Annotated in this window: 112 protein-coding genes and 1 tRNA gene (2 of these 113 running past the window's edge); 61 read left to right on the forward strand and 52 right to left on the reverse strand. The window is 69.9% G+C overall.

Translation table 11 applies throughout. The features are described from left to right. Both xylB and xylA read right to left on the reverse strand, forming a co-directional pair. Positions 1-849, reverse strand: partial view of a xylulokinase gene (gene xylB / locus ACIPYT_RS07605; protein WP_401072210.1) — the 5' portion only. 438 nt of this gene lie to the left of the window's left edge; the window shows 849 of its 1,287 coding nt (coding positions 1-849); it begins with the start codon at positions 847-849; its stop codon lies beyond the left edge, outside the window. A gap of 5 nt (positions 850-854) precedes the next feature. Next, positions 855-2,042: a xylose isomerase gene (gene xylA / locus ACIPYT_RS07610; protein ID WP_401072212.1), complete on the reverse strand. Its 1,188-nt coding sequence runs from the start codon at positions 2,040-2,042 to the stop codon at positions 855-857. An 86-nt stretch (positions 2,043-2,128) separates the two neighbouring features. Here xylA and ACIPYT_RS07615 point away from each other — a divergent pair, with 86 nt between their 5' ends. The 5 genes from ACIPYT_RS07615 to ACIPYT_RS07635 all read left to right on the forward strand — a co-directional run bounded on the left by ACIPYT_RS07615 (position 2,129) and on the right by ACIPYT_RS07635 (position 6,965). Next, the gene (locus tag ACIPYT_RS07615; RefSeq protein ID WP_401072214.1) at positions 2,129-3,298 is read left to right on the forward strand and encodes an ROK family protein; all 1,170 of its coding nucleotides are present in this window, start codon (positions 2,129-2,131) and stop codon (positions 3,296-3,298) included. Between the two features lie 79 nt (positions 3,299-3,377). After that, a complete protein-coding gene (locus tag ACIPYT_RS07620) occupies positions 3,378-4,241 on the forward strand; it encodes a GyrI-like domain-containing protein (RefSeq protein ID WP_401072216.1) in 864 nt (287 codons plus the stop codon). A 103-nt stretch (positions 4,242-4,344) separates the two neighbouring features. Continuing rightward, the gene (locus tag ACIPYT_RS07625; RefSeq protein ID WP_401072218.1) at positions 4,345-4,977 is read left to right on the forward strand and encodes a GyrI-like domain-containing protein; all 633 of its coding nucleotides are present in this window, start codon (positions 4,345-4,347) and stop codon (positions 4,975-4,977) included. Between the two features lie 19 nt (positions 4,978-4,996). Further along, the gene (locus ACIPYT_RS07630) at positions 4,997-5,794 is read left to right on the forward strand and encodes a DUF1206 domain-containing protein (RefSeq protein ID WP_401072220.1); all 798 of its coding nucleotides are present in this window, start codon (positions 4,997-4,999) and stop codon (positions 5,792-5,794) included. Positions 5,795-5,924: 130 nt separating this feature from the next. After that, positions 5,925-6,965 carry an ATP-binding protein gene (locus tag ACIPYT_RS07635; RefSeq protein WP_401074768.1) on the forward strand — a complete coding sequence of 347 codons (1,041 nt, stop codon included), beginning with the start codon at positions 5,925-5,927 and terminating at the stop codon, positions 6,963-6,965. Positions 6,966-6,967: 2 nt separating this feature from the next. On the opposite strand, the gene ACIPYT_RS07640 is transcribed toward ACIPYT_RS07635, so the two are convergent. Further along, positions 6,968-7,615, reverse strand: a complete 648-nt coding sequence (locus ACIPYT_RS07640; protein ID WP_401072222.1) for a LysE family translocator — start codon at positions 7,613-7,615, stop codon at positions 6,968-6,970. Positions 7,616-7,668: 53 nt separating this feature from the next. Here ACIPYT_RS07640 and ACIPYT_RS07645 point away from each other — a divergent pair, with 53 nt between their 5' ends. The 8 genes from ACIPYT_RS07645 to ACIPYT_RS07680 all read left to right on the forward strand — a co-directional run bounded on the left by ACIPYT_RS07645 (position 7,669) and on the right by ACIPYT_RS07680 (position 14,885). Then, a complete protein-coding gene (locus tag ACIPYT_RS07645; RefSeq protein ID WP_401072224.1) occupies positions 7,669-8,985 on the forward strand; it encodes an aminotransferase class V-fold PLP-dependent enzyme in 1,317 nt (438 codons plus the stop codon). Beyond that, complete coding sequence (sufU, locus tag ACIPYT_RS07650; protein WP_401072226.1) at positions 8,982-9,416, forward strand: Fe-S cluster assembly sulfur transfer protein SufU; 435 nt, start codon at positions 8,982-8,984, stop codon at positions 9,414-9,416. The genes ACIPYT_RS07645 and sufU overlap by 4 nt, the downstream gene beginning before the upstream one ends. A gap of 50 nt (positions 9,417-9,466) precedes the next feature. Beyond that, positions 9,467-10,405 carry a GNAT family N-acetyltransferase gene (locus ACIPYT_RS07655; protein WP_401072228.1) on the forward strand — a complete coding sequence of 313 codons (939 nt, stop codon included), beginning with the start codon at positions 9,467-9,469 and terminating at the stop codon, positions 10,403-10,405. A gap of 97 nt (positions 10,406-10,502) precedes the next feature. After that, positions 10,503-11,159, forward strand: coding sequence for a GntR family transcriptional regulator (locus tag ACIPYT_RS07660; protein WP_401072230.1), 657 nt, complete (start codon positions 10,503-10,505; stop codon positions 11,157-11,159). A gap of 87 nt (positions 11,160-11,246) precedes the next feature. Further along, positions 11,247-11,456 carry a heavy-metal-associated domain-containing protein gene (locus tag ACIPYT_RS07665; protein WP_401072232.1) on the forward strand — a complete coding sequence of 70 codons (210 nt, stop codon included), beginning with the start codon at positions 11,247-11,249 and terminating at the stop codon, positions 11,454-11,456. A 41-nt stretch (positions 11,457-11,497) separates the two neighbouring features. Next, complete coding sequence (locus ACIPYT_RS07670) at positions 11,498-13,690, forward strand: heavy metal translocating P-type ATPase (protein WP_401074771.1); 2,193 nt, start codon at positions 11,498-11,500, stop codon at positions 13,688-13,690. Between the two features lie 75 nt (positions 13,691-13,765). Next, on the forward strand, positions 13,766-14,011 hold the full coding sequence (locus ACIPYT_RS07675) for a hypothetical protein (protein WP_401072234.1): 246 nt from the start codon (positions 13,766-13,768) through the stop codon (positions 14,009-14,011). 7 nt (positions 14,012-14,018) lie between these two features. Further along, positions 14,019-14,885: a hypothetical protein gene (locus tag ACIPYT_RS07680; RefSeq protein WP_401072236.1), complete on the forward strand. Its 867-nt coding sequence runs from the start codon at positions 14,019-14,021 to the stop codon at positions 14,883-14,885. A 2-nt stretch (positions 14,886-14,887) separates the two neighbouring features. Here ACIPYT_RS07680 and ACIPYT_RS07685 read toward each other — a convergent pair whose 3' ends face one another. Continuing rightward, positions 14,888-15,724 (reverse strand): SDR family NAD(P)-dependent oxidoreductase, encoded by an 837-nt coding sequence (locus tag ACIPYT_RS07685; protein WP_401072238.1) that lies wholly within the window; start codon positions 15,722-15,724, stop codon positions 14,888-14,890. Positions 15,725-15,854: 130 nt separating this feature from the next. Between ACIPYT_RS07685 and ACIPYT_RS07690 the strand changes: the two genes are divergently transcribed. After that, complete coding sequence (locus tag ACIPYT_RS07690; RefSeq protein ID WP_401072240.1) at positions 15,855-16,439, forward strand: asparagine synthase; 585 nt, start codon at positions 15,855-15,857, stop codon at positions 16,437-16,439. 66 nt (positions 16,440-16,505) lie between these two features. Then, positions 16,506-16,578: transfer RNA gene (locus ACIPYT_RS07695), tRNA-Arg, on the forward strand. 131 nt (positions 16,579-16,709) lie between these two features. Here the strand turns inward: ACIPYT_RS07695 and ACIPYT_RS07700 are convergent. Then, positions 16,710-17,651, reverse strand: coding sequence for a LysR family transcriptional regulator (locus ACIPYT_RS07700; protein WP_401072242.1), 942 nt, complete (start codon positions 17,649-17,651; stop codon positions 16,710-16,712). A gap of 98 nt (positions 17,652-17,749) precedes the next feature. On the opposite strand from ACIPYT_RS07700, the gene ACIPYT_RS07705 reads away from it, so the two are divergent. Together ACIPYT_RS07705 and ACIPYT_RS07710 are read left to right on the forward strand one after the other, a co-directional pair. Continuing rightward, a complete protein-coding gene (locus tag ACIPYT_RS07705) occupies positions 17,750-18,748 on the forward strand; it encodes a putative oxygenase MesX (RefSeq protein ID WP_401072244.1) in 999 nt (332 codons plus the stop codon). An 11-nt stretch (positions 18,749-18,759) separates the two neighbouring features. Further along, positions 18,760-19,791 carry a methionine synthase gene (locus tag ACIPYT_RS07710; protein ID WP_401074774.1) on the forward strand — a complete coding sequence of 344 codons (1,032 nt, stop codon included), beginning with the start codon at positions 18,760-18,762 and terminating at the stop codon, positions 19,789-19,791. 129 nt (positions 19,792-19,920) lie between these two features. On the opposite strand, the gene ACIPYT_RS07715 is transcribed toward ACIPYT_RS07710, so the two are convergent. Beyond that, the gene (locus ACIPYT_RS07715) at positions 19,921-20,853 is read right to left on the reverse strand and encodes a LysR family transcriptional regulator (RefSeq protein ID WP_401072246.1); all 933 of its coding nucleotides are present in this window, start codon (positions 20,851-20,853) and stop codon (positions 19,921-19,923) included. A 72-nt stretch (positions 20,854-20,925) separates the two neighbouring features. On the opposite strand from ACIPYT_RS07715, the gene ACIPYT_RS07720 reads away from it, so the two are divergent. After that, positions 20,926-22,656 carry an L-aspartate oxidase gene (locus ACIPYT_RS07720; RefSeq protein WP_401072248.1) on the forward strand — a complete coding sequence of 577 codons (1,731 nt, stop codon included), beginning with the start codon at positions 20,926-20,928 and terminating at the stop codon, positions 22,654-22,656. Between the two features lie 102 nt (positions 22,657-22,758). Here the strand turns inward: ACIPYT_RS07720 and ACIPYT_RS07725 are convergent, their stop codons facing one another. Continuing rightward, positions 22,759-23,064 (reverse strand): hypothetical protein, encoded by a 306-nt coding sequence (locus ACIPYT_RS07725; RefSeq protein WP_401072250.1) that lies wholly within the window; start codon positions 23,062-23,064, stop codon positions 22,759-22,761. A gap of 99 nt (positions 23,065-23,163) precedes the next feature. On the opposite strand from ACIPYT_RS07725, the gene ACIPYT_RS07730 reads away from it, so the two are divergent. The 4 genes from ACIPYT_RS07730 to ACIPYT_RS07745 are packed head-to-tail and all read left to right on the forward strand — an operon-like array spanning position 23,164 to position 27,008. Continuing rightward, a complete protein-coding gene (locus ACIPYT_RS07730) occupies positions 23,164-24,660 on the forward strand; it encodes an L-serine ammonia-lyase, iron-sulfur-dependent, subunit alpha (RefSeq protein WP_401072252.1) in 1,497 nt (498 codons plus the stop codon). 36 nt (positions 24,661-24,696) lie between these two features. Further along, a complete protein-coding gene (locus tag ACIPYT_RS07735) occupies positions 24,697-25,452 on the forward strand; it encodes an AAA family ATPase (protein WP_401072254.1) in 756 nt (251 codons plus the stop codon). A gap of 48 nt (positions 25,453-25,500) precedes the next feature. Continuing rightward, positions 25,501-26,277: an ABC transporter ATP-binding protein gene (locus ACIPYT_RS07740; RefSeq protein WP_401072256.1), complete on the forward strand. Its 777-nt coding sequence runs from the start codon at positions 25,501-25,503 to the stop codon at positions 26,275-26,277. Further along, positions 26,274-27,008 carry an ABC transporter permease gene (locus tag ACIPYT_RS07745; RefSeq protein WP_401072258.1) on the forward strand — a complete coding sequence of 245 codons (735 nt, stop codon included), beginning with the start codon at positions 26,274-26,276 and terminating at the stop codon, positions 27,006-27,008. The genes ACIPYT_RS07740 and ACIPYT_RS07745 overlap by 4 nt, the downstream gene beginning before the upstream one ends. Before the next feature lie 226 nt (positions 27,009-27,234). On the opposite strand, the gene hrpB is transcribed toward ACIPYT_RS07745, so the two are convergent. From hrpB to ACIPYT_RS07770, 5 genes are all read right to left on the reverse strand, one after another. Continuing rightward, entirely contained in the window at positions 27,235-29,838 is a 2,604-nt protein-coding gene (gene hrpB / locus ACIPYT_RS07750; protein WP_401072260.1) for an ATP-dependent helicase HrpB, read from the reverse strand. 182 nt (positions 29,839-30,020) lie between these two features. Beyond that, the gene (locus tag ACIPYT_RS07755; protein WP_401072262.1) at positions 30,021-31,619 is read right to left on the reverse strand and encodes an SPFH domain-containing protein; all 1,599 of its coding nucleotides are present in this window, start codon (positions 31,617-31,619) and stop codon (positions 30,021-30,023) included. Between the two features lie 237 nt (positions 31,620-31,856). Further along, the gene (locus ACIPYT_RS07760) at positions 31,857-32,285 is read right to left on the reverse strand and encodes a MarR family winged helix-turn-helix transcriptional regulator (RefSeq protein ID WP_401072264.1); all 429 of its coding nucleotides are present in this window, start codon (positions 32,283-32,285) and stop codon (positions 31,857-31,859) included. 189 nt (positions 32,286-32,474) lie between these two features. Continuing rightward, entirely contained in the window at positions 32,475-32,978 is a 504-nt protein-coding gene (locus tag ACIPYT_RS07765; RefSeq protein WP_401072266.1) for a hypothetical protein, read from the reverse strand. 60 nt (positions 32,979-33,038) lie between these two features. After that, positions 33,039-33,824, reverse strand: coding sequence for an alpha/beta hydrolase (locus tag ACIPYT_RS07770; RefSeq protein WP_401072268.1), 786 nt, complete (start codon positions 33,822-33,824; stop codon positions 33,039-33,041). Positions 33,825-34,102: 278 nt separating this feature from the next. Here ACIPYT_RS07770 and ACIPYT_RS07775 point away from each other — a divergent pair, with 278 nt between their 5' ends. Next, on the forward strand, positions 34,103-34,351 hold the full coding sequence (locus ACIPYT_RS07775) for a hypothetical protein (RefSeq protein ID WP_401072270.1): 249 nt from the start codon (positions 34,103-34,105) through the stop codon (positions 34,349-34,351). Here the strand turns inward: ACIPYT_RS07775 and ACIPYT_RS07780 are convergent. Genes ACIPYT_RS07780 through ACIPYT_RS07795 form a run of 4 tightly spaced genes read right to left on the reverse strand, consistent with a single transcriptional unit; the run spans position 34,339 to position 39,625 of the window. Beyond that, the gene (locus ACIPYT_RS07780) at positions 34,339-36,123 is read right to left on the reverse strand and encodes a dipeptide ABC transporter ATP-binding protein (protein WP_401072272.1); all 1,785 of its coding nucleotides are present in this window, start codon (positions 36,121-36,123) and stop codon (positions 34,339-34,341) included. The two genes, ACIPYT_RS07775 and ACIPYT_RS07780, sit on opposite strands and share 13 nt — an antisense overlap. Before the next feature lies 1 nt (position 36,124). Continuing rightward, positions 36,125-36,985, reverse strand: coding sequence for an ABC transporter permease (locus tag ACIPYT_RS07785; RefSeq protein ID WP_401072275.1), 861 nt, complete (start codon positions 36,983-36,985; stop codon positions 36,125-36,127). Next, positions 36,982-38,001 carry an ABC transporter permease gene (locus tag ACIPYT_RS07790; protein ID WP_401072277.1) on the reverse strand — a complete coding sequence of 340 codons (1,020 nt, stop codon included), beginning with the start codon at positions 37,999-38,001 and terminating at the stop codon, positions 36,982-36,984. The genes ACIPYT_RS07785 and ACIPYT_RS07790 overlap by 4 nt, the downstream gene beginning before the upstream one ends. Beyond that, on the reverse strand, positions 37,979-39,625 hold the full coding sequence (locus ACIPYT_RS07795; protein ID WP_401072279.1) for an ABC transporter substrate-binding protein: 1,647 nt from the start codon (positions 39,623-39,625) through the stop codon (positions 37,979-37,981). Before ACIPYT_RS07795 ends, ACIPYT_RS07790 begins: the two co-directional genes overlap by 23 nt. 224 nt (positions 39,626-39,849) lie before the next feature. Here ACIPYT_RS07795 and ACIPYT_RS07800 point away from each other — a divergent pair, with 224 nt between their 5' ends. Continuing rightward, positions 39,850-41,259: an LLM class flavin-dependent oxidoreductase gene (locus tag ACIPYT_RS07800; RefSeq protein WP_401072281.1), complete on the forward strand. Its 1,410-nt coding sequence runs from the start codon at positions 39,850-39,852 to the stop codon at positions 41,257-41,259. Between the two features lie 7 nt (positions 41,260-41,266). On the opposite strand, the gene ACIPYT_RS07805 is transcribed toward ACIPYT_RS07800, so the two are convergent. The 4 genes from ACIPYT_RS07805 to ACIPYT_RS07820 are packed head-to-tail and all read right to left on the reverse strand — an operon-like array spanning position 41,267 to position 45,847. After that, positions 41,267-41,848, reverse strand: a complete 582-nt coding sequence (locus ACIPYT_RS07805) for a hypothetical protein (RefSeq protein WP_401072283.1) — start codon at positions 41,846-41,848, stop codon at positions 41,267-41,269. Between the two features lie 60 nt (positions 41,849-41,908). Continuing rightward, positions 41,909-43,138 carry an acyl-CoA dehydrogenase family protein gene (locus ACIPYT_RS07810; RefSeq protein ID WP_401072285.1) on the reverse strand — a complete coding sequence of 410 codons (1,230 nt, stop codon included), beginning with the start codon at positions 43,136-43,138 and terminating at the stop codon, positions 41,909-41,911. 10 nt (positions 43,139-43,148) lie between these two features. After that, positions 43,149-44,375: an acyl-CoA dehydrogenase family protein gene (locus ACIPYT_RS07815; RefSeq protein ID WP_401072287.1), complete on the reverse strand. Its 1,227-nt coding sequence runs from the start codon at positions 44,373-44,375 to the stop codon at positions 43,149-43,151. Next, positions 44,372-45,847, reverse strand: coding sequence for an LLM class flavin-dependent oxidoreductase (locus ACIPYT_RS07820; RefSeq protein ID WP_401072289.1), 1,476 nt, complete (start codon positions 45,845-45,847; stop codon positions 44,372-44,374). The genes ACIPYT_RS07815 and ACIPYT_RS07820 overlap by 4 nt, the downstream gene beginning before the upstream one ends. A 178-nt stretch (positions 45,848-46,025) precedes the next feature. Between ACIPYT_RS07820 and ACIPYT_RS07825 the strand changes: the two genes are divergently transcribed. Genes ACIPYT_RS07825 through ACIPYT_RS07835 form a run of 3 tightly spaced genes read left to right on the forward strand, consistent with a single transcriptional unit; the run spans position 46,026 to position 49,090 of the window. Continuing rightward, positions 46,026-47,363, forward strand: coding sequence for an ABC transporter substrate-binding protein (locus tag ACIPYT_RS07825; RefSeq protein ID WP_401072291.1), 1,338 nt, complete (start codon positions 46,026-46,028; stop codon positions 47,361-47,363). Beyond that, positions 47,356-48,279, forward strand: coding sequence for a carbohydrate ABC transporter permease (locus ACIPYT_RS07830; protein WP_401072293.1), 924 nt, complete (start codon positions 47,356-47,358; stop codon positions 48,277-48,279). The genes ACIPYT_RS07825 and ACIPYT_RS07830 overlap by 8 nt, the downstream gene beginning before the upstream one ends. Then, the gene (locus ACIPYT_RS07835; protein WP_401072295.1) at positions 48,272-49,090 is read left to right on the forward strand and encodes a carbohydrate ABC transporter permease; all 819 of its coding nucleotides are present in this window, start codon (positions 48,272-48,274) and stop codon (positions 49,088-49,090) included. Before ACIPYT_RS07830 ends, ACIPYT_RS07835 begins: the two co-directional genes overlap by 8 nt. A gap of 14 nt (positions 49,091-49,104) precedes the next feature. Here the strand turns inward: ACIPYT_RS07835 and ACIPYT_RS07840 are convergent, their stop codons facing one another. Further along, complete coding sequence (locus ACIPYT_RS07840; protein ID WP_401072297.1) at positions 49,105-50,049, reverse strand: SDR family oxidoreductase; 945 nt, start codon at positions 50,047-50,049, stop codon at positions 49,105-49,107. Positions 50,050-50,170: 121 nt separating this feature from the next. Between ACIPYT_RS07840 and ACIPYT_RS07845 the strand changes: the two genes are divergently transcribed. Continuing rightward, a complete protein-coding gene (locus tag ACIPYT_RS07845) occupies positions 50,171-51,013 on the forward strand; it encodes a helix-turn-helix transcriptional regulator (RefSeq protein WP_401072299.1) in 843 nt (280 codons plus the stop codon). A 38-nt stretch (positions 51,014-51,051) separates the two neighbouring features. Here ACIPYT_RS07845 and ACIPYT_RS07850 read toward each other — a convergent pair whose 3' ends face one another. Then, on the reverse strand, positions 51,052-51,585 hold the full coding sequence (locus tag ACIPYT_RS07850) for a small multidrug efflux protein (protein WP_401072301.1): 534 nt from the start codon (positions 51,583-51,585) through the stop codon (positions 51,052-51,054). 154 nt (positions 51,586-51,739) lie between these two features. Between ACIPYT_RS07850 and ACIPYT_RS07855 the strand changes: the two genes are divergently transcribed. Beyond that, on the forward strand, positions 51,740-52,960 hold the full coding sequence (locus tag ACIPYT_RS07855) for a sensor histidine kinase (RefSeq protein ID WP_401072303.1): 1,221 nt from the start codon (positions 51,740-51,742) through the stop codon (positions 52,958-52,960). Beyond that, on the forward strand, positions 52,957-53,559 hold the full coding sequence (locus ACIPYT_RS07860; protein WP_401072305.1) for a response regulator: 603 nt from the start codon (positions 52,957-52,959) through the stop codon (positions 53,557-53,559). The genes ACIPYT_RS07855 and ACIPYT_RS07860 overlap by 4 nt, the downstream gene beginning before the upstream one ends. On the opposite strand, the gene ACIPYT_RS07865 is transcribed toward ACIPYT_RS07860, so the two are convergent. The 6 genes from ACIPYT_RS07865 to ACIPYT_RS07890 are packed head-to-tail and all read right to left on the reverse strand — an operon-like array spanning position 53,556 to position 61,211. Beyond that, positions 53,556-54,224 (reverse strand): cation diffusion facilitator family transporter, encoded by a 669-nt coding sequence (locus tag ACIPYT_RS07865; protein WP_401072307.1) that lies wholly within the window; start codon positions 54,222-54,224, stop codon positions 53,556-53,558. The two genes, ACIPYT_RS07860 and ACIPYT_RS07865, sit on opposite strands and share 4 nt — an antisense overlap. Further along, positions 54,224-54,556, reverse strand: a complete 333-nt coding sequence (locus ACIPYT_RS07870) for an ArsR/SmtB family transcription factor (protein WP_401072309.1) — start codon at positions 54,554-54,556, stop codon at positions 54,224-54,226. Before ACIPYT_RS07870 ends, ACIPYT_RS07865 begins: the two co-directional genes overlap by 1 nt. 43 nt (positions 54,557-54,599) lie before the next feature. After that, positions 54,600-56,366, reverse strand: a complete 1,767-nt coding sequence (gene treZ / locus ACIPYT_RS07875; protein ID WP_401072311.1) for a malto-oligosyltrehalose trehalohydrolase — start codon at positions 56,364-56,366, stop codon at positions 54,600-54,602. Continuing rightward, positions 56,363-58,711: a malto-oligosyltrehalose synthase gene (treY, locus tag ACIPYT_RS07880; RefSeq protein WP_401072313.1), complete on the reverse strand. Its 2,349-nt coding sequence runs from the start codon at positions 58,709-58,711 to the stop codon at positions 56,363-56,365. Before treY ends, treZ begins: the two co-directional genes overlap by 4 nt. Beyond that, positions 58,708-60,915 carry a glycogen debranching protein GlgX gene (gene glgX / locus ACIPYT_RS07885; protein WP_401072315.1) on the reverse strand — a complete coding sequence of 736 codons (2,208 nt, stop codon included), beginning with the start codon at positions 60,913-60,915 and terminating at the stop codon, positions 58,708-58,710. The genes treY and glgX overlap by 4 nt, the downstream gene beginning before the upstream one ends. Continuing rightward, the gene (locus ACIPYT_RS07890; RefSeq protein WP_401072317.1) at positions 60,912-61,211 is read right to left on the reverse strand and encodes a hypothetical protein; all 300 of its coding nucleotides are present in this window, start codon (positions 61,209-61,211) and stop codon (positions 60,912-60,914) included. Before ACIPYT_RS07890 ends, glgX begins: the two co-directional genes overlap by 4 nt. Before the next feature lie 329 nt (positions 61,212-61,540). On the opposite strand from ACIPYT_RS07890, the gene erm reads away from it, so the two are divergent. Both erm and thrC read left to right on the forward strand, forming a co-directional pair. Continuing rightward, complete coding sequence (erm, locus tag ACIPYT_RS07895) at positions 61,541-62,314, forward strand: 23S ribosomal RNA methyltransferase Erm (RefSeq protein WP_401072319.1); 774 nt, start codon at positions 61,541-61,543, stop codon at positions 62,312-62,314. 61 nt (positions 62,315-62,375) lie between these two features. Next, the gene (gene thrC, locus ACIPYT_RS07900; RefSeq protein WP_401072321.1) at positions 62,376-63,776 is read left to right on the forward strand and encodes a threonine synthase; all 1,401 of its coding nucleotides are present in this window, start codon (positions 62,376-62,378) and stop codon (positions 63,774-63,776) included. 28 nt (positions 63,777-63,804) lie between these two features. Here thrC and ACIPYT_RS07905 read toward each other — a convergent pair whose 3' ends face one another. The 3 genes from ACIPYT_RS07905 to ACIPYT_RS07915 form a co-directional block, all read right to left on the reverse strand. After that, entirely contained in the window at positions 63,805-64,215 is a 411-nt protein-coding gene (locus ACIPYT_RS07905; RefSeq protein WP_401072323.1) for a VOC family protein, read from the reverse strand. Between the two features lie 95 nt (positions 64,216-64,310). Then, positions 64,311-64,577 (reverse strand): glutaredoxin domain-containing protein, encoded by a 267-nt coding sequence (locus tag ACIPYT_RS07910; RefSeq protein ID WP_401072325.1) that lies wholly within the window; start codon positions 64,575-64,577, stop codon positions 64,311-64,313. Positions 64,578-64,638: 61 nt separating this feature from the next. Further along, entirely contained in the window at positions 64,639-65,646 is a 1,008-nt protein-coding gene (locus ACIPYT_RS07915) for an FUSC family protein (RefSeq protein WP_401072327.1), read from the reverse strand. Between the two features lie 51 nt (positions 65,647-65,697). Between ACIPYT_RS07915 and ACIPYT_RS07920 the strand changes: the two genes are divergently transcribed. Continuing rightward, entirely contained in the window at positions 65,698-67,029 is a 1,332-nt protein-coding gene (locus tag ACIPYT_RS07920) for a M20/M25/M40 family metallo-hydrolase (protein ID WP_401072329.1), read from the forward strand. A 58-nt stretch (positions 67,030-67,087) separates the two neighbouring features. Beyond that, positions 67,088-68,542, forward strand: a complete 1,455-nt coding sequence (locus ACIPYT_RS07925) for an MFS transporter (protein ID WP_401072331.1) — start codon at positions 67,088-67,090, stop codon at positions 68,540-68,542. A 53-nt stretch (positions 68,543-68,595) separates the two neighbouring features. Here ACIPYT_RS07925 and ACIPYT_RS07930 read toward each other — a convergent pair whose 3' ends face one another. The 4 genes from ACIPYT_RS07930 to ACIPYT_RS07945 form a co-directional block, all read right to left on the reverse strand. Beyond that, the gene (locus tag ACIPYT_RS07930; protein WP_401072333.1) at positions 68,596-69,765 is read right to left on the reverse strand and encodes an RtcB family protein; all 1,170 of its coding nucleotides are present in this window, start codon (positions 69,763-69,765) and stop codon (positions 68,596-68,598) included. A gap of 290 nt (positions 69,766-70,055) precedes the next feature. Continuing rightward, positions 70,056-70,376 (reverse strand): hypothetical protein, encoded by a 321-nt coding sequence (locus ACIPYT_RS07935; RefSeq protein WP_401072335.1) that lies wholly within the window; start codon positions 70,374-70,376, stop codon positions 70,056-70,058. 126 nt (positions 70,377-70,502) lie between these two features. Next, positions 70,503-70,904, reverse strand: coding sequence for a VOC family protein (locus ACIPYT_RS07940; protein ID WP_401072337.1), 402 nt, complete (start codon positions 70,902-70,904; stop codon positions 70,503-70,505). Positions 70,905-70,950: 46 nt separating this feature from the next. Further along, positions 70,951-71,718: a siderophore-interacting protein gene (locus tag ACIPYT_RS07945; RefSeq protein ID WP_401072339.1), complete on the reverse strand. Its 768-nt coding sequence runs from the start codon at positions 71,716-71,718 to the stop codon at positions 70,951-70,953. Between the two features lie 99 nt (positions 71,719-71,817). Between ACIPYT_RS07945 and ACIPYT_RS07950 the strand changes: the two genes are divergently transcribed. The 4 genes from ACIPYT_RS07950 to ACIPYT_RS07965 all read left to right on the forward strand — a co-directional run bounded on the left by ACIPYT_RS07950 (position 71,818) and on the right by ACIPYT_RS07965 (position 75,714). Next, positions 71,818-72,816 carry an ABC transporter substrate-binding protein gene (locus ACIPYT_RS07950; RefSeq protein ID WP_401072341.1) on the forward strand — a complete coding sequence of 333 codons (999 nt, stop codon included), beginning with the start codon at positions 71,818-71,820 and terminating at the stop codon, positions 72,814-72,816. Between the two features lie 75 nt (positions 72,817-72,891). Further along, entirely contained in the window at positions 72,892-73,941 is a 1,050-nt protein-coding gene (locus ACIPYT_RS07955) for an ABC transporter permease (RefSeq protein WP_401072343.1), read from the forward strand. Continuing rightward, on the forward strand, positions 73,931-74,962 hold the full coding sequence (locus ACIPYT_RS07960) for an iron chelate uptake ABC transporter family permease subunit (RefSeq protein ID WP_401072345.1): 1,032 nt from the start codon (positions 73,931-73,933) through the stop codon (positions 74,960-74,962). The genes ACIPYT_RS07955 and ACIPYT_RS07960 overlap by 11 nt, the downstream gene beginning before the upstream one ends. Continuing rightward, positions 74,959-75,714, forward strand: a complete 756-nt coding sequence (locus ACIPYT_RS07965; protein WP_401072347.1) for an ABC transporter ATP-binding protein — start codon at positions 74,959-74,961, stop codon at positions 75,712-75,714. Before ACIPYT_RS07960 ends, ACIPYT_RS07965 begins: the two co-directional genes overlap by 4 nt. 24 nt (positions 75,715-75,738) lie before the next feature. Here ACIPYT_RS07965 and ACIPYT_RS07970 read toward each other — a convergent pair whose 3' ends face one another. The 3 genes from ACIPYT_RS07970 to ACIPYT_RS07980 all read right to left on the reverse strand — a co-directional run bounded on the left by ACIPYT_RS07970 (position 75,739) and on the right by ACIPYT_RS07980 (position 77,765). After that, positions 75,739-75,936 carry a hypothetical protein gene (locus ACIPYT_RS07970; protein WP_401072349.1) on the reverse strand — a complete coding sequence of 66 codons (198 nt, stop codon included), beginning with the start codon at positions 75,934-75,936 and terminating at the stop codon, positions 75,739-75,741. Between the two features lie 117 nt (positions 75,937-76,053). Continuing rightward, on the reverse strand, positions 76,054-77,010 hold the full coding sequence (locus tag ACIPYT_RS07975; protein WP_401072351.1) for a DNA-3-methyladenine glycosylase family protein: 957 nt from the start codon (positions 77,008-77,010) through the stop codon (positions 76,054-76,056). A 50-nt stretch (positions 77,011-77,060) separates the two neighbouring features. Continuing rightward, positions 77,061-77,765, reverse strand: coding sequence for a winged helix-turn-helix domain-containing protein (locus ACIPYT_RS07980; RefSeq protein ID WP_401072353.1), 705 nt, complete (start codon positions 77,763-77,765; stop codon positions 77,061-77,063). A gap of 395 nt (positions 77,766-78,160) precedes the next feature. On the opposite strand from ACIPYT_RS07980, the gene ACIPYT_RS07985 reads away from it, so the two are divergent. From ACIPYT_RS07985 to ACIPYT_RS08000, 4 genes are all read left to right on the forward strand, one after another. Then, positions 78,161-78,400, forward strand: a complete 240-nt coding sequence (locus ACIPYT_RS07985; protein ID WP_401074776.1) for a GNAT family N-acetyltransferase — start codon at positions 78,161-78,163, stop codon at positions 78,398-78,400. 54 nt (positions 78,401-78,454) lie between these two features. Beyond that, positions 78,455-78,922: a DIP1984 family protein gene (locus tag ACIPYT_RS07990; RefSeq protein WP_401072355.1), complete on the forward strand. Its 468-nt coding sequence runs from the start codon at positions 78,455-78,457 to the stop codon at positions 78,920-78,922. Between the two features lie 278 nt (positions 78,923-79,200). Next, positions 79,201-80,355: an exonuclease SbcCD subunit D gene (locus ACIPYT_RS07995; protein WP_401072357.1), complete on the forward strand. Its 1,155-nt coding sequence runs from the start codon at positions 79,201-79,203 to the stop codon at positions 80,353-80,355. After that, the gene (locus ACIPYT_RS08000; protein ID WP_401072359.1) at positions 80,355-83,348 is read left to right on the forward strand and encodes an AAA family ATPase; all 2,994 of its coding nucleotides are present in this window, start codon (positions 80,355-80,357) and stop codon (positions 83,346-83,348) included. The genes ACIPYT_RS07995 and ACIPYT_RS08000 overlap by 1 nt, the downstream gene beginning before the upstream one ends. Positions 83,349-83,366: 18 nt before the next feature. Here the strand turns inward: ACIPYT_RS08000 and ACIPYT_RS08005 are convergent, their stop codons facing one another. Continuing rightward, positions 83,367-83,924, reverse strand: coding sequence for a nucleoside phosphorylase (locus ACIPYT_RS08005; RefSeq protein ID WP_401072361.1), 558 nt, complete (start codon positions 83,922-83,924; stop codon positions 83,367-83,369). Between the two features lie 86 nt (positions 83,925-84,010). On the opposite strand from ACIPYT_RS08005, the gene nadE reads away from it, so the two are divergent. Both nadE and ACIPYT_RS08015 read left to right on the forward strand, forming a co-directional pair. Further along, a complete protein-coding gene (nadE, locus tag ACIPYT_RS08010) occupies positions 84,011-84,853 on the forward strand; it encodes an ammonia-dependent NAD(+) synthetase (protein WP_401072363.1) in 843 nt (280 codons plus the stop codon). Positions 84,854-84,927: 74 nt separating this feature from the next. Beyond that, entirely contained in the window at positions 84,928-88,401 is a 3,474-nt protein-coding gene (locus tag ACIPYT_RS08015; RefSeq protein ID WP_401072365.1) for a TM0106 family RecB-like putative nuclease, read from the forward strand. Positions 88,402-88,502: 101 nt separating this feature from the next. Here the strand turns inward: ACIPYT_RS08015 and upp are convergent, their stop codons facing one another. Next, positions 88,503-89,135: a uracil phosphoribosyltransferase gene (upp, locus tag ACIPYT_RS08020; RefSeq protein WP_401072367.1), complete on the reverse strand. Its 633-nt coding sequence runs from the start codon at positions 89,133-89,135 to the stop codon at positions 88,503-88,505. A gap of 74 nt (positions 89,136-89,209) precedes the next feature. Here upp and tadA point away from each other — a divergent pair, with 74 nt between their 5' ends. Next, positions 89,210-89,668: a tRNA adenosine(34) deaminase TadA gene (gene tadA / locus ACIPYT_RS08025; RefSeq protein WP_401072369.1), complete on the forward strand. Its 459-nt coding sequence runs from the start codon at positions 89,210-89,212 to the stop codon at positions 89,666-89,668. A gap of 54 nt (positions 89,669-89,722) precedes the next feature. Here tadA and ACIPYT_RS08030 read toward each other — a convergent pair whose 3' ends face one another. Beyond that, on the reverse strand, positions 89,723-90,694 hold the full coding sequence (locus ACIPYT_RS08030; RefSeq protein WP_401072371.1) for a cation diffusion facilitator family transporter: 972 nt from the start codon (positions 90,692-90,694) through the stop codon (positions 89,723-89,725). 60 nt (positions 90,695-90,754) lie between these two features. Between ACIPYT_RS08030 and proC the strand changes: the two genes are divergently transcribed. Together proC and ACIPYT_RS08040 are read left to right on the forward strand one after the other, a co-directional pair. Continuing rightward, on the forward strand, positions 90,755-91,594 hold the full coding sequence (gene proC, locus ACIPYT_RS08035; protein WP_401072373.1) for a pyrroline-5-carboxylate reductase: 840 nt from the start codon (positions 90,755-90,757) through the stop codon (positions 91,592-91,594). 3 nt (positions 91,595-91,597) lie between these two features. Beyond that, positions 91,598-91,885: a DUF1905 domain-containing protein gene (locus ACIPYT_RS08040; RefSeq protein WP_401072375.1), complete on the forward strand. Its 288-nt coding sequence runs from the start codon at positions 91,598-91,600 to the stop codon at positions 91,883-91,885. Between the two features lie 26 nt (positions 91,886-91,911). Here the strand turns inward: ACIPYT_RS08040 and ACIPYT_RS08045 are convergent, their stop codons facing one another. Together ACIPYT_RS08045 and ACIPYT_RS08050 are read right to left on the reverse strand one after the other, a co-directional pair. Next, entirely contained in the window at positions 91,912-92,583 is a 672-nt protein-coding gene (locus ACIPYT_RS08045) for a potassium channel family protein (protein ID WP_401072377.1), read from the reverse strand. Further along, positions 92,576-94,006, reverse strand: coding sequence for a TrkH family potassium uptake protein (locus tag ACIPYT_RS08050; protein ID WP_401072379.1), 1,431 nt, complete (start codon positions 94,004-94,006; stop codon positions 92,576-92,578). Before ACIPYT_RS08050 ends, ACIPYT_RS08045 begins: the two co-directional genes overlap by 8 nt. A 99-nt stretch (positions 94,007-94,105) precedes the next feature. Here ACIPYT_RS08050 and ACIPYT_RS08055 point away from each other — a divergent pair, with 99 nt between their 5' ends. Continuing rightward, positions 94,106-94,522, forward strand: a complete 417-nt coding sequence (locus tag ACIPYT_RS08055; protein WP_401072381.1) for an ArsR/SmtB family transcription factor — start codon at positions 94,106-94,108, stop codon at positions 94,520-94,522. Positions 94,523-94,688: 166 nt separating this feature from the next. Here the strand turns inward: ACIPYT_RS08055 and ACIPYT_RS08060 are convergent, their stop codons facing one another. Next, a complete protein-coding gene (locus ACIPYT_RS08060; protein ID WP_401072383.1) occupies positions 94,689-95,501 on the reverse strand; it encodes an ABC transporter permease in 813 nt (270 codons plus the stop codon). Further along, positions 95,498-96,376, reverse strand: a complete 879-nt coding sequence (locus ACIPYT_RS08065) for an ATP-binding cassette domain-containing protein (protein ID WP_401072385.1) — start codon at positions 96,374-96,376, stop codon at positions 95,498-95,500. The genes ACIPYT_RS08060 and ACIPYT_RS08065 overlap by 4 nt, the downstream gene beginning before the upstream one ends. 115 nt (positions 96,377-96,491) lie before the next feature. On the opposite strand from ACIPYT_RS08065, the gene ACIPYT_RS08070 reads away from it, so the two are divergent. From ACIPYT_RS08070 to ACIPYT_RS08110, 9 genes are all read left to right on the forward strand, one after another. Next, entirely contained in the window at positions 96,492-97,418 is a 927-nt protein-coding gene (locus ACIPYT_RS08070; RefSeq protein ID WP_401072387.1) for a TetR family transcriptional regulator, read from the forward strand. 101 nt (positions 97,419-97,519) lie between these two features. After that, complete coding sequence (locus tag ACIPYT_RS08075; RefSeq protein ID WP_042538977.1) at positions 97,520-97,711, forward strand: helix-turn-helix domain-containing protein; 192 nt, start codon at positions 97,520-97,522, stop codon at positions 97,709-97,711. Between the two features lie 138 nt (positions 97,712-97,849). Next, the gene (locus tag ACIPYT_RS08080; RefSeq protein ID WP_003792170.1) at positions 97,850-97,948 is read left to right on the forward strand and encodes a 30S ribosomal protein bS22; all 99 of its coding nucleotides are present in this window, start codon (positions 97,850-97,852) and stop codon (positions 97,946-97,948) included. A gap of 82 nt (positions 97,949-98,030) precedes the next feature. Continuing rightward, positions 98,031-98,333 carry a rhodanese-like domain-containing protein gene (locus ACIPYT_RS08085; RefSeq protein WP_400815337.1) on the forward strand — a complete coding sequence of 101 codons (303 nt, stop codon included), beginning with the start codon at positions 98,031-98,033 and terminating at the stop codon, positions 98,331-98,333. Then, on the forward strand, positions 98,330-98,626 hold the full coding sequence (locus tag ACIPYT_RS08090; RefSeq protein ID WP_401072389.1) for a glutaredoxin family protein: 297 nt from the start codon (positions 98,330-98,332) through the stop codon (positions 98,624-98,626). Before ACIPYT_RS08085 ends, ACIPYT_RS08090 begins: the two co-directional genes overlap by 4 nt. After that, a complete protein-coding gene (locus ACIPYT_RS08095) occupies positions 98,623-98,925 on the forward strand; it encodes a Dabb family protein (protein WP_401072391.1) in 303 nt (100 codons plus the stop codon). The genes ACIPYT_RS08090 and ACIPYT_RS08095 overlap by 4 nt, the downstream gene beginning before the upstream one ends. Positions 98,926-99,060: 135 nt before the next feature. Then, positions 99,061-99,876: a basic amino acid ABC transporter substrate-binding protein gene (locus ACIPYT_RS08100; RefSeq protein WP_401072393.1), complete on the forward strand. Its 816-nt coding sequence runs from the start codon at positions 99,061-99,063 to the stop codon at positions 99,874-99,876. 36 nt (positions 99,877-99,912) lie between these two features. Beyond that, positions 99,913-100,710, forward strand: coding sequence for an amino acid ABC transporter permease (locus tag ACIPYT_RS08105; protein ID WP_401072395.1), 798 nt, complete (start codon positions 99,913-99,915; stop codon positions 100,708-100,710). Next, positions 100,707-101,462, forward strand: coding sequence for an amino acid ABC transporter ATP-binding protein (locus ACIPYT_RS08110; protein ID WP_401072397.1), 756 nt, complete (start codon positions 100,707-100,709; stop codon positions 101,460-101,462). Before ACIPYT_RS08105 ends, ACIPYT_RS08110 begins: the two co-directional genes overlap by 4 nt. Before the next feature lie 63 nt (positions 101,463-101,525). On the opposite strand, the gene ACIPYT_RS08115 is transcribed toward ACIPYT_RS08110, so the two are convergent. From ACIPYT_RS08115 to ACIPYT_RS08135, 5 genes are all read right to left on the reverse strand, one after another. Next, positions 101,526-101,705 carry a YegP family protein gene (locus tag ACIPYT_RS08115; RefSeq protein ID WP_401072399.1) on the reverse strand — a complete coding sequence of 60 codons (180 nt, stop codon included), beginning with the start codon at positions 101,703-101,705 and terminating at the stop codon, positions 101,526-101,528. Positions 101,706-101,809: 104 nt separating this feature from the next. After that, positions 101,810-102,889 (reverse strand): ABC transporter ATP-binding protein, encoded by a 1,080-nt coding sequence (locus ACIPYT_RS08120; RefSeq protein WP_401072401.1) that lies wholly within the window; start codon positions 102,887-102,889, stop codon positions 101,810-101,812. Continuing rightward, the gene (locus ACIPYT_RS08125) at positions 102,886-103,680 is read right to left on the reverse strand and encodes an ABC transporter permease (protein WP_401072403.1); all 795 of its coding nucleotides are present in this window, start codon (positions 103,678-103,680) and stop codon (positions 102,886-102,888) included. The genes ACIPYT_RS08120 and ACIPYT_RS08125 overlap by 4 nt, the downstream gene beginning before the upstream one ends. Beyond that, positions 103,677-104,627 carry an ABC transporter permease gene (locus tag ACIPYT_RS08130; protein WP_401072405.1) on the reverse strand — a complete coding sequence of 317 codons (951 nt, stop codon included), beginning with the start codon at positions 104,625-104,627 and terminating at the stop codon, positions 103,677-103,679. Before ACIPYT_RS08130 ends, ACIPYT_RS08125 begins: the two co-directional genes overlap by 4 nt. Further along, entirely contained in the window at positions 104,624-105,769 is a 1,146-nt protein-coding gene (locus ACIPYT_RS08135) for an ABC transporter substrate-binding protein (protein WP_401072407.1), read from the reverse strand. The genes ACIPYT_RS08130 and ACIPYT_RS08135 overlap by 4 nt, the downstream gene beginning before the upstream one ends. A gap of 209 nt (positions 105,770-105,978) precedes the next feature. Between ACIPYT_RS08135 and ACIPYT_RS08140 the strand changes: the two genes are divergently transcribed. Beyond that, on the forward strand, positions 105,979-106,806 hold the full coding sequence (locus ACIPYT_RS08140) for a sulfite exporter TauE/SafE family protein (protein WP_401072409.1): 828 nt from the start codon (positions 105,979-105,981) through the stop codon (positions 106,804-106,806). Positions 106,807-106,907: 101 nt separating this feature from the next. Here the strand turns inward: ACIPYT_RS08140 and aspS are convergent, their stop codons facing one another. Next, positions 106,908-108,689 carry an aspartate--tRNA ligase gene (aspS, locus tag ACIPYT_RS08145; RefSeq protein WP_401072411.1) on the reverse strand — a complete coding sequence of 594 codons (1,782 nt, stop codon included), beginning with the start codon at positions 108,687-108,689 and terminating at the stop codon, positions 106,908-106,910. A gap of 118 nt (positions 108,690-108,807) precedes the next feature. On the opposite strand from aspS, the gene ACIPYT_RS08150 reads away from it, so the two are divergent. Both ACIPYT_RS08150 and ACIPYT_RS08155 read left to right on the forward strand, forming a co-directional pair. Next, the gene (locus tag ACIPYT_RS08150; protein WP_401072413.1) at positions 108,808-109,182 is read left to right on the forward strand and encodes a DUF5684 domain-containing protein; all 375 of its coding nucleotides are present in this window, start codon (positions 108,808-108,810) and stop codon (positions 109,180-109,182) included. 1 nt (position 109,183) lies between these two features. After that, positions 109,184-109,813: a histidine phosphatase family protein gene (locus ACIPYT_RS08155; RefSeq protein ID WP_401072415.1), complete on the forward strand. Its 630-nt coding sequence runs from the start codon at positions 109,184-109,186 to the stop codon at positions 109,811-109,813. 11 nt (positions 109,814-109,824) lie between these two features. Here the strand turns inward: ACIPYT_RS08155 and ACIPYT_RS08160 are convergent, their stop codons facing one another. After that, positions 109,825-110,730 (reverse strand): NAD(P)/FAD-dependent oxidoreductase, encoded by a 906-nt coding sequence (locus tag ACIPYT_RS08160; RefSeq protein ID WP_401072417.1) that lies wholly within the window; start codon positions 110,728-110,730, stop codon positions 109,825-109,827. 54 nt (positions 110,731-110,784) lie between these two features. Here ACIPYT_RS08160 and ACIPYT_RS08165 point away from each other — a divergent pair, with 54 nt between their 5' ends. Beyond that, a protein-coding gene (locus ACIPYT_RS08165) for a MerR family transcriptional regulator (RefSeq protein ID WP_401072419.1) crosses the window boundary here: on the forward strand, positions 110,785-111,163 show its 5' portion. The gene runs 26 nt beyond the window's last position; 379 of the gene's 405 nt are visible here — the first part of the coding sequence; it begins with the start codon at positions 110,785-110,787; the stop codon falls past the right edge of the window.

Raw genomic sequence — 111,163 nt, forward strand, 5'->3', positions numbered from 1 at the left:
GGCGATGAGCGGCAGGAAGTGCCCGGAGGCGTCGGCGAAGCCCGCGACCGTGCCCGAGGGGTCGTGCACGGCGTCGCGGCTCACGGCGAACACCGTGCCGGAGGTGCCGATCGACACCACGACATCGCCCGGTGCGGCGCCCAGGCCGAGGGCGGCGCCCGCGTTGTCGCCCGCGCCGGGTCCGACGCGCCGGCCCCCGGCATCCGTCACCCACTCCGTCGGTCCGAGCACGCGCGGCAGCACGGCGTCGCGGCCGAGCGCCGCGATGAGGAGCTCATGGTCGTACTCGCCTGTCGAGGGGTTCCAGTAGCCCGTCCCCGACGCGTCGGAGCGGTCGGTCACGAGCTCGTCGAGCACGGGGTTCTCGGGGCCGAAGCCCCGCAGGCGCCAGGTCAGCCAATCGTGCGGCAGGGCGACGGCGGCGACCCGTGCGGCGTTCTCGGGTTCGTGATCGCGCAGCCAGCGCAGCTTGGTGATCGTGAACGACGCGACCGGCACGAGCCCGGTGCGCGCGGACAGCTCCTCGGCGCCGAACTCCGCGACCAGGTCGGCGGCGGCGCCGGAGGACCGCGTGTCGTTCCACAGCAGGGCATCGCGGATCACGCGCCCCTGCGCGTCGAGCGCGACCATGCCGTGCTGCTGACCGCCGATCGACCACGCGGCGATGTCATCGAGGGTTCCGGCATCCGCGATCGCCGTCTGCAGCGCCTGCCACCAGGCCTCGGGGTCGACCGAGGTGCCGTCGGGGTGCGACGCGCGACCGGAGCGCACGACCGCTCCGGTCGCGGTGTCGACGACGACGGCCTTGCACGACTGGGTCGACGAGTCGACTCCGAGAACCAGGGGCATGTCGCTCAGCGTGCCCCGAGCAGGTGCTCGGTCGCAAGCTGCTGCAGACGCACGAAACCGAAGCCGCGACCGCCGAAGTAGGCGTCGGCGTCGAAGTCCTCGTAGGCGGCCCGGTCGGCGAGGAGGTCGTCGTACGACTCGCCGGCGCCGAGGGTCGGCGTGGAGAGATCGTCGACGCGGGCAGCGGCCAGCGCCTCCTGCACCTCCGGGTCGGCACGGAACGCGGCGGCGCGCTCCTTGAGCAGCAGGTAGGTGCGCATGTTCGCGGCGGCCGACTCCCACACCCCGTTCTCGTCTTCGGTACGGCTCGGCTTGTAGTCGAAGTGGCGGGGGCCGTCGTATGCGGGGATGCCGCCGGGGCCGCCGTTCTCGAGCAGATCGACGAGCGAGAACGCGTTGTGCAGGTCGCCGTGGCCGAACACGAGGTCCTGGTCGTACTTGATGCCGCGCTGGCCGTTGAGGTCGATGTGGAAGAGCTTGCCGTGGAACAGCGCCTGAGCGATGCCGGCGGTGAAGTTGAGGCCTGCCATCTGCTCGTGCCCGACCTCGGGGTTCACGCCCACGAGCTCGGGGCGCTCGAGCGAGTCGATGAACGCGATCGCGTGCCCGAGGGTCGGGAGCAGGATGTCGCCGCGGGGTTCGTTGGGCTTCGGCTCGATCGCGAAGCGGATGTCGTAGCCCTTGTCGGTCACGTAGTCGCCGAGCAGGTTCACGGCCTCGCGGTAGCGCTCGAGCGCGGCGCGCACGTCTTTGGCGGAGTCGTACTCCGCCCCCTCACGGCCGCCCCACATGACGAACGTGGTCGCTCCGAGCTCGGCCGCGAGGTCGAGGTTGCGCAGCACCTTGCGCAGCGCGAACCGGCGTACGGCGCGGTCGTTCGAGGTGAAGCCCCCGTCTTTGAACACCGGGGCGCTGAACAGGTTGGTGGTGACCATGGGCACGACGACGCCGGTGTCGGCGAGGGCGCCTTTGAGACGGTCGATCTGCGTCCGGCGCTCGACCTCGGTCGACCCGAACGCGAAGAGGTCGTCGTCGTGGAAGGTTAGGCCGTACGCGCCGAGCTCGGCGAGCTTCTCGACAGCGTGCACGACGTCGAGCGCGGGTCGGGTCGGGCCGCCGAACGGGTCGGTGCCGTTGTAGCCGATGGTCCAGAGACCGAAGGAGAACTTGTGGTCGCGGGTGGGGGTGGGCATCGTCGCTCCTGCACAGATGATCGAATAAGTTGCGAGAGACAACATAACCGAAGACGCCGACGCCGTCCACCCCTTACAGTGAGGGGATGCCGTCACCGACGAGCCCGGGCACGGGCACCCGCCCGCACAACCTCGCCCGCCTCCTGCGACTCGTGCACGAGCAGGGCGCGCAGTCCCGCGCCGAGCTCACCGAGACCACGGGGCTCAACCGCTCGACCATCGCCGACCTCGTCGCCGAGCTCGTGCGTCTCGGCCTCGTGGGCGAGAGCGTGCCCGATGTCGCCGGCCGCGTCGGCCGCCCGTCACCCGTCGTCACGGCATCGTCGCGGGTCGTCGCGATCGCCGTGAACCCCGAGATCGACGCGACCGAGATCGCTGCGGTCGGCCTCGACCGCAGCATCCTGGTGCGCGAGCGCATCGTGCACGACGCGGTGCCGACGTCCGACGAGGTCGCGGCCGTGATCGCCGACCGCATCGCCGCCTGGCGCGACGGCGCGCTCGCGCAGGCGCGCATCGAGGCGGTCGGCATCGCCGTGCCGGGGCTCGTGCGCGCGAGCGACGGGGTCGTCCGCAACGCCCCGCACCTGCGCTGGACCGATGTGCCGCTGGCCGACCTCGTGCGGGAGGCGACCGGCATCCCGGTCTCAGTCGACAACGACGCCACGCTCGGAGCGATCGCGGAGCACCGTTACGGCGCCGGGCGCGGTATCGACGACGTCGTGTATCTCAACGGCGGAGCGTCGGGCATCGGCGGCGGGCTCATCATCCACGGCATTCCCGTGACCGGCGCCGGTGGCTACGCGGGGGAGTTCGGGCAGAACCGCCCCCGAATCTCCGACGACGCCGATCGTCGCACGCCCGACGGGGTGCTCGAGGCCGAGGTCAGCCGACGCCTGCTTCTCGACGCGGCGGGGATCGACCACGCCGACGACGAGATGCTCGCCGACGCGCTCACGGCATCAGAGGCGCCGGCCGTGGTGCGGGAGGTCGAGAGGCAGAGCCGGGTGCTCGCGAGCGCGCTGGCCAATGCGGTGAACGTGCTCAACCCGGCCGCGGTGGTGCTGGGCGGATTCCTCGCGACCCTCGCCGACATACGAGGCGAAGCTCTGCGTGACGATGTCGCCGCGCTCGCGATGGCGGAGAGTGCGGAGGGACTCGACGTTCGCACGGCCGCTCTCGGCGCCGACCGCCTTCTCATCGGCGCCGCCGAACTCGCGTTCGCCGCACTGCTCGCCGACCCTGCCGAGCGCATCTGAGCGGCCGATCGCATCGGGCATGGATGATCGGGCGCCGCGCTCTCCACGGGCCGCACCATGGTGGGGAAAGGAGGACCTCATGATCGGAACGCTGAACGCCCTGATCGATCGCATCGAGCAGGTGCCGGGCGAAGAGCTCGACATCGACGGGTTCGCGCGCAGCGAGGGCACCACCGAGTACCACCTGCGTCGGATGTTCTCGGCACTCGCGGGCATGCCGCTGTCGGAATACATCCGTCGACGGCGCATGACTCTCGCAGGCGCGGAGCTGGTCGCGGGAGCGCCGAACGTTCTCGACGTCGCCGTGCGATACGGGTACGGATCGGTCGAGGCTCTCGGCCGCGCTTTCCGTGCCGTGCATGGCATCAGCATCGTCGACGCGCGCCGAGACGGTGGTCCTCTCCGCACACAAGCGACGCTCCGGTTCCGCCTGAGCGTCGAAGGGAGGAACCCGATGGACGTCACCATCACCACCGCACCCGAGCTCGTCCTCGTCGGCCACGCCGTCGAGGTGCCGCTCATCCACGAAGGGGTCAACCCGCACATCCAGGAGCACGTCGCCGCGATCGCGCCCGAGGAGAACGTGCGTCTGAAGGCGTTGAGCACCGCCGAGCCGCGCGGCATCCTCGCCGTCACGGGCGACATCGCCCCGGATGCGCCCGAAGGCACGATGCTCACCTACCTGCACGGCGTCTCGACGGGGGAGGCGGCGGAGCCGCCGGTCGGCCTCGACGTGATGCGTGTCGGGGCGGGATCTTGGGCCGTGTTCGCATCCAGCGGGCCGTTCCCCGAGACGCTGCAGAACCTCTGGGCCGCGACCGCGACCGAGTGGTTCCCGTCGAACCCGTGGCGATTGCGCCCCGGGCCCTCGATCGTCCGCTACCTCGAGTTCACCGGCACGCACGCCTCGTGCGAACTCTGGCTGGCGGTCGAGCCGGCCTGACTCTCGGGCGGGCGGGCGGGCGGGTTCGGTTCGGGGTCCGCCCGCCCGATGTCGGCGCAGCGTGCGACACTGAGCGCACCGGATCCGCTGATCAGGAGTCGCCATGCCGATCGACCCGAAGAAGACGCTCGACGCGTACCAGGCGAAGCGCGGCGAGTTCCGCATCCTCGAGGTGCCGCCCCTGCGGTACATCATGGTCGACGGCGCAGGCGATCCGAACACCGCGCCCGAGTACGCGGATGCTGTGTCGGCGCTGTTCCCGGTGGCCTACACGCTCAAGTTCGCGGCGCGGGCACAGCTCGGCGTCGACACGGTCGTGATGCCGCTCGAAGGTCTGTGGCACGCCCCCGACATGGCCTCGTTCACGTCACGGCGCGACAAGTCCGCGTGGCTGTGGACCATGATGATCCTGGTCGGCGACCACGTCACCCCGCAGATGTTCGCAGACGCGGTCGACACGGTGGAGGCGAAGGCCGCGAAGAAGAAGGAGCAGCCGCCGACGGCCCTGCGTTCGGTGCGTCTCGAGACGCTCGACGAGGGTCTCAGCGTGCAGACGCTGCACGTGGGGTCGTACGACGACGAGGCGCCGGTGCTCGCCGAGATGCACGAGCGGTTCATCCCCGACAACGGTCTGCGGATGACGGGACGGCACCACGAGATCTACCTCGGCGACCCGCGCCGCACCGCCCCCGAGAAGCTGCGCACGATCCTGCGTCAGCCGGTCGATCGCCCCTGAGCACCGATATCCTGCTCGGATGACGACAGCGAAGTCCGCGGCGCGCGAAGCCCGGCGTTCCGATGCGTTCCGCCGGGTCGCCCGCGCCGGCTTCGTCGTGGTCGGCCTCGTGCACATCATCATCGGCGCGCTCGCCGTCTCGATCGCGTCGGGCGCGGGCGGCGATGCGGATCAGGACGGCGCCATGGAGCAGATCCGCTCGACACCGGTCGGTGGTCTCGTGCTGACGGTCGTCGCCGCCGCGCTCATCGCACTCGCGGTATGGCAGGTCGTGAGCGCACTCGTCGCGACGGGCGGCGAGGTGAAGAAATGGGGGCAGCGCATCAAGCTGTTCGGCATCGCGATCGCCTATCTCGTGATCGCGGGCCTCGCGTTGATCTACGCCTTCGGCGGTCATGCGGAGTCCGAGACGTCGTCGAAGACCCTCAGCGCGGTGCTGCTCTCCACGCCGGGCGGCGTGTTCCTCCTGATCGCGATCGGCCTCACGGTCGTCGGCGTGGGCATCGGCTTCGTCGCCAGCGGCGTGACCACGGGATTCCGCAAGATGCTCGATCTCCCCTCGGGGGCGGGGCGCCCGCCGATCGTCGTGCTCGGCGTCGTCGGGTACGTCGCGAAGGGCATCGCGGTGGCCGTCACCGGCATCCTCTTCGTGGTCGCGGCGTGGACGGGCGATCCCGACAAGTCCGGGGGTCTGGATGCCGCGCTGCGCAGCCTCGCGGACCTGCCGTTCGGGCGCGTGATCCTGTGGCTCGTCGGTGCGGGGCTCGCGGTGTACGGGGTCTTCTCGATCGTGCGGGCCCGCTACGCCCGCATGTGAGCTAGGTCGTCGTCCGCGAGGCGGACTCTGCGCGAGATCACCGAAGTACACTGAGTACACAGGAGTACACAAGGAGGTCTTGTGAGCGAGCCCAACCCCACCCAGCGCCGGCGCAGAACCTCCGCACCTCATCGGGCGGACCGGCCTCCTCGATGAATTTATCTACGGGCTCCGGATCCGAACCGGCGCCCCCGGTCTGCTGACCATCTTCACGGGGGCCAGAGGCATCGGCAAGACCGTCATGCTGGGTGAGGCAGAAGACGCCGCGCTCTCTCAGGGGTGGGTCGTCGTCTCCGAGACGGCGACCAAGGGCTTCTTGGGTCGTATCGGTGAAGCAATGCGTGCCGCCGGCGAAGAGTTGGGAGGCGGCCCGGCGACGCGCCGAATCACCGGGATCAGCGCCGCGGGCTTTTCCATCACCACGCAGTTGCCGCCCGAGCAGCAGACGAGCTGGAGGCGGATCGGAGAGGATCTGCTGCGACACCTCGACGATCGCGGGACCGGGCTGGTCATCACCCTCGATGAGATCCACGGCGCAGATCGCGACGAGTTGGCGCAACTGGCTGCCTCGGTGCAGCACTTCATCCGCGAGGGCCGTCCCATAGCACTCGTGTTCGCGGGGCTGCCCGCAGCTGTCTCAGACCTCCTCAACGAGGGAGTTGCGACCTTCTTGCGACGTGCGGATCGCATCGATCTCCACGGCGCTGCGATCGATGAAGTCGAGAGTTCGTTCACGGCGACTTTCGCGAAGCTGAGCCCACCCCTCGCCGGTCATCTCATCCGAATGGCCGCTGAGGCGACCGGTGGATACCCGTTCCTCATCCAATTGGTCGGCTATCACCTGTGGCAAGTGGCTGAGTCCACGGATCGCCCGCTCGCTTCGGATGACGTCGAGGTCGCGTTGGTGGCTGCCCACCGCAGACACGCAAGGATGGTCCTCGACGCCGCTCTGGCGACGGCGTCGCCCAAGGACCTTCAGTTTCTGCATGCGATGTCGGAGGATGACGGGCCTGCGACGACCGCGGAGATCGGTCGTCGACTCGGCGACAGGAAGAACACCATCGGCAACTACAGGGCCAGACTCATAGATGCGGGACTCGTGCAGCCAGCGGGTCGCGGGCGACTCGACTTCGCGCTGCCCGGTCTGCGCGAGCACCTTCGGCAGATGTGACGCTAGGTCGTCGCGGGTTTCTCGCTCCAGACGAGCAGGAACGCACCGAGTGCGATCATCAGCCCGCCGCCCGTGGCGCCCATCGCCTCGATCCGACGCGGTGAACGGCCGAACCATTGCCGTGCCGCACTCGCGAGCAGCACCCAGATCGCGTCGCAGGAGACACCGATCGCCACGACGATCACGCCGAGCACGAGCAGCTGCATCGGCACGGATCCGGCGTGCAGATCGACGAACTGCGGGAGGATCGCGAGGAAGAACGCGATCGACTTCGGGTTCGTGACCCCGACCACGAAGCCCTCGACGAGCAGGCGCAGACCCGACCGACGCGGCTGCGGGCCGGTCGCGACCGCCGCGGCATCCTTCCGATGGCGGATCGCCTGGATGCCGAGGAAGACGAGGTAGCCGGCGCCGAGCACCTTCACGATCGTGAACAGCACGACCGACTGGGCGATGACCGTACCGACGCCGAGGGCCACTGCGAGCACGAGCACGAGCGACCCGACCGCGGTGCCCAGGATGCTGAGGAAGCCGCCGAGCCGCCCCAGCGCCATCGCGCGGCCGATCGTGAACAGCACCGTGGGTCCGGGGATCACGACCATGATGAACGCCGCGACGACGAAGGTCGCGAGGGTGTCGCCGCTGAACATGGTGCGAGCCTAGCCCGCGCCCCGGACGGCGCGTCAGATGAGAAGCTAGAAGGATGAGCACTCTCCGGTCTGCCGACGTCCCGCTGACGGATGCCCCGCTGACGGATGCCGAGGTGCGGCGCCTCCGAGAGGACTTCCCGATCCTCGGGGTCGAGGTGAACGGGCATCCGCTGTCGTACCTCGATTCCGGCGCCACCTCGCAGCGGCCGCTCGCGGTGCTCGACGCCGAACGCGAGTTCGCCACCACGCTGAACGCCGCCGTGCACCGCGGAGCGCACACCCTCGCCGCGGAGGCGACGGAGGTCTTCGAAGACGCCCGCGCGACGGTCGCACGGTTCATCGGCGCCGACGAGGGCGAGATCGTCTGGACCTCGAACGCCACCGAGGCGGTCAACCTCGTGGCCTACTCGATCTCGAACGCCTCGCTCGGGCGCGGGGGAGAGGCCGCCGCGGGTCTGCGGATCGGCCCGGGCGACGAGATCGTCACGACCGAGATGGAGCACCACGCGAATCTCATCCCGTGGCAGGAGCTCGCAGCCCGCACAGGGGCGACCCTGCGCGTGATCCCGCTCGACGGCCACGGGGCCCTGCGCCTCGACGTCGCGGCCGAGCTGATCGGCGAGCGCACCCGGCTCGTCGCGTTCACACACGTGTCGAACGTGCTGGGCGTGATCAACCCCGTGGATCGGCTCGTCGCGCTCGCGCGTGCCGCCGGAGCCCTCGTGCTGCTCGACGCCTGCCAGTCGGCTCCGCACCTGCCCCTCGACGTCCGCGCGCTCGACGTCGACTTCGCGGTGATCTCGGGGCACAAGATGCTGGGGCCGTCGGGCATCGGCGCGCTGTACGGGCGTCGCGAGCTGCTCGAGGCCATGCCGCCGTTCCTCACCGGCGGCTCGATGATCACGACGGTCACGACGACCGAGGCCGCGTACCTGCCGCCGCCGCAGCGGTTCGAGGCGGGCACCCAGCGGGTGTCGCAGGCGGTCGCGCTCGCCGCGGCGATCGACTACCTCACGGCCGTCGGGATGCCGCGCATCGCCGCGCACGAGACGGCCCTCGGTCGACGGCTGGTCGACGGGCTCGGCGCGATCGACGGCGTCCGCGTGCTCGGCGCCGGCATCGACCTGCCGCGGGTGGGACTCGCGAGCATCGACGTCGCCGGCATCCACTCCCACGACGTGGGCCAGTACCTCGACGACCTCGGCATCGCCGTGCGCGTCGGGCATCACTGCGCGCAGCCCCTGCATCGCCGCCTGGGCGTCACCTCGTCGACGCGCGCGAGCACGTACCTGTACACGACCGGGGCCGAGGTGGATGCCGTGATCGACGGCGTCGCCGGGGCCATCCGATTCTTCGGGAGGGGCGCATGAGCGACCTGCAGAACCTGTACCAGGAGCTCATCCTCGACCATTCCCGCACCCCGCACGGGTTCGGCCTGCGCGAGGAGATCGCGGCGCAGTCGCACCAGGTCAACCCGACGTGCGGCGACGAGGTCACCCTGCAGGTGCACCGCGCGGCCGACGGCAGCGTCGAGGCGATCGCGTGGGAAGGGCACGGCTGCGCGATCTCGCAGGCGTCGGCCTCGCTGCTCGCCGAACTCGCCGAGGGGCTCACGGTCGACGATCTCGAGGTGAGGATCGCGGCGTTCCGCGAGGCCATGCGTTCGCGCGGAAAGATCGAGCCCGACGAGGAACTGCTGGGAGACGCCGCGGCGCTCGGCGGTGTCTCGCGCTACGTGGCGCGGGTGAAGTGCGCGATGCTCGCGTGGGTCGCCGCGGAGGATGCGCTGCACAAGGGCTGAACCGCGGTCGGCCGAGGGCCGCGCGCCGGATTCCGGGGCAGGATGGAGGAATGGCCGTGCAGCTGATCCCCCTCGACGAGAAGCGGTTCGACTCCTGGCGTGAGACGACGAGATCGCGACTGATCCGGTTGCGGCGCGAGTCGCGCATGCTGCTCGGCGACGATGCGGTCACTCATGCCGACGCGTTCCTCGCCGAACTCCTGCCTGCGGGCTGGGAGACCGAGACATCGTTGATCCTCACGGTCGTCGACGGCGGTTCCGAGATCGGGACCGTGTGGTTGGCGGCGAACGACGGCATCCTCTTCGTCGTCGACCTCGCGTTCTCGACGACTCCCGACGACGCGCAGCGCGACGCGCTCTTCGCAGAGCTCGCCTCGCTGGTCACGAGGCAGGGCGTCCATCGGCTGAGCATGGCTCTGTACGCGACGGATGCCGACGGACACGCGTTCCTGCAGGGGCGGGGCTTCGAGCTCGCATCCATGCAGATGATCCTCGAACCGCTGCCCGAGCGCGACGAGCAGCCGGGCGTCGAGCTGCATCCCATGACGGCCGAGCGCTTCGACTCGTTCGCAGCGCACTCCGAGGCGGCGTTCGCCGAGGACCTCGTCGCGTCCGGGCGGTACTCGGCGCAGGCCGCGGCGGTCGAGTCGCACCGGCAGATGGCGCTCGAACTGCCGGACGGCGTCGATTCGGCGGGCCAGCTGCTCTTCACGGCGCACGCGGACGGCGAGGAGGTCGGCATCCTGTGGCTGGGCGAGCGCACCCGCGACGGGCGCCCGCATGCGTTCGTGCTCGACATCGAGGTCGCCGAGACACAGCGTCGGCGCGGACGCGGTCGGGCGATCATGCTCGCCGCCGAGCAGGAGGCGCGGCGCATCGGCGCGGCGTCGATCGGCCTGCACGTGTTCGGCTTCAACGTCGGGGCGATCGCGCTCTACGAGAGTCTCGGATACCGACGGGTCGAGCAGAGGTTCCTGCGCACGGTGTGACCGACGGTGCAGGCTCCCGGCGATCGCGCCGATGGACCGCTCCCATCGTTGGGATACCAAACTTGTTCCGCGCGCATCCGGATGAGAGAATCCCGGTATGGCCGAGGTGGGGGCTGCCGGCGAACTCGAGTCGGTCAGGGTGACGCGCATTCTGCGCGATGACATCGTGCTCGGTCGTCGCGCCCCCGGTTCCCGACTCGTCGAGCGGGACATCGCAGCGGAGCTCCACGTGTCACGGCTTCCGGTGCGCGAGGCGATCCGTGCACTCGTGGCCGAAGGCGTGGTCGTCGCCCGGCCGCGCACGTGGGCCGTGGTGCGCGAGTTCACTCGCCGCGACATCCAGGACTTCGGAGAGGTGCGCGAGGCGATCGAGACGCTGATCTTCGTGTTCGCCGCCGAGCGCCATACCGAAGAGGGGATCGCCCGTCTTCGGGAGGCGTACCTGCGTGAGCGCGCGGCCGCCGAGGCGGGCGAGATCGAGGCGGCCCGGATCGCGGCGGGCGAGTTCCACGCCGTGTCGGCGGAGATCGCCGGCAACGAGATGCTCGGCGAGCTCATCGGCGTGTTCCTCACGCGGCTGCGGTGGCTCTTCGGTCAGCACGACGACCTGTTGGCCATGGCCGAGGAGCACCGCGTGATCCTCGAGGCCGTGGAGACCAGGGACGTCGCGTCGCTGCGCCGGCTCATCCCGCAGCACCTCGCCAGCGGTCAGGCAGTGGCGGAGGGAAGGCTCGACCAGGCCGCATCGGCGTGATCCCGAGCCGCGCGGTCTTCTCGTCGTTCTGCCCTCTTGTATACCCCTAGGGGGTATAGTGGGATGACGACCGACGGAAGGAACACCATGACCACCACCGCGTACGCCGTGACCGGCATGACCTGCGGGCACTGCGAGGGATCCGTCCGCTCCGAGGTCGCGAAGCTCGAGGGCGTGACCGCGATCGAGGTGAGCGCCGCGTCCGGCAGCCTCCTCGTCACGACCGACCACGCGATCGACGACGCCGCCGTGCTGGCCGCGGTCGACGAGGCCGGATACCGCGCCGTCCGCGCCTGAGCAGAACCGTGACGACCTCGTACGACCTCGAGATCGGCGGCATGACCTGCGCGTCGTGCGCGGCGCGCATCGAGAAGCGCCTCAACCGCATCGACGGGGTGACCGCCTCGGTGAACTACGCGACCGAGAAGGCGCATGTCGACACCGTGCCCGGCGTGGCAGCCGACGACCTGATCTCCGAGGTCGTGCGCAGTGGGTACACCGCGCGGCTGCCCCGCACCGACGATGCGGACGAGCCGGATCCCGCCTACCGTCTGCTCCGGCGGCGGCTCATCGTCGCGGTCGTGCTCGCCCTGCCGGTGATCCTGCTCGCGATGGTCGAGCCGCTGCAGTTCGCGGGATGGCAGTGGGCGTCGCTCGTGCTCGCGACGCCCGTCGTCGGGTGGGCGGCGTGGCCGTTCCACGTGGCGGCGGCGCGCAACGCCCGGCATGGGACCGCGACGATGGACACCCTGATCTCGGTCGGCGTCACGGCGGCGTATCTGTGGTCGCTCTATGCGCTGTTCTTCGGCACCGCAGGCATGTGGGGGATGACGCATCCGTTCCGCCTCACGATCGAGCAGGGCGACGGACTCGGCAGCATCTTCCTCGAGGTCGCGGCCGGTGTCACGATGTTCCTCCTGCTCGGGCGGTTCCTCGAGCAGCGGTCCAAGCGCCGCGCCGGGGCCGCGGTGCGGGCGCTCGGCGAGCTGGGAGCCAAGGACGTCGCCGTGGTGCGGGACGGCGAGGAAGAGCGGATGCCGCTGAGCCGCCTCGCTGTCGATGACGTGTTCGCGGTGCGTCCGGGCGAGAAGATCGCCGCCGACGGGGTCGTGATCGAGGGGACATCGGCCGTGGACGCCTCGATGCTCACCGGTGAGGCCGTTCCCGTCGAGGTGCAGCCGGGCGACGTCGTCACCGGCGCGACCGTCAACGTCGGAGGGCGACTCCTCGTGCGGGCGGCGCGGGTCGGCGCCGATACGCAGCTCGCCCGCATGGCGCGACTCGTCGAGGAGGCGCAGTCGGGCAAGGCCGAGGCGCAACGACTCGCCGACCGGCTGTCGGCCGTGTTCGTGCCGATCGTGTTCGCGATCTCGGCGCTCACGCTCGTGACCTGGCTGGTCGTCGGCGGGGGAGCCGCTGCGGCGTTCACGGCGGCCGTGGCGGTGCTCATCATCGCCTGCCCGTGCGCACTGGGCCTCGCCACGCCCATGGCGCTGCTCGTCGGCACCGGCCGCGGCGCCCAACTCGGCGTGCTCATCAAGGGGCCGGAGGTGCTCGAGTCCACGCGACGCGTCGACACGATCGTGCTCGACAAGACGGGCACCGTCACGACCGGACGGATGACGCTCGTCGACGTGATCCCCGCGGAGGGCGAGTCCGCCGACCAGGTGCTGCGCATCGCGGCGGCGCTCGAGGACGCATCGGAGCATCCCCTCGCCCAGGCCGTCGTGCGCGGCGCGCTCGAACGCTTCGGGCACGTGCCCGGCGTCACGGACTTCCGTAGCGTCCAGGGGCACGGCGTCACCGGAGTGGTCGACGGCAAGGCCGTCGTCGTGGGCCGCCCGTCGCTCCTCGCCGACGGGTCGATCACCCTCGACGCGTCTCTCGCGGAGGCGTTCTCGCGTGCGGAGGACGCCGCCCGCACGCCGGTCGCGGTCGGATGGGACGGCCGCGTGCGCGGCATCCTCGTGGTCGCCGATCGGGTGCGGGCAGGTGGCGCGGAGGCGGTCGCGGCGCTGCGTGCGCTGGGCCTCGAGCCCGTGCTGCTCACGGGCGACAACGAGCGGGCGGCACGGGCCGTCGCCGACGAGGTCGGGATCGACGATGTGCGGGCCGGTGTGCTCCCCGAGCAGAAGGCCGCGGAGGTCGCCGCGCTGCAGCGGGACGGCCGAGTCGTCGCCATGGTCGGCGACGGCGTCAACGATGCGGCGGCCCTGGCCCTGGCCGATCTCGGCATCGCGATGGGCACCGGCACGGATGCCGCGATCGAAGCCTCCGATCTGACTCTCGTCCGCGGTGATCTGTGGGGCGTCGTCGACGCGATCCGTCTCTCGCGTCGCACCCTCGCGACGATCCGGGGCAACCTCTTCTGGGCGCTCGCGTACAACGTCGCGGCGATCCCGCTCGCGGCACTGGGGCTCCTCGCGCCGATGCTCGCCGGCGCGGCCATGGCGTTCTCCAGCGTCTTCGTCGTGCTGAACAGCCTGCGCCTGCGCCGGTTCCACAGCGCCGCGCGCGAGCGGATGAACTAGTCGCGTCACCGGGGCCTGGCTATATTTGGCCCTACGGAATCGTTCCGGAAGCACGTCCATGTTCTGGGGAGCGATATGCGGGTCATCTCGGTGATCGCCGGAGTGCTGCTCCTCGGCGGTGGAGCGGTGCTCGTCGCGGTCGCCGATCAGCAACGTGTCGAGGCGCTCGCCGAGGCCAAGGCCGCCGTGGTCCGCGCCCAGGAGGGTCTCGACGCCGCTCACGACGAGAACGAGGCACTCGCGCGTCGGCTCACCGACCTGCGTTCTCTCATCGCCGAGCAGGATGCCCGGATCGCCGACGACACGGGTTTCCTGCCATGAGGTCGGCGTGCTGACCCGCCGGCTCGTCGCGGTCATCGCCGTGGGCGCGGTGATGGTGGCGAGCGGCGTGATCGGTCGTGCCGTCGCTCTGGACGCCGAGCGTGCCGACGTGATCGCCGAGCTGCGGCAGCTGTCGCAGGCGACGAACACGGCGCAGATGCGCACCGACCACCTGACGGGGTTGATCGAGATCGCCGAGCACGACACGGCCGACCGCGACGCCGTGCTCGCGGTGCGGCCGGCGTTCCTCGACGAGATCACCGCCTTCGGCGCGGTCGTCACGGGCAGCGGTGGCGCCGTCGACACCTCGACCCATATGGCGTCGGCGCTGTCGGCGCAGCAGACCGTGCTCGCCGAACACGACGACCCGGCCGTGGTCGTCGCGGCGACCGCCACCGTGCACGCCCTGACCGAGAAGATCGGCGAAGAGGTCGCGACGTGGCAGGCGTCGCAGTCCGCGGGGCCGGGCGGCCCGGCATGGTCGTCGAGCGGCCCCGACGGGTATGCCCGGGTGCGCGCGGCCCTCGACACGGTCGGCGGGGCGGGCGTGGGACTCTACGAGTCGGCATCGTGCGCGGGCGGAACGGCCCCGGCCTGCGCCAACAGCAACGGGTACATCAAGTACCGCGCCGACATCGCGGACTGGGGCAGCGAGCGCCTGAACTGGGCCATGGCTCATGAACTGGCCCACATCTACCAGTTCCGCGTGTGGGGGTCGCTGACCTCGGCGGGCGCCTACCACTCGCTGTTCGGCGGCGACCCCGAGTTCCTCGCGAACTGCATGGCGGTGGTGCGCGGCTACCCGGGGTCCGTCGGCTGCGACACGGATCAGCAGGCCTGGGCCTCCGGCATCTGGGTCGGCGTGGTGCGCTGACCTCAGGAGATCGGCGTGGTCGTGTCGGTGGCCGCGCGCAGCGGGCGACGCATCACGCGCCAGTACGACGAGGGGCTGAGGCGTACCAGCAGATCGATGATCCGCGCCTCGCGGCCCACCATCGTCCGGGCACGGCGCCTCTCGATCGACCGGATGATCTGCGCCGCGGCATCCGCGGGTTCCGTGTGGTACATCCGGGCCTGGGCCGATGCCGCCCGCGCTGCCACCTCGGGGTCGATCGCCGCCGCGTACCGCCCGTGCAGGATGATGCCGGTGCGCACGCCTGCGGGATACACGGCGCCCACCGTGATACGGCTGCCTTCGAGCTCGTGACGCAGCGCCTCCGAGAAGCCGCGCACGGCGAACTTGCCCATCGCGTAGGGGATGCGACCCGCGGGCGCGGCGAGCGCGTACACGCTCGCGAGATGTGCGATGTGGGCGTCCGGTGCGGCGCGCAGTGCGGGCAGCAGCGCCTTCGTGATCGACACCGTGCCCCAGAGGTTCACGTCGGTCAGCCAGCGCATCTCCTCCATCGTCAGCTGGTCGAGCGTGCCGAGCATCGAGGAGCCCGCGCAGGTGACGAGCGCGTTGATGCGCGGATGCACGAGCTCGATGTCGTGGGCCGCCGCGAACACGGCATCGTCGTCGCGCAGATCGACGACGTGCGTCGTGACGGTGCCCGGCAGCGCGGCTGCGAGGACGGTCAGCGCCTCGGCGTCGCGATCGAGCAGCGCGAGATGCACGCCGCGCGGAGCGAGCAGCCGCGCGATCTCCGCGCCCATCCCGCTCGCGGCGCCCGTGATCACCGTCGTGCTCCCGGTCAGCGCGAGACGCGTCATGCCTGCTCCTCCTGCCGCTGATCGGCAGCGGCGCCGATGCCCTGGCGGGCCGTCGCGACCCGCATCCGCTCCATTCTCACCGACCGCCGCCCGGGGCGAAACCGGTACGCTCGACAGTGAGGAGGTTGCGGTGGGACGAACGGCTGAGGCCATCGCGGAAGGCGTCGCGATCGCGACCGCTGCGGCGCGCCTCGTGGTCAAGAACCACATCCTCATCGGCACCATCGCCGAGGACGGCGTCTTCGACATGCAGAAGTACGTGGACGACGCGCGCGAGGCCCTCCGAGCAATGGCCGAGGAGTCCGAGGAGGCCGAGGAGAATCTCACGGCGCTGCGCAAGCGGGCCAGGGGGCGTCACTCCGATCCCTCCGGCACGCACGACTACCGCGATCGCGACGTGCGCAACCTCCGTCGTCGGGCGAAGCAGTCGCACGGGGTCGCGACGCGGCTGCGTGAGATGATGCAGGACGACGACGCCCTGCGCGGCATCGTCGAGGAGGCCAGGGAGGCCGCCTGGGCGGATGTGCGTCACAACCTCGACCGTCGTCTGCGCGTCGAGGGCATGCGTCCCGATCACGATCCCGACTACGACACGATGCGCGACGCCCGCATGCAGGCGCTCCGGCTCGTCGACCTGCAGGCGCTGTCATCGCTGCAGCGGGCCAAGGCCAAGCGGCGCAAGAAGCAGGAGAAGGCCGCGGACCGCGCGTCCTGACCCCTCGATTCGCAATCGCCTGGTGACTGTTATAAGCTGTTCCACGGCCCGCTGAGCGGTCCAGGAGCGCCCGTAGCTCAATGGATAGAGCATCTGACTACGGATCAGAAGGTTAGGGGTTCGAGTCCCTTCGGGCGCACATCACCGGAAATCCCCGTCGCATCTGCGGCGGGGATTTCTGCATCCCCGGGCTCCGTCGAAAGATCAGAAACGCGTCCGAAGCGCCCGCCTCCGACGCGTTTCTGATCTTTCACAGCCGTGCGTCCGACGTCAGCCCAGGAGGGTGACCCCGAAGCCCGCGACGACCGCGCGGAGCTCGTCGAGGTAGCGCTGGGCCTGCTCGGTGAGCGGGATGGCGGTGTGCCCGATCCATCCGATCTCGATGCGCTCGTCGACCGCGAGGGGGATGGCGACGATCTCGGGGTCGAGGTCGTCGCTGATGATGCCGGTCGAGATCGTGTAGCCGTCGAGGCCGATCATGAGGTTGAAGATGGTCGCGCGGTCGGAGACCCGGATCTCCTGTGCGCTCGACAGCGTCGACAGGATCTCCTCGGCGAAGTAGAACGAGTTGTTCGCGCCCTGGTCGAATGTGAGCCGCGGGAACCCGGCGAGGTCGTCCAGCGTCACGCGGTCGCGAGCGGCGAGCGGGTTCTTCCGCGACACGAAGATGTGCGGGTCGGCGAGGAACAGCGGGCGGAACGACAACCCGGAGTCGCGGAGCAGCTTGTCGATCACGCTGCGGTTGAAGTCGTTGCGGTACAGGATCCCGATCTCGCTGCGCAGCGTCCTGACGTCTTCGATGATGTCCCACGTGCGGGTCTCGCGCAGCGAGAACTCGTACTGGGCGGCGCCGCTCGCCTTCACCATCCGCACGAACGCGTCGATCACGAACGAATAGTGCTGCGCCGAGACGCCGAGCAGCCGGCGCGACGGCGGGCGGCCCAGATAGCGCTGTTCGAGCAGGGCCACCTGCTCGGTGACCTGTCGGGCGTATCCGAGGAACTCCGTGCCGTCGGCCGTGAGCGTGACACCCCGGGCCGAGCGGAGGAGGAGGGTGCGCCCCGCACGCGTCTCGAGATCCTTCATCGCCGCGGACATGGTGGGCTGCGAGACGTAGAGCAGGTCGGCGGCCGCGCTGATCGACCCCTCGGCGGCGACCTCGACGAAGTAGTGGAGCTGCTGCAGGGTGATGCCGCTGGATGCACGAGCCATAGGTAGAGACTATATGGATGTATAGCCGGTGGTAGTTACCCGATAGGAGCGCGGGGGCTGCACGATGGATTCACCGACTTCCAGCAGATGGGCCGCTCATGGCGAACGACTTCACGTTCCACATCACCACCACGCGTTTCGACGAGGACTACACCCCGTCGGACGACTCGCGCATCACCACGAACTTCGCGAACCTCGCCCGCGGCGAGCACCGCCGGCAGAACCTCCGCAACGCCCTCACGATGATCGACCGACGCTTCAACGACCTCGCGCACTGGGACAACCCGACCCGCGACCGTTACACGCTCGAGCTCGAGATCATCTCCGCGGCGCTCGAATTCGCCGACGGCGGCGATGACGAACGGTTCCCGCTGCTCGAGGTGCTCGACATCACGATCGTCGATCGGCGTACCGGCGAGCGTCACCACGGCATCGTGGGCAACAACTTCTCGTCCTACGTGCGCGACTTCGACTTCAGCATCCTGCTCCCCGCTGCGGCGGAGGCCGCCGGACGGTTCACCGTTCCCGACGACTTCGGCGCGTTGCACGGCAAGCTCTTCCGCCGGTTCCTCGACTCCGAGGCCTACCGCGAGCGCTTCAGGACGTCGCCCGTCATCTGCATCAGCGTGTCGACGAGCAAGGAGTACCGCCGCACCGAGAACCACCATCCGATCCTCGGCGTCGAGTACGTGCAGGACGACGACGGCGGCTCGCTCACCGACGCCTACTTCGGCAAGATGGGCCTGACGGTGCGTTACTTCATGCCTCCGGGGAGCGTCGCGCCGCTCGCCTTCTACTTCGAGGGCGACCTGCTCGGCCAGTACTCCAACCTGCAGCTGATCGGCACGATCGCGACCATGGAGACGTTCCAGAAGATCTACCGCCCGGAGATCTACAACGCCAACTCCGCGGCCGCGAGCGTCTACCGTCCGAGCCTCGATCAGAGCGACTACTCGACGACCGAGATCGGGTACGACCGCGAGGAGCGCAGCCGACTCGCCCTCGCCCAGGGCACACACACGCAGGAGCACTTCATCAAGCCGCACGGCGAAGCGCTGGCGCAGTGGGCCGCCACCTATCAGGTCGCGGCCGCGTGAGCGCGCCGATCGTGGGCGAGATCCTTCCCACCTCGATCGTCGGCAGTCTGCCCAAGCCCTCGTGGCTGGCGCAGCCCGAGACGCTGTGGTCGCCGTGGAAGCTCGAGGGCGACGCGCTGGCCGAGGGCAAGCGGGATGCACTGCGCAGCGCCGTGCAGGAGCAGACCCGCCGCGGCATCGACGTGATCAGCGACGGCGAGCAGACCCGCCAGCACTTCGTCACCACGTTCATCGAGCACCTCAGCGGCGTCGACTTCGATCAGCGCGAGACCGTACGGATCCGCGACCGGTACGACGCGAGCGTGCCGACCGTCGTGGGGGCTGTGAGCCGCGAGAAGTCGGTGTTCGTCGACGACGCGAAGTTCCTCCGTCAGCAGACCGACAAGCCGATCAAGTGGGCGCTGCCCGGGCCGATGACCATGATCGACACGCTGTCGGACCGGCACTACCGCAGCCGCGAGAAGCTCGCGTGGGAGTTCGCCACGATCCTCAACCAGGAGGCGCGGGAGCTCGAAGCGGCAGGAGTCGACGTGATCCAGTTCGACGAGCCCGCGTTCAACGTCTTCTTCGACGAGCTGAAGGACTGGGGAGTGGCGACGCTCGAACGGGCGGCCGAGGGACTGCGCGCCGAGACCGTCGTGCACATCTGCTACGGCTACGGCATCAAGGCGAACACCGACTGGAAGGCGACGCTCGGAGCGGAGTGGCGCCAGTACGAGGAGTCGTTCCCGCTGCTGCAGACATCGATCATCGACACGGTGTCGCTGGAGCGGGCGCACTCGCACGTGCCGCTCGACATCATCGAGCTCATCCGCGGCAAGAAGGTCATGCTCGGTGCGATCGACGTGGCCAGCGACACGGTCGAGACACCCGAGCAGGTCGCCGACATCCTGCGGGAGGCGTTGCCGTTCGTGGATGCCGACAAGCTCGTGGCGAGCACGAACTGCGGCATGGCCCCGCTGCGCCGTGACGTCGCCCTCGCCAAGCTCAGCGCGCTGAGTGCGGGCGCGGCTCTGCTGCGGGACGAGCTCACGGCATCCTGACTCGGGTGCATCTGCAGGACCGATGCACAGATGCAGGGCCGGAATACGGCGTCCGGTCGTGCATCCGTGCTCTCGTCCTGCACGTGGACGGGCGGGCGCGGGTCGGACGAGGACGGACCCGGGATGCCGTCAGCCGAGCAGGCTGGTGATCGCGGGGTCGCGGCGGGCGACCTCGGCCGCTGTCGCGATGATGACGTCGCGCATGGCGGCGACGGCGACCGCGGGGGTGACGTCGGCGCGGTGCGCGAGGCTCACGACCCGGGTCATCATCGGATGCGTGAGCCGCACCGAGCGCAGCGCGGGCTGGTCGAGCAGCACCATCGCGGGCACCACGGCGACGCCCACGCCGCGCTCGACGAAGCGGAGCACGGCATCCATCTCGGCGCCCTCGAGCACGTGCGTGGGTGTGAGCCCGGCTGAACGGAACGCCGCGTCGGTGGTGGCGCGCAGTTCATAGGTCTCGTCGAGGGCGATCAGCGGAAGCGTGGCGAGGTGCTCGAGCCCGATCGCCGGAGTCACGGCGATCGGCGGGGCGGCCGCCGATGAGACGACCACGAGCTCCTCGGTGAGCAGCGGCAGGCGCGAGAGGCTGAACCCCGACGGCGGCGGCCCATCGGACTCGGTGATGAGGGCGATGTCGACGGCGCCGACCGCGAGCTGTTCGACGAGAAGGCGGGAGCCGCTCTCGTCGAGGTGCAGGTCTACGCCCGGGTGTGCGGCGTGGAAGGTGCTCAGCGCCTCGGCGACGAGGCTGATGCACAGCGTGGGCGGGGCGCCGAGTCGCACGCGTCCCCGTCGCAGTCCGGCGAGCTCGCCCATCTCCTCGCGGATCGCCTCGGCCTCGGCGAGCATCCGCAGCGCGCGGGGGAGCAGGGCCTCGCCGGCTGCGGTCAGATTGATGTGCCCGCGGGCGCGGTGGAACAGCTCGGCGCCGAGCTCTCGTTCGAGGGTCGAGATCTGGCGGCTGAGCGACGGCTGGGCCAGATGCAGGTGCTCGGAGGCCCGCGTGAAATGGCCGAGGCGGGCGACCTCGACGAATCCGCGGAGCTGCTCCAGGTTCATGCCTGCAGTCTATCGAAACGAGTGAAACTATGCATTGGACGCTATCAGGGTGACCTACCTAGCGTGGAAGGCATGAGTACACGCGAACGTCAGATCTCCACCACGGTCCTCGTCATCGGGACCGGCGGATCGGGCCTCCGGGCTGCGATCGAGGTGGCCGAGCACGGCATCGACGTCCTCGCCGTCGGCAAGCGCCCCCGACAGGATGCCCACACCTCGCTCGCCGCCGGCGGCATCAACGCCGCGCTCGGCACGATGGACGCCGAGGACACCTGGCAGCAGCATGCGGCCGACACCATCAAGGAGAGCTATCTGCTAGCCAACCCACACACGGTCGAGATCGTGACGCAGGGGGCGGAGCGCGGCATCCGTGATCTCGAGCGCTGGGGCATGGACTTCGCGCGTGAGGACGACGGCCGCATCTCGCAGCGGTTCTTCGGTGCGCACACCTTCCGCCGCACCGCGTTCGCCGGCGACTACACCGGCCTCGAAATCCAGCGCACACTCGTCGCGAAGGCCGAGCGGCTCGACGTGCCCATCCTCGACAACGTCTACATCACGCGGCTGCTCGTGCGCGACAACGTCGTGTTCGGCGCCTACGGCTTCGACCAGGCCGACGGCACGCGCTACCTGATCCACGCGGATGCCGTGATCCTCGCCGCGGGCGGGCACAACCGCATCTGGCGCCGCACCTCCTCACGGCGCGACGAGAACACGGGCGACTCGTTCCGCCTCGCGGTCGAGGCGGGAGCGCGCCTGCGCGATCCCGAGCTCGTGCAGTTCCACCCCTCCGGGATCATCGAACCCGAGAACGCAGCCGGCACGCTGATCTCCGAGGCCGCGCGCGGCGAGGGCGGTATTCTGCGCAACGCCTTCGGCGAGCGGTTCATGGAGAAGTACGACCCCGAGCGCATGGAGCTGTCGACCCGCGACCGCGTCGCGCTCGCCGCGTACACCGAGATCGCCGAAGGACGCGGCACCGAGAACGGCGGCGTCTGGCTCGACGTCTCGCACCTGCCGCGCGAGACGATCATGACCCGTCTGCCGCGCGTCTACCAGACCATGATGGAGCTGCAGATGCTCGACATCACGACCGATCCGATCGAGATCGCCCCCACCGCGCACTACTCGATGGGCGGCGTGTGGGTGCGTCCCGACGACCACCAGACCGACGTCGACGGCCTCTACGCGATCGGCGAGGCGTCGAGCGGTCTGCACGGTGCCAACCGCCTCGGCGGCAACTCGCTGATCGAGCTGCTCGTCTACGGGCGCATCGTCGGCCAGGCGGCCATGGCCCATGCGGCCGGCCTCGACGCGCAGAAGCGGTCGGCGGATGCCGTGGCGCGGGCCCGCGCCGAGATCGACGACCTGCTCGCGGCCGACGGACACGAGAACGTTCGCGCTCTGCAGCGCGCGATCCGCAACACCATGACCGAGCACGCGGGCGTCGTGCGCTCGGAGGACGGACTGCGCGCCGGTCTCGCGGAGCTCGACATGATCGAGGGACGGCTGGAGGACATCGGCATCCACCCCGACATCGCCGGGTTCCAGGATCTCGCGCACGCGTTCGACCTCAAGGCCTCGGTCATCGCGGCGCGCGCCACCATGGAGGCCGCGCTGGAGCGCCGCGAGACGCGCGGATGCCACAACCGCAGCGACTTCCCCGACACCGACCCGACGCTGCGCGTGAACCTGGTGTGGAGCCCGAGCGCGGGCGTGACGCGTGAGGAGATCCCGCCCGTACCGGAAGAGATCGCCGAACTCATGCGCGACGTCGACACGACCGGCAAGCTCGTCGAATAGGCGCCGATCTCGTTCCGGTCGCACTCCGTGCCGTCGCCGCGCCCTCGGAGCGGCACGACCTGCGACCGGAACGCGGGCGGCGGGGGTGGGGTAGGAGCCGCCTCAGTCGCCCTGGTCCGCCTGCGGACCGTCGATGACCCCGATCCCGACCGCCTGATGGTCGGGCTCGGGGTCATCTGTCTTCGGCGCCTTCGGCTCCTCGCCCGGATCCTTCTCGGTGCTCGGTTCCGCGAGCTGTTCGGTGCTCGGCGCGCCATCCGCGTCGACGTCGTCTTCCGCGTCCGCCGTGGAATCGGACTGTTCGGGAGAGCTCGCGGTGACCTCGCCCGCATCGCCCGACGCCGGGGTCGGAGTGGGAGTCTGCGCCTCGGCATCCGCTGCAGGCTGGTCGGGTGTGGTGTTCGACATCATGCTCTCCCTTGCGTTCGTGAGGTTCCCTCAGCCTCGCGCCGGATCGCCATCCCCGGAAGGGGCTTGACGTCGCCGCAGACGACGTACGCTGGTGACGTGACAGCGTACGTCTCGGCCTTCGACTTCTTCTCCATCGGAGTGGGACCCTCGAGCTCCCACACCGTCGGCCCGATGCGAGCGGCGCTGGAGTTCGCTCGGCGTCTCACCGCGACCGGAGCGCTCGATCGCGTGGCCCGCGTATCGTGCACGTTGTTCGGCTCGCTCGGCGCGACGGGCATCGGTCACGGTACGCCGGACGCCGTGGTCGCCGGCCTGCGCGGACTCGCCCCCGAGACGTGCGACCCCGCAGACGTGCGCGCGGCGTGGACCGACTACCCCGACGGTGCGCCGTTGCGCATCGACGGCACGCACGACGTGCCGTTCGCGAAGGACGACATCGTGTTCGCACCGCGCACGCGGCTGCCCGGTCACCCGAACGCCATGACCATCACCGCGACGGATGCCGGAGGCGACGTCGTCGTCGAGGAGACCTACTACTCGGTGGGCGGCGGCTTCATCCGGCGCGACGGGGAGGACGCGACGCTCGCGACGGCGGCGCTCCCGTACTCGTACGCCGACGCCGCCTCGCTGCTCGCGCTGTGCGACGAGCACGGCCTGTCGATCGCCGAGCTGGCGCGGCTCAACGAGTCGGCGATGCGGTCGGAGGACGAGGTGGCCGCGGGGCTCGACGCGATCTGGGACGCGATGTCGGGCTGCGTCGAGGCCGGGCTCCACAGCGACGGCGTGCTCCCCGGCATCCTCAAGGTGAAGCGGCGTGCGAGCGTGATCCGCGGACAGCTCGAGGAGGTCGAGGCCGACGGGCACCGTGAGCTCCCCGGCGAGTGGCTCGGCGCCTTCGCGCTCGCGGTCAACGAGGAGAACGCCGCGGGCGGACGGGTCGTGACGGCTCCCACGAACGGGGCGGCCGGCATCCTTCCCGCCGTCGCGATGTACTGGTGGCGGTTCCTCGCCGACTCGGGGCTCGGCGCCGGCAACGCCGTCACGCCCTACGGCGAGCTGGTGGGCAGCGCGCTGCTCGGCTTCGGCGCGGAGGCATCGCTCGTGGCGGTCGGCGCGATCGACGACCCCGACGCCCTCGCGGAGGCGAACCGTCGTCGCGGCATCCGACGCTTCCTGCTGACCGCCACCGCGCTGGGGTCGCTCTTCAAGGCGAACGCCTCGATCTCGGGCGCGGAGGGCGGATGCCAGGCCGAGGTCGGGTCGGCGTGCGCCATGGCAGCCGGCGGGCTGACCGCCGTCATGGGCGGCACCAACCGGCAGATCGAGAACGCCGCCGAGATCGCGATGGAGCACCACCTCGGGCTCACGTGCGATCCGATCGGCGGCCTGGTGCAGATCCCGTGCATCGAGCGCAACGCGATCGCCGCGTCGACCGCCGTGACGGCGGCCCGTCTCGCGCTGCGCGGCGACGGTAGCCACTACGTCTCGCTGGATGCCGTGGTCGAGACCATGCGTCAGACCGGCATGGACATGTCGACCAAGTACAAGGAGACCAGCGAGGGCGGCCTCGCGGTCAACGTCATCGAGTGCTGACCGGCGGTGTCGGCGGCAGCGCGTAGCGTCGAACGCATGGAGTCGATCTGGACGCCGGGCAGCCGGCGGAAGCGCGAGCAGCCGATCGTGTCGGTGCGCGCGGCGGATGATGCGCCCGCGCCCACGCGGGAGTGGCCGCTCAGCATCCCCGCAGTGGCCCAGGTGCTGAGCGACGGGATCGACCTCGACCCCGGCGTCACGTTCCTGGTGGGAGAGAACGGCAGCGGCAAGTCGACGATCGTCGAGGGCGTCGCGGGGGCCTACGGTCTGTCGCCGGAGGGCGGCTCACGCAATGCCCGCCACAGCACACGGCCGACTGAGTCGCCACTGAGCCAGTGGTTGCGACTGCAGCGAGGGATCGGCGCGAACCGGTGGGGGTTCTTCCTCCGGGCCGAGACCATGCACTCGTTCTACACCTACCTCGAGGCGAACCCGTCGACCCGCGGACCCGACGTCCCGTTCCACGAGATGAGCCACGGGGAGTCCTTCCTCGCCCTGCTCGAGAGCCGCTTCGACGAGCCGGGGTTCTATTGTCTCGACGAGCCCGAGGCGGCGCTGTCGTTCCAGTCGACGCTCGCGCTCATCGCCGTGCTGCAGCGCATCGTCGACGAGGGCGGGCAGGTGCTGTGCGCGACGCACTCGCCCGTGCTGGCCGCGCTGCCCGGAGCGAAGATCCTCGAGGTCGGCGAGTGGGGTATCCGTCCTGCGGAGTGGCACGACCTCGAACTCGTGAACCACTGGCGATCGTTCCTGCAGGACCCACCTCGCTACCTCCGCCACCTCCTCGCCTGACCGCGCGTCCTGTTGACCCGGCGCCGCCGCCGGGAGGATAGTCATCGCATGACGAGTGCGTCGGCGGTGGAGGTCGCGGGCCTGCAGGTGCGCCGCGGGAGGGCCACGGTGTTCGAGAGCCTGGACCTCACGATCCCGCGCGGGCAGATCACGGGTCTGCTCGGCCCCTCGGGCTGCGGCAAGACCACGCTGATGCGGTCGATCGTCGGTGTGCAACGCATCACCGGAGGAACCGTGACTGTGCTGGGCGAGGCCGCCGGGTCGCCGCGTCTCCGACACCGGGTCGCCTACGGCACGCAGGGTGCCGCGGTGTACGGCGACCTCACGGTTCGGCAGAACCTCGCGTACTTCGCGTCGGTGCTGAAGGCGCCCAAGACCGACGTCGACCGCGTGATCGACGAGGTCGGTCTTCGGGGCCAAGCCGGGCAGCTCGTGGAGTCGCTCAGCGGCGGCCAACGGACCCGCATCTCTCTCGCCGCGGCCCTCGTCGGGTCGCCGGAGCTCATCGTGCTCGACGAGCCGACCGTGGGCCTCGACCCGGTGCTGCGCGTCGAGCTGTGGGACCTGTTCCACGGGCTCGCCGAGCGCGGGGTCACCATGGTCGTGTCGAGTCACGTCATGGACGAGGCGTTGCGCTGCGATCGGCTGCTGCTCATGCGCGCCGGGCGCATCATCGCCGACACCACCCCGACCGACCTGCTGCACGACACCGGCACGACCGAGCCGGATGCCGCGTTCCTCGCGCTCATCGATCGCGACACGGCAGAGCACGAGGCCGCGAGAGGCACCGAGACGCGGCGCTCGCGGCGGGAGACCGGGCGATGAACGGCGGGCGGATGCTGGCGACGGCCGGCCGGGTGCTCGCACAGCTGCGGCACGACCCGCGCTCGATCGCGCTCATGCTGATCGCACCGAGTCTGCTGGTCGGCCTGTTCGCCTGGCTGTTCAGCGATCAGGACGGGGTGTTCGACCGGTTCGGCGGGGCGATTCTGGCGCTGTTCCCGTTCATCGTGATGTTCCTGATCACGTCGATCACGACGCTGCGCGAGCGGCGGTCGGGAACGCTCGAACGGCTCATGACCACACCGCTGGGCAAGGCCGACTTCATCCTCGGCTACGCGCTCGCGTTCGGCCTCATGGCTCTGCTGCAGGCGGTGATCACGGTGTCGTTCGCGGTCGGGGTGTGCGGCCTCACGGTCGACGGGGAGCTCTGGCAGTTGGGCCTGGTCGCGGTCGTCGACGCCCTGCTCGGCACGGCGTTGGGCCTGCTCGCGAGTGCATTCGCGCAGACCGAGTTCCAGGCGGTGCAGTTCATGCCGTTGCTCGTGTTCCCGCAGATCATCCTCGGCGGGCTGTTCATGCCGCGCGACCAGATGCCCGACGTGCTGCACGCGATCTCCGGCTGGCTGCCCCTCAGCTACGCGATCGACACGATCAACGCCGTCACGGCGGGCGACGACGGGTGGGACGTGTACCGCCCGCTTCTCGTGGTCGCCGCGTTCGGAGTGGGGGCACTGGTGCTGGCGTCGCTCACACTGCGCCGCCGCACGGCCTAGCCCCGACGCCTGCCTCCCGGTCGTCGAGCGGGCGCACGTCCCCGGTCGTCGAGCGGGCGCACCGAGACGAAACGTCTCGGACGTCGCAGGTCGCAGATGCATGCCCGAACGACGGATGCAGGTCGAGAAGGGGCGGTCCGGCCCTGCATCCGCCATTCGGTCATGCATCCGAGCGGTGCCGCGCGGCTCCGAGCGGTGCCGACCAGAGCCGAGCGGCTCGCGCTCCTCAGTGTGCCGCCCGGTTCTTCGTGTGCCGCGTGGGCGCCGCGGCCCAGGGGTCTTCGGGCCAGGGATGCTTCGGGTACCGGCCTCGCATCTCGGCGCGCACCTGCGCGTACGGCCCCGACCAGAACGAGGCGAGGTCGTCGGTGACGGCGAGGGGGCGTCCGGCGGGGGACAGGAGGTGGAACAGCACCGGCACGTGTCCGTCGACCAGTCGCGGCGTCTCGGCCCACCCGAAGCACTCCTGCAGCTTCACGGCGACCACGGGACGCGCGGCGTCGTCGTCGTGCTGGGGATAGCCGATGCGCACCCTCGAGCCGCTCGGCACCTCCAGGCGTTCGGGAACGAGCTCGTCGAGCCGGGCGGCCTCGGGCCAGGGGAGAAGGCGGCGCACCGCCGACGTCAGATCGATCTTCGCGGCGGGCATCCCGGTGGCGAGCGCGTCGAGTTCCTGAGCGATCCAGGCGTCGAGAACGGCGAGCAGCCCGGCATCCGACACGTCCGGCCACGGATCGCCGAGCTCCCGTCGCAGCAGCGCCAGGCGACGCCGCACGGCCTCTGCGGAATCCGACCAGGTGAACACGTCGAGTCCGTCGCGCTGCAGTGCCCTCCGCACGGCATCCCGCCCCTCTGCGGCTGACGGGCGCACCGGTGCCGATGAGATCGGAATCGCACCGATGCGGCGCTCGCGCCGGGCCTGCACGCGACCGCCGACGAACTCCGCCTCGACGCGGTCGGTCAGCAGATGACTCGCGGCGTGCGCGATCTGTGCCTCGGTGAGGGCCGCGGCGGCACGGATGATCGCCCCCGAACCCGCGGCGGCGCGACCGGACGCCCGCGCGACGTCGGCGGCCACGATCCATTCGGCGCCGGCGAGAGGGCCCCGCAGTCCCGCACGGGTGCCGGATGCGAGCAGGAACGTCGCGCCGTCGACCGTGCGCTCGACGCGGTGCGCGATGCGCTCGGGAAAGGCCAGCGCGACCACGAGCCCCACCCCGTCGAGCGTGCTGCCGTCGAGCCCGCTGCCGTTGAGCCCGCTGCCGTCGGATCCGGGGCGGACGGATGTACCCGGGGTCACGGGGGCGAGCCGTTCCAGGCGGTCCGCGTCGCTGCGCCAGCGCCGGGCATCCGGCGTGCGGCCTCCCCGCAACGAGACGAGCATCGGAGCGATGTCGGTGTCGCCGACCCGAGCGTCGCCGCTCAGCACCGCCACCACCTCGGCCGCGAGCCGTGAACCGACGATCGGGGCACCGTCGCGCAGCGCGCGAGCGAGTCGCGGGTCGGTCGGGACGCGGGCGAGTGCACGGCCCTCCGGGGTGGCGCGCCTTTCGTCGTCGATCGCCCCGAGCCCCCGCAGCACGGTGAGCGCGTCCGCGAGGGAGTCGGCGGGGAGCGGATCGATCAGACGCAGCCCCGCACCGCCCGGCGCACCCCAGCAGGCGAGCAGCAGTGCGGCATCGGCGAGGTCGGTCACCGCGATCTCGGGGGCCGGACGCGCGGGCGCCGCGGCGTAGGTGCGCGCGTCGACGCAGCGGATGACCGTGCCGGGGCCCTGGCGGGTGGCGCGTCCGGCACGCTGCACGCTGGAGGATCGGGGCGCGGAGGTCGTGACGAGGCCGGTCATGCCGCGGGCCGCATCGCGCTGCGGATGCCGGGACAGACAGCTGTCCACCACGAGGCGGACGCCGGGCACCGTGAGCGACGACTCCGCGAGCGAGGTCGTCACGATCACGCGCGGCGGCTCGTCGGGGCGGCGGCCGCGGATCACGGCATCCTGCTCGGCCGCCGGAAGCTGACCGTGCAGCTCGCGCACGTCGAGCGTCTCACTCGCGTCGCGGATGCGCCGGGCGATCTCGGAGACCTCGCGGGCGCCGGGCGCGAAGACCAGTACGTCTGCCGCGGGGTCGTCGCCGGTGAGCTCCCGGGCCGCGGCGACCGTGGTGCGCGCGACGTGGTCGAGGAACCCGCGGGTCACGCCGCGTTCGTCGATGCGCGGGGCGCTGCTCGGTGCCCAGCGCTCCGTCAGCGGGAACGCCGGGACGTCGTGGTCGACGATGGGCGCGGGCGCGTCGACGGATCCGATCACCGCGGCGATACGGGTGGCGTCGAGCGTCGCCGACATCGCCACGAGCACGAGGTCGTCACGGAGTTCGCGCACCTCTGAGAGCAGGCCGATCAGCAGGTCGGTCTCGAGCGCCCGTTCGTGCACCTCGTCGATGATCACGGCATCCACACCGTCGAGGCCCGGGTCGTCGAGCATCCGCCGCAGGAGGACGCCGGCCGTGACGAACTCGATCCGCGTCGAGGGGCCCGTGGAGCGCTCGCCGCGGACCGTGAATCCCACACGGTCGCCGAGGGTGGATCCGTCGAGCTGCGCGAGGCGTCGGGCGGCGGCGCGGGCGGCCACGCGCCGCGGCTGGGTGACGATCACGCGGCCGCTCGACCGGGAGGCCAGCAGCGGTGGCACCAGGGTGGTCTTGCCGGTGCCGGGCGGTGCGCTCACGACCAGGGACGTGCTCTCTTCGAGGGCGGCGTCGATCTCGGGTAGGGCCGCCGCGAACGAGAGCCCCGCGCCGATGGCGGCGAGGTCGAAGGCGGCGGACGTCATGCGTCCAGTCTGCCCGGTCGCGCCGGGCGGTCTCACAACTCCGGAGAACCGTGGCCATCGGACCCCAACAGGGGCATGTCGGGCCCTGACGCCGACGGATCTCCGGAGTTACGGCGGGCGCGGGCATGAAACAGCGGATGCCGCGACCTGGGTGGGCCACGGCATCCGCTGTTCTCGTCGTTCTACTCCGCTGCGGCGGCCGGCGGGGCGGGCGGCGGCGGGGTGGTGGGCTTCGGCTCGCGCTTCGGTGCGGCGGCGGTCGCGGAGGCGACGCCTTCTCCGATGCCGCGGCCGACCGCCTGGCCCTGGATGATCGATGCGAGGTCGAGTCCGGTCGCCGAGCTCACGCTGTCGAACACCGACTTGAGCGCCTTCGCGCTGTCGGCGCCGACGACGTTCGAGGCGCCGTCTTCGCTCGAGCCGCCGATGATCGACACGCTGCCGATCGCGGCGTACCCCTTCGCGAACTCGGCCATGATCGCCGGCAGCGTCTCGAGCACACGCTGCGAGAGGAACGCGTCCTGGTTGGAGGCGATGGCCTTCGCCTCGGCCTCGACGGCCGCGGCGCGCGCCTCACCCTCGGCGCGGATCGCGTCGGCTTCGGCGCTGGCGCGCAGGCGGCGAGCCTCGGACTCGGCCTCGGCCTGTGCGCGCAGGGCGTCGGCCTCACCGGTCGCTCGGGCGATCGCGGCGGCGGCCTCACCGTCGGCCTTGGCCTTGTCGGCCTGGGCCTGCTGCTCCGCGATGCGGGTGCGCGCCTCGGCCTGCTTGACCTGCTCGATCGCCGCCGCCTCGGCTGCGCGCTCGCGCGTGTAGAGCTCGGCCTGAGCGCGGGTCTCGGCCTCGTACCGCTGCGCGTCGGCGACGCGCTTGACGTCGGCGTCGAGCTGGGCCTGCTTGTTCTCAGCCTGCTGCTGCAGAACGGCCTGCTCGGCCTGGGCGCGGGCGAGCTGCTCGGCCTGCTCGGCCTCGGCGCGGGCACGACCGATGCCGGCGTTGGCGTTGGCGGTGTTCGTGTCGAGGGCGGTCTGCTCGACCAGGTTGGCTTCCTGGTTGGCGATGTTCTTCTGGTTGATCGCACGGTCGGCGTTGGTCTGAGAGATCTCCGCCGACTGTCGCTTCGCCTGGATCTCGGGGGCGCCGAGCGAGCCGATGTAGCCCACCTTGTCGGTGATGCCCTTGATCTGGAACGAGTCGAGGATGAGGCCCTGCTCGGCGAGCTCCTGCGAGACGTCGGCCGCGATCTGGTCGGAGAACTTCTTGCGCTCACGCATGAGCTCGACGACCGAGAGGGTCGCGACGATGCCGCGGAGCGCACCTTCGAGCTGCTCGGTCGTGAACTGCTCGATGGCCTTGTCCTGCGACGCGAACCGCTCGGCGGCACGGCGCACGAGGATCGGGTCGGAGCCGATCTTCACGATCGCGACGCCGTCGACGTTGAGCGTGACGCTGTCGAGCGACTGGGCCTCGGCGTTGAGCGACACCTGCCGCGAGCGCAGCGAGATGATCTCGTGGCGCTGCGTGATCGGGTTGACGAGCGACTTGCCGTTCACGATGACGGTGACGGGCGATTCCGACATCTCGTCGCGCGCCGTGCCGTCGGCGCCGATGACGGCGCGTGCGACCTTCTGCTTGCGGCCCGAGATGACGAGCGCCTCGTCGGCGCGCGCGACCTTGATCCAGCTGCGGGCGAACAGCAGCAGGATCAGCAGGATGACGACGGCGGCGACGACCGCGATGCCGATGATGACGAGGATGCCGACGATTCCGGCGATCTCCATGGATGACCTCCCTGGTTCCCCCCGAGGGGGTGGTCTGCGTTCCCGGCGCGAGATGCCGGGACTCGGTTCCACCCTGCCAGAAACCGGGGGATGCCGTCGCGGGGAGAACTCCCCTGGGGACGGTTCGGGCGGAGAATGCTGCGTCGGGCGGAGGACCGACGCGTGAGGCTCCGCCCGACGCGGAGAACTCCGCCCGATCCTACGCGTACGGATCGACGACGAGGGATGCCGGAGGCGTCAGCGTCCGCGGAGCTTCTGCGCCAGGTCGCGCAGCACCCGCAGCTCGTCGTCGTCGAGCACCGACATGCGCGCCGCGATCGAACGACCGTGCACGGTGGCGACACTGCGGAACGCCCGTGCTCCGGCATCCGTCGCGGTGATGAGCGCGCCGCGGCCGTCGTCGGGGTCGGGGCATTTGGTCACGAGGCCGCGCGTGACCATGCGGTCGACGAGGCGCGAGACGCTCGGCTGGCTGATGAGCATGTTCGCGGTGACGTCCCGCAGCCGAGCGGACATCTCGGGGGAGCGGGTGACCGTCAACAGCACGTCGTACTCGGCCTGTGCCAGGTCGGAGTGATCGAAATCCGCGTTCATCTCGGTGAACAGCTCGTGCTGTGCGCGGAACAGGCTCTCCCATGCGTCGAGGGCGAGCTTGCGATCGGTCATGGGAAAAGAGTACGGCAACAGTAAAGGGCCGGTCGGAGAGGCTCCCGACCGGCCCTTGTCCCTTGCACCAAGAGTGTCCTGCAATCACATGAGGTGGATGCCACAGCAAACATTCACCGTGCGATCACTCTATAACGGCGAGGTAACGAATGCAACGGTTTGGTCACGGATTCTCGGGACGTCGTTCCGTCAGCCGTTTTCGAGTGAGCGGCGTCGCGGCGGGAGCGTGTGCATCGTCGCGAGCGCCAGTAGACCGTACGAGGGAACGAAGATCCTGCCGTCCGGCAGGTAGCCGTTCACCTCCGGGAACAGGTCGTCGGCCGGGACGTGGAGCGGGCCGGCGTCCCCCACGACGTACGACAGCACGAGACCGGCGATGCCGAGGAGAGCGACGATCACCGGCCACCCTCCGTGCCGCACCCACCACGCGCGGAGAAGTGGTGCGACGCGCAAGGGGAGTCCGAGCAGGAACGCCGCGATCGTGATCACGGCCGACCCGAGCGCGAGGCCGACCACTTGCATTCCCTCCGAGTACTGGTCGGAGACGGAGATCCACGTCGCGGCCACGACGAACGTGATGAGGCCTGTGGCGAACACCTGGAGGGGAAGCCAGTTCCACGCTCGGCGGGCGTCCGGCGAGGGGGCCGGAAACGCCTCGTCTGCCGACGCCGGGGCGGGATACGGGGATGACATGGGCGAAGCGTATCGTCCAAGCCGACTCCCATGACAAGACGCGTCACGTCACAAGACGCATCACGTCGAGGTCGAGCGAGATGGCGACGACGCAGAGCCCTGCCGAAGCAGATGCCGCGCGAAGAATCGTCCGGCGTCCTCTCCCGCCCACTCGGGCACCCCGGTGTGACCGCCCATGTTCGCGAGCAGGGTCTTCTCGGTCGAGCCGAAGGCGTCGAAGAGGTCGAGCGCCATTCCACGGTCGTTGCCCTCGTCGTCCCACTGCAGCAGCATGTGCACGGGCACCGTGACGCGACGGGCATCGTCGGACGTCGCCCGGGGGACGTAGCTCCCGGCGAAGAGCCCGGCGGCGACGATGCGCGGATCGGCGGCCGCGAGCCTCGTGCCGACCGCGATGACCCCGCCGGAGATCGCGACCCTTTGATCGACCTCGGGGAGGCCGAGCACCGCATCCATGGCGCGCTGCCATTCGGGCACCGCCCGTTCGACGAGCGGCAGGATGAGCCGGTCGATGATGTCCGCGTCGGGAACACCGCCAGCAGCCAGCACTCGCCGCAGGTCGTCGCGCGCTTCGGATGCCCCGGGGAGCGACGGACGGCTCCCGGTGCCGGGCGGTTCGATCGCGACCGACGCCATGCCGAGGCGGCCGGCGCTGCGCGCTCTCGAGCGGAGGCGCGGCAGCATCCGTTCCATCGAGAAGCCGCCAGGCTGCCCCATCAGAATGAGCGGAGAGGGAGAGGATGCGGCGGCGGATGCCGGTGTCCAGAGGACTCCGTCGATGTCGCCGAGGGAGAAGTCGCGCTCGACGAGAACGTCGTCGCGACGTGGTTCGGAAGTGAAGATCATGGTCGTGCCTTTCGGGACGCTGCGAAGTCGCGGCGCTCCCGGACGACCTATCGTCCGACCGAGACTCCTGCGAGGAGCACCCCTGTGGATTCGTTCACGGGTCTCACCTCCTCGGTCTCACTGCGCGGTCGTCAGGGAGGCTAGCAGATCTCCGCTCCGGGATGTCCCCGGCATCCTCTCCATCCCGCGTACGACTCCGCCGGGCTGACGACGTGCTCTGCGCAATGGGGACTGTTCCCCATTGCGCCTGATCGACACTGCTCTTTAGGTTCGTGCACATGTCTCACACACGAACCTCGAAGAAGCTCGCGACTCTGGCACTGGCTGCAGGCCTGGCACTCGCCGGAACGGTCGCGACCGCCGCCCCGGCGAGTGCGGCGACCGGGCTGAACACGGCGACCTACTCCACGATGCAGGCCTGCGCGGCCAGCCAGGTGATCTACACCATGCGCGGATACACGATCGTCAAGGGCTGCCACATCGTGTACCCGTACGCCGGGTACAAGATCATGTTCTACCCGAGGTGAGCCGAGCCTGAGTCCGGCTTTCGCGCCTCACCCGTCGACCGCCACGGGATGTCCCCGGCATCCTCTCCATCCCCGACCTCCAGCCTCGGCAGCGACCGCAGCAATTCCTGCGTGTAGGGATGCTCGGGCTCGCGGAAGATGCGCTCGGCGTCGCCCTCCTCCACGACCCGGCCGTCCTTCATGACGAGAACGCGATCGCTGAGGTGGTGGATCACGCCGAGATCGTGCGAGATGAAGAGATAGCTGAGGCCGTATTCGTCCTGCAGATCGACGAGCAGGTCGAGCACCTGCGCCTGCACCGACACGTCGAGCGCCGACACGGCCTCGTCGAGCACGAGGATCTCGGGCGAGGTCGCGAGGGCGCGGGCGATCGCGATGCGCTGCCGCTGTCCTCCCGAGAGCCGGAGCGGGAAGCGCTCGCGCACGGATGCCGGCAGCGCGACCTGCGCGAGGAGGTCGACCACCCGCTGCTCCCGCTCGCGTCGCGTCAGCCCGGCATCCGCAGGGATCGCATCGAGCAGGATGCGCTCGGTGTTCCATCGAGGGTCGAACGAACTCAGCGGGTCCTGATAGACGACGCCGATGCGTCGGCGCAGCGGACGGCGCTGGCCCTCGGAGGCACCTGACCAGGCCGCGCCGAGCAGGTGCACGTCACCCTCGTCCGCGGACTCGAGGGCGAGCGCGATGCGGGCCGTCGTGCTCTTGCCCGAGCCGGATTCACCCACGATGCCGAGCGTCTCACCGCGGTGCAGCGTGAACGACACGTGGTCGACCGCCGTGCTCTGACGTCCGTCGGGCGCGACGAAGCGCTTGACGAGGTCGCGGGCCACGAGCACGGGCTCGCCGCGTTCCCCCGTCGAGGGGCGAGCGAGGTGCAGGTTCGGCACGCTCCGCTCCTGCGGCGCAAGGCGCTCGCCGCGGGTATGGCCGCTCGGCACGGCGTCGACCAGGCTCTGCGTGTACGGATGCTGCGGTGCGCGGAGCACTTGCGCCGCCGTGCCCTGCTCGACGACCTCGCCGCCTCGCATCACGAGGATGTCGTCGGCGAGCTGCGCCACCACGGACAGGTCGTGGCTGATGAGGATGATCGACGCCCCGCGGACCTTCGCGTCCTCCAGCAGCGACAGCACCTGCGCCTGCACCGTGACGTCGAGGGCGGTGGTGGGCTCATCGGCGATGATCACCTCGGGGTCGAGCGCGATCGCCGAGGCTATGAGCGCCCGCTGCCGCAGGCCCCCCGACAGCTCGCCCGGACGCTGCCTGGCGCGCAGTTCGGGCTGGGGCACGTCGACGCTCGCGAGCAGCTCGACCGCCTTGCGACGTCGCGCGGTGCGGTCGCGCCAGCCGTGCAGACGCAGCGCCTCCTCGATCTCCTTCCCGACGGGGCGCAGCGGGTCGAGCGACACGAGGGCATCCTGCTGGATGAAACCGATGCGCCGCCCGCGGATCCGGCGCCAGGAGCGGTCGGTCTGCGCCGTGAGGTCGACGCGGTCACCGAGATCCGCACCACCGAGCGAGATCTCCTCGGCCTCCACGACCGCGCCCTGACCGGTGAGCCCCGCGAGGGTGCGGGCCGTCACGCTCTTGCCCGATCCGGACTCGCCGACGATCGCGACGCAGCGCCCCGCGGCGAGCGTGAACGACACGTCGCGCACGACGCTGCGGGTCTCGCCGTCGCGGGCGAAGCCGACGTTCAGGTCGCGCACCGTCAACCGGTGCTCGCAGGCGTCGGAGGAGACGGCGGACGGGGAAGTGAGTTCTGCGACGCTCATGTCAGCGTCCCTTCTCGAGAGAGTTCTGGATGTTCTTGCCGATCGTCGTCGCGGTGAGTGCGAGCACGAGGATGACGAGACCGGGGATGAAGGTCAGCCACGGCGCCTGCAGGATGTTCACGCGTCCGGCATCCAGCAGGGCGCCCCACTCCGACGACGGCGGCGCGACGCCGAGGCCGAGGAACGACAGCCCGGACGCCCACACGATCGACTGTCCGATCGCCATCGTGAAGACCGCGACGAGCGGCCGGATCGCGTTCGGCAGGATGTGTCGGCCGAGGATGCGCCACCACCCGTGGCCCAGGGCCCGCGCGGCCTCCACGTAGCCGGCGTTCTTCGCCGAGAGGATCTGGCCGCGCACCATCCGGGCGTACCCCGGTGCGGTGCTCACCCCGACCGCGACGACCTGCGTCCACGGCGACGGACCGAGGATCGACACGAGCAGCAGCGCGAGCAGCAGGTTGGGGAAAGCGAACACGACTTCGATCGCACGGTTCACGATCGTCGCCGTGACGCGGTCGCCGAGGGCCGCGAGCGAACCGAGGATGAGCGCCGCGACGAGCGCGATCCCCGCCGCGCCGATGCCGATGAGCAGCGACTCGCGCGTGCCGTGCACGACCCGGCTGTACAGGTCGCGTCCGGCCTCATCGGTGCCGAACCAGTGCGCGAGCGACGGCGCCTGCAGGGCGTCGGCGAAGCTCTGCGCGGTGGGACTGTGCGTCGCCAGGACGCTCGGCGCGACCGCGGCGATCACGAACAGCACCGCGAGCACGGTCGAGACGAGCAGCGACGGACTCACGCGAGGCCGACGGCGGCGCCGGTCGGGCGTGGTGAGGGATGGTGCGACAGGAGCGGTGGTCATGACGTCCTCAGTCTCGGATCGATGAGCGTGTAGACGACGTCGACCAGCAGGTTGGCGACGACGTAGAGCACCGCGACGAGCACGACGATGCCGGTGACGACCGGCAGATCCTGGGCGCCGACCGCGGCGACCAGCGTCTTGCCGATGCCGGGCCGCGAGTAGATCTGCTCGACGATCACGGCGCCCGACACGGTCGCCCCGAGCGCCCACCCCGTGAGCGTCACCGCGGGGATCGCGCCGTGACGCAGCACGTGACGCAGGCGGATGCCGAGATCGCCCATGCCCCGCATCCGCGCGCTGAGCACGAACGGCTGATCGAGCGCGCGTTCGTACTCGGCTCGCACCGACTGCCCCATGAACCCCGCCAGCGGGATCGCGAGCGTGAGCGCGGGGAGCACGATGCTGTTGACGCCGCTGCCGCCCATGACGGGGAACCAGCGCAGCGTGAGCGCGAAGACCAGCAGGAGCAGGATGCCGAGCCAGTACGGAGGCAGGGCGGCCGCGACGGTGTCGACGGCCGACCCGATCGCGCGCACGCGAGGCCCGCGCCCCGCGGTGAGCGTCACCCAGGCGACCATGAGCACCCACGCGAGCAGGATGCCGGTGACGGTGAGCACGAGGGTCGAGCCGAGCTGCTCGCCGATCAGGTCCCACACCGGGCGGAACTGCTGATACGACGTGCCGAGGTCACCGCGCAGCAACCCGCCGAGGTAGTGCAGGTACTGGGTGAGCAGCGGGTCGTCGAGACCGTAGGCGTCGACGATGGGGGCGAGCTCGGCGGGCGTGCGCTCCTGTGCCTGACCGGTGCGGATGTTGAGGATCGCGGTGGCCCGATCGCCGGGCAACGCGGTCTGCGCGAGGAATGCGGCGGTCGCCGCGCCCCACAGCACCACCACGGCGCCGATCAGGCTCGATGCGATGCGCCGCAGCCGCCGTGGCGTCCGGCGCGGGGCCGCCGGTTGACCGGAGGTGATCCGGTCGACCGGCAGAGTCTCACTCGACGAAGTAGGCGTCATAGAACGTCGGTCCTCCCTGTGCGTGCTCCTGCCAGACATCGCGCAGTCGCGGGTTGACACCGAGCGTGCTCAGCCGGTCGTACAGACCGAACGAGAGCGCGTGGTCGGCGATGTACTCCTGCGCCTGCCCGTACAGGGCGTTCTGCTTCTCGGCATCCGGCTCCGAGTTCGCCGCGAGGATCAGGCTCTCGAGCTCGGGGTCGTCGTAGAAGGCGCTGTTCGAGAAGTTCGGGTTGTCCTCGGTGCTCGGTCGCCAGTTGATGTAGAGGATGCCGGCGTTCACCGACGTCCAGTATCCGGCCGAGATGTCGTAGGCCTCGGGACCGGCGTACGTGCCGGCCCAGGTCTCGGACGGCGGCACCGGGATCAGGGTCACCTTGAAGCCCGTGGCCTTCGCCTGCTCCTGCACGGCCTGGAAGATCGACGCGCCGTCGGCGTTGATGATCGTGCCCGCGTTGTACGGGAACACCACCTCGAGGGTCTTCCCGTCCTTGACGCGATAGCCGTCGTCGTCGCGGTCGGTCCATCCGGCCTCGTCGAGCAGGCGGTTCGCCTCGTCGGCGTCGTAGGCGTACCAGTCGGCGGCCTTCTCGCTGTAGCCCGGTGTGGTCTGGCTCACCCCGCCGTTGCCCTCGTAGGGGATCACGCCGTGGCCGATCGTGTCGACGAGGCTCTCGCGGTCGAGGCTGTAGATGAACGCCTTGCGAAGGTTCTCGTCGGAGAACGGCGCGCGGGTCGTATTGAACGACACCTGCTGGGGGCGGCCCGGCGTCACGTACTTGTGCAGCTCGTACTGCTCGCCCTCGAGGCCCTCCCACTCGATCGCCGGGATGTCGTAGATCGCGTCGGCCTCGCCCGAGCGCAGCGCCGAGACGCGGGTGACGCCGTCGGCGACGAACCGCCAGTCGATCTTCTCGACGTAGGCGGGGCCGGTGTGCTTCGCGTTCTCTGGCCACGACGTGTAGTCGTCGTTGCGGGTGAGGATCACGTTCTCGCCGCGGTTCCACTTCTCGACGACGAACGCGCCGGAGCCGATCGGCTGCTCGCAGTTCTCCTCGTCGGTGCGGGTCTCGAGCGCCTGCTGCGACTGGATGCCGAAGTACCCCTGCGTGAGGTTCTCGATGAAGCGGGTGTAGGGCCGCGACAGGTGCACCGCGACCGTGAGTTCGTCGACGGCCTCGGCCGACTCGTAGTAGCCGCCGAGCCAGACCGCTGCCGTGCTGTTGCCGCCGGCCACCCAGTAGTCGAAGTTGTAGGCCACGGCCTCGGCATCCACCGGAGTGCCGTCGGTGAACTCGACGCCGTCCTTGAGGGTGAGCGTGTACGTGAGGCCGTCGTCGCTCACCGCCCAGTCGTCGGCGAGCCAGGGCACGACCTCGCCGTCCTCGGTCAGGGAGAAGAGGCTGTCGAGGAACTGGTAGGAGATGTACGCCTGCTCGATCCACCCGCCGAAGAGGCACTGCGGCTCCTGCTGATGGGCGTACACGATCGTGCCGCCGTCGACGCGCTCGGCGTCGGCAGCGGGCTGCGCGACGGCGCCGCCGCTGCAGGCGGACAGAACGAGCGCGAGGGCGGCCGCGGTCGCGGCGGTCGTCAGCGCACGACGGGTCCTGGGTGCGTTCATGGGGCTCGGGTGCCTTTCGTCGAAGAGCGGAGCGACGGTCGATGTCGCCGCGCTGGCTGCGATACTTCCGAGAGCTGCGTCGCCGCACACCTCACCCGTCACGCGGAGCAGTGCGACGTCACACGACGTCATCCGGACACATCGAGCGACATCGGATGCCGTCGCGCTGCGCTCGCGCGGGAGGATCGGCGGTGGCGCGCGTGCGCCGCGGAAGGAGTCCAGCCATGTCCGATCCCAAGCGCCTCATCCTCAACCTCTTCGAGATGAACTGCGTGAGCCACATCACGCACGGCCTCTGGCGTCTCCCCGGCAACAGGCGCACGTCGTTCACCGACATCGAGTACTGGACGGAGCTCGCACAGCAGCTGGAGGCGGGCGGCTTCGACGCCGTGTTCCTGGCCGACGTGATCGGCGCCTACGACGTGTTCCGCGGCGGGCCCGAGACCGCGATCCGCGAGGGGCTGCAGATCCCCAGCAACGACCCGATGCTGGTCGTGCCGGCGATGGCGGCCGTCACGCAGCACCTCGGATTCGGCATCACGTTCTCCACCACGTACGAGCCGCCGTTCTCGTTCGCACGGAGGATGTCGACGCTCGACCACCTCACCAAGGGACGCGTGGGCTGGAACATCGTCACCTCGTATCTGCCGAACGCCGCGCGCAACTTCGGGCTCGATGGCGAGGTCGACCACGACACCCGCTACGAGATCGCCGACGAGTACCTCGAGGTGCTCTACAAGCTGTGGGAGGGGTCGTGGGACGAGGATGCGATCGTGGAGGACCGCGAGGGCGGTGTCTACGCCGATCCGTCGAAGATCCGGTACATCGATCACCAGGGTCCTCGGTACTCCGTGGCGGGTCCGCATCTGTCGTCGCCGTCGCGTCAGCGCACGCCGTTCCTCATCCAGGCCACCCAGTCGTCGCGCGGCATCGAGTTCGCCGGGCGCCACGCCGAGCTGATCTTCACCGGCGGCCGCTCGTTCGATCAGGTGAGCGGCACGATCGGGAAGATCCGCGATGAGCTCGAACGACAGGGCCGAGCGCGCGACGACATCAAGTTCGTCGTCGGCGCGACCGTGATCGTCGCGGCCACGCGCGAGGAGGCCGAGGCGAAGCTCGCCGACTACGACCGGTACGCGAGCATCGACGGGGTGCTCGCGCACGCGAGCCTGCCGTTCGACCCGACCGCGCACCCCGGCGACATCACGGTCGGCGAGGCGCTCCGCCGCGAGGGGCGCGGCGACGATCTCACGGCGGCGTTCCTGCCGCAGGAGCAGACGATCGCGGAGTTCCTCGCCACCTTCAGCGGATTCCACCGCAAGCCGTTCATGGCCGTCGGATCACCGACCGATGTCGCCGACGAGATCGAGTCGTGGCTCGACGAGCACGACATCGACGGCATCAACCTCGTGCAGTACCACTCGCCCGACACGGCGCGCGACTTCATCGAGTTCGCGGTGCCGGAGCTTCGTCGTCGTGGCCGCCTGCGCGATGCCTACGTGCCGGAGGAGACCCTGCGCGAGCGTGTGCACGGGGTCGGCCCGCGCGTGGCCGACACGCATCCCGCCGCGCGATTCCGTGGAAGTCGGGGCCTGGACGAGTCCGCGATCCTCGAAGGGCGCGCGTCCGTATGACGGGCGTTCAGCCCTCGGGGTAGGGGCTGACCCAGTCCGTGACGAGGTCGGCGTTGAGGGTGAGCACGTCACCGGGTTGGATCGCGTCGCCGCCCTTGTACCTGTTGAGCATTCCGAGCGCGATGCCGTTATAGAGGCAGAAGCGCTCGCCGATCACGGTCTCCACGTCGCCGGGCGCGACCGTGTACGTGGCGATGCGGCCCTGCTCGTCGAACCCGACCGCGCCCTCGGCGTAGTCACGCGGCCCGAGGTCGACGAGGTCGGCGCCGAGGTGCTCGGCGTGCGGGGGCTCGTCGCCGTCGCTGCCGAGGAAGATGTAGCCGGATTCGGGACACCCCGCGATCGCGTTCTTCGGGATGCTCGTTCCGTGGCCCAGGTACTGGTAGCCGTCGCCGAGCTCGGCCATCATCGCGGCCTCCTCGTCGAGAGGTGCGGTGGGACTCGGGGTCGGATCGGGCGTCGATTCCGTAGCCACGGACGGTGCTGCACTCGATGCGACGGACGTCGCGAGCATCACAGCCCCGACACCGACCGCTGCGATCACGGCGATGACACCGACGCTCCACGCCACAGTGACCCCGGTCCTCATGTCCGACAGCATGGCAGAGACCGGTCGCACGTCGCGAGAGAGCGAGCGCTTCCCGGCTGATCAGGCCGTCGCCGGCGCGGGCGCGCCCTCCTGCGCCTTCGCCGCCCCGACCGCCCAGACGAAGTCGGGTACGCGCCCGTTGACCACGTGGTCGCCGAGCTGCCGGGCCTTGAAGATCCACGGGTTGTGCGATGACACCGTGCGGGCGTTGCGCCAGTGCCGGTCGAGGGCCGTGCCCGAGCGCACGGCCGAGGCGCCGAGCGTGTCGAACAGGCGCGAGGCGGCACGGGGGACGAGGTCGGTCAGCACGATCTGGGCATGAGCCGAGCGCAACTCGGCCGTGACGACGGCATCCTGCGCCGATGGCGTGCCGAGGCTGTCGGCCGCGTGCTGCACCTCGCGCGCGACGTCGAGCACGAGCGCCCGGGCGGTCGCCCTGACAGCGGTGAGCTCGCCGACGATCTGCAGCACCTGAGGATCGTCGGCGACGCGGTCGGCGCTGCCGTGGCTGTAGACGCGGGTGCGGGAGCGCACCTGAGTCGCGGTGTCGCGTTCTATCGCGGCCGCGATGCCCGCGAGCACCGACAGCAGCGTCAGCTGGTACACGGCGGTCTGGAACGGGAACCGCGCCGTGAAGGGCTCGACGTCGACGTCGTCGACCGAGGCGTCGTCGAACACGGCGGTGCCGGTGCCGGTGAGGGGCTGACCGAAGCCGTCCCAGTCATCCGAGACCGTCACTCCGCGCTGCTCGCGACGGATGAGCGCCGTGACCGTCGTGCCGTCCAGGTCGACGGTCGCGTCGATCCAGTCGGCGAAGATGCTGCCGGTCGTGTAGAACTTGCGACCGTCGACGCGCCAGCTGCCGTCGCTCCGACGCGAGACGCGCGTGGCGTTCGTGCCCACGGCCGCGGCGCCGTTCTCCGACCACGCGTTGCCCACGAGCTCACCGGCGCCGAGCCGATCGAGCCAGAGGTCGCGCCAGGCCCCCGGGGGAGCGGTGAGCACGTGCTCGACGTAGGCGATGTGCCCGCGGAAGATCTGCGGCAGGTTGGAGTCGGCCGCCGCGAGCTCGATCAGGACCTCGGCGAACGACGGCCAGTCGAGCCCGTCGCCGCCGTGCTCGACCGGCAGGCGCAGTCGTCCGAACCCGGCGGCGCGCAGCGCCTCCACCTCGGCGAACGGCAGGATGCGTCCCTGCTCGCGCGCGACCGTGCCCTCGCCGATCTCGGTGAACAGCGGACGCAGCCGCTCCCGAGCCGCGGCCAGACGATCCTTCTGCGTGTCCGTCATCGCCCGCCCCTCACGTGTACAGCGAGATCGGCTGCAGCTCGCCGTTCAGCGTCCAGGCGCCGACCTCGAGCTTCTTGTAGTCGACCGGGTCGTGCAGCGAGTGCGTACGGACGTTGCGCCAGAACAGGTCGAGGCCCACGTCGGCCTTCGCCGAGCTCGACCCGGTCACCTCGAAGATGCGGTCGGCGACCTCGATGCCGACCTCGGTCGACACGACCTTGAGCTTGGCGATCTCGATCGCGAGCTCGCCACGACGCTCGGCCGTCAACTGCCCACCCTCGTCGACCACCTCGTCGAAGAACCGACCCGCGCGGTCGGCCAGGGCTTCGACGGCCGCGATGCGCGAGGCGAACTCGCCGACGACCCGCTGCACGAACGGATCGTTGCGGTACGAGTCCGCCTGGCTGAGGAACCAGGCGCGCGGCCGCGCCCGCACGATGTCGAGACCGCGGGCGAGCGCGCCCTCCGCGATGCCGAGATAGAGGTTGCCGAAGGCGAGCTGGATGCCGGGGGTGATGAGCGTCGAGAACGGCTCGTCGCCGAGTGCGCCGAGGACGTCGGACGACTCGACCCGCACGTTCTCGAACCGCACGGAGCCGCTCGCCGAGAGTCGCTGCCCGAGAGCATCCCAGTCCCCGAGATATCGGATGCCCTCGCGGTCGTGATCGAGCACGACGAGCTGCGCAGTGCCGTCGAGGTCGCCCCCGCGCACCGCTGCCGCGGCGAGCACGACGTCGCCGGCCGACGCCCCGGTCGAGAAGCGCTTGAGCCCCGTCAGCCGGAACCCGTCGCCCTCGGGCGTGAGCTCGAGATCGGGGTCGGTCGGGTTCACCGAGTCGCCCCACACCCACTGGCCGTCGATCGTGCGTCGGTACCAGTCGTGCTGCACCGCGGGGTCGGCGGCGAAGCCGATGTTGCCCGAGTTGATGTAGTGATATGCGAGGACCTGTGCGATCGAGGCGTCGGTGCGCGACAGGATGCGGATGACGAGGAACGCGGTCTCCCAGTGCGCGCCTCCGCCTCCGAGCTCCGCCGGATGCAGGAGGCCCACGAGACCCGAGTCCCGGAGCACCTCGAGCTCGGTGGTCGGGTCCTGGTTCGCCCGGTCGCGCTGCAGCGCGTCGCGCCCGAGATCCTCGGCGACGCGCTCGGCGACCGCACGCCAGTGCGCCCGCTCCGCGGCATCGGCGGTGCCGGACCAGCGGCTGCGGGTCGTGGTGTCTGCGGTGACGCTCATCGTGCGCCTTCCTTCTCTGTGACGGCGGCGGTGACGGGGATGTCGGTCGTGCTCTCCGTGAGCGGTCCGCCGAGCGTGCCGTCGAGGGCGCTCGGGCCGTCGGCGTATGCGCCGCGATACCGGTGAGCCGGATGCCAGTCGGCGATCACGGGTGAGCCGTCGCCGGTGAGGCGCCCACGGAGCGTGCCCTCGGGATACTCGTCCCACACGCGGCCGCGGCGCTGCAGCTCGGGGATCAGGTGCTCGACCACGTCTTCGAACGAGCCCGGCGTCACCACGTAGGCGATGTTGAACCCGTCGACGCCGCCCACCTCGACCCAGCGCTCCAGTTCGTCGGCGACGGTCTCGGGGTCGCCGACGATGACCGGGCCGATCCCGCCGATCCCGACGTAGTGCGCGATGTCGCGGGGCGTCCACCGGCGCTCCGGATCGGCCTTCGTGAAGATCGACAGCGCGGAGCGCGCGGCATCCGTGTCGACGTATTCGAGGGGCACGTCGGGATCGAACTGCGACAGATCGAGCCCCGACCATCCGCCGTACAGGGCGAGCGCTCCCTCGAGCGACACGTAGCGACGGTAGTCGTCGAGCTTCGCCTGCGCCTCCTCATCGGTCGCGGCGACGATCACGGTCACGAGCGACAGGATCCGCACCGAATCGCGCGGGCGACCGAGGGCCTCGGCACGGTCGCGGATGTCGTCGGTCAGCGGGCGGGTGATCTCCGGGCGCAACCCGTTGATGAAGATCGCCTCGCCGTGGGTCGCCGCGAACTGCCGTCCGCGCGGTGACGCGCCGGCCTGGAACATCACGGGCGTGCGCTGCGGGCTCGGCTCGGCGAGATGGATGCCGGGCACCCGGTAGTGACGACCCTCGTGACCGATCGGGTGCACGCGCGCGGGGTCGGTGAAGACGCCGGACTCACGGTCGCGGCGCACGGCGTCGTCGTCCCACGACCCCTCCCACAGCTTGTAGGTGACGTCGAGGAACTCCTCGGCGATCTCGTACCGGTCGTCATGGCCGATCTGCGTGTCGAGCCCGAGGTTGCGGGCGGCGGAGTCGAGATAGCTGGTGACGACGTTCCAGCCGACACGGCCGCGCGTGAAATGGTCGAGCGTCGAGAAGCGGCGGGCCAGCGCATACGGCTGCTCGTACGTCGTCGCGACCGTCACGCCGAAGCCGAGGTGCTCCGTCGCGTGCGCCATCGCGGAGATCTGCACGACCGGATCGCCGAGCGGCACCTGTGCGGCATCGCCGAGCGCCGCCGCCGCCGAGTCTCGGTACACGTCGTAGGTGCCGAGCACGTCGGCGATGAACACCGCGTCGAAACGGCCGCGCTCGAGCGTCTTCGCGAGGTCGACCCAGTAGTCGAGGTCGTGGTAGCGATCGGCCTGGTTGTCGGGGTGCCGCCATAGCCCGGGGGCCTGGTGCGTCACGCACGTCATGTCGAAGGCGTTCAGGATGATGCGACGGGGCACGGTGCTCCTCTGACGGGTACGGATGCCGCGACGTTAGCGATCCGGAACCGCGTCCCGCGCGGTCGATGACGCATTCGGTCGCGGTGCGACGAACTGTTACGCGCGGCGCGCGAGCATCCGCATCCGGCTCCTAGCGTGAGCGCCGATCCGCTTCCGACCCGACTTCCGAGGAGCCCCCATGTCCCTTCTTCCGAGCCGCCGCGCACGCCGCATCCTGCTCGGTGTCGCCGGTGCGACGGCGGCGTCGATCGCCATCGCCGGTTGCGCGAGCCCGGCCCCGCAGTCCGGCGGCTCCGACGACGGAGACTTCTCGGGCCAGACGCTCAACGCGCTCCTCATCACCTCGCACGAGGGAGCCGGCAACTGGCTCAAGGAGCACTTCGAGGAGGAGACCGGCGCCGAGGTGAACCTCACGATCGTCCCCTACGACGAGATCGGCTCGACGCTCGCGCTCGACCAGCAGTCCGGCGCGAACACCTTCGACGTCGCCGCTCCCTGGTACGTCTCGATCGGCGACCTCGCCGAGGGCGGCTCGATCCAGGACCTCACCGACTGGATCGCGGAGACCCCGTCGCTCGACGAGGACGACTTCATCACGTCGATCAACGACCCGTACACGCTCGTGGGCGACCGCCGTTACGGCCTCCCGTTCGACGGCGACACGCATGTGCTGTTCTACAACACCGAGATCCTCGAGCGGAACGGCATCACCGCGCCGCCCGCGACCTGGGACGAGTACCTCGCCGACGTCAAGACGATCACCGAGAACGAGGGCGATCAGGGCGTCTACGGCTCCGCGATCTTCGGACAGAAGTCTCCGCTGATCCTCGGTGCCGCCTTCGCGAACCGCCTCGCCGGCTTCGGCGGCGAGTTCGTCGACGAGGACGGAAAGCCGACCATCAACTCTCCCGAGGCCGTCGCGGCCGCGCAGGCGCTCGTGGATGCCGTGCCCTACGCGTTCCCGACCCCGGCCGAGACCGACTTCGGCGTCGGCAACGGCGCCTGGTACGACGGCAAGGTCGGCTTCATCGAGAACTGGACCGACCTCGGCGTCGGATCGGAGACGAACCCCGACTCGAAGGTCGCCGGGAAGTGGGGCGTCACGACGCTGCCCGTCGGCGGTGACAACACCGAGGCGCGCGCCTCTCTCGTCGCGGGCTTCACGTGGGTGATCGCGGCCAACACGCAGAAGACCGACCTGGCGAAGGCGTTCATCGAGTACGCCGCGTCGAGCGACGTGAACTCCGAGCTCATCGTCGCCGACCCGCAGACGGGCATCGACCCGAACCGCGAGTCCTCGCTCGAGAGCACGGCCTACGGAGAGACCTACCCCGACCTGCAGCGGGTCAACCGCACGACGCTGAGCGGCTCGCTCGCGTGGCCGACCGGAGAGAACGCCTCGCAGGCCGCGCAGATCCTCACCGACGAGCTGGCCAAGCTCATCGCCGGCGACGGCGGCACGGCGCAGGAGACCCTCGACCGCGTGCAGGCCGAGTGGGAAGACATCCTTGGCTGACATCGCCGCCGCGCGCATCCGCCTCGCCCGCCCGTCCGGCTCCGTGCCGCGACGGGCGGGTCGGCGCGCGCCGGCATCCGCTCGCGTCTTCACGGCGCCGACGATCCTGTCGATCATCGTGCTGGGCGCGTACCCGCTGCTGTTCATCCTCGCCGCCGCGTTCACCGACTCGACCCTCGGCCGTCCGTTCCAGGAGTGGGTGGGACCCGCGAACCTCCAGAGCGTCCTGTCCGACGGCGACGTCGTCGCATCGTTCACCCGCACGGTGCTCTACGCGCTCGCCGTGGCTCTCGCGAGCACCGTGTGCGGCGTGGCGATCGCCGTCGCTCTGGAACGGGCGACGCGCTCCGGGGCGGTCGTGCGCACGCTCCTGCTCCTGCCGCTCATCACGCCGCCGGTCGTGGTCGGCACGCTGTGGAAGCTCGTGTTCAACCCGGGCGGCGGGCTGCTCGCGACGCTGCTGCCCGGCATCCCTCTCGCTCCGCTGTCGAGCACGACCTGGGCCCTCCCTGCCATCGGTCTCGCCGACGTGTGGCAGTGGACGCCCCTCATCGTGATCCTCGTGTACGCGGCTCTGCTCACACAGGACCCGGCGGTCAGAGAGGCGGCGGCGCTCGACGGCGCGCACGGTCTGCGTCTGTTCCGGCACATCACGTGGCCCGCGATCGCCGGCACCGTCATCGCGGCCTTCTTCATCCGTCTGGTGATCGCGCTCAAGGTGTTCGACCTCGTCTTCGTGATGACGTCGGGCGGACCGGGGCAGGCCTCCACGACCACGACGTACCTGATCCAGCAGGTGGCGTTGAAGGAGTTCGACATCGGACGCGCCTCGGCGATCACGATCGTGTTCGCCGTCATCGTCACCGCCGTCACCCTCGCGGTGGCGGCGTTCGCCCGGAGGGCCCGTCATGAGTGAACCGCGAACCCGCGTGCGACCCGTCGCCGGCACCGTGCTGTTCGTGGCGCTGGCCGTCACGCTCGTGCCGCTCGCGTACCTGTTCTCGGTCTCGCTCATGGGGCGCGACGAGACCGTCGCCGGCGTGCTCTGGAGCGCCGACCCGCACTGGTCGAACTGGGGCGACGTGGTCGCGACCGACATCCCGCGCGCGATCCTCAACTCGGTGCTCGCGGCGCTCGGCGGGGCCGTGCTCTCCCTCGCTCTCGCTGTGCCGGGCGCCTGGGCGATCGTGCGGCATCATGCGGGCGGGCGCACGCTCGCGGCGACACTGATGAGCCCGTGGCTGCTGCCGCCGATCGTCGCGGTCGTGCCGCTGCTCACACTGTTGAGGGTGATCGGCCTCAACAACACGCTCCTCGGGCTCACCCTGGTCTACGCGCTCGTGAACGTGCCGGTGGCGGTCTGGCTGCTCGAGGGGTTCGTCCGCCGCCTCCCCGTCGAGATCGAGGAGGCGGCGCGCATCGACGGTGCGGGCTCGGTGCGGATGCTGTGGTCGGTCGTCGTGCCGCTGCTGCTGCCCAGTCTCGTGGCGATCGGCATCATCGTGGCGATCCTCAACTACAACGAGTTCCTGCTCGCGACGTTCCTCACCCAGAGCGTCGATTCGCAGACGTTCCCGGTCGCGCTGTCGCTGTTCTACGGCGATCGCACGCCGCATTTCGGCAAGATCGCGGCGGCGTCGTTCCTCGGCGTCATCCCCGTGTTCGCGGCCGCGGTGTTCTTCCAGCGCTGGCTCGTGGGCGGACTGACCGCGGGTGCCGTGCGCTGACGACCGCGCCCGACTCACGCCCGCGGGTACACGACCCCTGTGAGCTCTTCCGAGAGCGTCCACATACGTCGGGCGTCGTCGTGACTGCGCAGGCGCGAGTACAGACGCTGCTCCGCGGGTGCTCCGCCCAGGTGCCCTGGTCCTCGTGGTCCGTAGAAGCCGCCGCCGCGCGACTCCGGCGAGGTCGCGGCGTACAGCGCCGGGAGCGCCGCCGTCTCCGGAGTGCCGAACAGGAGTCCGCGAGCCGAACCCCAGCGGATGAACCGCACGCCGAGCGTGTCGCGATCGCGCCCGAGCTCGGGTCGTGCCGCCAGCAGGCTCGTCGGCGCGACCCCCGGGTGCGACAGGGTGCTCGTGAGGCCCCATCCGTACTCGGCGCTGCGACGGTCCAGTTCCAGGCCGAAGAGCCCGAAGGCGATCTTCGAGTGGCTGTAGGCATCCATCCCGTCGTACGCGCGCTCCCCGTTCGGATCCTCCCAGCGGATGGAGCGCTCGTTCGCGGCCACGCTCACCTGCGAGGTGACGCGCGCCCGCCCCTCGCGCAGCAGCGGGAGCAGATGTCCGACCAGCGCGAAGTGCCCGAGGTGGTTCGTGCCGAACTGCAGCTCGAACCCGTCGGCCGTGGTCTGCCGATCGGGTGGGGTCATGACGCCGGCGTTGTTGATCAGGATGTGGAGGGGTGCACCGTCGGCGCGCATCGTCTCGCCGAAGGCCGCGACCGACGCGAGAGACGAGAGGTCGAGCGGCAGGGTGCGGACATCGGCCGCCGGGGTCCGTTCCCGGATCGCGCGCACCGCGGCATCCCCCTTGGTCTGATTGCGCACCGGGAGGATCACCTCCGCCCCTGCCTGCGCCAACCGCGCGGCGATGTGCAGCCCGATGCCGTCGCTGCCGCCGGTGACCACCGCCCGCTGACCGGTCAGTGACGGGATCTCGATGTCGATGCGGCGTCGTGCCATGGTGTGCTCCTCGCTGTCGACATCCACTCTCGCGAAGCTCCCCGGCGCTATCCAGGACATGACGATCAGTGGATGCCGTCGCGGCGCCGTGTGAGGATCGATCAGACGAACAGGAGGACGCATGCCGATCGATCGCGACGGGCTCGCGGAGTTCCTGCGGCATCGCCGCGAGGCTCTCCAGCCGGAAGACGTCGGCCTCGCCGCAGGCAGCCGCCGACGCACGGCCGGCCTGCGCCGCGAGGAGGTCGCCGCGCTGAGTCACATGTCGCCCGACTACCTCGCCCGCCTCGAACGCGGGAGCGGGCCGCAGCCGTCGGCGCAGATGCTCGCATCGATCGCGCACGGGCTGCACCTGTCTCTGCACGAGCGTGACCACCTGTTCCGGCTCGCGGGGCAGACGCCCCCGCAGCACGGCGCCGGCACCGACCATGTGAGCCCGGGGATGCTGCGGATCCTCGACCGGCTCGACGACACCCCGGCCGAGATCGTCACCGAGCTGGGCGAGACGCTGCGCCAGAGCCCGCTCGGCGCGGCGCTGACGGGGGAGACCGCACGTCTGGCGGGGCACGAACGCAGTCTGGGGTTCCGGTGGTTCACGGATCCGCGCTCGCGCGCGCTCTATCACCCCGACGACCATGCCTTCCTCTCACGGCTGTGGGCGTCGGGGCTTCGCGAGGTCATCTCGGTGCGCGGCCCCGAGTCGCGGGCGGCCGAGTACGGGCGGCTGCTCCTCGAGCGGAGCGCCGAGTTCCGCGAGGTGTGGGAGCGGCAGGAGGTCGGGCTCCGGCCGCAGTCGGTCAAGAGGTTCCGGCATCCGGAGGTCGGCGACCTCGAACTGACGTGCCAGACGCTCGTGGATCCGGAGCAGTCGCACCTCCTGCTCGTCTACACGGCGGTCCCGGGGAGCGAGAGCCACGAGAAGCTGCGGCTGCTGTCGACGCTCGCGCCGCGCGTCGCCGTCTGAGGCGACACGCGGAGCGGTCGGAACGGCGGGAGCGCCGGTCAGCGGATGACCGAGACGGCCCCGGTGATGATCAGCGTGATCGCGGTCGTCCAGAGGATGATCGCCGCGGCCTGCCAGATCAGGACCCGGCCCTTGCCGATGCCGGAGGCGGCGAGCATTGTCGCGGTGAAGTGCGTGGGCAGCAGGAGGGGCCCGAGCAGGCTCACCCCGGGAACGCCGTAGCGCTCGAACGCGCGCTGGAACTTCGCGCGGCGGGTGGCGGAGCGGTCCGACTCGGCGGGCGCCTCGTCGATCGCGCCGCCGCCGGCCGCCACGGCCTCGCGGGACTGCGCCCGGGTGACGATGGCCTTGCGGGCACCCGCACCCGCGATGACGAGGATGGCGACGCAGAGGAAGTTGCCGACCATGGCGGAGATCGCGGCGACCACCGGGTGGATGCCGCCGATGATGCCGATCGCCGCGGCACCCTCGCCCTCGATGAAGGGGATGGCACCGGCGAGGGCGACGATGAGCGGCTGGACGAGTTCGGGGACCTGCGCGACGAGGTCCTGGAAGGTGTCGACGAGGTTCATGATGTCTCCTGACGTGGAGAGACGGACCCTCCGTCTCTCGATGACACCAGTCCACCGCGAACGGTCGATCGGCGGCAGTGTCGAGACGTCACCTCTCACCGGGTGCTTCGCCCGCCGCACCCGTGACATGTGTCACGCCCCTATCGTGGGAGGCGTGAGCAGCCCCTCTCTCGCCGTAGACCGCTTCGGCGACCCGCCGCCCGGAGCGCGCCAGCTGGCGCGCGGCATCACGGCCACCTGGTGGTACACGCTCTCGGCGGTGCTCTTCATCGAGCTGTTCCTCGTGCTGATCTGGGCCCTGCGGGTCTTCGTCCGTCCCGGTGACGTCGTCGCCCCGCTCGTGGTGGGCGCCGGGGGTCTCGTCTGGTGGCTGTCGACCGTCCTCCTGCTCTCCGGATACCGGCGCGGGGTGCAGGGTGAGCCTGTCGCGCTCTGGACCCGCGTCGTGCCGTTCGCGCTCGCCGTCGCGTTCGGGGTCGCGTCCGGCGTCATCGCCGACAGCTGGCTGTTCGCGGTCACGCCGCTGGCGCAGTCGCTCGCGCTGCTGCTCTGGCCGCGCGGCGTCCGGCGCCGGGTCGTCGTGTTTGCGACGATCGTCCTGTTCATCCTCGCCTTCATCGACGGCATGCGGGGCACGGTCGACGGCGGCATCCCCGGATGGCTCCCCTCGTTCTACGCCGTGTTGATCCCGGCCATGTCGGTGAGCTCGCTGTGGTGGTGGGACGTCCTGGTCACGCTCGACCGTGCGCGCGCCTCGGAGGCGCGTCTCGCGGCGACGCAGGAGCGGCTGCGGGTCGCCACCGACGTGCATGACCTGCAGGGACATCACCTCCAGGTGATCGCGCTGCAGCTGGAGCTCGCGGAGCGCCTGATGGCGCGAGACGCCGACGCCGCGCTCGAACAGCTCCGCGCGGCGCGGGTCAGCGTCGACGAGGCCCGGCAGGGCACGCGTGACCTCGCCACGCGCTTCCGTTCGGTGCCGCTCGGCGACGAGGTCGCCAACGCGCGCGATCTGCTGAGTGCGGCGGGCATCGCGGTCGAGGCCGACATCGATGTCGACGCGGATGCCGCACCGGCATCCGCTCTGGGTCCGGTCATCCGCGAGACGACGACGAACGTGCTGCGTCACGGAGCAGGCTCGCGCGCGCATCTGTCGCTGCGCAGGGATGCCGGGACGTGGCGCTACGAGGTCACCAACGACGTGGTTCCCGGTGCGGAGCGCGGGAGCACGGGCTCGGGACTCGACGGTGTGCGGCGACGCCTCGCGGAGGTCGGCGGCACGCTCGAGGTGCGCGAACAGGGAGACGACTTCACCGTGATCGTGGCGGTGCCCGAGGCCGAGAGCAGGCCCGCCGCGGGGGAGGGGGAGCGATGATCCGAGTGCTTCTGGCCGACGACGAGGGGATGATCCGTTCGGCGCTCGCGGCACTGCTGCGACTCGAGGGCGACATCGAGGTCGTCGCGGAATGCGAGGACGGCGAGCAGGCGGTCGCCGAGGCGATCCGGCTGACCCCTGACGTGTGCCTGCTCGATCTGGAGATGCCCGGACTCGACGGCGTGCAGGTGGCGGAGCGCCTGCACCGTGCGATCTCGACGCGCTGCGTCGTCGTCACCCGGCACGCGCGACCCGGGGTCCTGCGCCGTGCTCTCGCCTCGGGCGTCTCGGGGTTCCTCCCCAAGTCGCGCGGCGCCGACGAGGTCGCCGATGTCATCCGTCGCGTCGCAGCCGGAGGCCGCTACGTCGATCCGGAGATCGCCGCCGACGCTCTGAGCGACGAGCGCTCGCCGCTCACCGAACGTGAGCTCGACGTGCTCAGGGCGGGGCGCCGCGGCGAGACGACCGGACAGATCGCGCGGGCGCTGTCGCTCGCACCGGGAACCGTGCGCAACCACGTGTCCGCCGTGCTGACCAAGCTGGCGGTGTCGACGCGTCAACAGGCCGTGCTGCTCGCCGAGGAGCGCGGCTGGATCTAGTAGTGGTCGTGGTGATCGTCGTGGTCGTGGTCGTCCTCGAGGATCATCCCGACGGAGGTGGCGCAGGCATCGCCCTTCCACGCCTCGATCCCTTCGCGCACCGCGAAGGCGGCGATGACGAGACCGGCGACGGCATCGGCCCACCACCACCCGAGCAGGCTGTTGAGCACGAGACCGGCGAGAACGGCGGCCGAGAGGTACGTGCAGATGAGGGTCTGCATCGAGTCGGCGACGGCCGTGGCCGATCCGACCTCACGCCCCGCGCGTCGCTCGGCGAACGACAGGAACGGCATCACGACGACACTGATCGCGGTCAGCACGATGCCGACCGTGCTGTGCTCGGGGCGCTCGCCGCCGAACAGCGACAGCGCCGACGACACGGCGACGTACGCGGCGAGGGCGAAGAACGCGACGGCGATGACTCTGAGCGTCGGCTTCTCCCAGCGCTCGGGATCGCGGCGGGTGAACTGCCAGGCGACGGCGGCCGCCGACAGCACCTCGATGGTCGAGTCGAGGCCGAATCCGATGAGCGCAGCGGAGGAGGCGACCGTCCCCGCGGCGATCGCGATCACGGCCTCGATGACGTTGTAGCCGATCGTGATCGCGACGATCAGTCGGATGCGGCGGTGCAGCGTCGAGCGACGGGAGTCGGTGAGCGTGGACATCAGCAGGTGCACCCGTCGCCGTTGCAGCAGTCCGGTTCGACGAGCAGCACGACCCTCATGAGCTCGTCGAGCGCCGGCGCGAGATGGGGGTCGGCGAGCTCGTATCGGCTGCGGCGGCCGTCGGCGACGCTTTCGACGAGGCCGCATCCGCGCAGGCACGCGAGGTGGTTCGACAGCGCCTGACGCGTGACGCCGAGCTCATCGGCGAGGTCGGACGGATACGCCGGAGCGGTGCGAAGGGCGAGCAGGATCGCGGCGCGCGTCGAGTCGGAGAGCGCATGCCCGAGGCGGGCGACGGCAGCGGTGTGCGAGAGGGATGCGGTGAGGGTCACGTCTCCGATAGTAAACGATTCGGTGAATTCATAAAACAGTGAATCATTGAGATCGCAAGGGAGGCCCCACGATCACCGCCGAGTCGGGGGCGAGGATGACCCGACCGTCCTGACGTCGTGACAGGGACGTCTGCAGAAGCACGACATCGTCGGGGCGCGCCTCGAAGTCGACATCTGTGCCGGTGAGGTTCACCAGCACGGTCACCGCACCCCGCTCGATCCGGTAGGCGCGTGCCTCAGGAGCCGCGTCTGCGTGCTCGACGGCGGCGACGGTGTGCGTCATATCGGGGTCGGTGAGCTCCGGACGCGTCCGACGCAGCGCGGTCAGCCGGCGATGGAGCGACAGCAGACGGGCGTGCACCGGGTCGTCGATCTCTCCCCACTGCAGGTGCGACCGCTCGAACGTCGCCGGGTCCTGAGGGTCGGGCACCTGCGACGGATCCCACCCCATCTTCGCGAACTCCGCGATGCGCCCCTCGGCGGTCGCTCGGCCGAGCTCGGGCTCCGGATGCGAGGTGAAGAACTGCCATGGCGTCGACGCGCCCCACTCCTCGCCCATGAACAGCATCGGCGTGCCGGGAGCGGTGAGGGTCAGCACGGCGGCCACGGCCAGACGCTCCGGCGAGAGCGTGGCCGACAGGCGATCGCCCGCGGCACGGTTGCCGATCTGGTCGTGGTCTTGCGCGAAAGTCACGAGGCGCCACGCGGGAACCGTCTCCGGAATGCGCGAGCCGTGATTCCGCTCGCGGAACGACGAGTACGTGCCGTCGTGGAAGAAGCCGCTCTGCGACACCTTCACGAGCGCGTCGGAGGCGGCGAAGTCCTCGTAGTACCCGGCGGTCTCGCCGGTCAGCGCGACATGGGCGGCGTGATGCCAGTCGTCAGACCACTGGGCGGTGAGGCCGTAGCCCCCGGCCTCTCGCGGCAGGATCAGCGTCGGATCGTTCAGGTCCGACTCGGCGATCAGCGTCAGCGGGCGGCCGAGGTGCGCGGAGAGCGCGTCGACCCGCTCCGCCAGCTCGCGCAGCAGGTGCGTCGGGCTCGAGTCGTGCAGGGCGTGCACGGCATCCAGACGTAATCCGTCGACGTGGAAGTCGCGCAGCCACATCAGCGCGTTCTCGACGATGTACTCCCGCACCTCGTGCTCGTCGAGGTTCACGGAGGCGCCCCAGGTGTTGCTCTGCCCGTCGCGCAGGTACGGGCCGAACTCGGGCAGGTAGTTGCCGCTCGGGCCGAGGTGGTTGTACACGACGTCCTGAATGACCGCGAGGCCGCGATCGTGGGCCGCCTCGACGAACCGCTGATACGCGGCGGGGCCGCCGTATCCCTCGTGCACGGCATACCAGAGCACCCCGTCGTAGCCCCAGTTCCACCGGCCGTTGAACGCGTTGACCGGCAGAAGCTCGACGTGCGTGACTCCGAGGTCGACCAGGTGGTCGAGCCGACCGATCAGCGCATCGAGTGTCCCGTCGGGTGTGAACGTGCCGACGTGCAGCTCGTAGATCACCCCGCCGGCGAGCTGACGGCCGGTCCAGGACTGGTCGCCCCACTCGAAGAGACTCGTGTCGAACACCGCGGAGGGGCCGTGCACGCCGTGCGGCTGGCGCAGCGAGCGGGGATCCGGACGCAGGTCATCGCTGTCGCCGAGCAGGAATCCGTAGCGCTCGCCCTGCGCCGGATCGAACGCCGACACCCACCAGCCGTCACGACGTTCGTCGCGGGTGAGGTCGTGCTCGCCGATCACGGCGCCGCCCGGCGTCAGACGCCGCAGGCGCACACGCTCCGCCCGGGGAGCCCACACGTCGATCATCGCTCGTCCACCAGGAGCGCGACGGGATAGGTGTCGAGCAGGTGAGCGAGGCGCACGGGCCCTGGCTCGATGCGGCGACCGGTGAGGACGTCGGTCGCGGGCAGATCGCGGCGCAGCAGCACGGTATCGCCCCATCCACCACGCCGGCCGAGTGCGACCGGTAGGCGGGTCGCCACCGCCAGCACGCCGCCGCGGTCCATCGCGACGACATGATCGGATGCCGGCCCGGCGGCCACGCCCGCACGGTAGCGGTCGAACAGCTCGGGGTGGTCGCGGCGCAGCCGCAGTGTGCGCGAGACGACGAGCATCTTCGCGAGCCCTGAGTCATCGATCGGGGGCAGCGCGCCGCGCGCCGCATCGGCGTCGAGCCGGCGCAGCATCCTCTCCCTCTCGGCGAAGTCCACGGGTCTGCGGTTGTCGGGGTCGACGAGCGAGTGGTCCCACAGTTCGGTGCCCTGGTAGACGTCCGGCACACCCGGCGCCGCGAGCTGCAGCAGCTTCGCGGCGAGCGCGTTGCTGCGCCCGACACCGACGATCTCGGCGACGAATCCGTCGAGGATGCCGGCGGCCGAGCCGTTCGCCGCCTCGGCGATCGCGACGACGCCCTTCTCGAACTCCTCGTCGGGATGCTGCCACGTGGTGCCCTCCGCGGCTTCCCGCGCCGCCTTCAGTCCATAGTCGCGCAGCCGCTCGGTCGAGATCGGCCAGGCGCCGACAGCCGCCTGCCACAGCAGGGCGTCGAACGGTCCGTGCCCGGTCGACGCGACCGCACGTAGATCCGACAGCACCTCGGCCCAGCGCTCGGGCATCTCTGCGAGCACCGAGAGGCGCGCCCGCACGTCCTCCGAGCGCTTGGTGTCGTGCGTCGACAGCGTGGTCATGGAGTGCGGCCACGACGCCAGGCGGGCTCGCTGCGCCTCGTGGAAGGCGTCGACCGACAGCGAGGCGATCGACGGGTCGGCGCCGACCTCGGTCAGCGTTCCCAGGCGGGTGCACCGGTAGAACGCGGTGTCCTCCACACCCTTCGCCATGACCGCGCCACTCACCTGCGGGAAGCGCTCCGACACCTCGAGAGTCGTGTCGAACAGCAGCGGCGTCAGCTCGCCGATCGCCTCCGCGAGGTCGGGCCGGCGGGCGATCGCCGCGTCGATAGCGTGCTGCAGATACTCACGTCCGGCGGGCAGGTACGCACGGTACACGGGGAAGCCGGCGATGATCTCGGTGAGCGCATCCTCCGCCCCGACGATGCCGTGCGGCAGCGACCGTACGAGGCGGCGCACCTCCGACTGCAGGATGCTCTCGGCGACCATGCGCTTCGTCGAGACCGTGAGGTCGTGCCATGCCTCCAGTGCCGGCAGTCCCGATTCCTCGCGCAGACGGGCGTCGAGCGCGTCGAGCTGCGCGACACCGTCGCCGTCGATGAGCACACGATCGATCTCGGCGAGTGCGTCGTATCCCGTCGTCCCGTCGGTGCGCCACCACGACGGCAGCTCTTCACCGGGCTCCAGGATCTTCTCGACCAGCGTGTACGCGCCGCCCGTGGCATCCGCGAGATCCTCGAGGTAGCCCGCGGGGTCGACGAGTCCGTCGGGGTGGTCGACCCGCAGACCATCGGCGAGGCCGTCGGTGATCCAGCGCACGATCTCGCGATGCGACTCCTCGAACACATCGGGGACTTCGACGCGGATGCCGGCGAGCTCCGGCACGGCGAAGAACCGGCGGTAGTTCAGCTCGGCGTTCTGGTCCTCCCAGAACCGCAGCTCGTAGTGCTGCGCGTCGAGCAGTGCCGGCAGATCGTCGACGAGATCGCCGGTGCCGGGGGCGAGGGGCAGGACGTGCTCGAAGTAGTGCAGGATGCCGTCGGGCGCGTCGTCGGCCGCGGTCGTGTCGACGACGATGTCGCCCGACTCCAGCACCTCCGCGAGCGCCGAACCGAGGATAGGGAGTCGTACGCGGCCGTCTCCGAGCCGTCGGTCGACGTCGAAGGCGACGGCGTGCCGTGATGTGCGACCGAGGCGCAGCAGATCCCACCACCACGGGTTGTCCCGCGGGCTCCCGACCCCGACGTGGTTGGGGACGATGTCGACGAGGATGCCGAGGCCGGCCCCCCGCGCCGCAGCGGCGAACCGCTCGAGACCCTCCCGGCCGCCCCGCGAGTCATCGACGCGTGAGTGGTCGACGACGTCGTAGCCGTGGTCGGATCCCGGCGTCGACGCCAGCAGGGGAGAGAGGTACGCCCAGGACGCGCCGAGCGTCGAGAGGTACTCCGTCGTCGCGGCGGCATCGTCGAGAGTGAATCCCGGGCGGATCTGCAGGCGGTAGGTCGAGAGCGGTCGACGGGTCACCGGCGCACCTCCGGGGTCGGCGCCGGTGCGGGCTCTGCACGCTCGGTCTGCATCCGCAGCGACGCGTCGACCGACACATCCGTCGGCTCCTCCGCTTCGGCCGCCTCACGCAGCACGAGCAGCGAGGTCGGCTCGAGTGAGATCGCGGATCCGGCGGCGAGGGCGTGCGCTCCCGCCCGCTCGCCGTAGGTGTCGATCACGACATCCCATCCGGCGCCGTGGCGCTCATCCGGCAGCACCGCGTCGACCGCATCCGTCCCGCTGTGGAAGTACACGAGGAAGTTCTGGTCCGTGACCGGCTGACCGCGGCGATCCTTCTCGCGAATGCCCTGGCCGTTGAGGAAGACGCCGACCGCGAGTCCGAAGCCGTTGTCCCAGTCCTCGGGCTCCATACGCCTGCCGTCGGGGCGCAACCAGACCACGTCCGGCACGCGCTCGCCGTCCTCCGAGCGCACGGGCCGACCGTCGAAGAAGCGGCTGCGCCGGAACGTCGGATGGTTGCGGCGCAGCCGCGCGACGGCCGCCGTGAACTCCACGAGGGGCAGGTCCGCCGCCTCCCAGTCCACCCACGTGATCTCGTTGTCCTGCGCATAGCCGTTGTTGTTGCCGTGCTGCGTGCGGCCGAGCTCGTCACCGTGGGAGATCATCGGCACGCCCTGCGACAGCAGCAGCGTCGCGAGGAAGTTGCGCTGCTGTCGAGCACGCAGCCGGTTGATGTCCTCGTCGTCGGTGGGCCCCTCCACGCCGTTGTTGGCCGAGCGGTTGTAGGATTCGCCGTCGTTGTTGTCCTCGCCGTTGGCCTCGTTGTGCTTCTCGTCGTACGAGACGAGGTCGCGCAGCGTGAAGCCGTCGTGCGCGGTGACGAAGTTGATCGACGCGACGGGGCGACGACCCGAGTGCTCGTAGAGGTCGGCCGAGCCGGTGAGCCGGGAGGCGAACTCGCCGAGCGCCTGCGGTTCGCCGCGCCAGAAGTCGCGCACGGTGTCGCGGTACTTGCCGTTCCACTCGGTCCACTGCGGAGGGAAGTTGCCGACCTGGTAGCCGCCGGGGCCGACATCCCACGGCTCCGCGATGAGCTTGACCTGGGAGACCACCGGGTCCTGCTGCACGAGTTCGAAGAAGGCGGCGAGCCGATCGACGTCGTAGAACTCGCGGGCGAGGGTCGAGGCGAGGTCGAAGCGGAATCCGTCGACGTGCATCTCTGTCACCCAGTAGCGCAGCGAGTCCATGATGAGCTGCAGCGAGTGCGGGTTGCCGGCGTTGAGGCTGTTCCCGGTGCCGGTGTAATCGGTGTAGTAGCGGCGATCCTCTTCGAGCCGGTAGTACGCCTGGTTGTCGATGCCGCGCATCGAGAGCGTGGGACCGAGATGGTTGCCCTCGGCCGTGTGGTTGTAGACCACGTCGAGGATCACCTCGATGCCCGCGGCATGGAGCGTGCGCACCATCGCCTTGAACTCCTGCACCTGCTCGCCGTGCTGCCCGTTCGACGAGTACTCGTTGTGCGGGGCGAGGAAGGCGAGGGTGTTGTAGCCCCAGTAGTTGGTGAGCCCCTTCTCCTCGAGAGTCGAGTCGTGCACGAACTGGTGCACGGGCATGAGCTCGATCGCCGTGACGCCGAGATGCACGAGATGATCGACGATCGCGGGGTGTGCGATGCCCGCGTACGTGCCGCGCAGCTCCTCGGGGATGTCGGGGTGCGTCTCGGTGAGACCCTTGATGTGCGCCTCGTAGATGACGGTCTGCGCATAGGGAGTCTTGGGGAGCCGGTCGCCCGCCCACTCGAAGAACGGGTTGATGACGACGGCCTTCACCATGGCCGCGCCGGAGTCCTCGTCGTTGCGCGAATCGGGTTCGCCGAAGTCGTACCCGAACAGCGGCTGACCCCAGTCGAGTCGACCGGCGACGGCTTTCGCGTACGGGTCGAGCACGAGCTTGTTCGGGTTGAAGCGCAGCCCCTCGCTGGGATCGTGGGGACCATGCACGCGGTAGCCGTACAGCTGCCCGGGCTGCACGGTGGGAAGGTAGCCGTGCCAGACGAACGCGTCGACCTCGTCGAGCGTGATCCGCTCCTCGTGGCCGTCCTCGTCGAAGAGGCAGAGCTCGACGCTGTCGGCGCCTTCGCTGAAGAGGGCGAAGTTCGTCCCCTGGCCATCGAAGGTCGCCCCGAGGGGATAGGGCGACCCCGGCCAGATCTCGCGGCTCACAGAGCGCGCCGGATCGACGCGGCCCGGTGCAGGACGACCCTCAGGGCGTCATGGAAGTCGTGCGCCTGCGCCACCTCCTCCGCCTGCGCGTAGGGGGCGCCGACGTAGCAGACGAACACGGGCGCCACGTGCTCGATGTACCCGACGGGGCCGTCGTGCAGGACGACGTAGCGGTCGATGTCGACGCGCTCGAAGAGGGGCTCGGGAGCCGGTGCCGGCGCAGCGGCAGCCCGAGTGGATTCCTCGTGAGCTCCGGTGCTCTGTCCGTCATGTGCGGTGGGGATCTTCGCGACCATGATGTCTCCCGATTCTTCTGTTGTGCGCCCCACGATAGAGGGGGAACGCGACCGGCGGAATCCCCATTGCCTCAGACGGCTCCACACGCTAGAGGATGCGGTCGTGAGCGGTCGGACGATAGGCTGGACGGATGATAGTCAGCGCGCCCGTCGTGATGGGGCGCACCCTCGTGTTCCGCGACCGCCGCGCCTGACGGCGCGCTCGCTCTTCGCACGCCTCCGCGCGCCGTCCACCGAGATGTCATCGCACCTCGGGACGGACTCATCATCGACGCGTACTCGCGTCTGCTCCGTCGAGGTGCTCCGATCCACTCATCCGGAGCGCATCCATGCCTCGCTCGCATCATGGCGGCCGCCACGAACTCGGCCAGAACTTCCTCACCCATCGTCCGACCATCGACCGCATCGTCTCGCTCGTCGAGCGCACCTCGGGGTCGATCCTCGAACTCGGCGCCGGCGACGGCGCCCTCACCCGCGCCCTCGCACGCCTCGGCCGTCCGCTGACCGCGCTCGAGATCGATGAGCACCGCGCACGTCGCCTCGACGCGGCGCTGCCTGCGGTGCGCGTGCGCGCGGCCGACGCGCTCCGGCATCCGCTCGACGCCGATGTGATCGTCGGCAACATCCCCTTTCACGTGACCACGCCGATCCTCCGCCGACTGCTGGCGGCCCGGGGATGGCGTCGGGCGGTGCTGCTGACCCAATGGGAGGTCGCCCGCAAGCGCGCAGGAGTCGGCGGCGGCACGATGATGACCGCGCAGATGGCGCCGTGGTTCACGGTCGAGCTGTCCGGCCGCGTCCCCGCCTGGGCGTTCGCACCCCGACCCGGCGTCGACGGCGGGCTGTTGTCGATCGAGCGCAGGACCGACCCGCTCGTTCCGCAGGCCGAGAGAGCGGAGTACGACGCCTTCGTGCGGGCGGTCTTCGGCGCGCGCGGGTCGAGCCTTCCGGCGATGCTGGCGGCGGCGGCGGGCACGACGTCATCCCGCGCGCGAGCGTCGCTCGGCGCGGCCGGAGCGTCGGGACGGCGGCTGCCTCGTGATCTGCGTCCGGCCGAGTGGGTCGAGCTGTGGCGGCGCCTCGGGCGGGGACGGCGGTCGTGAAACCAGGTCGCCGGCACCTGCGAGAATGGAGATCCCGCCGATTCCGATCCGAGGAGCTCCCGTGCAGTACATCTCCACCCGAGGCGGCATGCAGCCGCTGCCGTACTGCGAGACGCTGCTCGAAGGACTCGCCCCCGACGGCGGCCTCGCGGTGCCCGAGGTCATGCCGACGGTCGACGGCGAGACGCTCGAGCGCTGGCGCGCGCTCACCTACCCGCAGCTCGCGACCGAGGTGCTCGGGCTGTTCGCGACGGACATCCCCCGGGAGGATCTCGCGCGCATGACCGCAGCCGCGTATGAGCCGTTCCCCGGCGCGGTCGTGCCGCTGCGCGACATCGACGGCGTCACGCTCGTCGGGCTCTCCGAGGGTCCCACTCTCGCGTTCAAGGACATGGCGATGCAGTTCCTCGGTCAGGTGGTCGAGTACGCCCTGGAGCGCAAGGGATCGGTGCTGAACATCCTCGGCGCGACCTCGGGCGACACGGGGTCCGCCGCCGAGCATGCGCTGCGGGGCAAGGAGCGCATCTCCGTGTTCATGCTGTCGCCGCAGGGTCGCATGAGCGCATTCCAGCGCGCACAGATGTTCTCGCTCGACGACGAGAACATCCACAACATCGCGGTCGAGGGCGTCTTCGACGACTGCCAGAACCTCGTGAAGGCGCTCGCCGGGGATCTCGACTTCAAGCGCACGCAGCATCTCGGCGCGGTGAACTCCATCAACCTCGCGCGCATCACCGCGCAGGTCGTCTACTACTTCTGGGCCTGGCTCCGGGCGACGGATGCCGGGGGCTGGACCGAGGTGTCGTTCACCGTCCCCTCGGGCAACTTCGGCAACATCCTGTCGGGGTTCTTCGCGAAGGAGATGGGTCTGCCGATCCGGCGACTGGTGCTCGCCGCGAACGAGAACAACGTGCTCGACGAGTTCTTCCGCACGGGCGTGTACCGTCCGCGCAGCGCCGCCCAGACCCTCGCGACGTCGAGCCCGTCGATGGACATCTCGAAGGCGTCGAACCTCGAGCGCTTCATCTTCGAACTCGTGGGCCGCGACGCGGCGCGCGTGGTGCAGGCCTGGAGCGATCTCGACACCCAGGGCTACTTCGACTTCACGGCCGATCTCGCCCGCTTCGTCGACGAGTTCGGCATCGTCAGCGGCACCTCGACCCATGCCGACCGTCTCGCGACGATCCGCTCGGTGTACGAGACCACGGGTGACGTGATCGACCCGCACACCGCCGACGGGGTCAAGGTCGCGCGCGAGAACCTCGAGTCCGGCGTGCCGATGCTCGTGCTCGAGACCGCCAAGCCCGAGAAGTTCGCCGAGACGATCCACGAGGCGATCGGCGTCGAGCTCGACTACGACACGGACCTGCGCGCGATGCTCGACGCTCCGCAGCATGTGACCGAGATGGCCGACGACGAGCAGGCGCTGCGCGCCTTCATCCAGGAGCACGCCCTGCGCTGAGCCGAGTGCCCCGCAGCAGGCCCCCGGATCACTCGGGGTCGCCGTGCAGCATCCACGCGATGCCGAAGCGGTCGACGAGCATGCCGAAGGTGCCGCCCCACGGCGGTGTGTCCAGCGGCATCGTGATCGTCGCGCCGTCGGAGAGCTGATCCCAGACCTCCTGCGTGCGCGCCTGCGTGTTGCCGCTCAGCGACACCGAGATGCCGGCCGGCTGCTCGTAGGTCATGCCGTCGGGGGTGTCGGAGGCCATCAGTACCAGCCCGTCGGGCGTCGTCAGCTGCGCGTGCATGACGAGGTCCTTCTGGTCCGGGCTCTGCACCATGTCGGGGAACTCTCCGAACACGTTGATCTCGAGATCACCGCCGAGGATGCCCTGATAGAACTCCATCGCCTGCCGTGCGTCAGTGCGGAAGGAGAGGTACGGATTGAGAGTCGCCATGTCGTGCCTCCGTGTGTGCTGCGGAGCGCCGTCGGCTCCGTCGCGATCATTGTGCGCCGGGGGGCCGACATCCCACAAGAGGATGCGCAGGGCGCTCAGGCGGGCAGTGCCCTGACGGCGGCGGCGAGCACCTGCGGCACGGTCGGGACGCCCTCCGCGCGGAACACCTCGGCACCGGCCGCGTCGCGCACGATCACGGTGGGCGTGGAGCGGATGTCGAGGGCCTCGGCCGCATCGGGATCGGCCGCGATGTCGATCTCGGCGATGGCCGCGTCGGGGAGGTAGCGCACCGCGTCGCGGAGCACCGATCGCGTCCGCGCGCACGCGCCGCAGAACGACGACGAGACCAGCGTCAACTCCATCCGTGCTCCTTCCTCCATCACCACAACCGTGCGCACCTCGAGGGTGTTCCCGCCGGGCCGTTCAGTCGGTGCGAGACGTGCGCGGATGCAGGAGGCCGGATGCCGCGCCGAGCGCCGCGCCGATGACGGTGTCGACGATCCGCTCGACCGCGACCTGCATCGAGCCGATGTCGCCCGTCGCCGCGCCCGTCAGCAGCAGCACGAGCGGTGTGATGAACACGAGGGCGAGCGCATAGTGCCGCACGACCACGAGTTCGACGGCGAACTGGAGCGCGCCGAGCATGAGGGCGAGCCACAGCCCCGAGGGGTGCAGGAGCGCGAGCAGCGCGTACGCACCTGCGCCGACGACGGTGCCGAGCATGCGGTGGAGCCCCCGCTGCAGGGCGGCGCGGCGTGCGGCGGCGACGCCGATCACCGCGATCGCCGATCCCACGATCCAGTACGTGCGCGTCGGATCGATCACGAGTCCGAGCAGCACGCCGACGACGGCGACGATCGCGACGCGGAGGAGTAGCAGTCGCGCGTCGCGGCTAAGGGACGGGCAGGGGAGCAGCTCGTGGAACGGCCGGGCCACGCGTCGACGCACGCGCGGGATCGCGAGCGGAGCGGCGGCCACGGCGAGCGAGAAGAGACAGCCGCCTGCGAGAGCCGCCAGGTACAGGAGGGGAGGGGTGGGGGAGCTCGCGACCACATGTGCGGAGAGCCCGAACACGAGGACGAAGAAGAGCGGGCCGGGCGGTCCGAGCCGGAACCCGAAGCAGAGCGCGGCGCTGATGACCGAGACGGCCACGACGCCGATGCCCACGAGCCACGGGCTGCCCGATGCGGTCACGCCGAGGGCGGCGCTGACGATCAGACCGCCCGCGATGAAGGGCAGGATGCGCACGCGGTCGACCGCGGAGGCCCCGCCCGCGAACAGCACTGTGAACGCACCTGACGCCGCGATGTATCCGAGAGGCGCCTGTCCGAGCAGGGTCATCACCGCGATCGGCACGGAGATGCCCAGTGCCGCCTGTGTCGCCACGGGCCACCGAGGGCCACGGGAGGGGGACAGGGCGAACAGACTCACACCTCGATTCTCTCGCGTCGTCGTGCCCGTGCCCGACGATACGATGGCCGCGTGACCGTCCCCCGCCCCGGAATCGCCGACCGGCTCTCCCGCATGATCCAGCTGCCCACCGTGTCGGCGGAGCTCGCGGAACGGGGTCCCGAGCCGTTCGAGGATTTCGTCGCGCTGATCGCCGAGCTCTACCCCCGCGTGCACGCGGACCTCTCCCTCGAGCGGCACACCGACTTCGGACTGCTGTTCCGCTGGCGGGGGCGAGCGGATGCCGACGCGCCACTCGTGCTCATGGCGCACTACGACGTGGTGCCGGTCGACGAGAGCGACGACTGGACGCATCCGCCGTTCGCCGGGGTCATCGCCGACGGGATCGTCTACGGACGCGGGGCGCTCGACGACAAGGGGCCGCTCATCGCCGTCCTGGAGGCGGTCGAGAACCTGCTCGCGGAGGGCTTCACGCCTGCGCGCGACGTGTATCTGTCGTTCGGCGGCAACGAGGAGACTTACGGTCGGGCGGCGCAGGAGATCGCGCGCGTGCTGCGTGACCGCGGCATCGTGCCGTGGCTGGTCGTCGACGAGGGCGGGGCCGTCGTCGATGCTCCGCTCCCGTTCGTTCCCGGCCGTGCCGCCATGATCGGCGTGGGGGAGAAGGGGGTGATGACGCTCACGCTGACCGCGCGTGGCGAGGGCGGGCACGCCTCGGCGCCGCCGGCGCTGACCGCGGTGCGTCGAGTCGCGCGCGCGATCGACAGGCTCGGCCCGACGACGTTCCGTCCGAGGCCCTCGATCGCGATCGCACGGATGCTGACCCGACTCGCTGACCACACGCCGGGGCCCGCGCGTCATCTGCTGCGCGTGCTCGGCGCTGCGCCCTGGCTCACCGCCCGGGTGTTCGCCCTCCTCGGGGGAGAGCCGGCCGCTCTCGTGCGCACGACCGTCGCGCCGACCATGCAGTCCGGTGGCACCGCGGCCAATGTCCTGCCGTCGCAGGCGTCCGCCACCGTCAACCTCCGCATCGCGCTGGGGGAGACCACGCAGCAGACCGTGCTGCGCGTGCGTCGTCGCATCCGAGATCCGTTCGTGACGGTCGCGGTGGTCGAGGCGAGCGCTCCGTCCCCCGAGTCCGCGGTCGACAACGAGCAGTTCACCCTCCTCGAGGCCGCCCTCGCCGACTCGCACCCCGGCGTGCCCGCCGTACCGTACGTGATGATGGCCGCGACCGATTCCCGGCACTTCCACCGGTTCTCGCCCGCCGTCTACCGCTTCGCGCCGCTCGACATGTCGAACGCGCAGCGGGCGTCGATCCACGGCGTCGACGAGCACGTGGAGGTCTCCGCACTCGAGCGCGGAGAGCGGTTCCATCGGTCTCTCCTCGAGCGACTAGGGTGATCTCACCCCCATCCGGGCGCGCCTGCGCACGGACCAGCCTTGTCACCGAGGAGCCGCGATGACGCGCACCCGAACTCTGGGAACCCTGGCCGCGGTCGTCGGCTTCCTCGCCTTCGTCGAGTTCACGAGCGGCGTGCTCCAGGGCTACTACACGCCCATGCTCAGCGACATCGCCCGGCATCTCGGCGTCCACGACGCCGACGTCAACTGGCTCGAGGGCACGCAGCTGATGCTCTCGGCCCTCGTGGTCCCGGCGTTCGCGAAGCTGGGTGACATGGTCGGGCACAAGCGGATGCTGCTGATCTCGACCGCGCTCACGGCCGCGGCCGCTCTGGTGCTGCCGTTCACGGACTCGTTCGCCGTGTTCCTCGCGGCGTGGACGCTCATGGGCTTCTACGTCGTCTGGCTGCCCCTCGAGATCGCCCTGATCTGGTCGCGGTCACGGCGGATGGAGGGTCGCGCCTCGATCACCGCGAAGGCGGCCGGCCTCCTCGTCGCGGCGCTCGAGGCCGGTGCGATCATCGGCGCCCTCGCGGGCGGCGCGCTCATCGACGTGCTTCCGCTCACCGTCGTCCTCCTCGTGCCGGCGGTGCTGATCGTGGTCTGCTTCTTCGTGATCCTGTTCGGGGTGACGGAGTCGCCCGATCCGACCGGTGGCGTCTTCGACACGGTCGGCGTCGTGCTGATCTCGCTCGCGCTCATCTGCTTCACGGGCGGTCTCAGCCTGCTGCGTCTCGAGGGCGGACTCGTGAACCCGTGGTCGTGGGCGGTCGTGCTTCTCGGCATCCTGCTCGTGATCCCGTTCGTGCTGTGGGAGCTGCGCTGCGACGACCCGGTGATCGACGTGCGCATGTTCCGATCGCCCGCACTCGGCCCCGTGTTCCTCACGGCGGGACTCTTCGGCGTGAGCGTGCTGGGCGCGCAGGCGCCGCTGTCGACGTTCGCGCGCACGGATCCCGGCGTATACGGCTACGGGCTCGGCACGACCGGGTTCGCGACGTCGCTCATCATCGGCATCTACCTCATCGCGATGATCGCGGGAGCGCTGCTGTTCCCGGTCGTCGCCCGCGCGCTGACCCCGCGACTGACCCTCATGGGGGCATCACTGCTCGTGGGCGTCGGGTTCCTGATGTTCCTGCCGTTCCACGCGACGTACGGGCAGGTCATCACGAACATGGTCGTGGTGGGGCTCGGATCCGGTGCCCTCGTGGCCGCGCTACCGGCCGCTGCGGCGTCTGCAGCGCCGGCGACGCAGACCGGAGTCGCCACCGGACTCACCAACTCGGTCAAGACGGTCGGCGGCGCGATCGCCTCGTGCGTGTTCGGCATCGCGCTGTTGAACGGAGCGGCCGGCGCCGTCGAGGGCACCGCCGGATCCTTCGCCGGCTACGTCACGGTGTGGGTGGTCTGCGGAGTCACGGCGCTGGTGGCCGCGGGTCTGTTGGTCTTCGTGCCGAAGACGGCGTTCACCGACCGCACGGATGCCGGAGCCGCGGCGACTCCCGTCGGCTGACGGCCCTCCGGCGGAGAAAGGGGTGGACGACGTCGGACGTCGCCCACCCCCACTCAGTCTCCCTTCACATTGACGAGCTGTCGCAGCGTGTGCCGGATCGCGACCAGGCTCCCGGCATCCGCCATCACCCGGTCGATCGGCTTGTAGGCCTGCGGGATCTCGTCGATGAACGCGTCGGTGTCACGGAACTCGATGCCCTCCATCGCGGCGCGCAGCTGCTCGTGCGAGAAGGTGCGCCGCGCCGCGGAACGGGAGTACTCCCGTCCTGCACCGTGCGGCGAGGAGTTCAACGACTGCGGGTCGCCGAGGCCCTCGACCACGTAGGAGGCCGTGCCCATCGAACCGGGGATGAGCCCGGGCCGACCGGCATCCGCCTGAATGGCTCCCTTGCGCGACACCCACACCTGCTTCCCGTAGTGCTTCTCCGACTCGGTGAAGTTGTGGTGGCAGTTGATCCGCTCCTGCTCCTCGACCGGTGCACCGAGGAACTCCGAGACCTGCCGGATGACGCGGTCCATCATCTCCTCGCGGTTCAGCAGCGCGAATCGCTGAGCCCACCGCAGCTCCCGGATGTACCGGGTGAACTCCGACGTGCCCTCGACGAGGTAGGCCAGGTCGGGGTCGGGCAGGTCGATCCACCACTGCTTCGCGAGCCGCTGGGCGACACCGATGTGGTGACCGGCGATCCTGTTGCCGACGCCGCGCGATCCCGAGTGCAGGAACAGCCACACCCGGTCGAGTTCGTCGACAGACACCTCGATGAAGTGGTTGCCCGAGCCGAGCGTGCCCAACTGCAGCCGCCAGTTGCCGGCGTACGCTGCGGGGTCGAAGCCGTTCTTCTCGGCGAGCTGCTCGAGCTCGGCGATCCTCGGCTCCGCGGTCGCGACGATCTTCCGGTTGTACCGGCCGGCCGACAGCGGAATGGCGCGCTCGATCTGCTCGCGCAGTTCGGCGAGGTCGCGACCGTCGAGGTCGGCCTTCGTGAACGCGGTGCGGACGGCGATCATGCCGCAGCCGATGTCGACACCAACGGCGGCGGGGATGATCGCGCCGAGCGTCGGGATGACCGAGCCGACCGTCGCCCCCTTGCCGAGGTGCGCATCCGGCATCAGCGCCAGGTGCGGGTGGATGAACGGCATGCGGGCCGTGGTGTGCGCCTGATCGAGCGTCTTCTCGTCGATCAGCGACGCCCACGACAGCAGCCGTGCGGAGAGCCTCTCCATGATTCCTTTCCTTGTGATGTGTCCAGTCACAGGTCAGGGGTCTCCCACACGGAAAACGCCCCGGACCTGACGGTGCGGGGCGTTGCGAGAGCGGATGCTGTCACACGGCGCGCGCCGGAGGGTACGACTCGTAGCGGTCATCGTGCTTCTGCTGAAACATCGACACCGCTGCGATGGGAAGATTCCGCAGGGCGGTCATCCGTCGTCTCCTCGGCTGGCGTGCTGCGCCGATCGGCACAGCTTTGCCACAGTAGGGGACGACACGCCCGGGCGTCAAGCGAGCGGAGGGGTCACTCGCGGTCGAGTCCGAAGGTGCGCTTCACCAACGCCTGCACATCGCGGTCGAGTCCGTCGATGCGCACCCCGACCGCGTCGATGCGGCTGTGCACGGCGTCGAACTTGCTGTCGACGGCGTCGAACCGACTGTTCACGGCGTCGAAACGGGCGGTGGTCTCGGCGCGCAGGCCGGAGATCTCGGCGACCATCTCGCCTCGGAGCCCGCCGATCTCGGCGCGGAGGATCCTCACGAACAGGGTCGACACGATGCCGATCATGCTGAACAGGAGTGTGCTGAAGACGCCGATCACCGTCCAGATCTGTGCGTCGTTCATGAACCCCATCCTCCGATCGTCGCATCGATGTGGAGAGTCTGCCAGGGTGGGCGCCCACAGGATTCCGGGATTCCACGATCCGGGGAGAACGCGGTCGGAGACGAACCTGTGCAGGGGCAGTGGCGCTCAGCTCTCGCGTGGAGGATTGAACATGAACTCGATGCGGATGCCGTCGGCGTCCTCCACGAACGAGGCGTAGTACCTCTCCGAGTAACGGGGGTACTCCTTCGGCTCGCGCACGATGGTCCAGCCCGCGTCCGTCGCGACGGTGTGCAGGCGTTCGACCTCCTCGCGAGAGGGGAGTGCGAACGCGATGTGCTGCCAGCCCACGCGTCCGTGCCGGTGCGGCGTGGGGTCGTCGTCCCAGGTGTACAGGATGATCTCGGTCTCGTCGCCGTGGTTCCACGAGATCGCGTGATCGTCTTCGCCACCGCTCACGTAGCCGAGGGCGGAGAGGACGGGGTCGAACTGACGCCTCCCGCGCTCGAGATCGTCGACGGTGATGCCCAGGTGATCGAGGAGTGCCATGACCGAAGTCTTCCAGGCGACCCCGACATCGGGCCAGCATCCCTTCCTAGTGCGGCGCGTGATACTCGGCTGCGCCCCGCTTCCAGTAGCCCTTGACGACCGCGTTCGCGGGGTCGACGCCCCATCGATCGAGCAGAGCGCGGCCGGGCCTGACGACCGTCTGCTCGGCGGCGATGAAGACGAACGGATCGCTTCCGACGGCATCCTCGGCCGTCAGACGCTCGAGGAACGCGACGAGTGATGACCCGGATGCGGCGTCGCCGCGATGCAGCCATTCGACCTCGACCGGGGCGTCGATCTCGACCTCGCGTCCGGCCGACACCGTCTCGACCACGATGCGTGCCGGAGTCTCGAGCGGAATCGCTGCCGCGAACCGTCGGATCGCGGGGATCGCCGTCTCGTCGCCGACGAGGAACCACGCCCCGGGCGTCCCGCTGATCACGGCCGACCCGCGGGGGCCGCCGACGCCGATGGACGAACCGAACGGTGCTGTCGCAGCCCAAGGAGCCGCGACCCCGGCGTCGCCGTGCACCGCGAACTCGACGTCGAGCCAGTCGTCGCCCCAGGCGAGCGGCGTGTACTCGCGGCTCGGCGCCGCGCGCAGCTCGTCGATCGACGAGACGGGGCCGGTCGGGAAGAACAGTCGCATGTGGTCGTCGGCCCCGGGGGAGTCGAAGCCGCGGAGGTCGTCGCCGGTCAGGCGCACGCGCACGTAGTCCGGAGCGAGCCATTCCCGGGCCGTCAGCGACACGGTGCGGAAGCGCAGGTCATGCCCTCGCCGCTCGATCGAGAAGCCGGATTTCACATCGGTCATAAGGTAAGGCTAACCTACTGAGCAACGGATTAGGTGAGCCTAAGTCCGACCTCCCGCGCCGATCGTGCGCGACCCATACCGCAGAACAGGAGCTTCTCCATGTCCGTGCCCAGACTCATCACCGCCACCGGCATCGGCCTCGTCGGCATCCTCGCCCTCGGAGGCTGCGCGGCATCCTCCGACACCGCCGACGCCGACACGTCGACGGCATCCGGCGACTACTACCCCGTCACGGTGACCGATCTGGCCGGCAACGAGGTCACGATCGAGAGCGCCGACAGCGTCGCCATCACCGACAACCGCTTCTTCCAGATCGCGGCCGACTGGGGCCTCCCCGTCTCCGTCGCACCGCTCGACCTCTTCAGCCCCGAGAACCCGCTGAAGGACTCCGACGAGATCCTGAACATCGGCCTGCACACCGAGCCCGATTTCGAGCAGATCGTGGCCGCCGATCCCGACCTCGTCATCAACGGCTATCGCTTCAGCAGCGAGGAGAACGCGCAGGGCGTGCAGGAGGCCGCGCCGGACGCCGCCTTCATCGACATGACCGGACCGGAGGATCAGTCGGCCGACGAGTTCATCGTCGAAAGCCTCACGCTGATGGGCGAGGTCTTCGACAAGAAGGACGAAGCCGAGGCGCTGATCGACGACTTCCACGCCGCGCTCGACGAGGCGAAGAGCGCCTACGACGCCGAGAAGACCGTCATGGGTCTGGTCACCTCAGGCGGCGAGATCAACTACTCCAACCCGACCGACGGACGCGGTTCCAGCATCTTCTTCGACCTGGTCGGCATGACGCCGGCGCTCGACGCCGAGGGCACGGCGGATCACACGGGTGACAACGTATCGCTCGAGGCGCTCGCCCAGGCGAACGCCGACTACCTGCTCGTGCTCGATCGCGACGCCGCGGTGTCGGAGGAGGGGCAGACGGTCGTGCCCGCACTCGACCTCATCACCGGTTCGGCCGCGCTCGCCGCCGTCCCCGCCGTGCAGAACGAGGCCATCTCCGTGATGCCCGCCGACTACTACCTCACCGAGGACGTGTTCGCGTACATCGCGGTCCTGAACGGACTCACCGAGCTGTTCGAGTCGGCCTGACGCGCTGACCCCACCGAGCGCCGCTGCCCGTCGCCCCGACGCGGCAGCGGCGCCCCGCCACGTCCGGAGAGAACCGTGACCCCGACGACCCCGACCGGCGCGTCGCCACGCCGTGTCACCCAGACCGATGCGCTCGCGGGAGCGTCGGAGCCACGACGCACCCGCTCCCGCTGGGCGCGCACCTGGCCCCTCCTCATCGCGATCGTGCTGACCGTCGGTCTCATCGCCGTGTCGATCCTCACCGGCGTCGCCGACATCACGGCGCCGGACGGCGAAGGACGCGAGTTCCTGTGGATCACACGCATCCCGCGCACGGCATCGCTCGTGCTCGCCGGGGCCAGCATGGCGATGGCCGGCCTCGTGATGCAGCTGATGACGCAGAACCGCTTCGTCGAGCCGACGACCGTGGGAACGACCGAGTGGGCGGGGCTGGGCCTTCTCACCACGTACATCCTGCTGCCGGCATCCGGAATCCTCGAGAAGATGGCGATCGCGATCGCCTTCGCATTCGCGGGCACTCTCGTGTTCTTCGCCTTCCTGCGGCGCGTGACGCTCAGATCGTCGTTGATCGTGCCCATCGTCGGCATCATGCTCGGCGCCGTGGTGAGTGCCGTCTCGACGTTCCTCGCCCTCCGGTTCAACCTGCTGCAGGTGCTCGGCGGATGGTTCATGGGCCGCTTCACCGGCATCGAGATCGGGCGCTACGAGCCGCTGTGGATCGTGCTGGCCGTCTCGGTGATCGTCGTGATCGCGGCCGACCGGTTCACGGTGGCGGGACTGGGCCGCGACATCGCGACGAACGTCGGACTCCACTACGAGCGCGTGGTGCTGCTCGGCGTCGGACTGGTGGCGATGACCACAGGGGTCGTGACCGTGATCATCGGCGCCCTGCCGTTCCTCGGCCTCATCGTGCCGAACCTCGTCGCCATGGTGCGGGGCGACGACCTGCGGTCGAACCTGCCGTGGGTCTTCCTGACCGGCATCTGGATCGTCACGATCTGCGACCTCATCGGCCGCACGATCATCATGCCCTTCGAGGTGCCGATCGCCCTCGTGCTCGGCGTCGTGGGCTCGGCCGTGTTCATCGTCATGCTCCTGAGAGCAAGGAGGACCCGTGTCCGCTGACATCGCCCTCCGCCGGGAACCGCGGTGCGCGGGGTCGTTCGCCGACCCCGCGCACCGGCGACGCTACCGACTGGTGCTGGCCGCGCTGATCGTCGGCGCTCTCGTGGTCACCGCCCTGCTGCTGTGCTGGGACAATCCGTACGCGCCGTTCAGCGAGCGGTGGCTGCGCATCTCGCGGATGCGTGTGTCCGGGGTGCTCGTGATCGCGATCGTCACGTTCTGCCAGGCGTTCGCGACGATCGCGTTCCAGACGGCGACCAACAACCGCATCATCACGCCGTCGATCATGGGGTTCGAGTCGTTGTACGTGCTCATCCAGACCTCGATCGTCTTCTTCTTCGGGGTCGCCGGGCTCTCCGGCTTCGATCCGTTCACCCGGTTCGTGCTGCAGTCCGTGCTGATGGTGGTGTTCGCGGTACTGCTGTACTCGTGGCTGCTGTCCGGTCGGTTCGGCAACCTGCATGTCATGCTCCTAATCGGCATCATCCTCGGCACAGGCATGGGCGCGCTGTCGACCTTCCTGCAGCAGATGCTCGACCCCAACGAGTTCGACGTGCTCACAGCGCGGCTCTTCGGCAGCATCGCGAATGCGAACACCGACTTCCTGTGGTTCGTGATCCCCGTCTGCGCCGCAGCCGGCGGCGCGATCTGGATGCTGTCGAGACGACTCGACCTGATCGCGCTCGGGCGCGACATCAGCACGAACCTGGGGTTGAACCACAAACGGCAGGTGATGGTCACACTGACGCTCGTCGCGATCCTGTCGGCCATGAGCACCTCGCTGTTCGGTCCGATGACGTTCCTGGGGTTCCTCGTCGCGACCCTCGCGTACGCGATCGCCGACACCTACGACCACCGACTCCTGCTCCCGGTCGCCTGGCTGCTCGGCTTCGTCGCCCTCGGGCTCGCCTACTTCCTGCTCAAGCACGTGTTCACGCTGGTCAGCGCCGTGACGATCATCGTGGAGCTGATCGGAGGCCTCGTGTTCCTCGTCGTCATCCTCCGAAAGGGACGCCTGTGATCCGCGTCAGAGACCTCGTCCACCGTTACAGCAGCGAGACGGCCATCGGACCCATCACCCTCGATCTGCCCGCGGGCGGCGTCGTGGCGCTGATCGGGCCGAACGGCGCCGGCAAGTCCACGCTGCTCACGATGATCGGCCGTCTCCTCTCGCCGGATGCCGGGACGGTCGAGGTCGCGGGTCTCGACGTGCACCGGGCGCCGTCGAAACAGGTCGCGAAGATCGTCTCGATCCTGCGGCAGGAGAACCACTTCGTGACACGGCTCACCGTGCGTCAGCTGGTGGGCTTCGGCCGTTACCCGCATTCCGGAGGGCGGCTCACCCAGATCGACGAGGACAAGATCTCCGAGGCGATCGACTTCCTCGGGCTGACGGAGCTCGAGCAGCGTTTCATCGACGAGCTGTCCGGCGGGCAGCGCCAGCGTGCCTACGTCGCGATGGTCCTCGCGCAGGACACGGAGTTCGTGCTGCTCGACGAACCGCTCAACAACCTCGACATGAAGCACGCGGTGCAGATGATGAAGCACCTCCGTCGTGCGGCCGAGGAGCTCGGACGCACGATCGTGATCGTGCTGCACGACATCAACTTCGCGGGACACTACGCGGATCGCATCTGTGCCATGAAGGACGGAGAGATCGTCGAGTTCGGAACCCCGGCCGAGATCATGACCGACGACGTGCTCACGCGGGTCTTCGACACCCCTGTGCAGGTCGTGGACGGACCGTCCGGACCGCTCGCCGTCTACTACTGACAGCTCACCGCTCGCGTAGCGGGGTCAGAGCTCGATGCCGTGGTCCTCGTCGTTGACGCCGGCGTTGCGGCCGCGACGCGACTCGTAGCCGAGGAACCATCCCAGCCACACGATCGCCGCGAGCAGGATGCCGAGCCACACGTTCTGGAAGATCAGGCCGATCACGATGCCGAGGACGAGCAGGCCCAGGGTGACGGAGAGGCGGAGCGCGGTGCGGGACATGGCGTCAGCCTAGACGGATGTCGGCGTCGCCGCGCGCGCGGATGGCCGGGGCCGCCGGCGGGGATCGCCGTCCGGAATCGCCGGCGGGGCGGTCGCTCGTCAGAGGCGCGACGGGGGTCACCGTGTGCGGTGATCGGCGGGGGTCATCCGGGGCCCGCGACGCGGCTCGCTCACGCCGCTGGCGTAGATGAGGCGGATGACGCGCTGGCGATGTCCGGCCCAGGGTGCGAGGAGCTGCAGCATCCCGTCGTCGTCGGTGCGATGACCCGTGAGGGCGTAGCCCACCTCATGGGCCAGGTGGTAGTCGCCGACGCTCACCGCGTCGGGGTCGCCGAGCGCGCGGATGCGGGTCTCGGCCGACGTCCACGGACCGACCCCGGGGAGGCTGGTCAGCACGCGTTCGCGCTCGTCTCCGGTGGCGGCGGCGCGCACCGCTCTCGCGACACGGTCGCCGCGCTCGGCCGCGCGCACGATCGTCTTCGACTGCGGAGGCTGCACGCCGGCGCGATGCCACTCCCACGACGGCACGAGCATCCACTCGGCGGCGGTCGGCGCCGTGTGCATCGGGCGCGGTGTGGGACCGGGGGCGCGGCGGCCGAACTTCGTGACGAGAAGTCGCCAGGCGCGGAAGGCCTCGAGCCCGGTGACCTTCTGCTCGAGGATCGCGCAGGCGAGCGCATCGAACACCTCGTCGGTGCGGGCCAGGCGCAGGCCCGGGGTGCGCCGGGCGACCTCGGCGATCAGCGGATGCCCACTCGGGTCGAACCCCGAGTCGTCGTCGCCGGCTCCGCAGAGCGCCGGCACCAGGTCGAGGGCGAGTTCGGCGCCCTCGCCCCATGCCGACACGCGGACCTCGTCACCGACGGCGCGGAGAGCGATCGTCGCGGAGCCGTGTGCGGTGCGCAGGGCACGCCAGATCACCGGCCCGTCGAACACCATGGTCGGGTCGCCGGGTCCGCGGCGAAGCATGCCGACCGTGCGACGCAGATCGAGAGGATGCGGCGGGCGATACGACGTCTCGAACCGCGGCGACGACGGCGCCGCGGCGGCGGAGGCATCGTGCGCGAGAGTCATGCGCCCACCCTACGCGGCGGGGCCGACACCCGGACGTGCGCGCCTGCGGATCAGAAGCGGTCGGGCGAAGGCGTGCCGTGGCCGTACCGGATCACGACGTCGGCGTGCCGGTCGAAGCGGTATCCGATGCCGCGCACCGTGCGGACGATGTCCTCGTAGCGGCCGAGCTTGGCGCGCAGTCGGCGCACGTGCACGTCGATCGTGCGCTCACCGGGGGTCTCGTCGTCCTGCGCCTGCCACAGCGCCGACACGAGCTCGCTGCGCTCGATCGTGCGTCCCTCGCGGAGCACGAGGTACTGCAGCAGCTCGAACTCCTTATAGGTGAATGCGGCGGATTCGCCGTCGATGAGCACGCGCTTGCGGGAGATGTCGACGACGACGCCGCCCTCTTCGTCGGTGGTCTCCTCCTCGGCGGCGGCCTTGGTGCGAGCGATCGCGCCGGGCTCGTGCAGCGCGAGTCGCACGACGTCGAGGTCGCGTCCGCCCGAACCGTGCGGCGCGAGAGCCACGGTCGCGTGGGTCTCGGCGCCGGGGGCCAGCTCGGCGAGGGTGCGGCGCAGGGCGTCGACGAGGAGCGGGAGGCTCACGCCGGCTTCGGCGGCCTTGATCTCGTCGAGACCGACATAGAGGGCGAAGCCGCGCGGCGAGCGGACGGCGGGAAGATCGGCTGCGAGCGGGGCTGCGGCGGTCGGCTCGGGAGAGGAGCGGACGGCGGCGACAGTGGAGGGACGCTCGAGAAGGGCGGTGTTCGACATGATGATGAAGTCCTCAGGACGTGAGCCGAAGAGGCTCGGATGCGTTGCATGAATGACCGGGCGAGCCAGAGAAGCGAGCAAGGGTGGATGCTCGGTGACCCGGATCCCGCAGATCGCGACAGATCAGGTCAGGCGGAGTGGCTGTTCGTTCAGCGACACATTCGGCAACACATGCCAACGCGACCGGGCATCATCATCCCGGCAGTCCCGTTCGCCTCCTGGGCGGACAAAGGGCTTGCGTTGGTAGTCATGGGGGGATTATTACCGAAGAAGTCCGGGCGTGTCAAAACGGAGCCCGCCCCCGCGCACGGGCGTAACGTGGTCGCGTGACCTCCTCGACCCTCGCCTCCGGCTTCCTCCTGACCGACGAGAAGGACGCGTCGCGCTACACGCTGATGCGCGACGGGCAGCTCGTGAGCGTGCTCGACTACCGTGACGACGGCCGCACCATCGCGCTGACCCGCGCTTTCACGATCCCGACTTTCCGGGGCCACGGCTACGCGGGCGTCGTCGTCGAGGGGGCCGTGGCCGACATCGAGGCGCGCGGCGACCGCAAGGTCGACGCGGTGTGCTGGTACGTGGCCGACTGGTTCGCCGCGCACCCCGAGCACGCCTACCTGCTGCGCTCGCGCTGATGCGCGCGGCATGTGACGCTGTGTTACAGGCCGCGATCCTGCGAGGATGAGGGAATGAGACTCGCCGAGGCACTCACCGCCCGAGCCGACCTGCAGCGCCGCATCGAGCAGCTGCGGTCGCGTATCACCGCCAACGCGCGGTACCAGGAGGGTGAGGAGCCCGCGGAGGACGCATCCGCCCTGCTCGTCGAGGCCGAGGAGGCGCTCGCGCACCTGCGCGATCTGATCCGCCGCATCAACGCGACCAACGCGCGGCTCGACCTCGGTGCGGACGGCACCATGACGGACGCTCTCGCGGCGCGCGACGTGCTGCGTCTGCAGCACTCGCTCCTTGCGGATGCCGCCGCGGCGGCATCCGGCGGCGGGGTGCCGGGATTCCGGCAGATGCGCTCCGAGCTGCGGCAGCTCGCCGCGCTGCCTGTCGGGCCGCTGCGCTCGCGAGCGGACGAGACCGCGCGGGAACTGCGCGAGCTCGACAACCGGATCCAGCAGGCCAACTGGACGAGCGACCTGGAGGAGTAGAGCGGAAGTCGGTAGTCACGACGGGGCGGGCACAACCCCAGCCGGAGGGGCACGTCCGGCACCTGCAGGGCGGAGGGCAGCCCGTGAATCGCATCGCGCAGCCCCGCACGCCGCACAGGTGATCGCGCACCGCGCACCACGCATCACCGCGTGCCGACCGTCGTGACGAGGGTGGGTCAGGGGACCTTCCGCTCCCTCCTCCGGGCCCTGGGCGTCCGTCTCGGCCGTCGGCGGCACGCCTCGGACCGAATGTCGGTGGTGGTTCGTACCGTGTGAGTATGCGGATCCTGCACACCTCCGACTGGCACATCGGTCGCACGTTCCATGGCAGCTCGACCATGGACGCGCTGGCCGAGGTCCTCGGTGCGCTCACCGCGCAGGTGCGGGAGAACGCCGTCGACGTCGTCGTTCTCGCGGGCGATGTGTTCGATTCCGCGACACCCGCCGGACCGGCGTACACGCTGCTGAGCGAAACGCTCGTCGCCCTGAGCGACACCGGCGCGCGCGTCGTCGTCACGAGCGGCAATCACGACTCCGCCGCGCGCCTCGGTTTCCAGGCGCGGCTGCTGCGCGACGGCATCCATGTGCTGACCGATCCACTCGCGGTCGGTGAACCCGTGACGATCGACGACGAGCACGGCCCCGTGCGGTTCTTCGGCATCCCCTACCTCGAGCCGGCGCTCGTGCGTCAGCACTGGACCGACGTCGAGCTGCGCACGCAGTCGCAGACCCTCGCTCACGCGATGGATCTGGTGCGCGCGGGCATGGCAGCGCACCCGGGTCGCTCGATCGCGATCGCTCACTGCTTCGCCGCGGGCGTCGACGCGACGGTCGGCCTCGAGCGCGAGGTCCGCCAGGGCGGACTCGACGTCGTACCGCTCGCGGTCTTCGACGGCCCCGACTACGTCGCGCTCGGCCACATCCACGGTCGCCAGCAGGTGAGCGAGCGCGTGCGCTATTCCGGCGCGCCCCTGCATTACAGCTTCGGCGAGCAGAACAAGCCGCGAGGATCCTGGCTCGTCGACCTCGACGCCGAGGGGCTCGCGGACGTGCGATGGCTCGAGCTCCCCGTGCCGCGTCGCCTCGTCACGCTGACCGGCCCGCTCGACGAGATCCTCTCCGCTGAGAACGTCTCTGCGCACTCCGCCGACTGGGTGTGCGCGGTGTACACCGACGCGCTCGCCCAGACCGAGCCGATGCGCCGGCTACGCGAGAGCTACCCGTTCTGCGCGATGGTGCAGCACCGGCCCGACTCCGCCGAGGAGCCGACCGAACGCTCGTACGTCGAGCGTCTGCGCGGCGCCGTCACCGACACCGAGCGCATCGCGGCGTTCCTCGAGCATGTGCGCGCCGGCCACGGACCGAGCGAGCGTGAGAGCGAGCTGATCCGCGAGGTGCTTGACGACCGCGTGCGCGCGGATGCGCTGATCTGATGCAGCTGCATCGGCTCGAGGTCGAGGGGTTCGGCCCCTTCCGCACTCGCCAGACCGTCGACTTCGACGCCTTCGCCGAAGACGGCATCTTCCTGATCGAGGGGCGTACGGGCGCCGGCAAATCGAGCATCCTCGACGCCGTGTGCTTCGGGCTCTACGGCGGCGTGCCGCGGTACGAAGGCGGAGACAAGCGTCTGCGCAGCGACCACTGCGAACCCGACGACCCCACAGAGGTCGTCGTCGAGTTCAGCACACCGGCCGGCCGCTACCGCGTGCGCCGCTCGCCCGAGTACGAGCGACCCAAGCGCCGCGGCGGCGGCATGACGACGCAGGCGTCCGCCGTGCAGCTCGACACCATGGTCGGCGGTGAGTGGGTCGGGCTCGCCGCGAAGGAACGCGAGGCGGCGTACGAGCTCGACGAGATCCTGCAGCTCAGTCGCGAGCAGTTCCTGCAGGTGATCCTCCTCGCTCAGAACCGCTTCTCCGAGTTCCTGCTCGCCGGGAGCCGCGACCGCCAGGCCCTCCTGCGTCGACTGTTCGGCACCGAGCGGTTCGAAGACGTGCAGGTGCGGTTCGACGAGCGACGCCGTGCCGCGGAGCACGAGCTCAGTGCCGGGCTCGCCGCCGTAGAGGCTCGGCTCGATGAGGCGGAGCGGCTGGTCGCGGCGACGGCCTCCGAACCAGACGCCGACGCCGACGACGCGCCGGCGCGGGAGACGGGGTCCGACGCTCTGCGCTCGACCGAGGAGCGGCTGGACGACCTCGATCGTGCCCGTGCCCGTGCGGACTACCGGGCTGATCGCCGATCCGCGGAGCGGGCCGACGCGGAGCGTCAGTCGACGGAGGCTGATGCCGCGCTCGCCGCCACCCGGGAAGAGCGCCGGGATCAGCGGGAGCGTGACCGCGCCCGGGCAGCGCTCGCGGCTCTCGACGCCGAGGAGCCGGTGATCGCGGCGGCGCGAGAGGAGCTCGCGCAGGCGCGGCAGGCCGAGGCGCTGCGCGCCGTCATCGCGTCCGGGGCGCGTGCCGCCGCTGCCCGAGATGTCGCGCGCGACGCGGAGTCGCAGGCGCGACGGGACTGGGCCGCACGGGGCATCGAGGCCGGCGACCTCGGGGAATGGGCCGCCGAGCGCACCCGTGAGACCGGCGTGTGGCGGCGCACCGTCGAGGTCGAACGTGCCCTCCCGAGCGTTGAGGCAGAACTCGACCGGGCGGGAGAAGCCGTCACCACGGCGACCGCGCGCGTCGCAGCTGTCGATGCCGAGCGCGAGGGACTCCCGGCGCGACAGGCCGAGGTGAGTCGCGAGCGCGACGCGGAGAAGCACACGGCCGACCGGGCGGAGGTCCGCGCGACCGAAGCCGCGGCCGCGACGGCACGGCTCACGGCTGCCGTCGAGGCCGCCCGCCTCGAGACCGACGAGCAGACGGCCGAGCGACTGCTCGCGGAGGCGAGCTCGACCCTGGCGGAGCGGCAGAACGCGCTCGCCGGGCTGCGGAGACGCCGCCTGGACGGGTTCGCGGGAGAGCTCGCCACCGAGCTGCAGGATGGCGAGGCGTGCCCCGTGTGCGGCGCGCACGAGCATCCGGCCCCCGCCCTCCACGCCGACCCCGTGTCGGCCGCCGACGTCGCCGACGCCGAGGCCCGCCGCGATGCCGCCGCCGCCGCGGAGCGCGATGTGGCGGAGCGCCTCTCCGCAGTGCGCGCGGCGCTCGTCGCGGCCCGCACGAAGGCCGACGGCCGCGACGTCGAGACGGCGACGACCGAGCAGGAGCAGAGTGCGCGGCAGCATGAGCTCGCCGTCGCCGCGGTCGAGCGCGTCCGTGCACTCGACGCGCGCATCGCAGACCTCCTGGCGCGCGCCGCGGCGCTGGACACCGAGCGCGACTCCGCGACGGCGGCGCTGGCGGAGGTCCGCGAGGCCCAGGCGCTGCTCGCCCAGCGTGTGAGCGAGGCGAAGGAGGCGGTCGTCGAGGCGCGAGGTGCGCACCCCTCCGTCGCCGAACGTCTCGCGCAGGCGGACGCCGACATCGCCGCGGCTCGCGCGGTCCTCGACGCGGTGGCGGAGCTCGAGCGTCGGACCGATGCGGCGGGCGCCGCCGAGTCCGAGCAGACCGCCGCGCTCGACGGCTCGCCCTTCGCGGATGCCGAGGAGGCGGATCGAGCTCTGCGGTCGCCCACCGTGCAGGATGCTCTCGACGAACGCATCACACGGCACGCGGTGCAGCGTGAGACGGAGCGCGCGATCCTGCTGCCCCTCGAACTGCGGACGCTGCCGGAGGAGCCGATCGACCTCGCGCCGGTCGAGGCCCGCGCGATCGAGGCACGATCCCGGTGGACCGATGCCGTCACCGAGGCCGAGCGGGCGGCGGGCGTCGCCGAGCGTCTCAACGGCCTCCTGGGTGACGCTCAGGCGGCTCACGCGCGCTCCGCCGAAGGGGCGGCGGACTTCGAGGTGCTGCGAGGGCTCGCCGACGCGATCGCGGGGCGTGGCGCGAACACGCGCAAGATGACGCTCGAGACGTTCGTGCTCGCGGCCGAGCTCGAGGAGATCGTCGAGGCCGCTAACCGTCGGCTCAACGACATGTCGACGGGGCGCTACCAGCTGCGGCACTCCGATGCGCTCGCTGCGCGCGGCGCCGCTTCCGGGCTGGGCATCGTGGTGTTCGACTCCTACACGGGGCAGACGCGCCCCGCACAGTCGCTGTCGGGAGGGGAGACCTTCCTCAGCTCCCTCGCCCTCGCCCTCGGACTCGCCGAGGTCGTGACGGCGCGAGCCGGCGGCATCCGTCTCGACACCCTGTTCATCGACGAGGGGTTCGGCTCACTCGACGGCGACACGCTCGACGTCGCGATGCGCACTCTCGACGAGCTCCGGCAGGGAGGACGCACGGTCGGAGTGATCAGCCACGTCGAAGCCATGCAGGAGCAGATCCCGGCGCAGCTCTCCGTGCGGGCGACCCCGCACGGGCCGAGCGTCATCGAGGCGCGGTGACGGCCACCCGAGGCGCGGTCAGACGCCGTACTCCCGGCGGATGACCTCGCGAAGCTGCACGCTGCATCGCGCGATCGCCGCCCGGAAGTCGACGAGGGCGCCGTCCTCGGCGCGATCCGAGATCGCGCGGAATGCGCGGATCGGCACCCCGAACTGCTGCGCGACCCAGATGTACGAGTAGGTCTCCATGTCGACCAGTCCGGCGCCGGAGGGGCGGATGACCGCGGTGATGCCGGCGTCGCCGACGAAGCTGTCTCCCGTCGCGATCAGCACGCCCTCGTGGCCGGTCGACACCCGGGCGGGCAGCGAGACGTGCTGACCGGCGACGCCGTCGAGATCGAACACGTCGTGCTGAAGCGCGCTCCCGATCTCGTGCACGTCCGCATCGAGGTCGGGGTCGATGCCCCCGGCCGTGCCGACCACGACGACCTCGTCGTAGTCGTTCGCGGCGAGAGCGCGGGTGAGCGCGTAGGTCGCCTGCATCTTCCCTTCGCCGGTGACGAGCTGATCGAAGCCCTGCAGGTCGTCGGGGAATGCCTCGAGTTCGGATGCCATGGCGGCGACGAGAAGTCTCACCCCACCATCCTCCCACCCGCCCCGGCGACCGGACGCCAGGCGTGCGGCCGGTGTCATCCCGATGTAACACTGGGGGGAGGATACTGATGGCGAGTAGACCGGAGGATCACGTGTCCCTGCAGAAGCAGATCTCTGAAGCTCTCGGCGTGAAGGCCGAGATCGACCCTGAAGCAGAGGTGGAGCGCCGCGTCCGGTTCCTCGTCGACTATCTGCGCGCGACCGGTGCGAAGGGCTTCGTGCTCGGGATCTCGGGTGGCCAGGACTCGACGCTCGCCGGGCGTCTCGCGCAGCTCGCGGTGGAGCGTGTGCGCGCCGAGGGGGGTGAGGCGTCGTTCCTCGCGGTGCGCCTCCCGTACCGGGTGCAGCACGACGCCGCCGACGCTGAGGAGGCGCTGACGTTCATCGCTCCCGACGCCTCGGTCGAGGTGAACATCCAGAACGGCGTCGACGGTGTCGAGGAGGACATCGAGTTCGCCGTCACGAGCGACATCAGCGACTTCAACCGCGGCAACATCAAGGCCCGAGTGCGCATGGTGACGCAGTACGCCCTGGCGGGACACGACGGGATGCTGGTGATCGGCACCGACCATGCGGCCGAAGCGGTGACGGGCTTCTTCACGAAGTTCGGCGACGGTGCTGCCGACATCCTGCCGCTCTCGGGACTCAGCAAGCGGCAGGGGCGCTCGCTGCTGCTGCACCTGGAGGCGCCCGAGCGCCTCGCCTTCAAGGTGCCCACGGCAGACCTGCTCGACGGCCAGCCCGGACGCGCCGACGAAGACGAGCTCGGACTCACCTATGAGCAGATCGACGACTTCCTCGAGGGGCGCACCGTCGACCCGGAGGTGGCCGGACGCATCGAATCGCGCTATCTCGCGACCCAGCACAAGCGCAACCTGCCGGTCACGCCGGACGACACGTGGTGGCGTTGACGCGCACCCTCTGATCCGACGCCCATGTCGGATGCCACGGCTAGGGTCGAAGCATCCGAGGGAACGGGAGAATCGTGCGGATCGACACCCAGGCGCAGCGCGTCATCTGGAGCGCCAGCGACCTCAAGGCCGCCGCAGAATGCGAGTTCGCGTGGTGCCGTGCGATCGACGCGAAGCTCGGCCGCGTGCCCGCGGTCGATGAGCCGGAGGACGCGACGCTCGCCCGGGCCGCGCGGCTCGGCGACGTGCACGAGCAGAACGTGCTCGACCGGTACGTGGCGGAGTTCGGCGACGCGGCAGTGCACCGCATCGACAAGGTCTCCTCGGTGGATGCCGTGGCGCTCACCGCCGCGGTCGACGAGACCGTCGGCGCTCTCGGGTCGGATGCTCGGATCGTCTTCCAGGCGGCGTTCTCGACCGAGGAGTTCGTCGGCTTCGCCGACTTCCTCGCCCGTGACGCCGACGGCCGCTGGCGGGTGCAGGACTCCAAACTCGCTCGCACGGCGCGTGTGACAGCGCTCATGCAGCTTGCGGCATACGTCGACCAGCTCGATCGGCTCGGTGTCGCGCGATCCGACGAGGTCGACCTGATCCTCGGCGACGGCAGCCTCAGCACACATCGCGTCGACGACCTGCTGCCGCTGTTCCGCGTTCGTCGCGCGCGACTGCGGGCGCTCATCGCCGATCGGCGCATCGACGACCCGAGCCCCGAGGCGGCGCTGGCGTGGGGCGACGACCGCGGCGACCTCGAGGTGGTCGCATGCGGGCGATGCGCGACCTGCGAGGAGCAGGTCGTCGCGCACCGCGACCTGCTCATGGTCGCCCGGATGCGGCCGGTGCAGCGCGCCCGCCTGCGCAGCGCCGGCATCGAGACGATCGACGCCCTCGCGGCGGCCACCACCCCACCCGACGGCATGAACGCCGACACCTTCGAGACGCTCCGTGCCCAGGCCCGGCTGCAGCTCCGCGCCGATGCCGAAGGCGTGCCGACGTACGACGTGCACTACGCCGCCGCGATCCACACGCTTCCCGTGCCGAGCCTCGGCGACATCTTCTTCGACTTCGAGGGCGACCCGCTCTACACCGAACCCGCTCCCGAAGGGCAGGCGCACTGGGGTCTCGACTACCTGTTCGGCTGGGTCGACAACGCCGACCAGTATTCGGCGCTCTGGGCGCACGACTTCGCGGCGGAGAGGGAGGCCTTCGAGAGCTTCCTCGACTTCGTCGCCGCCCGTCGTGCCGCGCACCCCGGCATGCACATCTACCACTATGCGCCGTACGAGACCTCGCATCTCGTCGCGATGGCGGCCCGGTACGGCGTGCGCGAGGGGGAGGTCGATCGGCTGCTGAGGGAGGGCGTCTTCGTCGACCTGTACCCGCTCGTGCTGCGAACCGTGCGGGTCGGGTCGCGGTCGTACTCGATCAAGAAGCTCGAGCCGCTGTACATGGGCGACGACGTCCGCACGAGCGACGTCCAGAAGGGCGACGATTCCATCGTCCAGTACGTCGCCGCGCGCGAACTGGCGGCGGCGGGGGAGCAGGCCGATGCGGATGCCGTTCTCGCCGATCTGGCCGATTACAACCGCTACGACTGCGTGTCGACCCGACGCCTGCGCGATTGGCTCATCGACATCGCCCGTCGTGAGGGCGTGCACCCGGCGCCGCCGGATGAGCCCGACGAGGTCATCTACGAGCCGTCCCCTCGCTCGGTGGCGTTGCTCGCGGACGCCGAGCGCGACGTGGCCGACGGCGGCGACGGAGAGCTGTTCCGCATCGCGGCCGCCGCGATCGACTACTTCCCGCGCGAGGCGAAGAGCTTCTGGGTATCGCATTTCCAGCGTCTGCGTGAGCCGGTGACGATGTGGGACAGCACGCGCGACGTCGTGCGCGTGGACCGCACCTCATCGACCGTCGTGCGCGAGTGGAGCGTGGGCGAGGGTCGCCGTGTGATGTCGCGCGACATCGAGGTCCGCGGCGAGGTGTCGCCCGGAACCACGCTCGGCGACGGGGCGCAGCCGTTCGCCCTGTACGAGGTGCCCGCTCCGTTCGACACCGAGATCCCGTCGAGGGCCGTGCACGTGCCCCATACCGTGACGGTCACGGGCGTGCTCGATGACGGATACGTCATCACCGAGACCGCTGTTCAGGGGCAGACCTGGGACGAGCTCCCGCTCGCGCTCACCCCCGCCGCGCCGCCGCGGGTCGTGTCGCTGCAGGGGGCCATCGACGAGTGGGCCGACGCCGTCCATGGCGCGGCACCGTCGCATCCGCGGGACGCGGCGACCGACATCCTGAGACGGCTCCCGCCGCGGACCCGCTCGGGAGAGGGGCTGCCCGCGAAGAGCGGCGACACCGTCGATGCGATCGTTCGCGCCGTGCTCGACCTCGACCACAGCTACCTCGCCGTGCAGGGCCCTCCCGGGACGGGCAAGACCTACACCGGATCGCGGGTCATCGCGCGGCTCGTGAACGAGCACGGGTACCGCATCGGCGTCGTGGCTCAGTCGCACGCGATCATCGAGCATCTGCTCGACCGTGTCGTCGCTCACGGCGTACCGGCCGCTCAGGTGGGCAAGGCTCCGAAGGATCCGTCGTCCGATCCGGTGTACACCGTGATCCCGAAGAGCGGCATGGCGTCATTCCTCGCCGAGAACGACGGTCGCGGAGTGGTCGTCGGCGGCACCGCCTGGGACTTCAGCAACACCACGCGCGTCGAGCGAGCGGGGCTCGACCTCCTCGTCGTCGACGAGGCGGGTCAGTTCTCCCTCGCGTCGACGATCGCCGTCGCCGCCGGCGCGAAGAACCTGCTGCTCCTCGGCGATCCCCAGCAGCTGCCGCAGGTGAGTCAGGGCGCTCATCCCGAGCCCGTCGACACCTCGGCACTCGGCTGGGTCATGAACGGTGATGCCGTCGTGCGGCCCGAATACGGCTACTTCCTCGAGAAATCGTGGCGGATGCATCCGTCGGTCGCGTCGCCGGTGTCGGTGCTGTCCTACGCGGGGCGTCTCGCCTCAGCGCCGGGCGCGGAGAACCGCACGCTCGAGGGGGTCGACCCCGGGCTCCACGTGATCCCGCTCCGCCATCGCGGCAACGCCACGCAATCGCCGGAAGAGGCGCAGCAGGTCGTCGCGCTCGTGCACGATCTCATCGGCAGGCGTTTCACCGACAATGATCCCGGGGCCACGACACGGCCCCTGGAGCAGACGGACATCATCGTCGTCACGCCGTACAACGCGCAGCGGCAGCTGGTGCTCGACGCGCTCGCGCAGGGCGGGTTCCCCGATGTCCCTGTCGGCACGGTCGACAACTTCCAGGGCAAGGAGGCGGTGGTCTCGATCACCTCGCTCGCCGCATCGAGCGGGCGCGACGCACCGCGCGGGCCCGAGTTCCTGCTGATGCAGAACCGCCTCAACGTCGCGATCTCGCGCGCGCAGGTCGCGGCGTACCTGATCCACTCGCCTGCGCTGCTCGACGACCTCCCGCGTACCCCCGAGGGCGTGGCCCGACTGAGCGCCTTCGCCCGACTCGTGGGTGCGGCGGACGAGTGATCAACGAGACAGCCGCGCCCATTCCGACCAATCGGCGCCGAACCGGAAGAAACCGACGAATCGGCGTCGAACCGGCAGATACCGACGAATCCGGCTCGTGATCAGACCGTGCCGTACAGGCGGTCGCCGGCATCGCCGAGACCTGGCACGATGTAGCCCTTTTCGTTGAGGCGCTCGTCCAGGGCGCCGAGCACGAGCGTGACGTCGCGGTCGCCGACCATGGCCTCGATCGCAGCCACGCCCTCCGGTGTGCCGAGCAGGCAGATCGCCGTGACCTCCTTCGCGCCGCGGTCGAAGAGGAACTGGATCGCGGCGGCGAGAGACCCGCCGGTCGCCAGCATCGGGTCGATCGCGAAGCACTGGCGGTCGCTGAGGTCGTCGGGGAGGCGCTCGGCGTACGTCGTCGGCTCGAAGGTCTCCTCGTCGCGGACCATGCCCAGGAAGCCGACCTCGGCGGTCGGGAGCAGCTTCACGAGACCCTCGAGCATGCCCAGGCCCGCGCGCAGGATCGGGACGACGATCGGTCGCGGCTCCGAGATCTTCACACCCATGGTGGTGGTGACCGGAGTCGTGATCTCGATCGGGCTCACCTTGACGGTGCGCGTCGCCTCGTACGCGAGCAGCGTCACGAGCTCCTCGGTCAGCTGCCGGAACACCGGAGACGGTGTGCGGTGGTCGCGCAGCACGGAGAGCTTGTGGGTGACGAGAGGGTGGTCGGCGACGTGAACACGCATGGATACAGGCTAATGCGCTGCGCCCCCGTGCACGACATCGGGATGCGCGCACCCGGTGCGCGTAGGCTCGACGCATGACCGCCGTCGACGACCGCTCCGCCATGCGCCGCGCGCTGGAACTCGCGGCCGAAGCGGCCGCTGCGGATGAGATCCCGGTCGGCGCCGTCGTGCTCGACGCGACCGGGCACATCGTCGCCGAGGGTCGCAACACCCGCGAGCACACGAACGACCCGACCGGTCACGCCGAGGTCGAGGCTCTGCGTCGCGCCGCCGCATCGCTCGGGTCATGGAACCTCGAGGGACACACACTCGTCGTGACCCTCGAACCGTGCGTCATGTGCGCCGGAGCCGTGCTGCAGTCACGCATCGGCCGCGTCGTCTTCGGGGCGTGGGACGACAAGGCGGGCGCAGCGGGCTCCATGTACGACGTGCTGCGCGACCGTCGCTTGCCGTACCGTGCCGAAGTCGTCGGGGGAGTCGAGGCCGAGGCCTCGACCGCACTGCTGCGCACGTTCTTCGAGCAGCGCCGCTGACCGGCATCCGCCCGCGGCCGCGGAGAGTCTCCGTGGCCGCAGGAGCTGCGGCGCTCAGTCCGAGGACTTGAGCACGAACACGTCGGTCGAAGGCTCCGGATCGATGGACGGGCGGTACACGTCGGGCTCGATGTAGATCACCCGGGCGATCGGCAGGGCCTCGCGGATGCGGGCCTCGATCGCGTCGATGTCGTCAGCGGCTTCGCGCAGCGGCTTGTCGGCATTGAGCGCGATCTTCGCCGCGACCATGAGCTCGTCGGGGCCGAGGTACAGGGTCTTCATGTGGATGATCTTCTCGATCTCGTCGCCCGCGTTGATCGCGTCGACGATGAGATCGTGATCGGCCGAGGTGGCGCCCTCGCCGACCAGGAGACTCTTCGTCTCGACACCCAGCACGATCGCGATGATCACAAGCAGGATGCCGATCATCAGCGTTCCCAGGGCGTCGAACACCGGGTTGCCGGTGATGATCGTGAGCCCGACGCCGAGCAGCGCGAACGTCAGACCCGTGAGCGCCCCGACGTCTTCGAGCAGCACGACCGGCAGCTCAGGCGCCTTGGCGCGGCGCACGAACGAGACCCACGACTGATCCTTCGCGCGCACCAGGTTGCTCTCCTTGACCGCGGTGCGCAGCGAGAACGACTCGAGGCCGATCGCGATGACCAGCACGACGACCGGCAGCCACCACCAGGTCTTGTCGAGCTCGTGCGGGTGCGTGAGCTTGTCGATGCCCTCGTAGATCGCGAACAGGCCGCCGAGCGAGAACAGGATGATCGACACGACGAACGCGTAGACGTAGCGTTCGCGGCCGTAGCCGAAGGGGTGTGCGCGATCGGCCTCGCGCCGAGACTTTCGCCCGCCGAGCATGAGCAGCAGCTGGTTGCCGGAGTCGGCGACCGAGTGGATCGCCTCGGCGAGCATCGAGGCGGATCCCGAGAGCGCCCATGCGAGCAACTTCGCCAGGGCGATGCCCAGGTTGGCCAGGAACGCCGCGATGATCGCCTTGCTGCCGCCGGATGCACTCATGCGTCGAGTCTAGGACGACCCCTCGGGTGAACCGGGGTGCGCCCGCCGTAGGATGACGACATGGCTGACTCCCTCCCCTCTCTCGCGTTCCTCGGTGCCGGTTCGATGGGAGGGGCGATCCTCCGCGGGGTCGTGGCGTCCGGCATCCGCGTCGACGGGGGGATCACGGCGACGAATCGCACGCCCGAGAAGGCCGCGGCGTTCGCGGACCTCGACGGCGTGACGAGCATCGCGCTGTCCGAGACGCCCGAGGGCAACCTCGAGGCCGTTCGTGGCGCGCGCATCGTGCTCGTCGGGGTGAAGCCCGCCATGGTCCCCGATCTCCTCCGCGAGATCGCGCCCGCGCTCGCCGAGGATGCGATCGTGGTGAGCCTCGCGGCCGGAGTCACGCTCTCGACGTTCGCCGAGGTGCTCGGCGACGGGGCGCGAGTCATCCGATCGATGCCCAACACCCCGTCGACGATCCGCAAGGGCGTCACCGGGCTCGCGACGGGTGCCGCTGCGAGCGCCGAGGATCTCGCCCTCGTCCGTCGGCTGTTCGAGACCGTCGGCGTCGTCATCGAGGTGCCGGAGTCGCAGATCGACGCGTTGTCGACGATCTCTGGATCGGGCCCCGCCTACGTCTTCCTGCTGATCGAGGAGTGGACCAAGGTCGGCGTCTCGCTGGGATTCAGCGAAGCGGACGCCCGCGTGATGGCGGAGCAGACGTTCATCGGCTCGACCGCGCTTCTCGAGGCCTCGGGGGAGACTCCGGCCGAGATGCGGCGACGTGTGACGAGCCCGAAGGGCACGACGGAGCGGGCGATCGCTGTGCTGCAGGACGCGCATCTCGCCGACACGTTCGCCGAGGCCTCGGCGGCGGCCCTCGCCAGGAACCGGGAACTCGCGGCGGGGAAGTGACCCATGCGGCTGCGCTTCACGGGCGACATCTGGTTCTGGCGCGGCCCCGCGCCGTTCCATTTCGTCACCGTGCCGCCGACCGAGAGCGAGATGATCGGTGAGATCTCGAGCGTCGTCACCTACGGATGGGGCATGATCCCGGCATCCGTCACGATCGGCTCCACGACCGTCACGACGGCGCTGTGGCCCAAGGACGGCGGATACATCGTGCCGATCAAGAAGGCGCTGCGGGATCGCGAGCGCGTCGGGGTCGACGATACGGTCGAGATCGTCCTCGACATCGATGCCTGAGATCGGTCGCGGCGGCGAGACCGATCTCAGCGGTCGAGGGACGCGAAGCGCTCGATGTCGCTGTTGGTGCCCGACACGATGATGAGGTCGTGGTTCGTGACGACGGTGTTGGCCTCGGCGTAGCGGAACGGCTTGCCGGGGCTCTTCACGCCGACGACCGTGACCTTGTACTTGCTGCGCACGCCCGACTCGTTGAGGCCGACGCCGCGGATGAACTTCGGCGGGTACATCTTGGCGAGCACGAAGTCGTCGTCGAAGCGGATGAAGTCGAGCATCCGGCCCGAGACGAGGTGCGCGACGCGCTCGCCGGCTTCGCGCTCCGGATAGATGACGTGGTTCGCGCCGACGCGCGCGAGGATCTTGCCGTGCGACTGCGAGACGGCCTTCGCCCAGATCTGGGGGACCTTGAGGTCGACGAGGTTGGCGGTGATGAGGACGGACGCCTCGATCGACGACCCGACGGCGACGACCGCGACCTGGAAGTCCTGCGCGCCGATCTGACGCAGCGCGTCGATGTTCTTCGCGTCGGCCTGCACCGTGTGCGTGACCCGGTCGGACCACTTCTGCACGAGTTCGAGGTTGTCGTCGATCGCGAGCACCTCGCGGTCGAGGCGGTCGAGCTCACCGGCGCACGCGGCGCCGAATCGGCCGAGACCGATGACGAGAACGGGAGCGTCGCCCCGGAGGACTTCAACCAACGATCGGCCTTTCCACGGGCAGTGAATAGTACTGCGTTCGCGATGTCGCGGCGACGGCCGCGGCGAGAGTCACTGTACCAACGCGGCCCATGAAGATGGTGGCCGCGAGCACGTAGGCTCCGGCATCGGGCAGCTCCGCCGTCAGCCCCGATGACAGGCCGACGGTCGCGAACGCGGAGATCACGTCGAACAGCACATGACTGATGTCGTCCTTCGTGATCTGGGCGATGGTGATGGTCGACAGCGCGACGATCGTGGCGCCCCAGGCGACGACGCTGAGCGCGACGCGCTGCACGTCGCTGGGGATGCGACGGCCGAACGCCTCGACCGACTGACGGCCCTTCGCCTCCGACCACACCGCGATCGCGAGCACGGCGAGCGTCGTGACCTTGATGCCGCCGGCGGTGGATGCCGAGCCGCCGCCCACGAACATGAGCATGCTCGCGGCGAGCAGCGACGAGCCGTTCATGTCGTCGATCTCGATCACGCTGAAGCCGCCTGACCGCGTCATCGCCGAGAGGAAGAAGGCCTGGAAGGTCGTGTCGGCGGCATCCATCGACCCGAAGGTCTTCGGGTTGTCGTACTCCAGGATCAGGAAGACGGCGGCGCCGATGACGAACAGCAGCACGGTCGTGACGAGGGTCAGCTTGGTGTGCAGCGACCACTTCTTCACGTGCCACACGTGCTTCGCGAGCGTGTAGATGACGGGGAACCCGATGCTGCCGAGGAAGACGCCGATCATGAGCAGCGTGAGCACGAGGTAGTCGTCGGCGAACACCGCGACGCCGCCCGCATTGGGGGCGAAGCCCGTGTTCGTGAACGCCATGGCGGCGAAGTACGGCGCCTCCCACAGCGCCGCGATCGGGTTGACCCCCGCCATGACGAGCGCCGGGTACAGGAGCACCGCGAGCGCGCCCTCGATGATCAGGGCCGAGACGGCGACGGTGGTCAGCAGCTGGCCGACCTCGCCCAGGCGCACGGTCTGGCTCTCGTTGACGACGCCGCCGTGGGCGCGCAGCGGATTCGTGTCTCCGGCCGCCATGAGCTTCGCCCGCAGACCGAGGCGCTTCGAGATCAGCATCCCCATGAGCGAGGCGAGGGTGAGCACGCCGAGCGCGCCGATGTTGACGCCGATGAAGATCAGCACGTGACCGAACGGCGACCAGTACGTCGCCATGTCGACGGTCGAGAGCCCGGTGACGCAGATCGTCGACACGGCCGTGAACAGCGCGTCGGCGAGCGGGGTGACGGTGTGCGACGCCGACGAGATCGGCAGCGACAGCAGCACCGTGAACACGAGGATGAGGAGCGCGAAGATCACGATCGCGAAGCGCGAGGGCGACGACGTGATGATGTGCTTGCCCCAGGATGCCGCGCCCTCGAGACGCTGGCGAGGGGACGACGCCGAAACGATGCCCGACATCACGTCCCCCTTCGATGCTCCACCGCGCTGCGGCCGCACGGCGCCGTTCGCCGAGCCTTCGTCATGGTACTCCGTGCGGGGGACGACTACCCTGATCTCATGACCGACATCTTCGACGTGATCGCGGACGGCACGAGGCGCGACATCCTCCAGCTCCTCCTGCGTCGCACCGCGGACGGCGAAGCCGGCACGAGCGTGAGTCAGATCGTGGCCGATCTCGGCATCAGTCAGCCGACGGTGTCGAAGCACCTCAAGGTGCTACGCGAGGCCGACCTGGTCAGTGTGCGCGAAGACGGCCAGCGACGTTTCTACAGCCTGGCGGTCGAGCCGCTCGAGGCCGTCGACGACTGGCTCGTGCCCTTTCTCGTCGATGCGTACGGCGACTCGGCGCCCGACGTCGACTACCCGGGCCAGCCGCTGCCCGATGGCGCGGCGCATGCGGCCGAGGTGGTCGGTCGTGCGGCGGCGTCCGCGCGTCACGTCGTGCAGACCGCGTTCAAGCGCTTCGGCGGCTGACGCCGGACGCACATCGCCCCCGACGACTGGGGGGGCATGTCGTCGAGGGCGAGGCGCGGGCCCCACACCCGCGGTGACTCGGACGGTGCCGTGCCGAGCCGTGGAACCACTGTCGCAGGGCAGCCTGTGCGGAACCGGCGGGACGCCTATGTCTCGGCTGAATCGCTCAGCGGCGTGCGGCCTTGCGGCGGAACAGCCACGACCCCCATGCGACGGCCACGGCGAGGATGACCAGGCACCAACCGATCGCCCACCACGGCTGCGCCCCGAGTTCGGTGCCCGTGAGCAGACCGCGGATCGTGTCGACGATCGGTGTGATCGGCTGATGCGCGGCGACCGGCTGCAGCCAGCCGGGCATGCTCGCCACGGGCACGAAGGCACTCGAAAGGTAGGGCAGGAACAGGAGGATGAATCCGTATCCGTTCGCTCCCTCCGGACTTCCCGCCGCCAGGCCGATGGCGGCGAACAGGTAGGTGATCGCGAGGATGTAGAGGGCGATGAGCCCGGCCAGCGCGACCCACCCCGCGATCGTCGCCTCGGGGCGGAAGCCGACGAGCACCCCGACGCCGATCACGATCGCGGTCGCGACGACGTTGCGCACGAGGCTCGCGACGACGTGACCGGTGAGCACGGCGCTCGCGCGGATCGGCATGGTGCGGAAGCGATCGATGATGCCGTTCTGCATATCGCTCGCGACGTACAGGGCGGTCGACGACGCCCCGAAGCCGGCGCAGGTGAGGATGATGCCGGGGACCACGTAGTCGACGTAGCCTCCGGACGGGTCGATCGCCCCGCCGAACACCCACGTGAACACGAGCATGAGCATCACGGGCAGCAGGATCGCCATGAGCAGCGATTCTCCGTCGCGCAGCGAGCGACGCAGGCTGCGGCCGACGAAGACCGCTTCGGCGGTGATTCCGCGAAGGCGCGGGCGCACGGCGACGGCTGACGCGGCGGATGCCGTGGACACGGCGTTCATACTCGCTCCTCGAGGGATGTCGTGGCGGTGACGGCGAGGAAGACGTCGTCGAGGGTCGGGCGCCGGAGGGTCACGACGCCGTCGCGGTGTTCGTCGAGGTCGTCGAGCGCTCGCCGGAGGCCGGCGATGCTCCCGTCGGTGGGGATCGCGCGTACGAGATCGCCGTGCTCGTCGTGCAGCTCGACGGTGTCGCCGCCGATGCGCGCCTTGAGCTCGCCTGGTGTGCCGATCGCGGCGATGCGTCCCTCGTGCAGCACGGCGATCCGATCGGCCAGCTGGTCGGCCTCTTCGAGGTACTGCGTCGTGAGGACGACCGTGGTTCCTGCGGCGGAGAGGGTGCGGATGATGTCCCACAGATCCCGGCGACTCCGCGTGTCCAGCCCCGTGGTCGGCTCGTCGAGGAACAGCACTTCCGGCGTCACGACGAAGCTCAGTGCGAGGTCGAGGCGTCGGCGCATGCCGCCGGAATAGGTGCGGACGGGGCGGGCGGCGGCATCCGCCAGGGAGAACTGCGCGATCAGTTCGGTCGCACGGCGTGCGGCCGAGCCGCGGTCGAGCCCCGCGAGCCGCCCGAACATGACGACGTTCTCGATCGCGGAGAGCGCGTCGTCGACCGCCGCGGCCTGACCGGTGAGACTGATGCGTCGTTGCACCTCGGTGCGCTGCGACGCGGTGTCGAATCCTGCGACGGTCGCCGTGCCGGCATCCGCGTCGAGGAGGGTGGTGAGGATGCTGATGGTGGTGGTCTTGCCCGCGCCGTTCGGGCCGAGCAGGGCGAAGACTTCGCCGCGTGCGACCGCGAAGTCGAGGCCGTCGATGACGACGTCCGCTCCGAACGCCTTGCGCAGGCCGTGCACGTCGACCGCTGGGGTCATGAGTCCGTTCCTTCCGTGATGGTGGCGTCTGCGTGGGACAGACTGTGTATGTGATACGCAACTGTGTATGACAGTAACACACTGTTTACATAATAAACAGAAGTAGGATGGACCCATGACCGACGACGATGCTCCGGAGCTGCCTCGGGGCATCGCCCTCGCGTGGGGCGTCGCCGCCGACCCGCAGCGCGGACCGAAGCGCGAGATGAGCGTCGAGCGGATCGTCGACGCCGCCGTGGAGCTCGCCGACGCCGACGGCATCGGCGCCGTGTCGATGGCTGCCGTGGCGTCCGCGCTCGGATTCACGTCCATGTCGCTGTACCGCTACGTGAGCGCCAAAGACGATCTCCTGCTCCTCATGCAGGAGCAGGCGACCGGCGTGCCACCCGAGTCGGTGCGCCTTCTCGACGGATGGCGCGCGAAACTGCTCGCACTCTACGTCGAGCAGGTGCTGCTGTATCAGCGGCACCCCTGGATGCTGTCGCTGCCGATCACCGGGTCCCCGATCACGCCCAACAGCTCCGCCTGGCTGGATGCCGGACTGGCCGCGCTCGACGGCACCCCGCTCACCTCGGAGGAGCGCGTGGCGGTGGCGCTCGCCGCGACCGGCGCCGCGCGGTGGTGCGGGATCGTGCAGGCCGGGTACACCGAGCAGTCGCGCGGGAGCGGGTTGTCGCCCGATCAGGTCGCGATCCGCGAGGCAGAGCTCTACGACCGCGTGATCAGCGCCGAGGAGTTCCCGGCGCTGCGGCGCGCGATCGACGACGGTGTGTTCACCTCGCCGGCAGATCCGTTCCGATTCGCGATCGAGCGCGTGCTCGACGGCGTCTCGGCCTACATCGACGGGCTCGAGCGCGGCGCGCCTCATGAGCAGAACGACGACTGGATCGCTCTCGATCCCGCCGAACTCGCCGGCGACCGCCGTGTGAAGGATGCACAGAAGGCCGTGCGCGAGGCGGAGAAGGCTCTCCGCGACGCGCGCAAGGCGGAGCGCCAGGCGGTGCGGGATGCCAGTGAGCGTCTTTCACGATCCCGTCGATGAACCCGCGGGATCGTCGGATCCAAGATCACACGAGTCACACGGGTTTACACGCGTCCCAGCAAGCACATAGAGTGTGCTCATCGTAGAAAGGGGTACGTGGGATGCCCGAAGTTCCTGATGTCCGATTCCTGACGGTGGCCGAGGTCGCCGAGCTGATGCGCGTGTCCAAGATGACCGTGTATCGGATGGTGCACGCTGGGGAGCTGCCCGCCATCCGCTTCGGCCGCAGTTTCCGCGTGCCGGAGTCGGCCGTCGCCGACGCCCTGCAGCGGCCGATCGCCGACGTCGGCTGACGCGGTGGCCGAGCGGTCCGCACCGAGGTGACAGGACGGCCCGTTCGGTTTGCTAGACTGATCCGAGGCATTTTTCCGTGCCCGTACCCGGGTGTCCGTCACCGTGCGACTCCCAGCCCCTGACTTAGTGAGGTTTCCGTGGGTTCTGTCATCAAGAAGCGCCGCAAGCGCATGGCGAAGAAGAAGCACCGCAAGCTGCTTCGCAAGACTCGCCACCAGCGCCGCAACAAGAAGTAAGCGGCCCGACACTGAGCGCCTGTCTCCGGACGGGCGCTTCGTGTCTCCGCCCACGGTCGTCCCCGTCGTCGAGGAGCATTCCATGAAGTCGATCACCGTCACCGAACTCGCCGAGCGTGCGAACACGCCGCTCATCGATGTGCGCGAGGCGCACGAGTTCGCCGCAGGGCACGTGCCCGGCGCCGTGAACATCCCGATGTCGGAGATCGGCAACCGGCTGGAGGAGCTCCCGGCCGAGTCGTTCGACGTCATCTGCCAGGCGGGCGGCCGCTCCGCACGCGTGGTCGAGGCCCTCGAGGCCCGCGGCTACGACGCCACCAACGTCGAGGGCGGCACGGGCGAATGGATCGCGCAGGGGCGCGAGGTCGAGGTGCCGTCGGCGTGACCACGCTGACGCTGATCGGCAAGCCCGACTGCCATCTCTGCGACGTCGCATCCGAGATCGTCGACGCGGTCGTCGCCGAGCTGCCGGATGCGGCGGCTGAGAGCATCGAGATCGTCGAGGCGTCGATCGCCGACGACCCGGCGCTCTACGAGCTGTGGTGGGAGAAGATCCCCGTCATCCTGATCGACGGCGAGCTGCACGCGCACTGGCGCGTCTCGCCCGACCGGCTGAGCCATGCCCTCGAGGACGCCGTCCGCCGCGGGGCATCGAACGAGCGGAGTGAATCGCTGTGAGCATCCGTCATGTGGTGTCGTGGAAGATCGCGGCCGACGATCCTGCCGTCCGCGCCGAGCACGCGGCTGAGGTCGCGCGTCGCCTGAACGCCCTCGACGGCGTGGTGCCGCAGATCGAGTCGATCTGGGCCGGAGCGAACGACGCGTATCCCGATGCGAACTGGGACGTCACCCTGGTCGCCGACTTCGCGTCGATCGAGGCGCTGGAGCAGTACCAGGTGCATCCTGCGCACGAAGAGGTCGTCGCGTACGTGCGCTCCGTCGTGTCGGGCCGCGTCGCGGTCGACGTCGAGCTCTGACACGGAGCCACCGCGTTCGCAACACAAATGTAACCGGCGGAAACCCGTCCTCGTTCCGTCGGGCGGGGCCGCGCATGTTTAGATGTTGTCCTACCCGTCCGTGGGCGCCACGCCCTCGTCCCCTCAGGAGCTGACATGCAGCGTCGCAACATCATCGCCGGGATCGCCCTCGCGGCGACCGCCACCCTCGCCCTCGCCGGCTGTGCGGGCGGCAGCGGCGGATCCGGCGGCGGCGACGGCGCGGCGGACGACCCGTACGGCCTCGTCGAGGCGGGCACCCTCACGGTCTGCTCCGACATCCCCTACCCGCCCTTCGAGTTCGAGGGCGGCGACAACGGCACCGGGTACACCGGCTTCGACATCGACCTCCTCGACGCGATCGCCAAGAAGCTCGACCTCAAGCTCGCCGTGCAGGACGTGGGCTTCGACGCACTGCAGTCGGGCACGACGCTCGCCGCCGGCACGTGCGACATCGGCGCCTCGGCCATGACGATCACCGACGAGCGCAAGGCGAACATCGACTTCTCCGACCCGTACTACGACTCGCTGCAGTCGCTGCTCGTGCGCACCGACTCGGGCATCGAGTCGATCGACGACCTCAGCGGCAAGAACGTCGGCGTGCAGCAGGGCACCACGGGTGAGGCCTACGCCAACGCGAACGCGACGGGCGCGCAGATCGTGCAGTACCCCTCGGACGGCGAGCTGTGGCCCGCGATGCAGGCCGGCCAGATCGACGCGATCCTGCAGGACCAGCCGGTGAACCTCGAGCACGAGAAGGCCGACAGCGCCTACAAGATCGTCGAGGAGTACAACACCGACGAGTCCTACGGCTTCGCCTTCGCGAAGGGTGAGAAGACCGAGCTGCTCGACGCGGTCAACGGGGCTCTCACCGAGCTGCGCGACAGCGGCGACTACCAGAAGATCTACGACACCTACTTCACCGCGAACTGACCCGGGAGTAGGCAAGGGATCGGGAGGACCTTGACAATGGCGTTGAGGCGCACCACCAAGAACAAGATCTATCGGTACACCGTCTACGTCCTGCTGATCGCGATCGCCGTCTGGGCCGCGATCAGCACGGACTGGGCGCGGATCGGTCAGCTCTTCTTCAACCCCGAGGTCGCGGTGAAGATGCTTCCGGGCATCCTCACCACGGCCCTGGTGAACACGCTGTGGTTCACCGCCGTCGCGTTCATCGGCGGACTGCTCCTCGGAGTGCTCCTCGCGCTGATGAAGCTGTCGGAGATCGGGCCGTTCCGCTGGATCGCGACCGCATGGATCGAGTTGTTCCGCGGGCTGCCCGCGATCCTCACGATCTTCGCGATCGCGTTCATCCTGCCGATCGCGCTCGGCGTGCCGGGAACCCGGCTCGGCGGACCGGTCGTCCTCGGACTGATCGGTCTCATCCTCGTCGCCTCGGCGTACATGGCCGAGACGATCCGCGCCGGCATCCAGGCCGTCCCGAAGGGGCAGACCGAGGCCGCGCGCTCGCTCGGCATGTCGCCCATGAAGACGACGTTCTGGATCGTCGTCCCGCAGGGCTTCCGCATCATCATCCCGCCGCTGACGAACGAGTTCGTCCTGCTGCTCAAGGACACCTCACTGCTCTTCGTCGCGGGTACCTTCATCTGGTCGAAGGAGCTCACGAACTTCGCACGTGACGCGGCCACTCAGAACGCGAACGGAACGCCGCTCATCATGGCGGCGATCCTCTACCTGATCGTGACGATCCCGCTGACGCGTTTCAGCGCGTGGCTGGAGCGACGGATGGGACGAGCACGATGACCACCGACCTGATCGACGTGCACGCGCCCGTGATCGACGTGCAGGGCCTCGTCAAGTCGTTCGGCGACAACGAGGTGCTCAAGGGCATCGACCTGACCGTCACGGCCGGTGAGGTCGTGTGCGTGATCGGTCCGTCCGGCTCGGGCAAGTCGACGCTGCTGCGCTCGGTGAATCTGCTGGAGGAGCCGACCGGCGGCAAGGTGCTCATCGAGGGCATCGACATCACCGACCCCGACGTCGACATCGACCGTGTGCGCACCCGCATCGGCATGGTGTTCCAGAGCTTCAACCTGTTCCCGCACCTCAGTGTGCTCGACAACCTCACGATCGCGCAGCGTCGTGTGAAGAAGCGCACCAAGGCGGAGTCCGAGCGCATCGCGCATGAGATGCTCGGACGGGTCGGGCTCGCCGAGAAGGCCGGTGCGTTCCCGGGACACCTGTCGGGTGGTCAGCAGCAGCGCGTCGCGATCGCACGCGCGCTGTGCATGAACCCCGACATGATGCTGTTCGACGAGCCGACGTCGGCGCTCGACCCCGAGCTCGTCGGCGAGGTGCTGCAGGTCATGCGCTCGCTGGCCAACGAGGGCATGACGATGCTGGTCGTGACGCACGAGATGGGTTTCGCCCGAGAGGTCGGATCGCGCTTGATCTTCATGGACGGCGGCCACATCGTCGAAGAGGGCGATCCGCACGAGGTGCTCGCGAATCCGCAGCATCAGCGCACGAAGGACTTTCTCTCGCGCGTGCTCTGACCGATGAAGAAGCCCCTCGCCATCCTTGGATGACGAGGGGCTTCTGCGTGTCGCGGCGTCGGGTCAGTCGACCTCGACGACCTCCGCGTCGGCGGCGTTGCGCCGCACGGAGTCGATGCCGTTCAGCGCGCTCGACTTCGAGGAGTAGCCCTCGCTGATCGCGATGACCTCGCCGTTGCCGGCCTTGAGGCGGAACCGGTACTCGCCGGCCTTGTCGGTGTACAGCTCGAACTTTCCTGCCATGAGGCGTCCTTTCTCTCTCGGGTCGAGGGAACGGCGCCCCTCGGGGATTACGGTATCCCGGAGTATCGGTTCAGGGATAGAGCGTGGATCCGGATGCCGCGAACTCATCCGCGCGGGTGCACCGCCACCGGCTCGGGCGCCACCGCGATGCGCACGCGGTCGCCGAACGACGGGTGGATGCCGGGGGAGTGCTGCAGGCGCACGAGCTCGCCCGATTCGGTGCGCACGAGGGTGCGTCGCATGCTGCCGAGGAACGTGCTCTCCTGCACGAGCGCGTCGGTGGCGGCATCCGCCTCGGACGCGAAGTGCACGTTCTCGGGACGCAGATACACGTCGACAGGGCCGTCGGCCGGCGACTGCAGCGGCAGCCGCTGACCCCACACCACGACGTGGTCGCCCTCGGCCACCCCCGAGACGACGCTCGACAGGCCGACGAACGCGGCGACACCGGCCGTCGACGGCGTCGTGTAGAGCTCCTCCGGCGTGCCGATCTGCTCGATGCGCCCGGAGTTCATGACCGCGATCCGGTCGGAGACCGCGAGAGCCTCCTCCTGGTCGTGCGTGACGAAGACCGTGGTGATGCCGAGGCGCAGCTGGATGCGGCGGATCTCGTCGCGCAGCTGCACCCGCACCTTCGCGTCGAGGGCCGACAGCGGCTCGTCGAGCAGCAGGACCTTGGGCTCGGTCACGAGAGCGCGCGCGAGCGCCACTCGCTGCTGCTGGCCGCCCGAGAGCTGGTGCGGGAAGCGGTCGGCGAAGTCGCCGAGCCCGACCAACGCGAGGGCGTCGAGCGCGCGCGTGGTCGCCTCGGCCTTGCCCACGCCACGACGGCGCAGACCGAATGCGGTGTTGTCGACGACACGAAGGTGCGGGAACAGCGAATACGACTGGAACACCATGCCGATGTCGCGCTTGTTCGTGGGGACCCGCGAGACGTCACCGCCGTCGAGCAGCACGGCACCGCTGTCGAGACCCTCGAGCCCCGCGAGGACGCGGAGCAGGGTGGTCTTGCCGCAGCCTGACGGGCCGAGCAGCGAGACGAACTCGCCCGGCGCGATATCGAGGTCGACGCCGTGCAGCACCGTGTTGCTGCCATAGCTCTTGACGATGCTCTGCAGCTGCACGCGCGTGCCCTCGCCGGCCTCGGCGAGCAGGATGTTGTCGGCGGTCTGGGGGAGGGTCATGAGCGGGCCTTTCCGGTGCCGCGCGCGACGCGGCCGATGAGGAGGAGCAGGACGAAGACGAACGCCAGCGCCAGCAGGGTGAAGATCGCCGGTGCGTAGGGGTCCTGCTTCTGCACGACGACCATGGCCGTCTGGAACACCTGACGGTTCAACAGCGAGGCGATCGTGAACTCGCCGAGGACGACGGCGATCGAGATCAGGGACGCCGCGAGGAGGCCCTGGCGCAGGTTCGGCGCCAGCACCTTCAGCACGACCGTGGGCCAGCTCGCACCGAGCGATCGTGCCGCCTCCGCGAGCGTGCGCAGGTCGGCGGCGTCGATCGAGGCCTGGATCGACCGGTACGCGAACGGCAGCACGGTGATGCCGTAGGCGAACGCGAGGGTCCAGGTGCCGGTGCCGAGGGAGCGTCCGATCTGCAGGTAGATCGGTGCGAGACCGACCACGAGCACGATCGCGGGGATCGAGATCGGCAGCAGCACCGCGAACTCGAAAGCCGGCTTGAGCTTTCCGAAGCGCAGGTTCACCAGGATCATGGTCGGCGCGAGCAGCAGCAGAACGATCGCGACGGTGACGACGGCGAGGATGAGCGAGTTGCCCAGGCCCATCCAGATCGGGCGGATGGCGGCCGACCGCTCGGGGTCGAACAGAGCGGCCCAGCGCTCGAAGCCGAGCGTGCCGTCAGTCTGCCGCAGCGTGTAGAGGAACGTCGAGATCAACGGGATCGCGAAGAACGCGATCACGAGGATGCCGATGATCCAGCGCGTCACGGGGGACGGAGCGAGACGGTTCACGACTGCCACCTCGCAGCCCGGCGCTGGATGAGCGAATAGAGGGCCATGACGACTCCGACGATGACGATCATGCCGAGCGCGAGCGCGCCGGCGAGGTTCTCGCGTCCGAGCACGGTCTCGCTCGTGAGCGCCGCGCGGATCTGCAGCGGCACGATCTGCGCGCCCTGGCTCGCGAGGGCGGCGGCCGTCGCGTACGAGGAGAACGCGTTCGCGAACAGCAGCAGCAGACTGGCGAGGAACGAGGGCGCGAGCACCGGGATGCCGATGCGCAGCCAGAAGCTGGACCGGGTGCCGCCGAGCGTGAGGTTCGCCTCGGCCCACTGCGGCTTGAGCGCTGCGAGCGCCGGCATGAAGGTGATGACCATGAGCGGCACCTGGAAGTAGATGTAGGGGAGGATCAGGCCGGGCAGTTCGTAGAGCCACGTGCCGTTCTCGAAGATGTTGATGCCGAAGGTGTCTTCGAGGAAGAGCTTGACGACGCCCTGGATGCCGATCGTGGCGATGAACGCGAACGCGAGCATGACGCCGCCGAACTGCGCGAGAACGCCGGCTGCGGCATCCACCGTCGAGCGCACGGCTCCTTCGGGGTTCATGCCGAGCAGGGCGTAGCAGACGAGCGCGCCGACCACGGCGCCGATCACGGCGGTCAGCAGCGAGACGCCTGCGGAGTTGGCGAACGTGGTGAGGACGACGGGATCGGCGAGGGCCGAGACGTTCGTCCAGGTGAAGTCGCCGTCCTTCGTGAAGAACCCGGAGCCGATCGCGAGCACGGTCGGGACGGCGAGGAACAGCAGCACGTACGCGGCGAAGGGGACGAGTCCCAGCCAGGCGGCGGACGGCGCCGAGCGCGGGGCCCGCGACGATGTCGCAGGCCCCGCGCTGTGCGGAGCGGAGGGGACGGGGGCGGATGCCGAAGCATCCGCCCCCGCGGAGATGGCAGTGGTCACTGGACCGCCGCTGCCCACTTCTCGCCGAGCAGCGTGCCGGCGTTCGTCGACTGCTCCTCGGTCGGGACGACCGTCTCGGCCGGGACCTCGGGGAGAGCTGCGGCGAGGTCGGCGTCGATCGTGCCGGCCTCCGTCATCGCGTCCATGCGGGCCGGGCGCGCGCCGCCGGCGAGCCACAGGTTCTGCACCTCGTCGCTGTAGAGGAACTCCTGCCACAGGCGAGCGGCGGCCGGGTTCGGTGCGTCGACGTTCACGGCCTGGTTGTAGTAGCCGGCGTAGCCGGTGCCGTCGAACACGACGACCTTCCAGTCCTTGTTGTCGGCGACGTGCGTGGCGTTCAGGTAGTCCCAGTCGAAGACGACGGGGGTCTCGCCGCTCGCGATGGTCGCGGTGGTCACGTCGACCTTGAGGAGGTTGCCGGCCTTCTGCAGCTCCGAGAAGAAGTCGATGCCGGGCTGGTAGTCGTCGAGCGTGCCGTCGGACTGGACCGTCGCGAGGCCCACGGCGGCGAAGGCCGCGCCGGCCTGCGTCGGGTCGCCGTTGATCGCCACGGCGCCCTTGTAGTCGGCGCCGAGGAGGTCCTGCAGCGACTCGGGAGCCGGGTACTTCGAGGAGTCGTAGCCGATCGACATGTACCCGCCGTAGTCGCCGACGAAGAGGCCCGTCGACTCCTTGAGGGCGTCGGGGATGTCGTCCCACGTCTGCACCTTGTAGGGCGCGAAGTGATCGGTGTTCTGCAGCGCGACGGTGAGGCCGAGGTCGAACACGTCGGGAGCGGTGTCGAGGCCCTTGTTGGTCTCGGCGGCCTGGATCTCCTCGGCGCTGGAGACGTCGGGGGACGCCTCGTTGACCGTGATCTCCGGGTACTTCTCCATGAACAGGTCGATGATCTCGCCGTAGTTCGCCCAGTCGCGGGGCAGGGCGATGACGTTGAGCTGGCCCTCGGCCTTGGCGGCGGCCTCGAGGTCGGCGAAGGTGCCGAAGTCCTCGACGGAGGTGGCGGTGGCGGCGTCGACGGAGCCGTCGCCGGAGCTGCCGCTCGTGGCGTCGGCCGCGCCGGAGCAGGCGGTCAGGGCGAGGGCTGCGGTCGTGACCAGGGCAAGGCCGGCGCCGATGCGCGCGCGGCGGGTGAAGCGAGACATGGGTGTCCTCTCGGTGTCCGGCGCTGTGTGCCGGTATTCGGGTTGCGAGAGGAAACTACGACCCCGAAGTTGCCGATCGTGCGGGGTCGGGTGAACGGTCGGTGTCCGGATCGTGGCCGATTCGATGCGCCTCGGCCGGGCGTCAGGACATCTGTGCACAGGGATGCAGGATGCGCGGTGCGGCCGCGGGGGTCTGACATCCTGGAGGGATGGACATCGGCAGTGTGCTCGGGCTCGAGCAGCTCACGTGGGGCACGCTGATCCTCGTGATCGTCGCGGCGTTCGCGGCGGGGTGGATCGACGCGGTCGTGGGCGGGGGAGGCCTGCTGCAGCTTCCGGCGCTTCTGCTGATCCCCGGTATCTCGCCGATCCAGGCGCTCGCCACGAACAAGCTCGCCTCGGTGTTCGGCACGGCGACGAGCAGCGTGACCTACTACCGCAGGGCGAAACCCGACATCCGCACGGCGCTGCCGATGGCCGCGATCGCGCTGATGGGCTCGTTCGGCGGAGCTGCAGTGGCGACCGTGCTGCCCGCCGCCGCGTTCAAGCCGATCATCGTCGTCGCACTGCTCGCGGTGGCGCTGTTCACAGCGTTCCGCCCTCAGATGGGCGCCGCGACGAGACTGCGCTTCTCGGGCCACAAGCACTACATCACCGCCGGGATCGCCGGTCTCGTGATCGGCTTCTACGACGGGCTGATCGGCCCGGGCACCGGTACTTTCCTCGTCATCTCGCTCGTCGCGCTGCTCGGCTACGACTTCCTGCAGGCGAGCGCCAAGGCCAAGATCGTCAACCTCGCGACGAACGCGGGAGCGCTGCTGCTCTTCATCCCGCATGGCGCCGTGCTGTGGCTGCTCGGCGGCATCCTCGCGGTCGCGAACGTCGCCGGAAGCTACCTCGGATCGCGCATGGCGATCTCGCGCGGCGCGACGTTCATCCGCGTCGTGTTCCTGCTCGTGGTCGTCGCACTCATCGCCAAGCTCGGCGTCGACGTGTGGAACGAGAACATCGCGCCGGCGCTCGCCACGCTGCGCTGAGGAGGACGCGTTTCGTCTCGTCGCTGCGCTCCTCGCTCAACGACCGGAGCCTGCCCAGTCGTTGAGCGAGCGCAGCGAGACGAAACGCGCTCGACGCCGTGTCAGGCCTCGTCGTCCTCGGGCTCGTAGTCGACCCCGGCCTCGGCGCGCTGCGCGGCCGTGATCGGTGCAGGGGCGGCGGTCAGCGGGTCGAAGCCGTTGCCCGACTTCGGGAAGGCGATGACCTCGCGGATCGACTCGGTCTTCGACAGGTGCTGCAGCACGCGGTCCATGCCGAGCGCGATGCCGCCGTGCGGCGGGGCGCCGAACTTGAACGCCTCGAGCAGGAAGCCGAACTGCTCCTCGGCGACCTCGTCGCTGATGCCCATGACCTCGAAGACGCGCTTCTGGATGTCTTCGCGGTGGATGCGGATCGAGCCGCCGCCGAGCTCCGAGCCGTTGCACACGATGTCGTACGCGTAGGCGAGGGCCGAGCCGGGGTCGGTGTCGAATGTCGCCTCGAACTCGGGCTTGGGCCCGGTGAACGCATGGTGCACGGCCGTCCATGCGCCGGCGCCGACCGCGACGTCGCCCGACGCCACAGCATCCGCTGCCGGCTCGAACATCGGTGCATCGACGACCCATGTGAAGGCGAACTCATCGGGGTTCAGGTACCCGAGGCGACGGCCGATCTCGACGCGTGCGGCGCCGAGCAGCGCACGGCTCTCCTTGGCCGAACCCGCGGCGAAGAACACGCAGTCGCCCGCCTCGGCGCCGACGAGCTCGGCGAGACCAGTCTGCTCGGCCTCGGACAGGTTCTTGGCGACGGGGCCGCCGAGGGTTCCGTCCTCGTTGAAGAGCACGTAGGCGAGTCCGCGCGCCCCGCGCTGCTTGGCCCAGTCCTGCCAGGCGTCGAGCTGCTTGCGGGGCTGGCTCGCGCCGCCGGGCATGCGCACCGCGCCGACGTACTCGTTTTGAAAGACGCGGAACGTGGTGTCGGAGAAGTACTCGGTGGCCTCGACGAGCTCGAGACCGAAGCGCAGGTCGGGCTTGTCGGAGCCGTACTTCGCCATCGCCTCGGCGTATGTCATGCGCGGCAGCGGGGTCTGCACCTCGACGCCGATCGTCTTCCACATTGCGACGACGAGACGCTCCATGAGCGCGATCACGTCTTCCTGGTCGACGAAGCTCATCTCGATGTCGAGCTGCGTGAACTCCGGCTGGCGGTCGGCGCGGAAGTCCTCGTCGCGGTAGCAGCGCGCGATCTGGAAGTACTTCTCCACACCGCCCACCATGAGCAGCTGCTTGAACAGCTGCGGCGACTGGGGGAGCGCGTACCAGCTGCCCGGGTGCAGACGTGCGGGCACCACGAAGTCGCGGGCGCCCTCGGGGGTCGACCGCGTGAGGGTCGGCGTCTCGACCTCGGTGAAGTCCTCGGTGTGCAGCACGTCGCGGATCGACTTGTACACGTCGGAGCGCAGACGAAGAGCGGATGCCGCCTGCGGGCGCCGCAGGTCGAGGTAGCGGTACTTGAGGCGAGCCTCCTCGCCGACGGTCTCGGTCTCGGCGAGCGCGGTCGACACCTGGAACGGCAGTGGCGCGGACTCGTTGAGCACGACGACGTCGGACGCGATGAGCTCGATCTCGCCCGTGGGCAGGTTCGGGTTCGCGTTGCCCTCGGGGCGACGCGAGACCTCGCCCGTGACCTGGAGCACGAACTCGTTGCGCAGCGGGTGGGCCACCTCCTCGTCGCGGATCACGACCTGGGCGATGCCCGACGCATCCCGCAGATCGATGAACGCGACTCCTCCGTGATCACGACGGCGATCCACCCACCCCGTGAGGGTGACGGTCTGGCCGATGTGCTCAGCTCGCAGGGAGCCGGCGGAGTGAGTGCGAAGCACGGAGGATTCCTCCTGATCTGGGAAATGGCGAACCCGCTCATTCTACGTGTGCGCGCACCGCCTCCCCAGCCGGGAGCCGGGCGCTCAGTATGATCGGCATCGACGAAAGGGCGAACCCATGGACTCCAACGGCATCTCCGACCTCTACGCCTCGATCTTCTCGGGCACCACCGGGCTCATCGCCCTCGTCTTCTACGTGATCGTGGTGATCGGCCTGTGGAAGATCTTCACGAAGGCCGGATACCCCGGCATCCTCGCGATCATCCCGATCGTGAACATCGTGTTCCTCGTGAAGATCGCAGGCATGTCCGGGTGGCTCGCGCTGCTGTACCTGATCCCGATCGTCGGCTGGATCTTCGGCATCATCGTGGCGATCAAGCTCGGAGAGCGGTTCGGCAAGGGCGGCGTCTTCTCGTTCTTCCTGCTCTTCCTTCTCCCGTACATCGGCTACCTGATCCTCGGGTTCGGCGAGTCGCGGTACAGCAAGGCCTGACATGCTGGCGGCGCGACTGCACCTCGTCCGTCATGGTGAGGTGCACAATCCGGCGCGGGTGCTCTACGGGAGACTGCCCGACTACCACCTGAGTCGGGCGGGGCGGAAGATGGCCGCTGCGGCTGCCGACCACGTCGCGGGCCTCGATCGTCCGGTGACTGCGCTGTACGCGTCGCCGCTCGAGAGGACGCAGGAGTCGGCCGAACCCTTCACCGAGCGCTTCGGCCTGGTGCCGGAGCTCGATGCGCGTCTGATCGAGCCCGCGAACGTGTTCGAGGGCACGCAGATGAAGCGGTCGCTGATGAACCCCCTCAACTGGTGGCATCTGCGGCAGCCCTCGCTGCCGAGCTGGGGCGAGCCGTACACGTCGATCGCGGAACGGATGCTCGGCATCATGGGCGAGGCCTGGGATACCGCGAGCGACGGTGACGTCGTGATGGTGTCGCACCAGGCGCCCATCTGGATCACGCACCTGCGGGTCGCCGGTCTGCCGCTCAGGCATGATCCCCGCACCCGGCGCTGCGCGTTGTCGAGCGTCACGTCGTTCGAGCGCGTGGGCGACGTCTGGCGCGAGGTCGCCTACGCCGAACCGGCGGCGACCGGCGGGGCGGTCGACGTCGGCGCCGTCTGACGAATCTCGCGTCAGTGCTCCGCGGCGATCAGGGACTGGATTACCCCGACCGCCGCGATCTGTCCGGCGGTCGCAGCGATCATCACGGCGGCCATGGGCCCGGGCAGCGACGCCCGGTGGGCGAGGTCGCCCGCCGCGAAGACACCGGGCACGGAGGTTCGTCCGAACTCGTCGATCTCGATCGCGCCGGAGTCGAGCATCCCGAGTCCGAGCTGGTGCGCGAACGGCGCCTGCTGACGCATCGAGCCGGAGGCGACGAAGATCCCGGCCACGGTGTGCTCGGCATCCGCGGTGCGCACCACGACGTCGTCGCCGACACGAGCGACCGAGTCCACGACGGCGCTGCTCACGCGTGCGCCGCGCGCCTCGAGCGAGGCGATCTCCTCGTCGGTCAGTGGCTCGTCGACGGGCACGACCGTGATCTCGCCGACGATGCGACCGAGCAGCGAGATGAGGTGCTCGGCCCGGGCGGCGCCCCCGAGGATCGCGATCGGCCGACCGGCGTGCTCGTGCCCGTCGCAGAACGGGCAGGCGAACGCCTTCACGCCCCACAGCTCCGACAGCCCGTCGATCGGGGGCAGATCGTCGGCCATGCCCGTCGCGAGGATCACGGCGCGAGCGGATGCCGACTCGCCGCCGGGCAGCGCGACGACGACGTCGCCCTCGACGCCGCCGACGCTGCGCGCCTCGACGTCGCGGATCTCGACGTCGGCGTACTCGGCGAGCTGGGCGCGCGCCGCGGCGCGGAACTCGGCGGGCGGGGTGCCGTCGTTCGCGATGACGTTGTGCATGTGCTGCACGGTGCCGTTGCGGTAGTGGCCGGAGTCGAGCAGCAGGGTCGAGCGGTGCATGCGGCCCAGGGTCAGGGCCGCCTGGAGTCCGGCGGGGCCGCCGCCGATCACGATCGCGTCGTACATGGGTGTCCTCTCGGGGGAGTTGCGTTCCCGACCAGTGTGTGACTTCATGTTGACATGAAGTCAAGTGCCGAGCATCCATGGTCCGTCGGCGAGGTCGCCGAACGCTTCGATCTGCCCACGAACGTGTTGCGGCACTGGGAGTCCGTGAGGCTGCTCGATCCGCCGCGCGACAGCGCGGGGCGACGCCGCTACGGAGAGGATGAGGTCGTGCGCATCGCGGTGATCCAGCGCAGCAAGGCCGCCGGCATGACGCTCGAGCAGATCGCGGTTCTGCTCGACGACAGCGCGCGAGGCCGCCACGAGGTGCTGCAGCAGCATCTCGACGACATCGACAGGCGCATGGAGGAGATGCGGCGCTCGCGCGAGATGACCGAGCACGCCATGAACTGCCGCGCGCACGACATCGCGACGTGCCCGCGCTTCCGGGCGGGGG

The organism is Microbacterium sp. NPDC089695 (assembly GCF_044749085.1).
Classification (GTDB): Bacteria; Actinomycetota; Actinomycetes; order Actinomycetales; family Microbacteriaceae; genus Microbacterium.

Excerpts from the sequence above, each read along its gene's own strand:
- xylA (WP_401072212.1), bottom strand. The coding sequence starts at position 2,042 with ATGCCCACCCCCACCCGCGACCACAAGTTCTCCTTCGGTCTCTGGACC.
- ACIPYT_RS07615 (WP_401072214.1), top strand. The coding sequence starts at position 2,129 with ATGCCGTCACCGACGAGCCCGGGCACGGGCACCCGCCCGCACAACCTC.
- ACIPYT_RS07620 (WP_401072216.1), top strand. The coding sequence starts at position 3,378 with ATGATCGGAACGCTGAACGCCCTGATCGATCGCATCGAGCAGGTGCCG.
- ACIPYT_RS07625 (WP_401072218.1), top strand. The coding sequence starts at position 4,345 with ATGCCGATCGACCCGAAGAAGACGCTCGACGCGTACCAGGCGAAGCGC.
- ACIPYT_RS07630 (WP_401072220.1), top strand. The coding sequence starts at position 4,997 with ATGACGACAGCGAAGTCCGCGGCGCGCGAAGCCCGGCGTTCCGATGCG.
- ACIPYT_RS07640 (WP_401072222.1), bottom strand. The coding sequence starts at position 7,615 with ATGTTCAGCGGCGACACCCTCGCGACCTTCGTCGTCGCGGCGTTCATC.
- ACIPYT_RS07645 (WP_401072224.1), top strand. The coding sequence starts at position 7,669 with ATGAGCACTCTCCGGTCTGCCGACGTCCCGCTGACGGATGCCCCGCTG.
- sufU (WP_401072226.1), top strand. The coding sequence starts at position 8,982 with ATGAGCGACCTGCAGAACCTGTACCAGGAGCTCATCCTCGACCATTCC.
- ACIPYT_RS07655 (WP_401072228.1), top strand. The coding sequence starts at position 9,467 with ATGGCCGTGCAGCTGATCCCCCTCGACGAGAAGCGGTTCGACTCCTGG.
- ACIPYT_RS07660 (WP_401072230.1), top strand. The coding sequence starts at position 10,503 with ATGGCCGAGGTGGGGGCTGCCGGCGAACTCGAGTCGGTCAGGGTGACG.
- ACIPYT_RS07665 (WP_401072232.1), top strand. The coding sequence starts at position 11,247 with ATGACCACCACCGCGTACGCCGTGACCGGCATGACCTGCGGGCACTGC.
- ACIPYT_RS07670 (WP_401074771.1), top strand. The coding sequence starts at position 11,498 with ATGACCTGCGCGTCGTGCGCGGCGCGCATCGAGAAGCGCCTCAACCGC.
- ACIPYT_RS07675 (WP_401072234.1), top strand. The coding sequence starts at position 13,766 with ATGCGGGTCATCTCGGTGATCGCCGGAGTGCTGCTCCTCGGCGGTGGA.
- ACIPYT_RS07685 (WP_401072238.1), bottom strand. The coding sequence starts at position 15,724 with ATGACGCGTCTCGCGCTGACCGGGAGCACGACGGTGATCACGGGCGCC.
- ACIPYT_RS07700 (WP_401072242.1), bottom strand. The coding sequence starts at position 17,651 with ATGGCTCGTGCATCCAGCGGCATCACCCTGCAGCAGCTCCACTACTTC.
- ACIPYT_RS07705 (WP_401072244.1), top strand. The coding sequence starts at position 17,750 with ATGGCGAACGACTTCACGTTCCACATCACCACCACGCGTTTCGACGAG.
- ACIPYT_RS07715 (WP_401072246.1), bottom strand. The coding sequence starts at position 20,853 with ATGAACCTGGAGCAGCTCCGCGGATTCGTCGAGGTCGCCCGCCTCGGC.
- ACIPYT_RS07720 (WP_401072248.1), top strand. The coding sequence starts at position 20,926 with ATGAGTACACGCGAACGTCAGATCTCCACCACGGTCCTCGTCATCGGG.
- ACIPYT_RS07725 (WP_401072250.1), bottom strand. The coding sequence starts at position 23,064 with ATGTCGAACACCACACCCGACCAGCCTGCAGCGGATGCCGAGGCGCAG.
- ACIPYT_RS07735 (WP_401072254.1), top strand. The coding sequence starts at position 24,697 with ATGGAGTCGATCTGGACGCCGGGCAGCCGGCGGAAGCGCGAGCAGCCG.
- ACIPYT_RS07740 (WP_401072256.1), top strand. The coding sequence starts at position 25,501 with ATGACGAGTGCGTCGGCGGTGGAGGTCGCGGGCCTGCAGGTGCGCCGC.
- ACIPYT_RS07745 (WP_401072258.1), top strand. The coding sequence starts at position 26,274 with ATGAACGGCGGGCGGATGCTGGCGACGGCCGGCCGGGTGCTCGCACAG.
- hrpB (WP_401072260.1), bottom strand. The coding sequence starts at position 29,838 with ATGACGTCCGCCGCCTTCGACCTCGCCGCCATCGGCGCGGGGCTCTCG.
- ACIPYT_RS07755 (WP_401072262.1), bottom strand. The coding sequence starts at position 31,619 with ATGGAGATCGCCGGAATCGTCGGCATCCTCGTCATCATCGGCATCGCG.
- ACIPYT_RS07760 (WP_401072264.1), bottom strand. The coding sequence starts at position 32,285 with ATGACCGATCGCAAGCTCGCCCTCGACGCATGGGAGAGCCTGTTCCGC.
- ACIPYT_RS07765 (WP_401072266.1), bottom strand. The coding sequence starts at position 32,978 with ATGTCATCCCCGTATCCCGCCCCGGCGTCGGCAGACGAGGCGTTTCCG.
- ACIPYT_RS07770 (WP_401072268.1), bottom strand. The coding sequence starts at position 33,824 with ATGATCTTCACTTCCGAACCACGTCGCGACGACGTTCTCGTCGAGCGC.
- ACIPYT_RS07775 (WP_401072270.1), top strand. The coding sequence starts at position 34,103 with ATGTCTCACACACGAACCTCGAAGAAGCTCGCGACTCTGGCACTGGCT.
- ACIPYT_RS07780 (WP_401072272.1), bottom strand. The coding sequence starts at position 36,123 with ATGAGCGTCGCAGAACTCACTTCCCCGTCCGCCGTCTCCTCCGACGCC.
- ACIPYT_RS07785 (WP_401072275.1), bottom strand. The coding sequence starts at position 36,985 with ATGACCACCGCTCCTGTCGCACCATCCCTCACCACGCCCGACCGGCGC.
- ACIPYT_RS07790 (WP_401072277.1), bottom strand. The coding sequence starts at position 38,001 with ATGACGCCTACTTCGTCGAGTGAGACTCTGCCGGTCGACCGGATCACC.
- ACIPYT_RS07795 (WP_401072279.1), bottom strand. The coding sequence starts at position 39,625 with ATGAACGCACCCAGGACCCGTCGTGCGCTGACGACCGCCGCGACCGCG.
- ACIPYT_RS07800 (WP_401072281.1), top strand. The coding sequence starts at position 39,850 with ATGTCCGATCCCAAGCGCCTCATCCTCAACCTCTTCGAGATGAACTGC.
- ACIPYT_RS07805 (WP_401072283.1), bottom strand. The coding sequence starts at position 41,848 with ATGAGGACCGGGGTCACTGTGGCGTGGAGCGTCGGTGTCATCGCCGTG.
- ACIPYT_RS07810 (WP_401072285.1), bottom strand. The coding sequence starts at position 43,138 with ATGACGGACACGCAGAAGGATCGTCTGGCCGCGGCTCGGGAGCGGCTG.
- ACIPYT_RS07815 (WP_401072287.1), bottom strand. The coding sequence starts at position 44,375 with ATGAGCGTCACCGCAGACACCACGACCCGCAGCCGCTGGTCCGGCACC.
- ACIPYT_RS07825 (WP_401072291.1), top strand. The coding sequence starts at position 46,026 with ATGTCCCTTCTTCCGAGCCGCCGCGCACGCCGCATCCTGCTCGGTGTC.
- ACIPYT_RS07835 (WP_401072295.1), top strand. The coding sequence starts at position 48,272 with ATGAGTGAACCGCGAACCCGCGTGCGACCCGTCGCCGGCACCGTGCTG.
- ACIPYT_RS07840 (WP_401072297.1), bottom strand. The coding sequence starts at position 50,049 with ATGGCACGACGCCGCATCGACATCGAGATCCCGTCACTGACCGGTCAG.
- ACIPYT_RS07845 (WP_401072299.1), top strand. The coding sequence starts at position 50,171 with ATGCCGATCGATCGCGACGGGCTCGCGGAGTTCCTGCGGCATCGCCGC.
- ACIPYT_RS07850 (WP_401072301.1), bottom strand. The coding sequence starts at position 51,585 with ATGAACCTCGTCGACACCTTCCAGGACCTCGTCGCGCAGGTCCCCGAA.
- ACIPYT_RS07860 (WP_401072305.1), top strand. The coding sequence starts at position 52,957 with ATGATCCGAGTGCTTCTGGCCGACGACGAGGGGATGATCCGTTCGGCG.
- ACIPYT_RS07865 (WP_401072307.1), bottom strand. The coding sequence starts at position 54,224 with ATGTCCACGCTCACCGACTCCCGTCGCTCGACGCTGCACCGCCGCATC.
- treZ (WP_401072311.1), bottom strand. The coding sequence starts at position 56,366 with ATGATCGACGTGTGGGCTCCCCGGGCGGAGCGTGTGCGCCTGCGGCGT.
- ACIPYT_RS07890 (WP_401072317.1), bottom strand. The coding sequence starts at position 61,211 with ATGGTCGCGAAGATCCCCACCGCACATGACGGACAGAGCACCGGAGCT.
- erm (WP_401072319.1), top strand. The coding sequence starts at position 61,541 with ATGCCTCGCTCGCATCATGGCGGCCGCCACGAACTCGGCCAGAACTTC.
- ACIPYT_RS07905 (WP_401072323.1), bottom strand. The coding sequence starts at position 64,215 with ATGGCGACTCTCAATCCGTACCTCTCCTTCCGCACTGACGCACGGCAG.
- ACIPYT_RS07910 (WP_401072325.1), bottom strand. The coding sequence starts at position 64,577 with ATGGAGTTGACGCTGGTCTCGTCGTCGTTCTGCGGCGCGTGCGCGCGG.
- ACIPYT_RS07925 (WP_401072331.1), top strand. The coding sequence starts at position 67,088 with ATGACGCGCACCCGAACTCTGGGAACCCTGGCCGCGGTCGTCGGCTTC.
- ACIPYT_RS07930 (WP_401072333.1), bottom strand. The coding sequence starts at position 69,765 with ATGGAGAGGCTCTCCGCACGGCTGCTGTCGTGGGCGTCGCTGATCGAC.
- ACIPYT_RS07935 (WP_401072335.1), bottom strand. The coding sequence starts at position 70,376 with ATGAACGACGCACAGATCTGGACGGTGATCGGCGTCTTCAGCACACTC.
- ACIPYT_RS07940 (WP_401072337.1), bottom strand. The coding sequence starts at position 70,904 with ATGGCACTCCTCGATCACCTGGGCATCACCGTCGACGATCTCGAGCGC.
- ACIPYT_RS07945 (WP_401072339.1), bottom strand. The coding sequence starts at position 71,718 with ATGACCGATGTGAAATCCGGCTTCTCGATCGAGCGGCGAGGGCATGAC.
- ACIPYT_RS07950 (WP_401072341.1), top strand. The coding sequence starts at position 71,818 with ATGTCCGTGCCCAGACTCATCACCGCCACCGGCATCGGCCTCGTCGGC.
- ACIPYT_RS07970 (WP_401072349.1), bottom strand. The coding sequence starts at position 75,936 with ATGTCCCGCACCGCGCTCCGCCTCTCCGTCACCCTGGGCCTGCTCGTC.
- ACIPYT_RS07975 (WP_401072351.1), bottom strand. The coding sequence starts at position 77,010 with ATGACTCTCGCGCACGATGCCTCCGCCGCCGCGGCGCCGTCGTCGCCG.
- ACIPYT_RS07980 (WP_401072353.1), bottom strand. The coding sequence starts at position 77,765 with ATGTCGAACACCGCCCTTCTCGAGCGTCCCTCCACTGTCGCCGCCGTC.
- ACIPYT_RS07985 (WP_401074776.1), top strand. The coding sequence starts at position 78,161 with ATGCGCGACGGGCAGCTCGTGAGCGTGCTCGACTACCGTGACGACGGC.
- ACIPYT_RS07990 (WP_401072355.1), top strand. The coding sequence starts at position 78,455 with ATGAGACTCGCCGAGGCACTCACCGCCCGAGCCGACCTGCAGCGCCGC.
- ACIPYT_RS07995 (WP_401072357.1), top strand. The coding sequence starts at position 79,201 with ATGCGGATCCTGCACACCTCCGACTGGCACATCGGTCGCACGTTCCAT.
- ACIPYT_RS08000 (WP_401072359.1), top strand. The coding sequence starts at position 80,355 with ATGCAGCTGCATCGGCTCGAGGTCGAGGGGTTCGGCCCCTTCCGCACT.
- nadE (WP_401072363.1), top strand. The coding sequence starts at position 84,011 with ATGGCGAGTAGACCGGAGGATCACGTGTCCCTGCAGAAGCAGATCTCT.
- upp (WP_401072367.1), bottom strand. The coding sequence starts at position 89,135 with ATGCGTGTTCACGTCGCCGACCACCCTCTCGTCACCCACAAGCTCTCC.
- tadA (WP_401072369.1), top strand. The coding sequence starts at position 89,210 with ATGACCGCCGTCGACGACCGCTCCGCCATGCGCCGCGCGCTGGAACTC.
- ACIPYT_RS08030 (WP_401072371.1), bottom strand. The coding sequence starts at position 90,694 with ATGAGTGCATCCGGCGGCAGCAAGGCGATCATCGCGGCGTTCCTGGCC.
- proC (WP_401072373.1), top strand. The coding sequence starts at position 90,755 with ATGGCTGACTCCCTCCCCTCTCTCGCGTTCCTCGGTGCCGGTTCGATG.
- ACIPYT_RS08040 (WP_401072375.1), top strand. The coding sequence starts at position 91,598 with ATGCGGCTGCGCTTCACGGGCGACATCTGGTTCTGGCGCGGCCCCGCG.
- ACIPYT_RS08050 (WP_401072379.1), bottom strand. The coding sequence starts at position 94,006 with ATGTCGGGCATCGTTTCGGCGTCGTCCCCTCGCCAGCGTCTCGAGGGC.
- ACIPYT_RS08055 (WP_401072381.1), top strand. The coding sequence starts at position 94,106 with ATGACCGACATCTTCGACGTGATCGCGGACGGCACGAGGCGCGACATC.
- ACIPYT_RS08060 (WP_401072383.1), bottom strand. The coding sequence starts at position 95,501 with ATGAACGCCGTGTCCACGGCATCCGCCGCGTCAGCCGTCGCCGTGCGC.
- ACIPYT_RS08065 (WP_401072385.1), bottom strand. The coding sequence starts at position 96,376 with ATGACCCCAGCGGTCGACGTGCACGGCCTGCGCAAGGCGTTCGGAGCG.
- ACIPYT_RS08070 (WP_401072387.1), top strand. The coding sequence starts at position 96,492 with ATGACCGACGACGATGCTCCGGAGCTGCCTCGGGGCATCGCCCTCGCG.
- ACIPYT_RS08075 (WP_042538977.1), top strand. The coding sequence starts at position 97,520 with ATGCCCGAAGTTCCTGATGTCCGATTCCTGACGGTGGCCGAGGTCGCC.
- ACIPYT_RS08085 (WP_400815337.1), top strand. The coding sequence starts at position 98,031 with ATGAAGTCGATCACCGTCACCGAACTCGCCGAGCGTGCGAACACGCCG.
- ACIPYT_RS08100 (WP_401072393.1), top strand. The coding sequence starts at position 99,061 with ATGCAGCGTCGCAACATCATCGCCGGGATCGCCCTCGCGGCGACCGCC.
- ACIPYT_RS08105 (WP_401072395.1), top strand. The coding sequence starts at position 99,913 with ATGGCGTTGAGGCGCACCACCAAGAACAAGATCTATCGGTACACCGTC.
- ACIPYT_RS08110 (WP_401072397.1), top strand. The coding sequence starts at position 100,707 with ATGACCACCGACCTGATCGACGTGCACGCGCCCGTGATCGACGTGCAG.
- ACIPYT_RS08115 (WP_401072399.1), bottom strand. The coding sequence starts at position 101,705 with ATGGCAGGAAAGTTCGAGCTGTACACCGACAAGGCCGGCGAGTACCGG.
- ACIPYT_RS08120 (WP_401072401.1), bottom strand. The coding sequence starts at position 102,889 with ATGACCCTCCCCCAGACCGCCGACAACATCCTGCTCGCCGAGGCCGGC.
- ACIPYT_RS08135 (WP_401072407.1), bottom strand. The coding sequence starts at position 105,769 with ATGTCTCGCTTCACCCGCCGCGCGCGCATCGGCGCCGGCCTTGCCCTG.
- ACIPYT_RS08140 (WP_401072409.1), top strand. The coding sequence starts at position 105,979 with ATGGACATCGGCAGTGTGCTCGGGCTCGAGCAGCTCACGTGGGGCACG.
- ACIPYT_RS08150 (WP_401072413.1), top strand. The coding sequence starts at position 108,808 with ATGGACTCCAACGGCATCTCCGACCTCTACGCCTCGATCTTCTCGGGC.
- ACIPYT_RS08155 (WP_401072415.1), top strand. The coding sequence starts at position 109,184 with ATGCTGGCGGCGCGACTGCACCTCGTCCGTCATGGTGAGGTGCACAAT.
- ACIPYT_RS08160 (WP_401072417.1), bottom strand. The coding sequence starts at position 110,730 with ATGTACGACGCGATCGTGATCGGCGGCGGCCCCGCCGGACTCCAGGCG.